At 37.5% G+C, this 115343-nt stretch carries 101 protein-coding genes (2 of these 101 only partly in view); 44 read left to right on the top strand and 57 right to left on the bottom strand.

Annotated elements, in window-relative coordinates:
• From P7V56_RS12440 to P7V56_RS12420, 5 genes are all read right to left on the bottom strand, one after another.
• Positions 1-269: the 5' portion of a DM13 domain-containing protein gene (locus P7V56_RS12440; protein ID WP_171223375.1), read on the bottom strand. The gene continues 148 nt to the left of window position 1, outside the view; the window shows 269 of its 417 coding nt (coding positions 1-269); its start codon is at positions 267-269; its stop codon lies beyond the left edge, outside the window.
• Positions 270-343: 74 nt separating this feature from the next.
• Positions 344-1810 carry a lipopolysaccharide biosynthesis protein gene (locus P7V56_RS12435; RefSeq protein ID WP_171223376.1) on the bottom strand — a complete coding sequence of 489 codons (1467 nt, stop codon included), beginning with the start codon at positions 1808-1810 and terminating at the stop codon, positions 344-346.
• 30 nt (positions 1811-1840) lie between these two features.
• Positions 1841-3127 carry a glycosyltransferase family 4 protein gene (locus tag P7V56_RS12430; RefSeq protein ID WP_171223377.1) on the bottom strand — a complete coding sequence of 429 codons (1287 nt, stop codon included), beginning with the start codon at positions 3125-3127 and terminating at the stop codon, positions 1841-1843.
• The gene (locus P7V56_RS12425; protein ID WP_171223378.1) at positions 3127-5646 is read right to left on the bottom strand and encodes a YfhO family protein; all 2520 of its coding nucleotides are present in this window, start codon (positions 5644-5646) and stop codon (positions 3127-3129) included. The genes P7V56_RS12430 and P7V56_RS12425 overlap by 1 nt, the downstream gene beginning before the upstream one ends.
• Positions 5647-5674: 28 nt before the next feature.
• Positions 5675-5926, bottom strand: coding sequence for a DUF4834 domain-containing protein (locus tag P7V56_RS12420; RefSeq protein ID WP_171223379.1), 252 nt, complete (start codon positions 5924-5926; stop codon positions 5675-5677).
• A 123-nt stretch (positions 5927-6049) separates the two neighbouring features.
• Here P7V56_RS12420 and P7V56_RS12415 point away from each other — a divergent pair, with 123 nt between their 5' ends.
• The 3 genes from P7V56_RS12415 to P7V56_RS12405 all read left to right on the top strand — a co-directional run bounded on the left by P7V56_RS12415 (position 6050) and on the right by P7V56_RS12405 (position 18493).
• The gene (locus tag P7V56_RS12415) at positions 6050-7027 is read left to right on the top strand and encodes a transporter (protein ID WP_171223380.1); all 978 of its coding nucleotides are present in this window, start codon (positions 6050-6052) and stop codon (positions 7025-7027) included.
• A complete protein-coding gene (locus P7V56_RS12410) occupies positions 7027-8145 on the top strand; it encodes a GTP cyclohydrolase (protein ID WP_171223381.1) in 1119 nt (372 codons plus the stop codon). The genes P7V56_RS12415 and P7V56_RS12410 overlap by 1 nt, the downstream gene beginning before the upstream one ends.
• Before the next feature lie 331 nt (positions 8146-8476).
• Entirely contained in the window at positions 8477-18493 is a 10017-nt protein-coding gene (locus tag P7V56_RS12405) for a T9SS type A sorting domain-containing protein (protein ID WP_304986227.1), read from the top strand.
• A gap of 68 nt (positions 18494-18561) precedes the next feature.
• On the opposite strand, the gene P7V56_RS12400 is transcribed toward P7V56_RS12405, so the two are convergent.
• Positions 18562-19503 (bottom strand): TerC family protein, encoded by a 942-nt coding sequence (locus P7V56_RS12400; RefSeq protein ID WP_171222983.1) that lies wholly within the window; start codon positions 19501-19503, stop codon positions 18562-18564.
• A gap of 208 nt (positions 19504-19711) precedes the next feature.
• Between P7V56_RS12400 and P7V56_RS12395 the strand changes: the two genes are divergently transcribed.
• The 4 genes from P7V56_RS12395 to P7V56_RS12380 all read left to right on the top strand — a co-directional run bounded on the left by P7V56_RS12395 (position 19712) and on the right by P7V56_RS12380 (position 24920).
• Entirely contained in the window at positions 19712-21901 is a 2190-nt protein-coding gene (locus P7V56_RS12395; protein WP_171222982.1) for a glutamine synthetase III family protein, read from the top strand.
• A 100-nt stretch (positions 21902-22001) separates the two neighbouring features.
• Positions 22002-22892, top strand: coding sequence for an OmpA family protein (locus P7V56_RS12390; RefSeq protein ID WP_171222981.1), 891 nt, complete (start codon positions 22002-22004; stop codon positions 22890-22892).
• Position 22893: 1 nt separating this feature from the next.
• Positions 22894-23664, top strand: coding sequence for an OmpA family protein (locus P7V56_RS12385; RefSeq protein WP_171222980.1), 771 nt, complete (start codon positions 22894-22896; stop codon positions 23662-23664).
• Between the two features lie 77 nt (positions 23665-23741).
• Complete coding sequence (locus P7V56_RS12380; protein WP_171222979.1) at positions 23742-24920, top strand: AIR synthase related protein; 1179 nt, start codon at positions 23742-23744, stop codon at positions 24918-24920.
• A gap of 405 nt (positions 24921-25325) precedes the next feature.
• Here P7V56_RS12380 and P7V56_RS12375 read toward each other — a convergent pair whose 3' ends face one another.
• Positions 25326-26711, bottom strand: coding sequence for a hypothetical protein (locus tag P7V56_RS12375; protein WP_171222978.1), 1386 nt, complete (start codon positions 26709-26711; stop codon positions 25326-25328).
• Between the two features lie 155 nt (positions 26712-26866).
• Between P7V56_RS12375 and P7V56_RS12370 the strand changes: the two genes are divergently transcribed.
• The gene (locus P7V56_RS12370; RefSeq protein WP_171222991.1) at positions 26867-27295 is read left to right on the top strand and encodes a hypothetical protein; all 429 of its coding nucleotides are present in this window, start codon (positions 26867-26869) and stop codon (positions 27293-27295) included.
• Here the strand turns inward: P7V56_RS12370 and P7V56_RS12365 are convergent.
• The 8 genes from P7V56_RS12365 to P7V56_RS12330 form a co-directional block, all read right to left on the bottom strand.
• Entirely contained in the window at positions 27292-27567 is a 276-nt protein-coding gene (locus P7V56_RS12365) for an ATP-dependent Clp protease adaptor ClpS (RefSeq protein WP_171222977.1), read from the bottom strand. The two genes, P7V56_RS12370 and P7V56_RS12365, sit on opposite strands and share 4 nt — an antisense overlap.
• Positions 27568-27604: 37 nt before the next feature.
• Positions 27605-28438 (bottom strand): 50S ribosomal protein L11 methyltransferase, encoded by an 834-nt coding sequence (gene prmA, locus P7V56_RS12360; RefSeq protein ID WP_171222976.1) that lies wholly within the window; start codon positions 28436-28438, stop codon positions 27605-27607.
• Between the two features lie 63 nt (positions 28439-28501).
• Complete coding sequence (locus tag P7V56_RS12355) at positions 28502-28972, bottom strand: hypothetical protein (RefSeq protein ID WP_171222975.1); 471 nt, start codon at positions 28970-28972, stop codon at positions 28502-28504.
• A 153-nt stretch (positions 28973-29125) separates the two neighbouring features.
• Positions 29126-29878, bottom strand: a complete 753-nt coding sequence (gene tpiA / locus P7V56_RS12350; RefSeq protein ID WP_171222974.1) for a triose-phosphate isomerase — start codon at positions 29876-29878, stop codon at positions 29126-29128.
• Positions 29878-30375, bottom strand: coding sequence for a TlpA family protein disulfide reductase (locus P7V56_RS12345; RefSeq protein ID WP_171222973.1), 498 nt, complete (start codon positions 30373-30375; stop codon positions 29878-29880). Before P7V56_RS12345 ends, tpiA begins: the two co-directional genes overlap by 1 nt.
• A gap of 55 nt (positions 30376-30430) precedes the next feature.
• Positions 30431-30754, bottom strand: a complete 324-nt coding sequence (locus P7V56_RS12340; protein WP_171222972.1) for a hypothetical protein — start codon at positions 30752-30754, stop codon at positions 30431-30433.
• Between the two features lie 50 nt (positions 30755-30804).
• Positions 30805-31896, bottom strand: coding sequence for a MauE/DoxX family redox-associated membrane protein (locus P7V56_RS12335; protein ID WP_171222971.1), 1092 nt, complete (start codon positions 31894-31896; stop codon positions 30805-30807).
• 11 nt (positions 31897-31907) lie between these two features.
• The gene (locus tag P7V56_RS12330; protein ID WP_171222970.1) at positions 31908-32450 is read right to left on the bottom strand and encodes a DUF1599 domain-containing protein; all 543 of its coding nucleotides are present in this window, start codon (positions 32448-32450) and stop codon (positions 31908-31910) included.
• Between the two features lie 91 nt (positions 32451-32541).
• Between P7V56_RS12330 and folP the strand changes: the two genes are divergently transcribed.
• The gene (folP, locus tag P7V56_RS12325) at positions 32542-33375 is read left to right on the top strand and encodes a dihydropteroate synthase (RefSeq protein WP_171222969.1); all 834 of its coding nucleotides are present in this window, start codon (positions 32542-32544) and stop codon (positions 33373-33375) included.
• Positions 33375-34004 (top strand): hypothetical protein, encoded by a 630-nt coding sequence (locus P7V56_RS12320; protein ID WP_171222968.1) that lies wholly within the window; start codon positions 33375-33377, stop codon positions 34002-34004. Before folP ends, P7V56_RS12320 begins: the two co-directional genes overlap by 1 nt.
• A 33-nt stretch (positions 34005-34037) precedes the next feature.
• On the opposite strand, the gene rlmH is transcribed toward P7V56_RS12320, so the two are convergent.
• The 6 genes from rlmH to P7V56_RS12290 form a co-directional block, all read right to left on the bottom strand.
• A complete protein-coding gene (gene rlmH / locus P7V56_RS12315; RefSeq protein ID WP_171222967.1) occupies positions 34038-34511 on the bottom strand; it encodes a 23S rRNA (pseudouridine(1915)-N(3))-methyltransferase RlmH in 474 nt (157 codons plus the stop codon).
• Between the two features lie 6 nt (positions 34512-34517).
• On the bottom strand, positions 34518-35255 hold the full coding sequence (locus P7V56_RS12310; RefSeq protein ID WP_171222966.1) for a shikimate dehydrogenase family protein: 738 nt from the start codon (positions 35253-35255) through the stop codon (positions 34518-34520).
• On the bottom strand, positions 35248-35676 hold the full coding sequence (locus tag P7V56_RS12305) for an energy transducer TonB (protein WP_171222965.1): 429 nt from the start codon (positions 35674-35676) through the stop codon (positions 35248-35250). Before P7V56_RS12305 ends, P7V56_RS12310 begins: the two co-directional genes overlap by 8 nt.
• 1 nt (position 35677) lies before the next feature.
• Positions 35678-37072, bottom strand: a complete 1395-nt coding sequence (locus tag P7V56_RS12300) for a tetratricopeptide repeat protein (protein ID WP_171222964.1) — start codon at positions 37070-37072, stop codon at positions 35678-35680.
• Between the two features lie 142 nt (positions 37073-37214).
• Entirely contained in the window at positions 37215-38402 is a 1188-nt protein-coding gene (locus tag P7V56_RS12295) for an aspartate aminotransferase family protein (protein WP_171222963.1), read from the bottom strand.
• A gap of 20 nt (positions 38403-38422) precedes the next feature.
• Positions 38423-40099 carry an OstA-like protein gene (locus P7V56_RS12290; RefSeq protein ID WP_171222962.1) on the bottom strand — a complete coding sequence of 559 codons (1677 nt, stop codon included), beginning with the start codon at positions 40097-40099 and terminating at the stop codon, positions 38423-38425.
• Positions 40100-40237: 138 nt separating this feature from the next.
• On the opposite strand from P7V56_RS12290, the gene P7V56_RS12285 reads away from it, so the two are divergent.
• Entirely contained in the window at positions 40238-42118 is a 1881-nt protein-coding gene (locus tag P7V56_RS12285) for an alpha-amylase family protein (protein ID WP_171222961.1), read from the top strand.
• Positions 42119-42196: 78 nt separating this feature from the next.
• On the opposite strand, the gene P7V56_RS12280 is transcribed toward P7V56_RS12285, so the two are convergent.
• The 7 genes from P7V56_RS12280 to P7V56_RS12250 all read right to left on the bottom strand — a co-directional run bounded on the left by P7V56_RS12280 (position 42197) and on the right by P7V56_RS12250 (position 51248).
• Complete coding sequence (locus tag P7V56_RS12280; RefSeq protein WP_171222960.1) at positions 42197-42586, bottom strand: DUF1398 domain-containing protein; 390 nt, start codon at positions 42584-42586, stop codon at positions 42197-42199.
• A 230-nt stretch (positions 42587-42816) separates the two neighbouring features.
• Positions 42817-44088 carry an adenylosuccinate synthase gene (locus tag P7V56_RS12275; RefSeq protein WP_171222959.1) on the bottom strand — a complete coding sequence of 424 codons (1272 nt, stop codon included), beginning with the start codon at positions 44086-44088 and terminating at the stop codon, positions 42817-42819.
• 111 nt (positions 44089-44199) lie between these two features.
• Entirely contained in the window at positions 44200-44655 is a 456-nt protein-coding gene (locus P7V56_RS12270) for a Fur family transcriptional regulator (protein ID WP_171222958.1), read from the bottom strand.
• A gap of 106 nt (positions 44656-44761) precedes the next feature.
• Complete coding sequence (locus P7V56_RS12265; protein ID WP_171222957.1) at positions 44762-46981, bottom strand: RelA/SpoT family protein; 2220 nt, start codon at positions 46979-46981, stop codon at positions 44762-44764.
• A gap of 102 nt (positions 46982-47083) precedes the next feature.
• Entirely contained in the window at positions 47084-48652 is a 1569-nt protein-coding gene (locus P7V56_RS12260) for a serine hydrolase (protein ID WP_171222956.1), read from the bottom strand.
• A 16-nt stretch (positions 48653-48668) separates the two neighbouring features.
• The gene (locus tag P7V56_RS12255) at positions 48669-49460 is read right to left on the bottom strand and encodes a TrmH family RNA methyltransferase (RefSeq protein WP_171222955.1); all 792 of its coding nucleotides are present in this window, start codon (positions 49458-49460) and stop codon (positions 48669-48671) included.
• Between the two features lie 54 nt (positions 49461-49514).
• Positions 49515-51248, bottom strand: coding sequence for a T9SS type B sorting domain-containing protein (locus P7V56_RS12250; RefSeq protein WP_304986225.1), 1734 nt, complete (start codon positions 51246-51248; stop codon positions 49515-49517).
• 173 nt (positions 51249-51421) lie between these two features.
• Here P7V56_RS12250 and P7V56_RS12245 point away from each other — a divergent pair, with 173 nt between their 5' ends.
• From P7V56_RS12245 to P7V56_RS12235, 3 genes are read left to right on the top strand one after another with little or no spacing between them, the layout of a single operon-like run.
• Positions 51422-52366: a GNAT family protein gene (locus P7V56_RS12245; RefSeq protein WP_171222954.1), complete on the top strand. Its 945-nt coding sequence runs from the start codon at positions 51422-51424 to the stop codon at positions 52364-52366.
• A complete protein-coding gene (locus P7V56_RS12240) occupies positions 52363-53460 on the top strand; it encodes a DegT/DnrJ/EryC1/StrS family aminotransferase (RefSeq protein ID WP_171222953.1) in 1098 nt (365 codons plus the stop codon). The genes P7V56_RS12245 and P7V56_RS12240 overlap by 4 nt, the downstream gene beginning before the upstream one ends.
• The gene (locus tag P7V56_RS12235) at positions 53461-54732 is read left to right on the top strand and encodes an O-antigen translocase (protein WP_262887777.1); all 1272 of its coding nucleotides are present in this window, start codon (positions 53461-53463) and stop codon (positions 54730-54732) included.
• On the opposite strand, the gene P7V56_RS12230 is transcribed toward P7V56_RS12235, so the two are convergent.
• Positions 54729-55868, bottom strand: a complete 1140-nt coding sequence (locus P7V56_RS12230) for a glycosyltransferase (protein WP_171222952.1) — start codon at positions 55866-55868, stop codon at positions 54729-54731. The two genes, P7V56_RS12235 and P7V56_RS12230, sit on opposite strands and share 4 nt — an antisense overlap.
• 118 nt (positions 55869-55986) lie before the next feature.
• Here P7V56_RS12230 and P7V56_RS12225 point away from each other — a divergent pair, with 118 nt between their 5' ends.
• The gene (locus P7V56_RS12225; RefSeq protein WP_171222951.1) at positions 55987-57072 is read left to right on the top strand and encodes a glycosyltransferase; all 1086 of its coding nucleotides are present in this window, start codon (positions 55987-55989) and stop codon (positions 57070-57072) included.
• The gene (locus P7V56_RS12220; protein ID WP_171222950.1) at positions 57069-57473 is read left to right on the top strand and encodes a sugar 3,4-ketoisomerase; all 405 of its coding nucleotides are present in this window, start codon (positions 57069-57071) and stop codon (positions 57471-57473) included. The genes P7V56_RS12225 and P7V56_RS12220 overlap by 4 nt, the downstream gene beginning before the upstream one ends.
• On the opposite strand, the gene P7V56_RS12215 is transcribed toward P7V56_RS12220, so the two are convergent.
• Entirely contained in the window at positions 57459-58385 is a 927-nt protein-coding gene (locus P7V56_RS12215; RefSeq protein WP_171222949.1) for a glycosyltransferase family 2 protein, read from the bottom strand. The genes P7V56_RS12220 and P7V56_RS12215 overlap by 15 nt on opposite strands.
• Positions 58385-59281, bottom strand: a complete 897-nt coding sequence (locus P7V56_RS12210) for a glycosyltransferase family 2 protein (RefSeq protein WP_171222948.1) — start codon at positions 59279-59281, stop codon at positions 58385-58387. The genes P7V56_RS12215 and P7V56_RS12210 overlap by 1 nt, the downstream gene beginning before the upstream one ends.
• Positions 59282-59344: 63 nt before the next feature.
• Here P7V56_RS12210 and P7V56_RS12205 point away from each other — a divergent pair, with 63 nt between their 5' ends.
• Together P7V56_RS12205 and P7V56_RS12200 are read left to right on the top strand one after the other, a co-directional pair.
• Entirely contained in the window at positions 59345-60163 is an 819-nt protein-coding gene (locus tag P7V56_RS12205; RefSeq protein ID WP_171222947.1) for a 2OG-Fe(II) oxygenase, read from the top strand.
• Positions 60141-61424, top strand: a complete 1284-nt coding sequence (locus P7V56_RS12200; RefSeq protein ID WP_171222946.1) for a glycosyltransferase family protein — start codon at positions 60141-60143, stop codon at positions 61422-61424. Before P7V56_RS12205 ends, P7V56_RS12200 begins: the two co-directional genes overlap by 23 nt.
• On the opposite strand, the gene P7V56_RS12195 is transcribed toward P7V56_RS12200, so the two are convergent.
• Complete coding sequence (locus P7V56_RS12195) at positions 61393-62076, bottom strand: cell division ATP-binding protein FtsE (protein ID WP_171222945.1); 684 nt, start codon at positions 62074-62076, stop codon at positions 61393-61395. The two genes, P7V56_RS12200 and P7V56_RS12195, sit on opposite strands and share 32 nt — an antisense overlap.
• A 254-nt stretch (positions 62077-62330) precedes the next feature.
• Here P7V56_RS12195 and P7V56_RS12190 point away from each other — a divergent pair, with 254 nt between their 5' ends.
• From P7V56_RS12190 to secDF, 8 genes are all read left to right on the top strand, one after another.
• The gene (locus tag P7V56_RS12190) at positions 62331-65345 is read left to right on the top strand and encodes a tetratricopeptide repeat protein (RefSeq protein ID WP_171222944.1); all 3015 of its coding nucleotides are present in this window, start codon (positions 62331-62333) and stop codon (positions 65343-65345) included.
• A 23-nt stretch (positions 65346-65368) separates the two neighbouring features.
• The gene (locus tag P7V56_RS12185) at positions 65369-67090 is read left to right on the top strand and encodes a TonB-dependent receptor (RefSeq protein ID WP_171222943.1); all 1722 of its coding nucleotides are present in this window, start codon (positions 65369-65371) and stop codon (positions 67088-67090) included.
• A gap of 80 nt (positions 67091-67170) precedes the next feature.
• A complete protein-coding gene (locus tag P7V56_RS12180; protein ID WP_171222942.1) occupies positions 67171-67614 on the top strand; it encodes a GreA/GreB family elongation factor in 444 nt (147 codons plus the stop codon).
• Positions 67615-67637: 23 nt separating this feature from the next.
• Positions 67638-69209 carry a hypothetical protein gene (locus P7V56_RS12175; protein WP_171222941.1) on the top strand — a complete coding sequence of 524 codons (1572 nt, stop codon included), beginning with the start codon at positions 67638-67640 and terminating at the stop codon, positions 69207-69209.
• Positions 69210-69413: 204 nt separating this feature from the next.
• A complete protein-coding gene (gene asnB, locus P7V56_RS12170; protein ID WP_171222940.1) occupies positions 69414-71030 on the top strand; it encodes an asparagine synthase B in 1617 nt (538 codons plus the stop codon).
• A gap of 187 nt (positions 71031-71217) precedes the next feature.
• A complete protein-coding gene (gene gyrB / locus P7V56_RS12165) occupies positions 71218-73158 on the top strand; it encodes a DNA topoisomerase (ATP-hydrolyzing) subunit B (RefSeq protein WP_171222939.1) in 1941 nt (646 codons plus the stop codon).
• 116 nt (positions 73159-73274) lie between these two features.
• The gene (mdh, locus tag P7V56_RS12160; RefSeq protein ID WP_171222938.1) at positions 73275-74210 is read left to right on the top strand and encodes a malate dehydrogenase; all 936 of its coding nucleotides are present in this window, start codon (positions 73275-73277) and stop codon (positions 74208-74210) included.
• A 225-nt stretch (positions 74211-74435) separates the two neighbouring features.
• Positions 74436-77405, top strand: coding sequence for a protein translocase subunit SecDF (gene secDF / locus P7V56_RS12155; protein ID WP_171222937.1), 2970 nt, complete (start codon positions 74436-74438; stop codon positions 77403-77405).
• A 66-nt stretch (positions 77406-77471) separates the two neighbouring features.
• On the opposite strand, the gene P7V56_RS12150 is transcribed toward secDF, so the two are convergent.
• The 5 genes from P7V56_RS12150 to P7V56_RS12130 form a co-directional block, all read right to left on the bottom strand.
• A complete protein-coding gene (locus P7V56_RS12150; RefSeq protein ID WP_171222936.1) occupies positions 77472-77852 on the bottom strand; it encodes a DUF4258 domain-containing protein in 381 nt (126 codons plus the stop codon).
• A 98-nt stretch (positions 77853-77950) separates the two neighbouring features.
• Positions 77951-79144: an alanine dehydrogenase gene (locus P7V56_RS12145; RefSeq protein ID WP_171222935.1), complete on the bottom strand. Its 1194-nt coding sequence runs from the start codon at positions 79142-79144 to the stop codon at positions 77951-77953.
• Between the two features lie 133 nt (positions 79145-79277).
• Positions 79278-79685, bottom strand: a complete 408-nt coding sequence (tsaE, locus tag P7V56_RS12140; protein ID WP_171222934.1) for a tRNA (adenosine(37)-N6)-threonylcarbamoyltransferase complex ATPase subunit type 1 TsaE — start codon at positions 79683-79685, stop codon at positions 79278-79280.
• Between the two features lie 70 nt (positions 79686-79755).
• On the bottom strand, positions 79756-81309 hold the full coding sequence (gene porX / locus P7V56_RS12135) for a T9SS response regulator signal transducer PorX (RefSeq protein WP_171222933.1): 1554 nt from the start codon (positions 81307-81309) through the stop codon (positions 79756-79758).
• A gap of 148 nt (positions 81310-81457) precedes the next feature.
• Positions 81458-81661 carry a YgaP family membrane protein gene (locus P7V56_RS12130; protein WP_171222932.1) on the bottom strand — a complete coding sequence of 68 codons (204 nt, stop codon included), beginning with the start codon at positions 81659-81661 and terminating at the stop codon, positions 81458-81460.
• 116 nt (positions 81662-81777) lie between these two features.
• Between P7V56_RS12130 and P7V56_RS12125 the strand changes: the two genes are divergently transcribed.
• From P7V56_RS12125 to P7V56_RS12060, 14 genes are all read left to right on the top strand, one after another.
• Positions 81778-82410, top strand: a complete 633-nt coding sequence (locus P7V56_RS12125) for a Crp/Fnr family transcriptional regulator (protein ID WP_171222931.1) — start codon at positions 81778-81780, stop codon at positions 82408-82410.
• 119 nt (positions 82411-82529) lie between these two features.
• Positions 82530-83948: an MBL fold metallo-hydrolase gene (locus P7V56_RS12120; protein ID WP_171222930.1), complete on the top strand. Its 1419-nt coding sequence runs from the start codon at positions 82530-82532 to the stop codon at positions 83946-83948.
• A 9-nt stretch (positions 83949-83957) separates the two neighbouring features.
• On the top strand, positions 83958-84161 hold the full coding sequence (locus P7V56_RS12115) for a hypothetical protein (RefSeq protein ID WP_171222929.1): 204 nt from the start codon (positions 83958-83960) through the stop codon (positions 84159-84161).
• Positions 84154-84456, top strand: a complete 303-nt coding sequence (trxA, locus tag P7V56_RS12110; protein WP_171222928.1) for a thioredoxin — start codon at positions 84154-84156, stop codon at positions 84454-84456. Before P7V56_RS12115 ends, trxA begins: the two co-directional genes overlap by 8 nt.
• A gap of 9 nt (positions 84457-84465) precedes the next feature.
• On the top strand, positions 84466-84738 hold the full coding sequence (locus tag P7V56_RS12105; protein WP_171222927.1) for a heavy-metal-associated domain-containing protein: 273 nt from the start codon (positions 84466-84468) through the stop codon (positions 84736-84738).
• Complete coding sequence (locus tag P7V56_RS12100; RefSeq protein ID WP_171222926.1) at positions 84731-84931, top strand: DUF6132 family protein; 201 nt, start codon at positions 84731-84733, stop codon at positions 84929-84931. The genes P7V56_RS12105 and P7V56_RS12100 overlap by 8 nt, the downstream gene beginning before the upstream one ends.
• 120 nt (positions 84932-85051) lie before the next feature.
• Complete coding sequence (locus P7V56_RS12095; protein WP_171222925.1) at positions 85052-85252, top strand: hypothetical protein; 201 nt, start codon at positions 85052-85054, stop codon at positions 85250-85252.
• 110 nt (positions 85253-85362) lie between these two features.
• Entirely contained in the window at positions 85363-86961 is a 1599-nt protein-coding gene (locus P7V56_RS12090) for a hypothetical protein (RefSeq protein ID WP_171222924.1), read from the top strand.
• 142 nt (positions 86962-87103) lie between these two features.
• The gene (locus P7V56_RS12085) at positions 87104-88411 is read left to right on the top strand and encodes a TolC family protein (RefSeq protein ID WP_171222923.1); all 1308 of its coding nucleotides are present in this window, start codon (positions 87104-87106) and stop codon (positions 88409-88411) included.
• Between the two features lie 28 nt (positions 88412-88439).
• Entirely contained in the window at positions 88440-89525 is a 1086-nt protein-coding gene (locus P7V56_RS12080) for an efflux RND transporter periplasmic adaptor subunit (protein WP_171222922.1), read from the top strand.
• A 41-nt stretch (positions 89526-89566) separates the two neighbouring features.
• Positions 89567-92794 carry an efflux RND transporter permease subunit gene (locus P7V56_RS12075; protein ID WP_171222921.1) on the top strand — a complete coding sequence of 1076 codons (3228 nt, stop codon included), beginning with the start codon at positions 89567-89569 and terminating at the stop codon, positions 92792-92794.
• 4 nt (positions 92795-92798) lie between these two features.
• Positions 92799-93104 (top strand): hypothetical protein, encoded by a 306-nt coding sequence (locus P7V56_RS12070; protein ID WP_171222920.1) that lies wholly within the window; start codon positions 92799-92801, stop codon positions 93102-93104.
• Between the two features lie 10 nt (positions 93105-93114).
• Positions 93115-93300, top strand: a complete 186-nt coding sequence (locus P7V56_RS12065; protein ID WP_171222919.1) for a YgaP family membrane protein — start codon at positions 93115-93117, stop codon at positions 93298-93300.
• A gap of 109 nt (positions 93301-93409) precedes the next feature.
• Positions 93410-95449 (top strand): M13 family metallopeptidase, encoded by a 2040-nt coding sequence (locus tag P7V56_RS12060; RefSeq protein WP_171222918.1) that lies wholly within the window; start codon positions 93410-93412, stop codon positions 95447-95449.
• Between the two features lie 33 nt (positions 95450-95482).
• Here P7V56_RS12060 and P7V56_RS12055 read toward each other — a convergent pair whose 3' ends face one another.
• The 7 genes from P7V56_RS12055 to rsfS all read right to left on the bottom strand — a co-directional run bounded on the left by P7V56_RS12055 (position 95483) and on the right by rsfS (position 101041).
• Positions 95483-96259 carry a superoxide dismutase gene (locus P7V56_RS12055; RefSeq protein WP_171222917.1) on the bottom strand — a complete coding sequence of 259 codons (777 nt, stop codon included), beginning with the start codon at positions 96257-96259 and terminating at the stop codon, positions 95483-95485.
• 3 nt (positions 96260-96262) lie between these two features.
• Entirely contained in the window at positions 96263-96538 is a 276-nt protein-coding gene (locus tag P7V56_RS12050) for an acyl-CoA-binding protein (protein WP_171222916.1), read from the bottom strand.
• Between the two features lie 12 nt (positions 96539-96550).
• Positions 96551-97201, bottom strand: coding sequence for a phosphatidylserine decarboxylase family protein (locus P7V56_RS12045; RefSeq protein ID WP_171222915.1), 651 nt, complete (start codon positions 97199-97201; stop codon positions 96551-96553).
• The gene (locus P7V56_RS12040) at positions 97191-97994 is read right to left on the bottom strand and encodes a phosphatidate cytidylyltransferase (RefSeq protein WP_171222914.1); all 804 of its coding nucleotides are present in this window, start codon (positions 97992-97994) and stop codon (positions 97191-97193) included. Before P7V56_RS12040 ends, P7V56_RS12045 begins: the two co-directional genes overlap by 11 nt.
• Before the next feature lies 1 nt (position 97995).
• Positions 97996-98601 carry an LUD domain-containing protein gene (locus tag P7V56_RS12035; protein WP_171222913.1) on the bottom strand — a complete coding sequence of 202 codons (606 nt, stop codon included), beginning with the start codon at positions 98599-98601 and terminating at the stop codon, positions 97996-97998.
• Positions 98602-98716: 115 nt separating this feature from the next.
• The gene (ftsH, locus tag P7V56_RS12030) at positions 98717-100651 is read right to left on the bottom strand and encodes an ATP-dependent zinc metalloprotease FtsH (RefSeq protein WP_171222912.1); all 1935 of its coding nucleotides are present in this window, start codon (positions 100649-100651) and stop codon (positions 98717-98719) included.
• An 18-nt stretch (positions 100652-100669) separates the two neighbouring features.
• A complete protein-coding gene (gene rsfS / locus P7V56_RS12025; RefSeq protein ID WP_171222911.1) occupies positions 100670-101041 on the bottom strand; it encodes a ribosome silencing factor in 372 nt (123 codons plus the stop codon).
• Positions 101042-101134: 93 nt separating this feature from the next.
• Here rsfS and P7V56_RS12020 point away from each other — a divergent pair, with 93 nt between their 5' ends.
• A complete protein-coding gene (locus P7V56_RS12020; protein ID WP_171222910.1) occupies positions 101135-101863 on the top strand; it encodes a biotin--[acetyl-CoA-carboxylase] ligase in 729 nt (242 codons plus the stop codon).
• 2 nt (positions 101864-101865) lie between these two features.
• Here P7V56_RS12020 and P7V56_RS12015 read toward each other — a convergent pair whose 3' ends face one another.
• The 12 genes from P7V56_RS12015 to P7V56_RS11960 all read right to left on the bottom strand — a co-directional run bounded on the left by P7V56_RS12015 (position 101866) and on the right by P7V56_RS11960 (position 111666).
• Positions 101866-102231, bottom strand: a complete 366-nt coding sequence (locus P7V56_RS12015) for a VOC family protein (RefSeq protein ID WP_171222909.1) — start codon at positions 102229-102231, stop codon at positions 101866-101868.
• Positions 102232-102269: 38 nt separating this feature from the next.
• Complete coding sequence (locus P7V56_RS12010; protein WP_171222908.1) at positions 102270-102473, bottom strand: helix-turn-helix domain-containing protein; 204 nt, start codon at positions 102471-102473, stop codon at positions 102270-102272.
• Positions 102474-102476: 3 nt separating this feature from the next.
• Complete coding sequence (locus tag P7V56_RS12005; protein ID WP_171222907.1) at positions 102477-103028, bottom strand: DUF2975 domain-containing protein; 552 nt, start codon at positions 103026-103028, stop codon at positions 102477-102479.
• A 330-nt stretch (positions 103029-103358) separates the two neighbouring features.
• Positions 103359-103856, bottom strand: a complete 498-nt coding sequence (locus P7V56_RS12000; RefSeq protein ID WP_171222906.1) for a hypothetical protein — start codon at positions 103854-103856, stop codon at positions 103359-103361.
• A gap of 235 nt (positions 103857-104091) precedes the next feature.
• Positions 104092-104319 (bottom strand): hypothetical protein, encoded by a 228-nt coding sequence (locus P7V56_RS11995; RefSeq protein ID WP_171222905.1) that lies wholly within the window; start codon positions 104317-104319, stop codon positions 104092-104094.
• Between the two features lie 44 nt (positions 104320-104363).
• On the bottom strand, positions 104364-105101 hold the full coding sequence (locus P7V56_RS11990) for a hypothetical protein (RefSeq protein ID WP_171222904.1): 738 nt from the start codon (positions 105099-105101) through the stop codon (positions 104364-104366).
• A gap of 216 nt (positions 105102-105317) precedes the next feature.
• Positions 105318-105932, bottom strand: a complete 615-nt coding sequence (locus tag P7V56_RS11985) for a response regulator transcription factor (protein WP_171222903.1) — start codon at positions 105930-105932, stop codon at positions 105318-105320.
• Positions 105929-107713 (bottom strand): tetratricopeptide repeat-containing sensor histidine kinase, encoded by a 1785-nt coding sequence (locus P7V56_RS11980; protein ID WP_171222902.1) that lies wholly within the window; start codon positions 107711-107713, stop codon positions 105929-105931. The genes P7V56_RS11985 and P7V56_RS11980 overlap by 4 nt, the downstream gene beginning before the upstream one ends.
• Before the next feature lie 7 nt (positions 107714-107720).
• On the bottom strand, positions 107721-108173 hold the full coding sequence (locus tag P7V56_RS11975) for a hypothetical protein (RefSeq protein WP_171222901.1): 453 nt from the start codon (positions 108171-108173) through the stop codon (positions 107721-107723).
• Between the two features lie 112 nt (positions 108174-108285).
• On the bottom strand, positions 108286-109452 hold the full coding sequence (locus P7V56_RS11970; protein WP_171222900.1) for a DUF1501 domain-containing protein: 1167 nt from the start codon (positions 109450-109452) through the stop codon (positions 108286-108288).
• A gap of 2 nt (positions 109453-109454) precedes the next feature.
• Entirely contained in the window at positions 109455-110846 is a 1392-nt protein-coding gene (locus P7V56_RS11965; protein ID WP_171222899.1) for a DUF1800 domain-containing protein, read from the bottom strand.
• 4 nt (positions 110847-110850) lie between these two features.
• Positions 110851-111666, bottom strand: coding sequence for a hypothetical protein (locus P7V56_RS11960; RefSeq protein WP_171222898.1), 816 nt, complete (start codon positions 111664-111666; stop codon positions 110851-110853).
• Between the two features lie 141 nt (positions 111667-111807).
• Between P7V56_RS11960 and P7V56_RS11955 the strand changes: the two genes are divergently transcribed.
• The gene (locus P7V56_RS11955) at positions 111808-113295 is read left to right on the top strand and encodes an aminotransferase class V-fold PLP-dependent enzyme (protein WP_171222897.1); all 1488 of its coding nucleotides are present in this window, start codon (positions 111808-111810) and stop codon (positions 113293-113295) included.
• Positions 113296-113321: 26 nt separating this feature from the next.
• On the opposite strand, the gene P7V56_RS11950 is transcribed toward P7V56_RS11955, so the two are convergent.
• Positions 113322-114194 carry a lysophospholipid acyltransferase family protein gene (locus tag P7V56_RS11950; RefSeq protein ID WP_171222896.1) on the bottom strand — a complete coding sequence of 291 codons (873 nt, stop codon included), beginning with the start codon at positions 114192-114194 and terminating at the stop codon, positions 113322-113324.
• A gap of 101 nt (positions 114195-114295) precedes the next feature.
• Between P7V56_RS11950 and P7V56_RS11945 the strand changes: the two genes are divergently transcribed.
• The gene (locus P7V56_RS11945; RefSeq protein ID WP_171222895.1) at positions 114296-114925 is read left to right on the top strand and encodes a rhomboid family intramembrane serine protease; all 630 of its coding nucleotides are present in this window, start codon (positions 114296-114298) and stop codon (positions 114923-114925) included.
• A 48-nt stretch (positions 114926-114973) separates the two neighbouring features.
• Positions 114974-115343: the beginning of an SIMPL domain-containing protein gene (locus tag P7V56_RS11940; RefSeq protein ID WP_240976675.1), read on the top strand. It continues 371 nt past the right edge of the window; only the first 370 of its 741 coding nucleotides appear in the window; it begins with the start codon at positions 114974-114976; its stop codon lies off the right edge, out of view.

Raw genomic sequence — 115343 nt, 5'->3', positions numbered from 1 at the left:
GGCGAATCTGCTTTGGATAAATAGACTTTTAAATCCGGCCCGGCTGAAATGGAATAGTTTTCTAATTTTAAAGTGTAAGCGTTGCCCAATTGGTAAATTTTTACCGTTCCGCTGCCTGATATTCCACCGGTTGGATTGAAAGTTCCGGTAGAGCGCAAAACTGCCTCATTGCTGACTTCTTCTTCAACTATATCGCGGGTTAGTTCGCCTTCGACTTCACACGAAGTAAAAAGTAATAATAGGGTAAAAAGGGAAAGAATTGTTTTCATAGCGTTTCAATTTTAATCAAAGTTCAAAATAACTGATGATACCAATTGTCGGCTAGTTTACATTTAGAGGAAGATTATTGGATTTTTATTTTTTTGAGCACATTCAGAATTACATTATTTATTTCTTCCGAAAGATTGGCTTTGTAGGTCAGCCCAACATAAACCAAAGAAACCAAAACCGATTTGAAACCAATATTCACTATCGGATGAAAAGGAAAATCCCAGTAGTAAAAGGCGAAGAAGCAAATCAATCCAATCATTAAAGCGTAAATATTTTTTAATGTAAACGGATAAAGATTCATTTTTAAAACCACAAAAAGCAATTTGGCCAAACTATACAACGTAATCGAAATGAGTGTCGCAATCGCCGCACCGTTGATGCCATAAATCGGAATGAAATAATCGTTTAAAGAAATGGCTAAAACCGCTAAAAACAATCCTAAAAATAAAACCGCTTTATAATATTTGGAGTTGAAAATAATCGCATTGTTGTTGCCCAAAATCAAATCGAAGTATTTAGAAATACCAATGACAAAAACCACAAAAACACCGCCGCGGTAGTTTTCGGGTAAAAGTAAATACAGCTGGTTAATATTGACCAGAATGCCAACCAAAACCAATCCGCCGACGATTTGCAGCGAAATGGAAGTCTTTTTATACAAGTCGTTCAGTTCGTCGTGTTTGCCTTCGGTCATTAATTTGGCCGTAATCGGATAGGTGATTTGGTGCATGGCTCGACTGGGAACCGAAATCACTGTTGCAATAAAAATCGCCACCGAATAGTAGGCAATGTTTTCAATCTTGATGTATTGTGCAATCATGGTTTTGTCGATGTCGAGCAACATATTAGCGATACTTCCCGATAGAATGATGAACAACGAATAAGTTAGCACCGCTTTGACATTGTGTGGTATTTTAAACGAGAATTGAATCGACTGTACTTTATTGGCATAAAACAACATCACTAAAGTAGTCAGCAAATAAATGCCCATCAAAATATCGACAAAAGTCTCGGCCGAAATGGTACCGAAATAAACGGCGAAAAGAAAAATGCTAATAAAAACCCGAAGTAAAACCTCTTTCACAAAACTCCCGAACACCGATTGCATATGGACTTTTACCCAAGCATAAAAAATTTCAAAATACCCCATGCACAAACCAATCACCGGAATTTGCCAAGTGAAGTCGGAGATGATAGGATTTTCTCGGGATAAAAATGAAGCGATATCGGTGTAGAAAATTGTTCCGATAAGCCCTAACGGAATGAGTACCAATAACGGTAGAATCATTACAAAGGTTAGGAACTCGCTTTTTTCTTTTTCGGTTTTGTATTGGGTGAAGAATTTGACCAAGGTGTTGTGAACACCAAAAGCCATCAACGGAAAAATAATATTCGCTGACGACAAGATATAACCGGTTAAACCATAAAACTTCTCGCCCAAAAAATGCGGATACATAAACAAAGTATTCGCCGCGCCAATCGCAAACCCGATATAGGTTATAATGGTGTTTTTGATGGATTGGTTGACGACGATGCCCATTTTTTGAAATTACGAATTAGGAATTATGAATTACGAAATTAATTTAGACAATTGCTCTGTTAAACTTTTTCTGGAATATTGTTGCAAACCAACGGCGTGAACCTTTAAATTTTGCTTTTGGTATTCCTGATAGTATTTCAAAAGTAGCGCTTTTAGTTTTCCCTTTTCGTCATAAGTAAAGAAAACGCCGGTGTTGGTTGAAGTGATGATTTCGGCAAAATCAGAACTTTCCGGACCAATCGCAATAATCGGTCTTTCGGAAACCATGTATTCAAATAATTTTCCGGGGATGATGCTTTTGGTGTCTTCGGAATTGATTTCGATGAGCAATAAAACCTGCGATTTCCTTTGGTGTTCAACGGCTTCTTGGTGAGAAACGTAACCTAAATTCAATACATAATCATTGAGTTTGAATTCAGAAATCGTATCTAAAACTTCTTGACTTACGGCGCCGATTAGCTTGAGTTGAAAATCGTTTTTAAAGTCTTTGTTTTCTTTGGTCAATTCTTTTAAGGCTTTCCAAAGGATTCTCGGATTTCTTTCCGACAGAAACGAACCGATATGGGCCAACGTGAATTTCGCATCCAAAGGTTGTTTGGAGATTTTTTCGATATCGTAACCATTCGTAATCACTTCAATTGGTTTGGATGTAATCGCTTCAAATTCGGTTTTGGTGGTTTTACTCGTTACGATTATGGTATCGGCTGAGGTTAAAACTTCTTTCTCTAATACTTTGTGTTTTTTCTCGGCAGAAGAAGATAATTTCAACGCTTTGTGGTAACCAATAGTCGTCCAAGGATCGCGGAAATCGGCAAACCATTTCACGCCTAAATCTTTCTTTAATTGCAAACCAATCAAGTGCAAACTATGTGGCGGACCTGAAGTTACAATCGTGTCAATATTGTTTTCCTGAATATATTTAGTCAAATATTTCACCGAAGGTTTGACCCAAAGAAACCGTGCATCAGGGATAAAAATATTGCCGCGTACCCAAAGCAAAGTTTTCTCTAAAAACGATTGTTTTTTTTGATTGGGAATAATGCCTGAACTGATTTTTTTGGTTTTGTTTTTGCTAAAAAACGAAGCCAAACCGTAAGGTTCAAAGATTTTGTTTTTCAGGATAATCGCTTTTTCCGAAACCTCGCTTTGCAAACCGTTATCAATAATAGGATACGTTGGATTTTCAGGAACATACACAATCGGCTGAACGTTGAACTCCGGCAAATACTTGACAAACTTTAACCAACGCTGTACGCCCGGTCCACCGGCCGGTGGCCAATAATAAGTGATGATTAGGAGTTTTTTGGGTTCAGACATTACTCAGTTTTCTTGCCTTTTTGTTCAAAATAAACCACGCCAATTACCACCAACAACATTCCAATCGAACTGAATAGGGCGATAGTGCTACCGGTTTTCACGACTTGCGGTTCAAATTTGAATTCGATGTTGTGTTTGCCTTTCGGGATTTCGATTCCTCTCAAAGTATAATCAACTTTGTAAATTCGAGTTTCTTTTCCGTCAATAGTTGCTTTCCAACCGTCTTTGTAATAGATTTCGGAGAACACGGCGAAACCATCTTGGTTGTTATTTGAAGTATATTTCAAATAATTGGGTTTGTATTCGTCTAATTTGATGGAAGCTGTGCTGTCGGTTGTAAACGTTCTGTTAGCCTTAGGGGCAATTTTATAAATTCCTAAACCATCTGGTTTTTTGTTCATTATAGCGACATTTTTGGTGTCCAAATTGCCTAAGGTTTTTAATTCCTCATCAGCAGAATTAACGTATTTCAATTCCTTCACAAACCAAGCATTGCCATTGTGGAACGGATTCGTAACCGGAATATCGCCTTGTTCGGTACCGATGATTAAATATTTGATATTAAAGACATCCAAAACCGGAATACTTTTGGTTAAGGAAAGTGTTTTTGGGTCAACATTTTCACCCAAAGTGTTCATGCTTTTTTCAATCAAATGAGTGTACACTTCTTCGAAGCGTCTTGGTCTTACGGCACTGTAACCACCAACCGATTTGTGGAAATAGGAGGATCTCGGACTGTGTAAACCACCATCCAATTCGTAAACTCTAAAGATAGATTTGTCTGCTAAAATCAGTGAATCGGCTGCTGTGGGTTCGAATGGTACATCTACTTCACGGGCACTTCTGAATTGTTTTCCGTCATTACTTACATAGTTTTTATCCACAAAAAACAAATCGCCTACCATAAAAACGCCGATGATGATAACCGCTGTGTTTTGTGCCAACTTGTTTTTGGTATACAGGTAAAGTGCGCCAAAAGTCACCAACATTAAGAAACCGGAACGCAATAAATCGGCCGAATACAAATCTTTTCGATCTTCTCTCAGCGCTTCTAAAAAGGCGGTTCCAAAGGATTTATCGGGATGACTTTGTAAAGCTTGTGCCAATTGGCTGTCAATATCACCAACAAAACTGAACATGCCTTTCGCTAAAAACAACACTACAATTAATCCTAAACTGGTAGCGGCGGTTTTCCATAAACTTGGCCATTGTTTTTCTTTATCAGTGGTAAAAAACGATTGCAATCCCATGATGGCCAGTACCGGAATACACAATTCCAATATAACCTGAATCGAAGAAACCGCTCTGAACTTGTCATAAGCAGGCACATAATCGATGAAGAAATCCGTTAACAGCGAGAAGTTTTTACCCCAAGAAAGCAGTAAAGAAAAAATGGCTCCGGCGAGAAACGCATATTTTATTTTGCGTTTGTCGTGGTATAGGGCCAACACAAAAAGGAAGAAAACAATCGCGCCAATGTAAGCCGGTGCGGCTACTTGCGGTTGATCTCCCCAATAAGTTATTCCGTAACTTTCGGTAATTTCTTTGGCTTCTTCGGGTTGGGCGCCGTATTCCAGCATAAAATTATAGACATGTGAATCTTCTGAAAGTTTCTGCCCGTTGCCACCGCCAAAAAGTCTCGGCGCAATTAAATTCAAACTTTCGCTTACGCCATAACTATACTCTGTGATGTACTCTCTGTCCATTGAGATGTTCGCTTCTTTCTTGGAGCCATCAGGATTGGTAGTCAATTCGCTTTTACCGCGGATACTGAAATCGGCGTACTCTTTGGTAGCCATTAAACTGGTTGCATTGGCACCAACGGCTAAAGTCACGGCAATTAGAAAAGTGGCTATAATTTTAGGCAAGGCCTTGAGGTCTTTTTCTTGGTATAATCGGTATAAAAAATAAAAGCTCATTACTATTAAAAGCAAGAACAAGTAATAAGTCATCTGGAAGTGATTGGCCGTAATTTCCAAGGCAACGGCGAGCATCGTTAAGATTCCGCCATGCAAATATTTCTTTCGAAAAACCAATATAAATCCGGCGATGACTAATGGCATATAGGCTATAGCATGCGCTTTAGCATTGTGTCCGACGCCGATAATTACAATCAAATAAGTCGATAATCCAAAAGCCAAAGCGCCGAAAAATGCTTTCAGCGGATTAATTCTCAAAGTGAGTAGCAATCCGTAAAATCCTAAGAAATAAAGAAATAAATAATCAGCCGGTCTGGGTAAAAATCGCAACAAATCATCAAGTTTACCAATATAATCATGCGGGTATTTGGCTCCCGATTGATAGGTTGGCATTCCTCCAAAGGAAGCGTTGGTCCAATAAGGTTCGGTGTCATATTCGGCTCTGAAATCGTTTTGTTCTTTGGCCATACCGGTGTATTGCACGATGTCGTGTTGGTATATTTTTTTGCCTTGTAAAACCGGATAAAAATAGAGTAAAGAAACTAAGATGAAACCAAGAATGGCTAATAAATGGGGATAAAACTTTTGAATTTGTTTCATGTTTTTGGTTTAGGTTGTCAAGGGGAAATTACTTAATTTCTTCGAAATCAATATAATCACCTACGATTTTTTTCTCTTTTGGCTTTTCTGTTTTAGGGTTTTGAGCTTGTTGTTGCTGTTGGTATTGCTGCTGCTGTTGTTGGAATTGTTGGGCAGCTTTTTCGACCACTTTTTTGGCTACAACCGGTAAAAACAATCGGGCTAAAAATTTAACGATGTAATAAATGGCTATTATCCATAATATAGTTCTGATAAAGCCGGGCATAGATGCAGTTTCCATAATGGGAATAAAATTTTTGTCAAAAATACTAAATTCCACAATGTAAAATTCGCTTTAACCTCTTAAATAAATGATAAATTGTATTACTTTTGGAAGACTATATATCTACAAATCTATACTGTTATGCTAAGGATAAAATCACTTTTAATTGTTGGTTTTTTGTTGATTTCAACTAAACAATACGCCCAATATACCGATATCATTAATTCAAATCGTCCCGGAAAATCAATGTCGGCTTTCTCTGTTGGAAAAACTGTAATTCAAGCTGAAGGCGGTTTGTTCGGCATTCAGGAAAAACACGATATATCTCGTTACGAAGCCAATGGTTTCGGGACAGAATTAAGTGTGCGATATGGTGCTTTTTTTGATCAGTTTGAATTTAATTTAGAGACCCAATACCAATATGATTGGTATACAGCACCTTTAGTTGAAGATACTCGTGGCGGATTTAAGCAGTTTACCTTGGGCGCCAAATATTTGGTTTATGATCCGTTTGTTCAGTTGAAAGATGACAAACCAAATGTGTACAGTTGGAAAGCCAATCATAAGTTCAGTTGGAAACAATTTATTCCGGCCGTGGCTGTTTATGGCGGTTTTAATTTGAATTTGGGTAATAATCCATTTACTTTTGAAAGCGATCCGGTGATTAGTCCGAAATTGATGGTGATTACTCAGAATCATTTTGGGAGCAAATGGGTTTGGGTGAATAACATCATCGCCGACAAATACATGACCGACTATCCAACATTAGGATGGATTACCACGATGACCAGAGGATTCAATATGCGTTGGTCCGGATTTTTAGAAGTTCAGTCTTATAAAAGTGACTTTTATGCCGATGTGCTTGGGCGATTGGGGGCAGCTTATTTGATAAGAGAGAATATCCAATTAGATGCTTATTTGGCCAAAAACATAAAAGATACTCCGGCTATCATGCATGGCGGTTTCGGAATGTCATGGCGTTTCGACAGTAATTATGAAACCAATTACAAACGTATCAAAAGCGAGAAAGAGGATAAGAAGATGAAAGATAAAAAATCTAAAAAAGACAAAGGTAAAAAACGCAAAGACGAAGTAGAATTAGAAAATACTAAACCATAATGATTACTGTAATAGAAGCCAATACTAAAAAGCTAATTCAAGAATACGTCAAGTTTCCTTTTACGCTATATAAAAACCATCCTTATTGGGTTCCGCCATTGATTAGTGATGAACTAGAAACTTTTGATAAGACTAAAAATCCTGCGTTCACTTCGGCAGAAGCTTATTTTTATTTGGCTTACAAAGACAATAAAGTGGTAGGTAGAATTGCGGCTATCATCAATTGGAATGAAGTCAATGACCAACAAAAGAAAAAAGTGCGTTTTGGTTGGTGGGATGTAATTGATGATATTGAAGTGACCAAAGCCTTGCTGGAAAAGGTTTATGAATTAGGAAGAACTCATAATTTAGAATATGTCGAAGGACCGATGGGTTTTTCTAATTTGGATAAAGTCGGCGTTTTAACCGAAGGTTTTGATGAAATCGGTTCCATGATTACGTGGTACAATTTTCCCTATTATAAAGAGCATCTGGAACAATTGGGGTATGTAAAAGAAAAAGAATACCTCGAGAATAAATTTCCTTTCTCTAATGTTAAACCCGAGTTATTTCTAAAAGCTAATGAACTCATTAAGAGTCGTTATGGCTTAAGAGCGCTTAATTTTAATAACAATAAAGACATTATGCCATACGTAGACAAGATGTTTGATTTGTTCAATGCCAGTTATGCTAACTTGTCTTCTTTTGTTGCTATAACCGATGTTCAAAAGGAATACTTCAAGAAAAAATACATCAGTTTTATCAATCCGGAGTATATAAAGTTTGTTTTAGATAAGCAGGATAATATTGTCGCTTTTAGTATTGTGATGCCGAGTTTTTCAAGAGCACTGCAAAAAGCCAATGGGAAACTGTTTCCTTTTGGTTTTTATCATTTGCTCAAAGCCAAAAAAGAGAGTAAAGAAGTGTTGTTTTATTTAATCGGAATTGATCCTGAGTACCAAAGCAAAGGCGTTACAGCTATAATTTTCAATGAATACTACAATACTTTCAAACAGAAAGGAATTCTTCAATGTGTTCGAACTCCGGAACTCGAAGATAATCATGCCATCCACAATATGTGGAAGCATTTTGACCCGGTTACTTTCAGAAGAAGAAGAACCTACAGGTTGTCACTCTAAATTAGCTGGTATACTGATAATGTTAAATTCAAATGATATATCAATGATTTATAGAGTTTGGGGTTGAAGCTTTATAAAATTTATGTTAAATCGATTTCAATTTTTGCACTCATTTGTGCATTTGGTCGATTAAAAGCAAATGTTCGTAGAAAACTTACACCTTTTTTAACATTTATTTACAATTCTGTCTAATTTTATAGTCCCAATTGAAATCTACACTGATTTTTTTCTCGAGGAATTAATGATTATTTTTTGATCTTTAATTTTTCTTCCAAAGAAAGTTTAAACTTTAATCTATTCATGATGTGGTATTAAAAAAATACTTAACATTATGAAAAACACTACTTTTTTAAAGTTTTTGGAATTCCCCTGTAGCGAAGACTGTGTCGTTAGTCGAGGGGAAAATGGTTTTAAGTTAGATTTTTCTAAAGCCAATGCTTTAGATAGTAGTTACTCGGCAACAAAGAGTACTACTAAAAACAAAGGTATGATCAGCATTTTGATGTTGCTTATACTTTTTTTATTTTCTAACATTTCAACTGCTCAGATTACCCTAGACGGTAACCCGAGTGATTGGGGAACATTATTGGCTTCTCCCGGAGGGATAAAAGCCAGAATTACCGACCCGATTGACAGTACGGATGACATTTGGACTTTAGGTTCCAAAGATATCCAACCGATTAATCAATGGGCTTGGACTACCAACGGAGCCAATGACAAAAACAACATGGCCAATGTGGGTTATTATTTTGACGGATCCAAATTGTATTTCTTTGCTGATAGAAGAGCCAATAATGGTGACTCAGCTATAGGATTTTGGATTTTACAAGACAGTGTCGGAAAGTTAGGAGTCACTAGTGGTGGCTTTAGCGGACAGCATGTTGAAGGGGATATCTTGATGATTAGTCACTTCGTTAACGGTGGTGCAGTAGCAGATATTAATGCCTACAGATGGACCAATGGTGCTTTAGATCCAACACCAATCCCATTACCAACATCTGGTTTGGATGCAAGGGTAAATGTGGGAACGGTAAACTCACCGCCATCATGGAATTATGTGCCTAAATTTGGCGATCCAGGAACCTATCCTGATTCCTCTTTCTTTGAGGGATTTATTGATTTAAGTAGTATAAACTTTAATTTGAGTGTTTGTTTAGGTACTTTCTTAGCAGAAACAAGACAGTCACAATCGCTTACAGCTTCATTAGAAGACTTAGCGAGAGGTAGATTTGGCTCAGTCCCAGAACCAAAAACATTAGTTGGTAGTTCGTTCTGTAGTTCAGTTCCGAATAGCGGAACAATTACAATGGCAAGTTCTGAAACTTTGGTAAGTTACCAGTTAGTTAATAATTCAAATGATGCTAATGTTCAGGTTGCCCAATTAGGCAATGGTGGAACTATAACATGGTCTAACTTACCCGCGGGAAGTTATTATGTTATTGCAACCAATACTTTGTCAGAATGTCAAATTGAGATTGGAAGGCCAACTTTGGTAACAATCATAGACTCTCCAACAGTTACGGTAAATTCACCTTCAAAATGTGCTAATGATCCTGCGGTAACCATTACCGCAACACCAAGCCCATCAGGAACCTACACTTATACATGGACTGTTCCTTTAGGAGCCAATAATCCGGGTAACGTTGCAAGTTTTAATGCAACCGTGGCTGGTAGCTATTCTGTGTCAGTATCAAATGGAACTTGTTCAGGTTCGGGTTCTGGAACTTTAACGGTTAATCCTAACCCAACATTAGTGACTAATAATCCGGCACCTGTTTGTGCTCCACTAACTGTTGATTTAACATTGCCTGCTGTAACATCAGGTAGTGATCTTCAAGGAGGAACTTTGTCTTATTGGACAAATGCGGAAGCAACTATACCATTAAATAACCCTAGTGCTATATCAGCATCAGGAACATATTATATTAAAGTAACTACTTCAGCAAATTGTGCAGACATTAAACCTGTAACAGTTACTGTAATTCCTGTAATTCCAATTGTTATCAATTGTCCGCAAAACAGCTCAACAAGTGCTTGTGCTTATGCAGACCAAGCAGCAGTAGTTACTGCATTCAACAACTGGTTAGCAGGATTCACAGCTTCTGGCGGAAATGGTACTTTAGTTACTTCGGGTTTACAAAATCTTTCTGCTCCAAATTTGTGTGCAGGGGGAAGTGTAACGGTTAATTTTAGTGCCTCAGATGATTGTGGAAAGCAAGCTTCATGCTCTGCTACTTTCACTATTACAGCTGCACCAGCGGTTACTGTTACATCTCCTGATAGCAGCTCAACAAGTGCTTGTGCCTATGCAGACCAAGCGGCAGTAAATGCAGCGTTTGCAAGTTGGTTAGGAGGCTTTACAGTAAGTGGTGGCTGTGCTCCAAGCGGAAGCTATGGACAAGTAAGCGCACCGAGTGCTTGTGGCGGAACAACCACAGTAACTTATACTGTAACTGATAAGTGTTATGAGACATCAACAGTAACAAGAACGTTTACAATCACACCAGCTCCGGCTGTACAAGTAAATGCACCAACAGCAAGCTCAACAAGTGCTTGTGCTTATGCAGACCAAGCGGCAGTAAATGCAGCGTTTGCAAGTTGGTTAGGAGGCTTTACAGTAAGTGGTGGCTGTGCTCCAAGCGGAAGCTATGGACAAGTAAGCGCACCGAGTGCTTGTGGCGGAACAACTACAGTAACTTATACTGTAACTGATAAGTGTTATGAGACATCAACAGTAACAAGAACGTTTACAATCACACCAGCTCCGGCTGTACAAGTAAATGCACCAACAGCAAGCTCAACAAGTGCTTGTGCCTATGCAGACCAAGCGGCAGTAAATGCAGCGTTTGCAAGTTGGTTAGGTGGATTTACAGTAAGTGGTGGCTGTGCTCCAAGCGGAAGCTATGGACAAGTAAGCGCACCGAGTGCTTGTGGCGGAACAACTACAGTAACTTATACTGTAACTGATAAGTGTTATGAGACATCAACAGTAACAAGAACGTTTACAATCACACCAGCTCCGGCTGTACAAGTAAATGCACCAACAGCAAGCTCAACAAGTGCTTGTGCCTATGCAGACCAAGCGGCAGTAAATGCAGCGTTTGCAAGTTGGTTAGGAGGCTTTACAGTAAGTGGTGGCTGTGCTCCAAGCGGAAGCTATGGACAAGTAAGCGCACCGAGTGCTTGTGGCGGAACAACTACAGTAACTTATACTGTAACTGATAAGTGTTATGAGACATCAACAGTAACAAGAACGTTTACAATCACACCAGCTCCGGCTGTACAAGTAAATGCACCAACAGCAAGCTCAACAAGTGCTTGTGCCTATGCAGACCAAGCGGCAGTAAATGCAGCGTTTGCAAGTTGGTTAGGTGGATTTACAGTAAGTGGTGGCTGTGCTCCAAGCGGAAGCTATGGACAAGTAAGCGCACCGAGTGCTTGTGGCGGAACAACTACAGTAACTTATACTGTAACTGATAAGTGTTATGAGACATCAACAGTAACAAGAACGTTTACAATCACACCAGCTCCGGCTGTACAAGTAAATGCACCAACAGCAAGCTCAACAAGTGCTTGTGCCTATGCAGACCAAGCGGCAGTAAATGCAGCGTTTGCAAGTTGGTTAGGTGGATTTACAGTAAGTGGTGGCTGTGCTCCAAGCGGAAGCTATGGACAAGTAAGCGCACCGAGTGCTTGTGGCGGAACAACTACAGTAACTTATACTGTAACTGATAAGTGTTATGAGACATCAACAGTAACAAGAACGTTTACAATCACACCAGCTCCGGCTGTACAAGTAAATGCACCAACAGCAAGCTCAACAAGTGCTTGTGCTTATGCAGACCAAGCGGCAGTAAATGCAGCGTTTGCAAGTTGGTTAGGTGGATTTACAGTAAGTGGTGGCTGTGCTCCAAGCGGAAGCTATGGACAAGTAAGCGCACCGAGTGCTTGTGGCGGAACAACCACAGTAACTTATACTGTAACTGATAAGTGTTATGAGACATCAACAGTAACAAGAACGTTTACAATCACACCAGCTCCGGCTGTACAAGTAAATGCACCAACAGCAAGCTCAACAAGTGCTTGTGCTTATGCAGACCAAGCGGCAGTAAATGCAGCGTTTGCAAGTTGGTTAGGTGGATTTACAGTAAGTGGTGGCTGTGCTCCAAGCGGAAGCTATGGACAAGTAAGCGCACCGAGTGCTTGTGGCGGAACAACCACAGTAACTTATACTGTAACTGATAAGTGTTATGAGACATCAACAGTAACAAGAACGTTTACAATCACACCAGCTCCGGCTGTACAAGTAAATGCACCAACAGCAAGCTCAACAAGTGCTTGTGCCTATGCAGACCAAGCGGCAGTAAATGCAGCGTTTGCAAGTTGGTTAGGTGGATTTACAGTAAGTGGTGGCTGTGCTCCAAGCGGAAGCTATGGACAAGTAAGCGCACCGAGTGCTTGTGGCGGAACAACCACAGTAACTTATACTGTAACTGATAAGTGTTATGAGACATCAACAGTAACAAGAACGTTTACAATCACACCAGCTCCGGCTGTACAAGTAAATGCACCAACAGCAAGCTCAACAAGTGCTTGTGCCTATGCAGACCAAGCGGCAGTAAATGCAGCGTTTGCAAGTTGGTTAGGAGGCTTTACAGTAAGTGGTGGCTGTGCTCCAAGCGGAAGCTATGGACAAGTAAGCGCACCGAGTGCTTGTGGCGGAACAACTACAGTAACTTATACTGTAACTGATAAGTGTTATGAGACATCAACAGTAACAAGAACGTTTACAATCACACCAGCTCCGGCTGTACAAGTAAATGCACCAACAGCAAGCTCAACAAGTGCTTGTGCCTATGCAGACCAAGCGGCAGTAAATGCAGCGTTTGCAAGTTGGTTAGGAGGCTTTACAGTAAGTGGTGGCTGTGCTCCAAGCGGAAGCTATGGACAAGTAAGCGCACCGAGTGCTTGTGGCGGAACAACCACAGTAACTTATACTGTAACTGATAAGTGTTATGAGACATCAACAGTAACAAGAACGTTTACAATCACACCAGCTCCGGCTGTACAAGTAAATGCACCAACAGCAAGCTCAACAAGTGCTTGTGCTTATGCAGACCAAGCGGCAGTAAATGCAGCGTTTGCAAGTTGGTTAGGAGGCTTTACAGTAAGTGGTGGCTGTGCTCCAAGCGGAAGCTATGGACAAGTAAGCGCACCGAGTGCTTGTGGCGGAACAACTACAGTAACTTATACTGTAACTGATAAGTGTTATGAGACATCAACAGTAACAAGAACGTTTACAATCACACCAGCTCCGGCTGTACAAGTAAATGCACCAACAGCAAGCTCAACAAGTGCTTGTGCCTATGCAGACCAAGCGGCAGTAAATGCAGCGTTTGCAAGTTGGTTAGGTGGATTTACAGTAAGTGGTGGCTGTGCTCCAAGCGGAAGCTATGGACAAGTAAGCGCACCGAGTGCTTGTGGCGGAACAACTACAGTAACTTATACTGTAACTGATAAGTGTTATGAGACATCAACAGTAACAAGAACGTTTACAATCACACCAGCTCCGGCTGTACAAGTAAATGCACCAACAGCAAGCTCAACAAGTGCTTGTGCCTATGCAGACCAAGCGGCAGTAAATGCAGCGTTTGCAAGTTGGTTAGGAGGCTTTACAGTAAGTGGTGGCTGTGCTCCAAGCGGAAGCTATGGACAAGTAAGCGCACCGAGTGCTTGTGGCGGAACAACTACAGTAACTTATACTGTAACTGATAAGTGTTATGAGACATCAACAGTAACAAGAACGTTTACAATCACACCAGCTCCGGCTGTACAAGTAAATGCACCAACAGCAAGCTCAACAAGTGCTTGTGCCTATGCAGACCAAGCGGCAGTAAATGCAGCGTTTGCAAGTTGGTTAGGTGGATTTACAGTAAGTGGTGGCTGTGCTCCAAGCGGAAGCTATGGACAAGTAAGCGCACCGAGTGCTTGTGGCGGAACAACTACAGTAACTTATACTGTAACTGATAAGTGTTATGAGACATCAACAGTAACAAGAACGTTTACAATCACACCAGCTCCGGCTGTACAAGTAAATGCACCAACAGCAAGCTCAACAAGTGCTTGTGCCTATGCAGACCAAGCGGCAGTAAATGCAGCGTTTGCAAGTTGGTTAGGTGGATTTACAGTAAGTGGTGGCTGTGCTCCAAGCGGAAGCTATGGACAAGTAAGCGCACCGAGTGCTTGTGGCGGAACAACTACAGTAACTTATACTGTAACTGATAAGTGTTATGAGACATCAACAGTAACAAGAACGTTTACAATCACACCAGCTCCGGCTGTACAAGTAAATGCACCAACAGCAAGCTCAACAAGTGCTTGTGCTTATGCAGACCAAGCGGCAGTAAATGCAGCGTTTGCAAGTTGGTTAGGTGGATTTACAGTAAGTGGTGGCTGTGCTCCAAGCGGAAGCTATGGACAAGTAAGCGCACCGAGTGCTTGTGGCGGAACAACCACAGTAACTTATACTGTAACTGATAAGTGTTATGAGACATCAACAGTAACAAGAACGTTTACAATCACACCAGCTCCGGCTGTACAAGTAAATGCACCAACAGCAAGCTCAACAAGTGCTTGTGCTTATGCAGACCAAGCGGCAGTAAATGCAGCGTTTGCAAGTTGGTTAGGTGGATTTACAGTAAGTGGTGGCTGTGCTCCAAGCGGAAGCTATGGACAAGTAAGCGCACCGAGTGCTTGTGGCGGAACAACCACAGTAACTTATACTGTAACTGATAAGTGTTATGAGACATCAACAGTAACAAGAACGTTTACAATCACACCAGCTCCGGCTGTACAAGTAAATGCACCAACAGCAAGCTCAACAAGTGCTTGTGCCTATGCAGACCAAGCGGCAGTAAATGCAGCGTTTGCAAGTTGGTTAGGTGGATTTACAGTAAGTGGTGGCTGTGCTCCAAGCGGAAGCTATGGACAAGTAAGCGCACCGAGTGCTTGTGGCGGAACAACCACAGTAACTTATACTGTAACTGATAAGTGTTATGAGACATCAACAGTAACAAGAACGTTTACAATCACACCAGCTCCGGCTGTACAAGTAAATGCACCAACAGCAAGCTCAACAAGTGCTTGTGCCTATGCAGACCAAGCGGCAGTAAATGCAGCATTTGCAAGTTGGTTAGGAGGCTTTACAGTAAGTGGTGGCTGTGCTCCAAGCGGAAGCTATGGACAAGTAAGCGCACCGAGTGCTTGTGGCGGAACAACCACAGTAACTTATACTGTAACTGATAAGTGTTATGAGACATCAACAGTAACAAGAACGTTTACAATCACACCAGCTCCGGCTGTACAAGTAAATGCACCAACAGCAAGCTCAACAAGTGCTTGTGCTTATGCAGACCAAGCGGCAGTAAATGCAGCGTTTGCAAGTTGGTTAGGTGGATTTACAGTAAGTGGTGGCTGTGCTCCAAGCGGAAGCTATGGACAAGTAAGCGCACCGAGTGCTTGTGGCGGAACAACCACAGTAACTTATACTGTAACTGATAAGTGTTATGAGACATCAACAGTAACAAGAACGTTTACAATCACACCAGCTCCGGCTGTACAAGTAAATGCACCAACAGCAAGCTCAACAAGTGCTTGTGCTTATGCAGACCAAGCGGCAGTAAATGCAGCGTTTGCAAGTTGGTTAGGTGGATTTACAGTAAGTGGTGGCTGTGCTCCAAGCGGAAGCTATGGACAAGTAAGCGCACCGAGTGCTTGTGGCGGAACAACCACAGTAACTTATACTGTAACTGATAAGTGTTATGAGACATCAACAGTAACAAGAACGTTTACAATCACACCAGCTCCGGCTGTACAAGTAAATGCACCAACAGCAAGCTCAACAAGTGCTTGTGCCTATGCAGACCAAGCGGCAGTAAATGCAGCATTTGCAAGTTGGTTAGGAGGCTTTACAGTAAGTGGTGGCTGTGCTCCAAGCGGAAGCTATGGACAAGTAAGCGCACCGAGTGCTTGTGGCGGAACAACTACAGTAACTTATACTGTAACTGATAAGTGTTATGAGACATCAACAGTAACAAGAACGTTTACAATCACACCAGCTCCGGCTGTACAAGTAAATGCACCAACAGCAAGCTCAACAAGTGCTTGTGCTTATGCAGACCAAGCGGCAGTAAATGCAGCGTTTGCAAGTTGGTTAGGTGGATTTACAGTAAGTGGTGGCTGTGCTCCAAGCGGAAGCTATGGACAAGTAAGCGCACCGAGTGCTTGTGGCGGAACAACCACAGTAACTTATACTGTAACTGATAAGTGTTATGAGACATCAACAGTAACAAGAACGTTTACAATCACACCAGCTCCGGCTGTACAAGTAAATGCACCAACAGCAAGCTCAACAAGTGCTTGTGCTTATGCAGACCAAGCGGCAGTAAATGCAGCGTTTGCAAGTTGGTTAGGTGGATTTACAGTAAGTGGTGGCTGTGCTCCAAGCGGAAGCTATGGACAAGTAAGCGCACCGAGTGCTTGTGGCGGAACAACCACAGTAACTTATACTGTAACTGATAAGTGTTATGAGACATCAACAGTAACAAGAACGTTTACAATCACACCAGCTCCGGCTGTACAAGTAAATGCACCAACAGCAAGCTCAACAAGTGCTTGTGCCTATGCAGACCAAGCGGCAGTAAATGCAGCGTTTGCAAGTTGGTTAGGAGGCTTTACAGTAAGTGGTGGCTGTGCTCCAAGCGGAAGCTATGGACAAGTAAGCGCACCGAGTGCTTGTGGCGGAACAACCACAGTAACTTATACTGTAACTGATAAGTGTTATGAGACATCAACAGTAACAAGAACGTTTACAATCACACCAGCTCCGGCACTTGTATTGAATTCACCAGACTCAACTGTTATTAATTCATGTGATTATGCAGATCAAGCAGCAGTTGATGCAGCATTTGCAACTTGGTTAAGTCAATTTACTGTAACTGGTGGATGCGCACCGGTTGGAGATTATGGTCAACCTGTAGCACCGCCATTATGTAGTGGTGGAACTACTACAGTAACTTATGTAGTTAATGATTTATGTACTGAAGCAGATGTGACCGAATCATTCACAGTAGTTCCGGCTACTAAGCTAGAAATTTCATGTCCGGCTGATAGAGTGGTTGAATGTGGGGATGATGCAGCAGCATTATTCATTCAATGGAGAGATTCATTTGGATACACAGGTGGATGTGCTAATGCAACAGTAACAGACTTGTCACAATTTCAAATGCCAGCTCCGGGTGAACCGTTGATTATAACTTTCACTGTTACGGATAATTGTCAATCAGTTTCATGTACAGCGAGATTCTACATTAATGAATGTGCTTATTGTACTTATACGCAAGGTTATTATGGAAATCCAAAAGGAGCAGCATGTACTCCGGAGGGAACCACAACTAATGCTAGAGCTATTATGATAAATGCATTGACTATAGAAGAAGGCGAATTCGACTTTGGAAGTATTGCAACAGGAAATTATTTCAAATTGACTTTGGCCGATGTAACCAGTAACAATATATTCAGAATGTTACCTGGTGGAGGAACTCCAAGATCTTTAATTGGATACTCAACATATTCAGTGGCTTCTACATGGAGTGATAACGATCCACTTAATGCAAGTGGTTCTCAAAGAGGCAAAATCAATAATAATTTGTTAAGTCAGACTATGACATTGTTCTTTAATACAAGATTGAACTCTCAAATAGGTGATTTTGGTTTGACAAATACTTTTGTGACAGCAGATACTGAGGTTTGTGGTTCGTCCGAGCCTATGTTAGGCACCGAACAACTCTTTACAATACCTCAACCGGTAATTGATTATCTTGATGCCAATGGCGGAGCTACAGTAAGTAATTTATTTGTACTAGCCAACAGAGCATTAGGAGGTGAAAACATTGGAAATGTTACGGCTAGTCAAGTTAATGCCGCGGTTGATGCTATCAATAGAGGGTTTGACGGATGTAGAGTTTTTGTAGGTACGACAATGTCATACGAAACAGTTGAGACAGCCATTAGACAAGATTCTAGTGCGACAACCACTAAAGATGTTATGAACGTTAAGATTTATCCAAACCCTTATACTGATAACTTTAATGTGAGTTTGTTAACTACTAATGATAGTAAAGTTCTCATTGCAGTTTATGATATGGTTGGAAGACTAATCGAAACACATGATGTAAATCCAAGAGAATCATCAGATTTAAGAATTGGCGACAGATATCCTTCTGGAGTTTACAATGTAGTTGTTACTCAGGGAGAAGAAGTTCGAACTCTTAAAGTAATTAAAAGATAATCTTTAAATAAGTCAATAAAAAACCTCTTCATTTTTTGAAGAGGTTTTTTTATTTAAATAATTCAAAGTTAATTAGAGTCATTTTTTCTAATAGAGATAACAATACCTGCTAATAAAGAGAGCGCAATAAAACCTAAAGAAACCCATTCAGGGAATTTATAATAATGAATGATCAACATTTTAATACCAACAAAGGTCAGTATAGCGATCAAACTATATTCAAGATAACTAAATCTTTCCAACATATTAGCCAAAAAGAAATACATAGAACGTAAACCTAATATGGCAAAAATATTAGAACTAAAGACTAAAAATGGATCAGACGTAATGGCTAAAATTGCAGGCACACTATCCAAAGCAAAAAGCATATCCATTACTTCAATTACTATCAAGGCTACAAAAAGAGGTGTTGCAGCAGTTATGTGTCTTCTTTTTACAAAAAAATGTTCACCATCAGCATGACTGGTAATCGGAATGATTTTTCGTAAGTTTCTGTAAACAAATGATTTTTTTGGATTAAACTCTTCTTCATCACCTTTAAATAACATCTTAACAGCTGTAAAAATTAAGAATGCACCAAATAAATAGGTCATCCAACTGAATTTGTTAATTAAAATCACACCAAAGAAAATCATAAGCCCTCGGAATACGATGGCACCCAAAATTCCCCAAAACAAAACCCGATGTTGGTATTTTTGCGGAATTTTAAAAGAAGCGAATATCACCGCAATGACAAAAATATTATCCACACTCAAGGATAATTCAATAAGGTAACCAGTAATAAACTTCATGGAAGCTACAGCCGGTGTTATGTCAGTTGGATTGGCAATAAGTCCGTTCTTGTAAATCCAACCCACTACAATACTGAAAATAAATGAGAGGGAAACCCAAATTCCGGTCCAAATTCCGGCTTCTTTAGGTTTGATAATGTGAGGGTTTTTGTTAAATACCCCCAAATCAAGGGCAAGAAATAGGAAGATTAAGGCCAGAAAAATTATCCAAACTATCATGATGCATTTATTTAGTTGCTACAAATATAGGAGTTTGAATGGTCTAAGCGCAATTATTAACTACAGCCTAACAAAAATAATATAAAAGCAAATTTTTAATAATTTTGTAAATTGACCCCTAAAAAAATAGGGTATGTTTATTTTAAATTAAAAATATTGCTATATTTGCATTAAATTAATAGGGTATAACTTTTTTAAAACTAATTTTATGTCAACTTTACGTTTTCAAGCATTAAAAGATGCATCAGGCAGAAAGCCTGTAAAATTTGAAGAAGCTGAAAAAAAATCAGCACTTTTTGGTTCAAATGTGTTTAATGATAAAGCAATGAAGCAATATTTAACTTCGGATGCTTATAAAGGAGTAAAAGATGCGGTACAGCACGGAACTAAAATTGACAGAAAGCTAGCAGATTATATCGCTATGGGAATGAAAGAGTGGGCTTTATCAAAGGGCGTTACTCACTATACTCACTGGTTTCAACCTTTGACAGGAACAACTGCAGAAAAGCATGATGCTTTCTTTGAAACGTCTTATGACGGTTCTGATCCGGTTGAAAAATTCGGTGGTGGACAATTGGTTCAACAAGAACCTGATGCTTCTTCTTTCCCGAATGGTGGAATCAGAAATACCTTTGAAGCCCGTGGATATACCGCTTGGGATCCAACTTCTCCGGCATTTATCTTTGGAACGACTTTGTGTATTCCTACGGTTTTCATTTCTTACACCGGTGAAGCTTTAGATTATAAAACTCCACTTTTACGCGCTTTAAATGCAGTAGATGAAGCGGCCACTGAAGTATGTAAATATTTCGATAAAAATGTTAAAAAAGTAACCGCCACTTTAGGTTGGGAACAAGAATATTTCTTAGTTGACAGTTCATTAGCCAATTCGCGTCCCGATTTAGTCATGACCGGTAGAACTTTATTAGGTCATACGTCTGCGAAAGGGCAACAATTAGACGATCATTATTTTGGTTCAATTCCGTCTCGTGCTTTAAATTATATGAGAGAATTGGAAGAAGAATGTATGTTATTGGGAATTCCGGTTAAAACACGTCACAATGAAGTAGCGCCAAACCAATTTGAGTTGGCTCCCATCTTTGAAGAAACCAATTTAGCCGTTGATCACAATTCACTATTAATGGATGTAATGTCTAAAGTAGGTGAACGTCACGATTTTAAAGTCCTTTTCCACGAAAAACCTTTTAAAGGTGTTAATGGTTCTGGAAAGCACAATAACTGGTCATTGGCTACAGATACTGGAGTAAATTTATTGTCTCCAAGTAAAACGCCTATGAGTAATTTACAATTCTTGTCTTTCTTTATCAACACGATTAAAGCGGTTCAAGAATATGAAGAATTACTTCGTGCTGCCATAGCTACAGCCAGTAATGATCACAGATTGGGAGCTAATGAAGCGCCACCCGCTATTATCTCGGTTTTCATCGGAGAACAATTGACCAAAGTTTTAGCTGAATTAGAAGGGGTTTCTAAAGGTAAATTATCTCCGGAAGAAAAAACCGACCTAAAATTAAACGTAGTAGGCAAAATCCCGGATGTAATGTTGGACAATACCGATAGAAACAGAACTTCTCCATTTGCTTTCACCGGAAATAAATTTGAATTCCGTGCCGTTGGTTCTTCAGCTAACTGTGCCAATGCTATGACGACTTTGAATTCTATTGTGGCCAAACAATTAAAAGAATTCAAAAAAGAGGTGGATGCTTTAATCGAGAAAAAAGATTTAAAGAAAGACGAAGCTATTTTTAACGTCTTAAGAGAATACATCAAGCAAACCAAAAACATCCTTTTTGAAGGCGACGGTTATAGCGATGCTTGGGAAAAAGAGGCTAAAAAACGCGGCTTAAGCAATCATAAAACTACTCCGGCCGCTTTGAAAGCTAAAGTGTCTAAAAAAGCCTTGGATTTATTCAAAGATTTGAACGTAATGAACCACGTTGAAGTGGAAGCGCGTTACGAAATCGAATTGGAAGAATACACCAAAAAAATCCAAATCGAAGGCAGAGTTTTGGGCGATATTGCTCGTAACCATGTTATTCCTACAGCGATTCGTTACCAAAATACTTTAATCGAAAACGTACGTGGATTAAAAGAAATCTTTGGCAAAGACTTCGAGAAAATTGCCAAAGAACAAATCTTCCTAATCAAAGAAATTTCCGCGCATATCGAAGGTATTAATTCGAATGTAGAAGCCATGACCGAAGCTCGTAAAAAAGCTAACGCTCTTACCGATGCCCAAAAAATGGCCGAAGCTTACTGCGATAAAGTAAAGCCTTACTTCGAAGTAATCAGAGAGCATTGCGATAAATTAGAGTTATTGGTAGATGACGAAATCTGGACATTAACCAAATACAGAGAGTTATTATTTACAAGATAATCACTAAAATTACTTAGTATGACACCCGACAGTTTTTAAAATTGTCGGGTGTTTTTATATTAAAAATGCCGTAACTTCGTTATATTCTAAAACCCAACCAATGTTACGCCAAATTATTATTGTATTTATCCTGCTAATTACCGCTAATGCATTGGCACAAGAACAATTAAGTCTCTACTTTGATAGCAATAAATTTGAATTGACTAAAAAGGAAATTAATAAACTAAATCAATGGATTCTGGCCAACAACAACAATAAAATTGTAGCCATTCACGGGTTTACCGACGAAGACGGAACTTCAGGATTCAATGATACTTTGGCCCAAAAGAGAGTCGATTTTGTCTTTCAGATTGTCAAAGACCAAATCAAAATCAGGGAAGATTTTAAAACGCTGAGTTTTGGGGAAAAGTTCAATCAGTCTCTAGTTAAATCCGAAAACCGAAAAGTCACTATTTATTATATTTTAGAAAAAGACCTTCCGCGCGAAGAGGAAATATTAGGCCTAAAACCGGTCAAGATTGTAGAAGATTTACCTAAACCGGATATTGATTTTCCTGAAAAATTAGTATTTGAGAATCCAAACGGAACCCAATCAGAATACAAACTGGATAGGGCTTTCATGAATCAAATTAACAAAGCCAAAACCGGCGAAAAGTTAAAAATTGAAAACCTCAATTTTATCATCAACACTTTTGCCGTAGTCAATGAATCACGCGGAAAGTTGTATGAACTCTTGTTGGTACTGCAAAATAATTCCCAATTAAAAATAGAAATTCAAGGTCATTTGTGTTGTATGCCTAATGATCGTTTGGATTTATCAACGCAAAGAGCCAAAGCCATTTATAACTTTTTGGTGGCAAACCAAATTTATCCGGCTCGATTATCTTACAAAGGTTTCGGGAGCAAACAACCCATTTATCCGATACCGGAAAAAAATGAAGCAGAACGCGCCGCAAACCGACGTGTGGAAATTTTAATTCTTGAAAATTAAGATGAAAAAAATCGGACTCATATTGTTGCTGTTGCTGCCAATTTCTGGGTTTACCCAAAAGCAATTTGAGGTTTTTTTCGATTTCAATAAAGACTTTCCCAATCAAAGTTCGATTTTAGCACTTAACGAATGGATAGCCAATAACAAAGACATTGAGATTACAAAACTCTTAGGTTTTTGTGACAGTATAGACACCAGAAATTACAACAAACACTTGGCCGAAAGACGCATAGAAAGTGTCCGTGAGCTTTTGGAGAAAAGTGGTTTGAAATTCAATATAAACCTCGAAAAAATAGCTTTTGGGAAAGATTTTAAACAGTCCAAAATCCAAGCAGAGAATAGAAGAGTGACCATTTTTTATGCTGAAATTCAAGCCAAAATTACCGAGAGCGAGTTCAGTAAACAACTCAAAAATTCAAAAGCAGGTGAAACCATCAAATTACCCAATATTTATTTTTTTAATAATTCAGCGCGCATTGTACCCAAGTCGGAAACAATACTCTATGATTTGCTTTGTGCAATGGAGGAAAATCCGAAATTAAAAATAGAAATCCAAGGCCATATTTGTTGCCAAACCGAAACCGATAAAAACGATGTCTCTACGGCTCGGGCTCGGGCTATCTATAATTATTTACTTCGCAACAAGATTGATAGGAAGCGGATGAGATTCAAAGGTTTTGGCGTTTCCCGACCTATTCATAAAATTCCGGAACGCAATGAAACCGAAGCAGACGAAAATCGAAGAGTAGAGATTTTGATTTTGGAAAACTAACTTCAAAAATCTGTCTTCTGCCTTATTAAATCTGCAATCTTTAGTTATCTTTGCGACACAACACACAACAATACAAAATGAGCTCTGATAACAGTCAACGCTACAATCTACGCGGAGTTTCGGCTTCCAAAGAAGATGTGCACAACGCCATCAAAAACATCGACAAAGGATTATTTCCAAAAGCTTTCTGTAAAATCGTTCCCGATTACCTGACCAACGACGACAATTATTGTCTGATTATGCATGCCGACGGCGCCGGAACTAAGTCTTCTTTGGCCTATATGTATTGGAAGGAAACCGGAGATATTTCGGTTTGGAAAGGCATTGCACAAGATGCGTTGATAATGAATATCGACGATTTATTGTGTGTTGGTGCTACCGATAATATTTTATTGTCTTCTACCATCGGTAGAAACAAGAACTTAATTCCGGCCGAAGTAATTTCAGCCATCATCAACGGAACCGAAGAATTGATTGCCGAGTTGAAATCCTTTGGCGTAACGATTCATTCTACCGGAGGCGAAACCGCTGATGTGGGTGATTTGGTGCGAACTATCATCGTTGATTCAACCGTTACCGCTCGAATGAAACGAAGCGATGTAGTTGATAATGCAAACATACAAGCCGGTGATGTAATTGTTGGTTTGGCTTCTTTTGGTCAGGCCAAATATGAAAAAAGTTATAACGGCGGTATGGGAAGCAATGGCTTAACTTCGGCACGTCATGATGTTTTTGCCAAATATTTAGCCGAAAAATACCCCGAAAGTTTTGATGCAGCGGTTCCGAATGAATTAGTTTATTCCGGCCAAACTAAATTGACTGATGCTGTACAAGATTCTCCAATCGATGCCGGAAAATTGGTCTTATCACCAACCAGAACTTATGCGCCTATTATCAAATCGATTTTAGATAAATACTCACCAAATGAAATCCACGGAATGGTTCATTGTTCCGGTGGCGCACAAACTAAAGTACTGCATTTTGTAGATAATGTTCACGTTATCAAAGACAATTTGTTCCCGGTGCCACCATTATTCAAACTCATTCAAGAAAACTCCAAAACCGATTGGAAAGAAATGTACCAAGTGTTCAATTGTGGCCATCGCATGGAATTATACGTACCGCAAGCCATTGCCCAAGACATCATCGCTATTTCAGAATCTTTTGGCGTAGCCGCACAAATTGTTGGTAGAGTAGAAGCATCAGAAAACAAAAAGCTTACCATTGAAAGTGAGTTTGGTAAGTTTGAGTATTAGTACAATACTAAATTAAAAAAGCTTAACTCGGAGTCGCATTCCGAGTTTTTTTATGAAAATCTAGTATTTTCAGAAGGTTTTGCTTAATAACTTCACTTCAACGGATTTTGTTGTTTTTATGAGAAGGTTCTAGAAAATGGCTATTATTCTGAAAAAATGCTTAAAAGAGTAGGAGATTGGCGGTATTTTTAAGCCGATTTAGAATCAGCGACCAAATGGTATACTGAACTGTTTTGTATAACTACTGATTTAGAAGTTGCTTTTTATTCCCGATTTGCGCAGTCTCTGAAATTTGTCGGTCAAATTGAAAAAGCCAATGAGATGTTGGCAATATTTGAAAGTAAAAAAGGCTTACTAGAAAATAAGGATGTAAAATAGAATTGATTATTGAAAGTTCATTTGTAATTAATCTCCACCGCCACAACCACCACATCCGCCACCGCAAGAACTTCCGCAAGAACTTCCGCAACTACTGCCACCTGAAGTGCCACAGCTTGTGCCACAACCTGATTCTTTTCGCGAATTCTCGTTGACATATCCTGTTAATGGCACAAAAGTACTAAGCAAAAGTGCTTTGCCCAAGATAAAATAGTTCCATTCCCAATTTTGTTTGGCGTCTTCTTTTAATATCTCATTCTTGTAAATTTTTGGAATAGTATGGGAGAACAAATAGTTTTTCATCCTGCCTAAATAAAAGTTAACTAGAAAAGTAAAAATGATGCAAGCAATCAAAATATATAGTATTGGTTTGTCTTCCTGATATCCTGAGATGAGTCGGGCGTATCCAATGCTTAAGGTTAACCCCAATATTACCATAACCACTACAGACAAATGAGCAAACTCTTTGGAGTTGATTATGGTTTCTTTAATTTCAGTTCCGGATTTTTCTAACTGCTCAAAAACCGGCTTTTTAAGGGCTATTTTGGTTAACTGGGGATAAGGCATGGGTTCATACTCTTTCATGATTTCTACTATGCAATTTTCATATCGATTGTCACAGGCGCCTTCATCATTGATTTGTAGTCGGTTGTTTTTTAGAATTCTAATTTTACCGCTTCCAATCAGGTTGTTTAATACACCGTGAATGACAAATTGCAATCTTCCTTTTTGCATGAAAACTAATTCAAAAGCGCTCAAGTTTAACAAAACAGCACTAGATTTAATTTTATTAAATAATTGCGTAAATGCCTTGGTGACATATATTTCAAGCAAGAGCAGAATAATTGTAAATAAAGGAATATAATAGTTTAAAAATGTAGGATTTGGGATTTTGAACAAAATTGGTCTTATCAAATAATAAATCGGAAGCGATAATATGGTGAGTGTTATCCAAAATCCTTTTTGTAAATTGACATAGTCTGTTTTGGCTTTACTTATATTAAAAGAATCTGTTTGGGAATTGAAATGCCAAATCTCAGCAGGTTGTTCTCCAAAATAAGATTGATAGAGTTCTTGGGTTCTTTGTTTGGCTTGTACAAACTTTTCTTTTTCCTTTTTGTTGTGAGTCGATGGAATATGCTCAATTTTTTTGTTAAGTATTTGACACAATTCTGTATAGGAATTGGTGAATATCAAATGTTGATGCCACACAATATCCACAATTTCAGAAGGTGAAACCATTTCATTTGACGTAGCGGCCAAATACATGAATTTTTTGTACTCTGAAATGGCGGTTTGGGTAAAGTATATTGTCCAATTGTTTTCAAAAGCTAATCGGGTAGAAAACCCGTATTCTTCATGAGAATGGTCAAATTTGAATTCCTCAATGGCGGTCCAAAGTTTGTTGTCCATGTTTTTTCTTTTTGTCAGACATTTTTACACACACCAATTTATATAAGTTAATATTGGTTTGTAAGTAATTATATCAGTAAAAATAATTAAAAATCTTTCTGCTTACTTAAAAACTTACGACCTTTGTGGAGTTAACAAAAATTTCAAATGCCATCATGACAATCAATCCTAAAAACGGAGTCGACCAATTGCTCTTCGGCATGAAACAAAATCATGTGGAAGCCATATATGGTAAACCTTCCAAGCAATTCAAAGACGAAGACGGCAATATCATATACCATTACAATACGCTAAAAATAAGCCTTACTTTTTATGAAGATGAAGATTTTCGTTTGGGTTATATGGCTTGTTCAAATCCGGAGAGTACAGTTTTGGGAGACCAAGTAATCGGTAAAAATATTGAAACCATAAAAGCAGGATTGCCCTTTAAATCATGGACTGTAGAAGATTTTGATTCCTTTGAAAATCACTTTAACGAAAGCAATTGGTTGATTCTTCAGACCGAATTTGATACTGTTATCCGTGTAGAAATTGGTGCCATCATCAAAGACAACGATGAGTTTGATTGGAAGTTTAAAGCTTAAATAATCTCTGCACTTAAACCGGCTTCTAGCAACTGAGTACATTGAGGTCTTAGTTCGTCATAATGCCCTGTTTTTACAGTGCATTTTCCTTTGTAATGAACCAAGATAGCGCATTGTTCGGCTTGCTCAGCGGTGTGTTGGCAAACGCGAATTAATGTGTCTATTACGTGGTCAAAAGTATTGACATCATCATTATACAAAACGATTTCGTTGTTGGTGCCAACTTGCTCTTCGACTAAAACGTCTTCTTGTACTTTTTCTATAGTGCTCATTTTCATTTCGTTTTACAAAGTGTAAAATTTTCAATTGCTAATTTACATACTTTAAAGAAACCCAATTGTTTCGTTCAAATTTTTTGACATAGGTCAGCCCTTTTTCAGTGCAAGAAGCATCAATAAAGGGAATGTCTTCATTATAAAATCCACTCAACAAGAGAATACCGCCTTTGTTCAAACAGTCTACATATTGTTGCATATCGTTTAATAGAATATTGCGATTGATGTTGGCAATGATTAAGTCGTATTTTTTGCCTTTTAATAATTCGGCATCGCCTTCATAAACCGTAATTTCATGACAATTATTGCGATCGGCATTTTCAATAGAGTTCAAATAACACCAATTATCAATATCGATGGCATCAATAGGTTTGGCGCCTTTCATTTCGGCTAAAATGGCTAAAATGGCTGTACCACAACCCATGTCTAAAGTTTTCATGCCTTCGACATCGGTTTCTAATAAATGCTGAATCATCATGTGTGTGGTTTCATGATGACCGGTTCCGAAACTCATTTTAGGTTCGATTACGATATCAAATTCAGCGTCGGTTTTGGGATGAAATGGCGCGCGAACATGACATTTTCCGTCTACATCAATAGGTTCGAAGTTTTTCTCCCATTCTTCATTCCAGTTGACTTGGTCAATTTCTTCAACAGTATAGGAGATAGTAAATTCGGGAGATTTTAATAAATAAATATCTTCTAAGATATCTTCGCTCCAAAGGTCTTTTTGAATATAAGCGCTAAAACCGTTATCAGTTTCAATAAAACTTTCAAAAGGTTTTTCTCCTAACTCGGCAATTAAAATTTCAGAGCCTAATTCTTTTGGTTCAATAGAGAAATGATATCCTAAATATATATTTGACATGGATTGTTTTTTTGCAAAGGTAACAATCCATAGAGTTACTGTAAAGGGTTTGCCAAAAGAAATTTAATCAAGTTTAACCATGGAGGCTTTCAGACTTGCATTCGGAATTTCATCAGGCGCTACTGTAAAGATCATAATGCGTTTGTAGCGTTTGCTGTCACCATCATACAAGTACGTCATGGTGTTGTCTTTGGGATTGTAGGTGAGTTTGGCTCTCATAAATTTGGACTGTATCATCCAAGAACCTTCATTTTCTTCTTCTTTAGAAAAATTATAAATCGAACCGTGATGCAATCGGGTTTGGCCGTTGTCTATCATGCTGATAATGACGTAACCGTTGGTTTTCGAACCAATTTCTCGAATATCAATCACCGAGTGTTCATATTCTGTTTCGACCAATTCGTATTTTTCAAAATCAGTATTCCAAACATAATATTTACGGGAATCAGACTGAAATCTTTTTTGGGTATCAACTTGCGCATAAAGGTTAGTGAAGCAGGCAAATAATAAAAATAAAATAAATTTGGTTTTCATAGTGATATGGGTTGATTTTTGACTTGGGTAAATATAAAAGAATATATCGTTTAAAAGCAAATAAAATCGATAAAATGCACATTTTTAATATTTAAAATAAAAAAAACCTTTCAAATTAATGAAAGGTTTTTAAGCTGAAATATTTATGTAATATTAAATTGCGTTGACAATAGCAGCAAAATCAGCCGCTTTTAAAGCCGCACCACCAATCAATCCGCCATCAACATCCGGTTTAGAAAAAATTTCTTTAGCATTGTCGGGTTTTACGCTTCCGCCATACAAGATAGAAACATCTTCTGCCACATCACTGCCAAATCTTTTGCGAATGGTTTCTCTGATAAATTCGTGCATTTCTTGGGCTTGTTCCGGTGAAGCAGTTTCTCCTGTTCCAATAGCCCAAACCGGTTCATAGGCTAAAACAATTTGTTCCCAATCTTTATTTTCTAAGTGAAACAAACCATCTCGCAATTGATTTTCCACCACATTAAAATGTTGGCTGTTCTGTCTGTCTTTTAATTCTTCTCCAAAACAAAAAATAACGGTCATGTCGTGTTTTAACGCTGTTGTTACTTTTTGTGCCAAAAGCGTATCGGTTTCGTGAAAATAAGCACGACGCTCGGAATGTCCCAGAATTACAATATTTACTCCGATACTTTTTAACATATCGGCAGAAATCTCACCGGTATAAGCACCGCTTTCATTTTGATGCATATTTTGAGCTGCCACACCAATATTGGTAAATTCTAAGTGATCTACAGCCGAAGCCAAATTAACAAAAGTTGGCGCTACTATAACCTGTGCCTCAATATCATTGGGCAACTTATCAATCAATTCGTTTAATAAATCTTCAGTCTCTTCGGCGTTTTTGTGCATTTTCCAATTACCGGCAACAATCTTTTGTCTCATTATAATAATTTTTTTATGGTGGCGCTCATTTCTTCAAAGTCGGTTTCTACCGCTCTGTAAGTGGCAATTTTTCCGTCTTTATCTATAATAATATATCTGGGAATCCAGTCTAAATCGATAGATTTTCCGAATTCTCCTTTCATTCCGTCGGTAACCCAATAATGATCGCCTTTTAATTCGTATCTGTCAATTCCGGCCAACCACTTGTCGTATGATTTATCCATAGAGATAAAAACATAACTTGCGTCGGTATATTTGCTTTGCAATTCTTTAAATTGAGGCATGGCTTTTACACAATCACTGCACCATGAAGCCCAGATTTCCATGACCACTACCTTTCCTTTATGATTTTTTATAATTTCTTTAAAGGTGGTTTCAGAATTGTCGAGTGTGGTTAATTTTTTTTCAAAGGTTGTTTTGCTGAATTCTTTTTTTTGAGCGTTAGAACAAGCCAAGCAACTGATAGCGAATACGATACTTAATAAGGTTTTTTTCATTTTAATTTTTTTATAAAAGTAGATAATGACATTCTTTGGTGGTCATAAAATTTTGCTAATTCTCTGTTCTTCCGGTTGACTTCTTGCTTTGTGGATTGTCTTTCAGATAGAATAGCTTGTGCTTTTTTCGTTTTCTTTCTCTTCTTTCTTTTTTCTTTTTGTTGTCATACAAGTATTTCAGGATTAAAATAAATCCTAAAATTGAAAGAAATGTCAAGGCGCTGCCAATCAGAATATAAATAGTATGACCTAATGGAGGATCTTCTAAGGTTGAAATATGATTTAGGACATAGTATCCCAACAAAAAAACAACTATGCATATGCCTATACCAATCAGTCCTCTTTCATGTACCCTTTTAGACATTATATATTTAATCATAAAAATCTTTTTTAGTCTTTAAAAATAAGAAAAAGAAATATAAGTTTCATTTATTTTTTTAACTCTGAATAGGGTTTGTTGATTAATTTTTCAAAATCTGAAAGCACAAATTTATTCTCCGTAATACCCCAATAGTATTTGTACTCATTTCCGTTCCATAAATACTTAACCCCCGGAGTATCTTTGCCTGAGCCTAATACTTTCCAGAAAGGAATAACTTCAATAATTTTATAAGGATAATCAGCTCCGGCGTACTTGAAAAATGCCGGAATCAAATCGGCTTCTTCGTTCATGAAAATGATTGATATTTCAGGGAAATCTTTGGTTGTTTTTCTTAATTCCGTTAGTTCCTTTGCGGCATCACGACAATGGTCACAACCGGGAACAAAGAAGCAAAGTGTTTTTCGACCCTTGTCAATACTAGGAAAATATTGCGCATAGCCCGATTTGTGTTTGGCCGGTTCAGTAGGTTCTGTTTTGACTACTTCTTTGGCTATTTCTTCTACTTTTTTTACGGTGTCTTTTACAATCGTAGTTTTTAGGGTGTCAATATTGGTCTCCGAAATTGTGTCTGTTAAGGTTTCTTCCGGAGTTGTAACAGTAAAACTACTCTCAATGGGTTGGATAGGTGCCAACATAAATAAGGCTAAAACCGAAGCCAAAGTTACACTGGTCAATAGCCAAAAATTATCTCTTTTTTCGTTGGCTTTCGGCATAATAATGAACAACCAAACCAACAAAGCCATTGCGGCTACGTTTTTGAGAATCGCTTCAATCGGAGTCATGGGTAACAAACTGCCAAAACAACCACAGTTTCCTGAATTTCCGCCGTTTTGAATGGTTTCAATCGTTAAATGCGTGGTGAAAACAGCCAAAAGCAATATGGTAGCCGGAATGATTATGCTGCGCAAGAAGTTTTTTTGTAAAATTAAAAAACCTAAAGCCAATTCAATTCCGATCAAAACTCGGGAAAAATAAGGCGCAAATCCTTCCGAAAATCCCATTGGATACAATTGTTTAACTTCAAAGGTTGAAATAGCAAAGTAAGGTGACGGATATAATTTGGCCACAGCCGAAAGCAAGAACAGGAATGAAATTATAATTCGAATTCCCCAAGCGATGTTATTTTTAGAGGTGTTCATATAGCAATTTTTTATTGTCCGAATTTCATAAGAATTAAAGCAAAAACCGAGTAATTAATCATGTCTTGATAATTGGCATCTATACCTTCGGAAACGATTGTTTTTCCTTGATTGTCTTCAATTTGCTTTACGCGAAGTAACTTTTGTAAAATCAAGTCGGTTAGTGAACTCACTCGCATGTCGCGCCAAGCTTCACCGTAATCATGATTTTTGGCTTCCATTAATGATTTGGTTAAGGAAACTTTGGCATCATACAATTCTGTAGCTTTGGCCACATCCAAATCCGGTTGTTCTACTACGCCTAAATCCAATTGGATTAAAGCCATAATCGAATAGTTAATGATTCCTATAAACTCTCCGGTTTCGTCTTCGTCTACTTTGCGAACATCATTTTGTTGCAGACTTCTGATGCGTTGCGCTTTAATGAATATTTGGTCGGTTAAGGAAGGCAATCTCAAGATTCTCCAAGCACTTCCGTAGTCTTTCATTTTATTGATGTACAGTTGTCGGCAAATGGCGATAACCTTGTCATATTCTTGAGAAGTATTACTCATTTCAGTGTATCTTTGTATCAAATTTTCCCAAAAGTAAAGAATAAAGATCGAAGTACAAAGGACTAAATCTTAGAACTAACTTAATTTACAAATGACTATAAATTGTCGCGGTACACTTATTGATTTGACTTTGCCCAAAGTGATGGGTATATTGAATGTCACACCCAATTCTTTCTACGACGGCGGAAAATATGCCGAGGAGAAAAGCATACTTTTGCAAGTCGAAAAAATGCTGACTGAGGGCGCGACTTTTATCGATATTGGCGCTTATTCCAGCAAACAAAGTGCGGAGTTTGTTGATGAGGAAGAAGAAATTACAAGATTGATTCCCATAGTAAAATCGGTATTAAATCATTTTCCGGAAACTTTAATTTCTGTCGATACTTTTCGGGCCAATGTGGCTAAAGCTGCTGTTGAAAACGGCGCTTCTATCATCAATGATATCGCTGCGGGAAGTTTAGACGAGCATATGATGAAAACGGTTGCCGAATTGCAAGTGCCTTATATTATGATGCACATGAAAGGCAATCCGCAAACGATGCAAAGTTTGACACAGTATGAAAATATCTCCAAAGAAATGTTATTCTATTTCTCTGAAAAAGTAGCTCAGGCAAGAAGTTTGGGCATCAACGATTTAATTATCGATCCCGGATTCGGCTTTGCCAAAACCTTGGAACAGAATTTTGAAGTTCTGAATCATTTGGAGTTGTTTCAAATATTGGAACTACCAATTCTGGTTGGTCTTTCTCGAAAATCCATGATTTACAAAACATTGGGAACTTCTGCTGAATTGGCACTCAACGGCACAACGGTTTTAAATACTATCGCTTTACAAAAAGGCAGTAATATTTTAAGAGTACATGATGTTAAGGAAGCGGTTGAATGTGTAAATTTGTGCCATAATTTAAACCCCAAATTACAGTAATGAAAAAGTTTGCTTTCCTTTTAGTTTCAATGCTAATGATTTCTTGCGGAGACGATAAAGAAGTTTTATTACCTGTTGCCCAAGAAACTGTAGTTGCCGAAGTCAATGACCATTCACCGATTTATTTCTTTTTTAAATTGGAAGAAAAAGATACTATTGTTGATGTCAACCGAAATAATTCAATCAGTTCTACCAATTGGTTGTTCAATATTGATAAAAGATTACCGTTGCGCAAAGTGATTTTAGAAATCAAAAAGTTGCAAACCAAAAAAGACAAAAGCGCTCACAAAAGCGCCGTTTCGGAAAACTATTTTACTTATACCGATACGGTGAAAAAGAACTTGGCCTTTATGCCGTTTACCAAAATCCATTACAAGTTAGAGAAACCCGATTTTAACATCAAGTATTTTCACTTAGACCGTAACGATTTGGTTCATTACAACGAACTGGTATTCTCCAAGAATCAATTGCAAGAGTTTATCAATAAAATGCCGAATTCCAGAATCTATTTCTCCTTTGATAAAGGCATGTCTTTCGGGAAGTACATCGAGTACAAACTCTTCTTGAAAAACTTAGTAATCACTCAAAAAGGGGTTTCAATAAATAGCAAACGAGAATACATCTATTAAACTAATCACTCCCAACTGATTACTGAACACTAATTATTGATGATGATAAGGTTCGTTTCGCAAAATAGTAAACCCGCGATATAATTGTTCAATAAAGAATAATCTAACCATTTGGTGTGAGAAAGTCATCTCGGAAAGCGAGACTTTACCTTGCGCTTTTTTGTAAACTTCGGCACTAAAACCATAAGGTCCGCCAATGACAAAAACCAAAGTCTTCACGCCTGAATTCATTTTCTTTTGCAAATAATCGGAGAAACCAACACTAGAGAATGTTGAACCATTTTCATCTAATAAAATCAATTGGTCGGTTGGCGTAAGTTTGGCCAAAATCAATTCGCCTTCTTTCTCTTTTTGCTGCGCTTCCGAAAGGTTTTTGACGTTTTTGATATCGGGAATAATGTCTAAATCAAACTTGATGTAAAACGACAAACGCTTGGTATAATCGTCAATCAGCGTTTGCAACGCTTTGTTATCGGTTTTGCCAATGGCGATTAGTTTGATGTTCATGGCTGTTTATTTATTCCAAATTTTCCAAGCTTTCTCGGCTTGCAAAACTAACATTTCGTAACCATTTTTGGTAATCGCACCGTTCTTTTTTGCCTTTTTCATAAACTGCGTTTCTTCGGGATTGTAAATCAAGTCGAAAGCAATGTGTTTTTCGCTAAAAAAGTGATACGGAATAGGCGGAAAGGCTTTGATATCAGGGCTTGTGCCCAAAGGTGTGCAATTGATAATAATATGGTAATTGTCGAAAGTCGTGGCGTTGATTCTATCATAATCAATCATGCCTTCTTTAGCTTCGCGGGATACATAAGTATATAGAATTCCGAGTTGGTCTAACGCAAAAGCCACTGCCTTAGCCGCGCCGCCGGTTCCAAGGATTAATGCTTTTTGGTGATACGGTTGGAGTAGTGGTTCCAAAGATTTCATAAAACCGTAATAATCGGAATTGTAACCTTTGAGTTTACCTTTTTTAGTAAAACGAATCACATTTACGGCACCAATTTGAACCGCCGTTTTTGATAATTTACTCAAATAAGGGATTACCGTTTCTTTGTACGGAATAGTAACATTTAAACCTTTTAAATCAGAATTTTGAGCAATCAATGTTGGGAATTCTTCAATAGATTGCAGGTCAAAATTTTCATAGGAACAATCCGTTAAATTGCCCAAAGCAAACTTTTCGGTAAAGTACTTTTTAGAAAACGAATAGGAAATGTTTTTCCCGATTAGGCCAAATTTGTTAGTCATCTAGAGGTATTGAAAATGGTACAGCATAAAGACATCTTACGTGATAACCGTCTTGTTCGGCCGGTAGCCATTTGGGCATTGCTTTTAAAACCCTTATGGTTTCTTTATCCGCATCAGGGCTAAGGCCTCGGAGTATTTTTATATTGCTTAATGAACCGTCCTTTTCAACCACAAACGTCACAAATATCTTTTTGGTTGTTTTACTTTCTATCAGTTCTTGTGGTGTGACAAAATTCTTTTTGAAAAAAAAATACATGCTTTCATTTCCGGCTCCGGGAAATTCGGGCTTGACTTGAACGGTGTTGTAATTGTAAATTAAAGTATCGTTTTTTGAAACGGATAGTTTAACAGCTGTTTTTTTTGTTTGGCCAAAAGAAAAAATGGTTGAGAATAAAACAAAAAACAAATAAAGATTTTTCATTTTATTTTATATGTTTCGCAATATAATCCTGAACAGATTGTCTTTCCCAAACCATTGGAAACAATTCTTCTAAAATAGTATTGTGTTTGGCGTTCAATCGCAAACCGTTGCTCAAGTGAAAATTTCCTTTTTCTTCTTCGTTTAAGGATAAGTGTAAACCGGCCAAACGGTATTCGATTTCGCATTCTTCCGGGAAATATTCTGCCGCTTGTATTAAGGTTAGAATCGCATTATTGATTTCGCCCATATTTTGCATCATGTCTACCCAAAAAAGCCAAGTGTCTAGTTGATAATCGCCGTTTTCTACGGCTTTTCTGTATCCGAATTCTGCTTCCTCAAATAAACTCATCGCTTTGTTGATGGTAGCATAACGCTTCCAGTACAAACGATTTTGGTCATCGATAGCCAAAGCTTTATTAACATAGAATAATGCTTTTTGGAAGTTTTTTTGGCGTACATAAAAATCGGTAATCGCAATCCAACCTTTGTCTAAAAGCGGATCTTCGTGTACGGTTTTGTTAAAGTATTTTAAGGCTTCTACTTTGTTGCCCAGTTTTTCATAACATTTCCCAATGCGCAACAACGCATAGGAAGTCGGGTCGTCTAATTCGATGGTGCGATTGTAACTCTCGATTGCGTCTTCGTGTCTTTTTAAACGTTCGAGTGCTTTTCCTTTTTCCATGAAAGCGCCAATGAATTCATCGTCTATGTAGGTTGCAAATTCAAAAGAACGAACCGCATTTTCATAATCTTTAACACCATAATACAAACGCCCTGATTGGTGCCAAGCGATTTCGCTGTAGGGATTTCGGTCGATGTAAGTTTTGAGGTATTCAATGGCTTCTAAATTTTGGTCTAAAAACTCAAAGCAATATACTACATTATATAAGGCAGATTGGTCTTCGAAATCTTCTTCCAAACATTTGATAAAGTTTTCTTTGGCCAATTCTAAATTGTCCATAAAAAGATATTCCATTCCGATTAAGTTGTATACATCGGCATAATCTTCTGTATATAACAAAGCGGTTTGCAGAAACTCAACGGCTTTTTCGTGGTCGTCTCTTTTAGAATAAATATTGGCTTTTTGGATAAAAATTTCTTCGTTGGTTGGTTCAATGGCGTATAATTCGTTTAATAATTTTTCCGCCTGATCCAATTTGTCGTCGTACACCAACATTTCTACTTGAACCAGCTTTAATCCGGTAGATCTTGGGTGTTGTTCCAGTCCTAATTTTAAGGCTTTTTTGGCCAAATTAGCTTTCCCCATGTCGAGATAATGCAATATGATTTCCTCGAACTCCTCGGAATCGAAAAATAAAACTTTGTTGGTTTTCAACATCGATTCAAATTTCGCTAAGGATAAGTTGTAGTCTTCTTCGTCGTGATCCAGGTGCATAACAGTAGGGTTTAAAATTATCCTTAATAAAATTAGGGAAACACAATTCTTTTTTTTCGAAAGCGATGTATTGTTGTAAACAATTTAATTAACAATTCAACAATGATAATATCAATGTCAATCCCGAAATTTCGGGACAATATCAATCTTCATTTTGAATCTCATTCATCGCTTCGAGGATGATGGCGCAACCTTCTCTGATTTCTTCTTCGGAGATGGTTAACGGAGGCGTAATTCGGATGGCACAACCTTCAAATAAAAGCCAGAATAAAATCAATCCTTTTTCCTGACATTTAAAAATCACTTTATTGGTAATTTCCGGGTCTTTGGTCATGGCCGCCAACATTAAACCTCGGCCTCGAATTTCCTCTATCAAAGGATGTACCAAAAGTGCTCTGAAAATCTTTTCTTTTTGTAGTGCTTGTTTTGCGTAATCTTTTTCCAATACTTCTTCCAAAGTGGCCAAACTGGCTGCCGCAATGACAGGATGTCCGCCAAAGGTAGTAATGTGTCCCAATTTAGGATCGTGACTCAATAAATCCATGTGCTTTTCATTGGCTATAAAACCACCAACAGGCATGCCGCCCGCCATTCCTTTTCCTATAATAACTACGTCGGGAACAACATTATAGTTTTCGAAACCGAACAATTTTCCGGTTCTTCCAAAACCCGGTTGGATTTCATCGACAATCATTAAGGCACCGACTTCTTCACAACGTTTTTTAACTTTCGCCAAAAAATCATTTTGAGGTTCGATAAAACCCGCACCGCCTTGAATACTCTCCAGAATAATTCCGGCAGTCTTCGTGGTGATTTTGGCTAAATCGGCTTCGTTATTAAAGGTGATGAAATCTACGTCGGGAATTAACGGACGGAAGATTTGCTTGCGTTCCTCAAATCCCATTACGCTCATCGAACCCATGGTATTGCCGTGATAGGCGTTGTGACACGAAATCAATTGGCTTCTGCCGGTAACGCGGCGAACGAGCTTTAATGCGCCTTCACAAGCTTCTGTCCCTGAATTGACCAAATAGATTTTATTAAGACTTGGCGGTAAATTTTCGACCAGCAATTTGCAATAAGCCACCGCCGGATGTTGGGCATACTCACCGTAAACCATCACATGCGAATACTTATTCAACTGGTCAATAATCGCTTGGTTTACGCGCGGATGTTGGTGACCCAAACTACAAGCCGAAACGCCGGCCACAAAGTCGAGGTACTTTTTATTGTTGGTGTCGTAAATGTAAGAACCAATCGCATGTGAAACTTCCATCCCCAGAGGATATGGAGAAGTTTGCGCTTGGTATTTTAGAAAATCTTCTTTCATCTGCCTTCTGCTTTTGCCTTCTATTTTGTGACAGTTTTCACTTTGCTCTGTTCGGTTTTAGGCTTCGGATTGTTTTTGTCGTACTCTAAAGTTTCTTTGCTTGGTTCCAAAGGTTTGTTTTCTTGGGCTTTTTCGGCTTTGCTTTCAGCCTGAATTTTTGCGTCTAATTCATTTTCCTCAGGTGGAAAAATATCGTCTTTAGATTTTATTCGTTCTTCGCCACGCCAAATGAATCCCCGCAGTTTCCGAGCATTTTCGGGCAGTTCAGCTTCCGGATAAATATCGCCGTCAATTTGGTTAAAATTGGTAATGGTTTCAATGGTGTTTTTATCCAAAATCATATTGATTTTACTGCTGACGCTTTTGTTGATACCAATCAATTCTTGTTGGTCATTGCGCATGTAGTAAATGACTTCGGTGTTTTTGATAATGTCAACTTCCCGAAGTTTGTTGTCCACAAATTTTCCGTAAAGGTTTTGCCCCTTGACCTGATTATAGCCGATGCTGAGCGTGTCTTTGGAAATGATGAAGGCATTGTTGAGCACCTTAAGCGAATCGAGTTTTTCGGTTTGGTTGTTGCCAATAAGATGCATGATATCACCGGTCATTTGGTTTTCATAATTCCAAAGGATCGGGTTTTTAATCAACTTAGTCAACCCTGTTTTTTGGTCGGAATGGATAGAGTCACATTTACCACTCATATCGGTTTTGTAAAAACGAACATTGTTAAACGCACGTACAATTCTTTCGCCCGGTTTTCCGGTGATGAGCATTTTTTTACCGTGCACATACATCGAATCATTTTCGACTAAGGTAATGGCCACCGCTCTTTTGGTAATCATCATCGAATCTTTTTGGGTTTTCAGATTGCGGTAGATTTCGGCATAATGACCTTTGATTAAACCTTTATTGATAGAATCGGTAATCTTTACATTGTTGGTTGCCGAGGCAAATTCACGGTTTCGGTCATAATACAAACTGTCGCCTTCAATGCGGCGGTCTTTGTATTTGATATAGGATTTTCGTTTGAAATAGGCCAAATTCTTTTTGGTATCATAAAAACCTTTTTCGGTATAAATGTAATTCTCCTTACTGGTAATGGTTGACGGACCAAACAAATAAGAGTGACCCGAGTTGGTGTAATAGTCCAAATGATTCGACTTGATGGTGTATTTCGGATTGGTAATCGTAACCGCGGTTAAGAATTTAAACTTCTTTTCATTGGCATAATAACGACCCGACTTACTTTTCAGGGTATTTTCGCGGTTGGTTATCTTGCCGTACGAATTGTAAAATGCTTCTTGGGTATTTCGGTCAAAATTAATGGTATCAGTGACCAAAGTCGATTCGGGAGAACGCATTACAACATTTCCCGTGGCGTAGGCTTGTTTGACTTCGCCATTGTATTCGGCGTATTTACTGTTGAGATAAAGCGTGTCACCTTGTACCATTTGGACATCCCCAAAAGCCTTGAGGTAATTTTCTTTTTGGAAGAAGTAAGCTTTGTTACAAGTAAAAATGACACCGTCATGACTTACCCTTACATTGCCTCGAAGCAAAGCTGCATCAGGAATCTCGGTTTGATTGATGTCAAAATGATCGGCATGCTCGATATTTATTGGAGTTGTTTTTTTTTGTGCCACAGCAACATTGACAACACTAAGCAGTAAACCGATAAAAAAAAGTACCTTTTTCAAGTGATTGAATTTTGGGCAAATTTATGAAATTAGGTACAACTCAACTATTTATTAAGAATAATTTATAGTACTGATATTTCAATCATTTCTTTATATTTGTGACTATGACTTGTTGTCTTATAAAACAAGCAAAAAGATATGAAAAGAACACTATTGATCCTATTGGCTTTGAGTTGTACCGGAAGTATAACTTTTGCCCAAAAAACCCCGAATATTACTATGAATAAAAAAGTTGAGGTTGTTGGTCAACCCAAAAAAGCGGTTGTTTACCAAGTATTTACCCGATTGTTTGGTAACAAGAATACCACTAATAAACCCTGGGGAACTATAGAAGAAAATGGCGTTGGGAAGTTCAATGATTTTACCGATAAAGCTTTGCAGGAGATTAAAAAGTTGGGCGTAACCCACATTTGGTATACCGGTGTGCCGCACCACGATGTAATTAGAGATTACACTAAATACGGTATTTCCAATGACGATCCCGATGTAGTAAAAGGCCGTGCCGGATCGCCTTATGCCGTAAAAGATTATTACAATGTAAATCCTGATTTAGCTGTTGACCCGGCCAAGCGTTTGCAAGAATTTGAAGCTTTGATTAAACGTTCTCATGCTAATGGATTGAAGGTAATTATTGATATCGTACCCAATCATATAGCACGCAATTATAAAGGATTAACCAATCCGAAAGGCGTAAAAGATTTTGGAGCCGAGGATAATACTTCAGTCGAATATGCCCGTGATAATAACTTTTACTACATTCCGGGAAAAGCTTTTGAAGTGCCTACTTCGCCCGATTACAAACCTTTAAATGGTGAACCCAATCCTTTAAATGACGGTAAGTTTAGCGAGTTTCCTGCGAAATGGACAGGCAATGGTTCTCGCGAAGCTAAACCTGATATTAATGATTGGTACGAGACCATAAAAGTAAATTATGGTATCAAACCCGATGGTTCTAAAGATTTTCCTGAATTGCCTTCCGGTTATGAAGATAAAGGCTATCAAGAGCATTATTTGTATTGGAAAGACAAAGACGTGCCGAGTTCTTGGAAAAAGTTCCGTGACATTGCTTTGTATTGGATCAACAAAGGCGTTGATGGTTTTAGATATGACATGGCCGAAATGGTTCCGGTGGAATTTTGGAGTTATATGAATTCTGCAATTAAAATGAGAAACGCCAATGCTTTTTTATTAGCAGAAGTTTACAATCCGAAAGAGTATCGCAATTATATTAAGTTGGGAAAAATGGATTATTTGTATGATAAAGTAGAAACTTATGACCATTTGAAAGGGGTGATTCAAGGCAATGCCATGCCCGATCCTTTATCGGAAATTCAGGAAGGTATGGCTGATATTGAGCACCACATGTTACACTTTTTAGATAACCATGATGAACAACGATTGGCCAGTCCGGAGTTTGCCGGTACGCCCGAAAAGGGAAAACCGCTAATGGTGGTTTCGGCTACGATTAGTTCTTCGCCAACGATGATTTATTTCGGACAAGAAGTAGGCGAGGCCGGAAATGAAGATGCCGGTTTTGGGAAACGTTCCCGCACCAGTATTTTTGATTATGTGGGCGTGCCCAATCACCAACGCTGGATGAATGGTGGTTTATTTGATGGTGGCCAATTAACCCCAAAAGAAAAAGAACTTCGCGATTTTTATTCCCGCTTGTTGAACTTTACCTTGCGCAGTGATGCTATGACCGGTAAGTTCCAGGAAATACAAACCATTAACCGAAACGAAACCGCCAATTACGACCCGGGATTATACTCCTACGTGCGTTACACTGATGCCGAGAAACTGATTATAGTGGCCAATTTTTCGTGGGTAACTTCAAGCACCATATTGCTGAAAGTACCGGCAGATATTATCACCAAATGGCAATTAAAAGGCGGTGATTACCAACTAAAAGACCAATTGTACGGCAAAATGGTAACCATGCGAATTGAGAATGGAGCAGGTTTGATAAAGATGACCATAAAACCAAGTGAATCGTTTATTTTTAAATTAGAATACTAAAAAATAAAACCCCTTTCCATGAAAGGGGTTTTTTATTGGAGAGGTGTTTTTATTCTGAAAACTCAGAGAGGATGATTTTTATTGTGGAATTTCTTCTGTCAAAATTTCGTTTCCCCTTTTGTCAAAATAGGTACAGGTCATTTTATCCATGCAGATTTTCCATTTTTCTATTCCGGTTACCGCGCACATTTTAATAAAGGTTAAATAATCGGTTTTTCCTTGTTGGTGTGCTTTTAATTCCGCTTTAAATTCTTTCGTATTAACGTCCTCTGCAATGGTCAAGGCATTATACTTTTCAGGTACTTTGGCTGTATAATTATTGGCACCGTGATAGTCAATATGACCATCAGCTACATAGGCTTCATAATGGGTAACCCCAAGTTGTTTAATCTCTTTTATGTAAGAAGGAAAATCGGCACCCGATTTAACTTTGGCATGAGCTGTTTTGATTTGTTCTACGGTAAACATTAATTTTTTATTAAAATAGTTAAACCATGTGATTGTTGTAAGTTCAGGTTATGTGCAGTTATGATATTATGACTGTTTTGACCCAAACTTTTTTCATTTGAGCGAATATACAAAAAAGCACTGCAAATAATGTCAAAAGAAAAACCCTCTCTCCCGAGGCTTCGGGACTGAAAGGGTTTGTTTTGGAGACCTGACAGGTTTTTAAAACCTGTCAGGTCTAATTTAAACTATTATCTTGTAATCGTCTGTTTCCTATCCGGTCCAACCGAAACAATCTTGATGGGTACTTCGACTTCCTTTTCAATGAACTCGATGTATTCTTTAAGTTCTTTTGGTAAAGCCTCGTAAGTCGTCATGCCGGTTAAATCGGCTTGCCAGCCTTTGAATTCGGTATAAATCGGCGTTACGTTTTCTTCTTCTATGTTATAAGGCAAATGGTGAATCACTTCGCCTTTGTAGTTGTAAGCCGTGGCCACTTTCAAAGTATCAAAGCCCGAAAGCACATCGCCTTTCATCATCATCAATTGGGTAACACCGTTGATTTGAATAGCGTATTTTAAGGCTACTAAATCCAACCAGCCGCAACGTCTTTTTCTTCCGGTTACTGAGCCGAATTCGTTTCCTACTTTCGCCATTACATCACCGGCTTCGCCAAAATCCTCTGTAGGGAATGGTCCCGAACCTACACGAGTGGTGTAAGCTTTGAAAATTCCGTAAACTTCTTTGATTTTGTTAGGGGCAATACCTAAACCGGTACAAGCACCGGCGGCGGTAGTATTAGAAGAAGTTACAAAAGGATACGTCCCGAAATCAACATCAAGTAACGAACCTTGAGCACCTTCACAAAGAATAGATTTGCCTGCTTTTTGGGCTTGTGCCAAATATTCTTCGCTGTCGATGAAATTCAGTTTTTGTAAATCGGCAATGGCTTCAAAGAATTCTTTCTCCAATTCAGGCAAATTGTACTGAATGGCTACGTCGTAAAACGCAATCATGGCTTCGTGTTTGTCGGCCAAAGCGCGGTATCTTTCTTTGAAATCTGCTAGTTCAATATCGCCTACACGCAAACCGTTACGACCGGTTTTGTCCATATACGTTGGGCCAATTCCTTTTAAAGTCGAACCAATTTTGGCTTTGCCTTTAGCGGCTTCAGAAGCGGCATCGAGCAAACGGTGTGTCGGTAAGATTAAATGCGCTTTGCGCGAAATGATGAGTTTTGATTTTAAGTCGAGGTTGAATTTCGCCAAGCCATCGATTTCACTTTTAAAAACCACCGGGTCAATTACGACGCCGTTTCCGATGATGTTGATGTTGTTGCTGTGAAAAATTCCGGAGGGAATGGTTCTCAAAACGTGCTTGATGCCGTCAAATTCTAAAGTGTGTCCGGCGTTGGGTCCGCCTTGAAATCTTGCGATGATATCGTATTTTGAAGTAAGGACGTCAACTATTTTCCCTTTTCCTTCGTCTCCCCATTGTAATCCGAGTAGTAAATCTACGGTCATTGTTGTGTGTTGTTATGTAGTTATATGTGTTGTTAATTTGGTTATTTGTTGATTTGGTTATTTGAACCTTCTGATAACGAATTACCGAATTACCAAATAACCGAATCACCATCATTCCTCTTTTTTGTTCGCGTAGAAATACAAAGAATGGTTGTGAATTTCAATTCCAAAGATATCTTCGATAGTTTGTTTGATGGTTTGTATTCTCGGGTCGCAAAACTCAATCACTTCTCCGGTATCGGTCATGATGATGTGGTCGTGTTGCTTGTCGAAATACGACTTTTCATAATGCGCTTGGTTTTGCCCGAATTGGTGTTTGCGCACCAAACCGCAATCCAATAAAAGTTCAATAGTATTGTATAAAGTCGCACGCGACACACGATAGTTTTTGTTTTTCATTTTGATATACAAATTCTCGATGTCAAAATGCTCTTCACTATCGTAAATCTCCTGAAGAATAGCGTAACGCTCAGGGGTTTTGCGGTGTCCTTTGTTTTCCAAATAAACCGTAAATACATTTTTTACGACCTCTTGGTTTTTAATGTTATCGGATGCAATTAGTGTCATGCGGCAAAGGTAATTTTTTTGTTTAAGGTATCAAAGTTTCGGGTTCAAAGTTTCAAGTTTCAGGTTTCAGTTTCAAGTTTTTTACTCCCAACTTCTAACTCCCAACTCAATTGGTATAGACTCTCGTTACTTTATCTACTCCGTCAATCTTTTTAATATTATCGATTAGTTTTTTCAAAATGTTATTGTTTTGCACAATTACAGCCACTTGTCCGTTAAATATTCCGGCTTCACCGCTAAGAGAAATGCTTTGGATGTTTACGTGCATGTTGTTTGAAATGACTTTGGTCAATTCGTTGGTTAAACCCAAACTGTCCATACCGGTAATTTTCAAAATGGCTTTGAATTCCTGTTGCGAAGAGTCAATCCATTTGGCTTGCATGATGCGGTATGCATAGTTGGATTGTAGCGTGATGGCGTTCGGACAATCCTTTTTGTGGACTTTAATGCCTTCATTAATGGTGATAAAACCAAATACTTCATCGCCCGGAATCGGGTTACAGCACGAAGACAATTTATAATCTAATTTGTCCTGTTCGGTACCAAAAACCAGCATGTCAAAGTTCTTGCTGAGTTCTTGTTTGTTGATTTCATCCGGTCGGGTACTTGGGGAGCGCTTGATTTTGTTCTTGAAGAAATTCATCAAGGTATTGCTTTTTTGCGCTGCGAAATCTTTCAGTTGTTGATTTTCAATCGAGCCGATTCCCACGCGGTAAAACAAGTCTAAACTGGTTTTAAGACTGAAGAAATTCACCAATTCATTGACTACCGATTCACTCAAAGTAATCTTTAAATGTTTCATTTTTCGGGTCAGTAGTTCTCGACCGTCTTCGGCAATTTTCTTGGTGTCTTCGTTGAGTACGTTTCTGATTTTATTTTTGGCTCGAGAAGTGGTTACATAATCCAACCAGTTAATTGTTGGTTTTTGATGGATAGAGGTTATCACTTCAATTTGGTCACCGCTTTTCAATTCGTGGTTCAGCGGTACTAGTTTTCCATTGACACGGGTTCCTCGGGTTTTGATTCCGATTTCGGAGTGAATGCTAAAGGCAAAATCGAGTGAAGTAGCACCTTTGGGTAAAGATTTGATTTCTCCTTTAGGCGTAAAGACAAAGATTTCTTTGGCATACAAATTCATTTTGAAATCTTCTACAAAGTCGACCGCATTGGTTTCCGAACTTTCCAAGGCTTCTTTTAACAAGTTGAGCCAAGTGTCTAAACCGCTTTCTTCGGTAGCGCCTTGTTTGTATTTGTAATGTGCTGCGTATCCTTTTTCCGCAATTTCATCCATGCGTTCACTTCGTACCTGAATTTCTACCCAACGACCTTTGGGTCCCATAACCGTAATGTGTAACGCTTCGTATCCGGTAGATTTGGGAGACGAAATCCAATCGCGCAAACGACTCGGACTCGGACGGTAATGATCGGTCACTATGGAATAGATTTTCCAAGCCAGGAATTTCTCGTCGTGTAAATTGGATTTGTAAATAATTCTCAAGGCAAACTTGTCGTATACTTCGTCAAAAGTCACATTTTGTGCCGCCATTTTACGGCGAATGGAGTAGATGGACTTTGGTCGGCCTTTCATAGTGTATTCCACACCTTCTTCATTCAAAGATTTTTTCAGTACATCTGAAATGGTTTTGATGTAAGCATCTTGTTCCTCTTTGGTTTCCTTGATTTTGCTGACGATGTCTTGGTAAACATCGGGTTCGGTATATTTTAAGCCTAAATCTTCGAGTTTGGTTTTGATGTTGTACAAGCCTAAACGATGGGCAAGCGGGGCGTAAATGTATAACGTTTCGGAGGCGATTTTGACCTGTTTGTAATCAGGCATGGAATCCATGGTTTGCATGTTGTGCAAACGGTCGGCAATTTTGATTAGAATCACCCGAACATCGTCATTTAAAGTCAACAGCATTTTACGGAAGTTCTCCGCTTGCATAGAGATGTTCATGTCTTTTTTGACTTGGGAAATCTTAGTCAAACCTTCTACCAAATGCGCAATCTTAGGATTGAACATTTTTTCGATGTCTTCTAAAGTGACGTCGGTATCTTCCACCACGTCGTGCATCAAGGCCGCCGCAATACTGGTAGCGCCCAATCCAATTTCGGAAGCTACAATTTTGGCCACGCCTATCGGATGGAAAATATAAGCTTCTCCCGATTTTCGACGTTGGTCTTTGTGCGCATCAACCGCCACATCAAAGGCTTTTCTAATTAATTTTTTGTCTGAATCAGTAAGCGTTTGGTAACTTATGCGAAGTAATTCTTTGTATTCTCGGGCAATAGCTTTTTTTTCTTCTTCTAAATCAATTTCAATCATAGCAATTTCATTCAATTCCTAAAAATAAGCAATATTGATTTAAATTCCAATAATAAAATTCCAAATTAATTTGTTTTAGGAATTCATGTTTAAAATAGTTGCTTATTTCACTTTGTTAAAATCCAAATCGTGGAAGTCATAGCTGAAATCGGTCATAGGAGAAATAGCGTTCATAGTAAAGTGATTGGCATTGCCGTTGGTGTCTAAATCAAAGAAAATATGTGAATCGGCATTGAAACTTCGAACATTCCATTTCACTACAAAATTTTGGTTTTGGTAAAAGAAAATTTCACCGACTAATCTTTTGGAACGGGTAGAGGCAAAGTATAATTTGCCTTTCTTTTCATAAATAGTCACTTCGCCAAACCATTTATCGTTATAGGTTCCGATATATTTTTTGAAGTCGATTTTAATTTTTTGTTTTAGATTTTGGTCAACGACTTTCCAAACTTCTTCTGTGATTTTATCCGCATTGTCTTCTTTTGCCCTTCTTTCCTCACCAAAATAGGCCAAGTGATCAAATTTTGGCAAGCCCAAATAACTGTCCTTAATGGTATTGGAAATCACTGTAAAAGCTGCGCCGTTTTGTTGGTTAGTGAGCACAATAATCCCTAATTTGACATCGGGAATCATGATGGTTTGGGTAACGATTCCGTCTAATCCGCCGGTGTGCGAGACTTGTAAATGGCCATTGATGTCTTCCAAGCGCCAACCTAAGCCGTAATTCCTAAAATTTGAAGTGTATGGATAGGCATTGGGTAATGGTAAAATGGTTTGAGAAGTCCACATTTCTTTCCATTGTTTTTCACTGAAAAGTTGTTGGTTTTCGCCATATTTTCCTTTGTTCATTTGCACAATCAACCAGTTGCTCAAGTCATTTACGGAAGCATACAATCCGGCTGCGGCGTCAAAAATAGCGTTGGTATATCTGGGTACAATTTCGAGTTTGCCGTTGGTTGGTACATGCGGAACGATTACGTTGGTAGTGTCTTTTAATCTCGACCAAGAAGCGGCGCTTTTGTTCATGCCAATAGGTTTCATTAGTCTTTCTTCCACAAAATCACACCATGTTTTACCTGAAACTTTCTCGATCACTTCACCCGCAATTACGTAGAGCAAATTGTCGTAATCGTATTTAGTTCTGAAACCGGAAACGGGTTTCAAATATTGGATGTTTTTGACAATGTCTTTGGGTGTAAAATCATGACCATCGGGCCAAATCATTAAATCTCCTGCGCCTAATCCGAGTCCGCTTTTGTGGGTCAATAAGTCGCGAATAGTGAATTCATTGGTTACATAGTCATCGTACATTTTAAACTCCGGCAAGTATTTTTTCACCTTGTCATCCCAATTAATTTTGCCTTCATCTACCAAAATAGCCAAAGCCGAAGCGGTAAACGCTTTACTATTTGAAGCTATGCCGAACAAGGTATTGGCATCTACTTTTTGTTGGGTTTTGATGTTGGCCACACCATAACCTTTGGCAAAAACCAATTTTCCATCTTTGACAATGCCCACAGCAATGCCGGGAACATTAAAGGTTTTAAGGGTGTTTTCCACTAAAACATCGACTTCTTTTTCTGTTATTTGGGCATTTAATGAGAAACTAGCCAATAGAACTAGCCATGATAATTTAAAATTGCTTCGCCAATTCACTTTCGTTCGTGTCATAATTCATTATTTATAATTACTTAAATCCTCTTTGGCGTTTGGCTTCAAAAATCAAAATTGCCGCGGCTACCGAAACGTTCATGCTGTCGATTTCGCCTTGCATCGGGATAATGATATTTTGCGTGGCTTTGTCTCGCCAAAGTTGGGATAATCCGGTGGCTTCTGTGCCAACGACCAATGCGGTAGGTAGGGTGTAGTTTTGGGTATGGTATGCGGTGGAATTTTGTAAAGTTGCACTGTAAAAACGGATATTATTTTTAACTAAATACGAAATTACTTCTTCGGTGGATGCGGTCGCTATTTGATTGGTGAATAAGCAGCCTACACTGGAGCGAACGATATTGGGGTTGTATAAATCGGTTTTGGGGTTGGCGACGATTACGGCATCTACTTTAGCCGCATCACAAGTGCGCAACATGGCGCCGATATTGCCCGGTTTTTCTATAGCTTCCATCACCACAATTAATGGATTTTCAGGAAGTTTTAAATCGGTTAGCGATAAGTTTTTGATTTTGGCTACTGCTAAAATACCTTCTGTGGTATCGCGATAAGCCAGTTTTTGGTAAACTTCTTTGGAGATTTCTATTAATGGAATTTGGTGCTGCGTTAATTGGTTTATTTGTTGTTCGGTAATTAATTCAGGAAGAAAAAGGACGGTTTCCAATTCGTAATGACCTTTGAGTGCCAATTCAATTTCGCGTTGTCCTTCAATCAAAAAAGTGCCCGATTGTTTTCTGGCCTTAGCCTTTTCCTGTAGCAAAACCAAAGATTTGATAAAAGGGTTTTGTGCGCTGGTGATTTGTTTCATTATAGAGTTGTAATCCCGAAGTTTCGGAACAAAATTAAAAAAAGTTTTTTCTTATTAATGAACCAAATACAAATAACCGCTCATAGGTTCAGGATAATCCGGGTCATTTAGATAGAGAATATAGAAGTAGGTTCCGTCCGGTGCATTTTTAGTACCTAATCCTTCTTTGATATAGCCATCCCAATTGGCAGTGTTTTGGTTGCCGGTCCAAACTAATTTTCCCCAGCGATTGTAAATTTCCACCTTATAGTCTAAGAAAATATTTTGTAATCCGGCAATGGTAAAAGTGTCATTTCGAGTGTCGTTATTGGCCGAAATGTAATTGTATACTGTTGGCGGACAATTTCTGGAAGTCAGTAAAAAAGAAGTCGTTGCGTAGCAGTTTTCGTTGTCAATTCTAACAAAAATCTCTTTAGGGGTAACATTTGCGGTATAATTATGAGTATTGAAAATAGGATTGCTGCCATTCATGGCATCTTCTAAACTTTCATAAAAACCCACGCTATTTTCAGGGTCAGTTTTTACCGAAGTTTCATAAGCGGAAAAATCAAATGTGGCTTGGGTAAATCCTTCATTACAAGAAACCAAGTTCGCTAACGGATTGAATGTAGGCGAAGTACCAAGGGTTTCACTAACGGAAAAGGTATTGTTGGTTTCCACCATTTCATACACTACACCGGTGCCGTCGCCTTTGTCATCCACTACAAAGAGTATTTCAAATGTATCCGGAACCGAATCGGGTAAAACTAAAGTGACTTGACCGGTAGCATATCCATCCACCGGAATTGCGGCAGTGGTTTCAGTGATTTCTATGAGCTGACCGTTAATGTAAATCGAAATCGGAGTTTCCGCCGGAAGTGGTCCGGTACAATTCAGGTTGGCAACCGTATAATTAACCACGATGGTTCTTGAATCACAAGCTTTGTTGACAGCATCAATTGTGACTGTTGCGTCTGGTAATTGACTGTTGAGCTTGGTTACTACTGTGTTAATCATTACAAAATCCTGAAAGGAAGTCAGTGATATTTTTGCGCTGGTGTCACCAATGGCAATATAATCCTGAATATCATAAACATCTAAGTCCATATTGTATAGAGTAGTATTCCCGGTAAATGAATTGGTGCCGTTAAATACATTAGTCGACGGGTTTAAGGTATTACTCAACAAATCACCGTTGATTCGGAACTCTTCGGTAGCCAACAAAGTATCGCCTTCCCAAGCCAGAAAACCGACTTTAGAATTGAGATTATCGATTACATTCAAATTGTCTAGCGTGATGGCCAATTCATCAGGAACGCCTTCTAAACCATCATAAATATTGATTTGATTTAAAGGTAAATTGTCATTTTTGTAAATAATAATGATAGCCCAACCGGCGAAATTGGTTCTCCTTTGCAAGTGTAATTCTTCAAAAGCAGAAATATCCAAATCGGATAGGGTATAAGTGCCATTACCGGTACTTTGTACTAAGGTGGTAATATCTTTAAAAGCACTGAAATAAGTGAACTCAACCGTGTCAAAAAAGCGGCTGTAAGCAAAAGTTCTATCAGGTGTAATGGCTGTTGAATTGAGTGTAACATTGAAATCTCCATCACCACTTCCGGCCCAGTATAAATAGGCTTTTTCAATGATGTCGGTTGGGTTTAAATTCATCGTAGCCGAAGAAGAAGTAACGGTTACCGGACTGAAAATAGAGTTGTTCTCCTGTGTATTTAAAGTGTTACCAAAAAAAGTAAAATCGTACTTCCCGTTGAATTGCTCGTATAGGGTAATATCTTGTCCGCTCACACAGTAAATGTTGAGAAACAAGGCAATAAAATATAGCAATTTTCGTTTTAAATTCAAGGCAAAATTCGATTTAGTAGGTTAAAAATAAGTAAATAATTCGAATTTCTTATTTTTTGTATAGTGAATGCTATTAAAAAATAAATGTTTAATTTTCCAAAGTCTAAACCCAACCTGTGAAAAACTATACTGTAAGACGCTATCATTCGGATGATTTTTTGCTTTGGAATGCTTTTGTAGGCACTGCCCAAAATGCGACTTTTTTGTTTCATCGGGATTTTATGGAATACCATTCTGATAGGTTTCAGGACTATTCTTTGTTGGTTTTTGAAGGGGAAAAATTGATTTCAATTGTTCCGGCCAATTGCGTAGAAGATAGCGTTTATTCTCACAACGGATTGACTTACGGTGGTTTTGTTTTGAATCAAACAGTTGGAAGCGATGCTTTCGAAATGATTTATACCGCCGTAATTGATTTTTTAAAGAAAGAAAAGAAAAAGCTGCTTGTCATCAAAGAAATGCTTCCGTTTTACCATCAAACCGAAACCCTTGATTTTGGTGGTTTTTTTATCGAAAAAGGCGCGAAAATCACCGATAAAAAAATGAATCTCGTCATAGATTTTAAATCCGTTTATACCATTTCCAAAAGCAAAAAAAAGCATTACCGAAGGCTTCAATCTGAAGGTTTGGTTGTAAAGAAAGAAGACAATTTTGACGCTTTTTGGGACAAAGTATTGACGCCATTATTGGCTGAAAAATACCATACCAAACCATTACATACCTTATCTGAAATAACGTTTTTAAAACATAAATTCCCGCAAAATATTGAGCAATACAATTTGTACCGCGATGAAGAAATTTTGGCCGGAATCACTATTTTTAAAACCCCAAAAGTGGTCAAATCCCAATATGGCGCGACCACCGAAAATGGAAAGAAACACCGAGCACTCGATTATCTTTTCATACATTTGATTGAAGGGTTTAGTGAAACTTTTGATTATTTTGATATGGGAACTGTAGATGACGACAGCGAATTGGGTTACAACGAAGGTCTTTTAAATCAAAAAAAAGAATTGGGTTGTGGGCTTTATTACCAAAATATATATCAAATTGCACTATGATAAAATTCCTCGACTTGCATAAAATCAATTTACCTTATCAAGCTGCTTTTCAAGAGAAAATGCAACAGGTTTTAAACAAAGGTTGGTTTGTTTTAGGCGATGAAGTTAAAGCTTTTGAAAGCAATTTTGCACAGTACTGCGGTGCAAAATATTGCATAGGTGTAGGCAACGGATTAGATGCCATGGTGTTGATTTTTAAAGCCTATATCGAATTGGGAAAATTACAAAAAGGCGATGAGGTTATCGTTCCGGCGAATACTTATATTGCCAGTATTTTAGCCGTTCTGCAAGCCGATTTGGTTCCGGTTTTGGTTGAACCCAAATTGGAAACCTACAACCTCAATCCGGATTTGATTGCTGAAAAAATAACCTCCAAAACCAAAGCTATTTTAGCGGTTCATCTTTACGGACAATTGGCCGAAATGAATAAAATAAATGCCATCGCTAAGCAACATAATTTGTTGGTAATTGAAGATTCGGCACAAGCTCACGGCGCAGCCATGGGAGAAGTAAAAGCCGGAAATCTATCCAATGCCGCAGCCTTTAGTTTTTATCCCGGGAAAAACCTCGGTTCGTTAGGCGATGCCGGTGCGATTACAACGAATGATGATGCTTTGGCCAAAGTGCTTTTCGCTTTGCGAAATTATGGTTCTGAACAAAAATATTACAACGAATTTATCGGAGTCAACTCTCGTTTAGACGAACTCCAAGCCGCTTTTTTGACTGTCAAATTGCCTCATTTGGATAAAGAAAACGAAGCGCGAAAAAGCATTGTTAAACGGTATTTGACTGAAATCAAAAACGACAAAATTACTTTACCTTATTGGGATGGAAGTGATAATCATGTCTTTCATTTGTTTGTGATTCGTACGGAAAACAGACAAGCATTACAGGATTATTTGAAGCAAAATGATATCGAAACTTTAATTCATTATCCGGTTCCGCCGCACCAGCAAAAGGCTTTGTCGCAATGGAATTCACTTTCGTTTCCGATCACTGAAAAAATACATCAGGAAGTTTTAAGTTTGCCTTTGAGTCCGGTAATGACGGAAGAGGAAGTTGGTTATGTGATTCAAATTTTAAACCAATACTAATTGAAGTTTATTACTGAAATACGGCAAAAAGAACTGTTTAAAGTAACTTCTTTAAATAGTATAAGCGTGTTGATAAAAATCGTTGTAGGCTTTGTAAGTTCAAAAGTCATAGCGCTTTTTGTCGGTCCTTCAGGGATGGCATTGGTGGGTAATTTAAGGAATTTTGTAACCTCAATCGAGAGTGTTGCTACTTTGGGTTTTCAGAATGGCATCATCAAGTATGTTGCCGAATATGAGAAGGAACCGCAAAAAATTAATACTTTTTTATCTACGGTTGTGATTTCGATTTTAGGGATTACACTATTGCTCTCAGGCTTTCTTTTTTGGACTTCCGATTATTTGAATGACAAAATCTTCGGAGTTAATTTTAAGTATCAATCGGTTTTCAGAGTTTTGGCTTTATGCTTGCCATGGTATATCGCTTCGCTGTTTTTGGTTACGGTTTTAAATGGTTTTGGAGAATTCAAGAAAGTAATCAAAATCAATATTTACGGAAATATTCTTGGTTTGCTTTTGTCGGTTGCTTTAATCTGTTATTGGCAGGAGTTTGGGGCATTATTATCAGTCATCATGGCACCGGCCATTTTGTTTTTTATTACTTTGTTTTTTGTCAATTCTAAAATAGCTTTATTAAAAGTTTCTCTAAAAGAGTTTGATTTCGCCATCATTAAAAATTTAGCGGAATATTCATTGATGACCTTGGTGGCGGCAGTTTTAGGGCCAATCGTTTACCTTTTAATCAGAAATAATATTATACAGAATTTAGGCTATGATAAAGCCGGATATTGGGAAGCTATGTCGAGAATATCGTCTTATTATTTGCTTTTTCTATCCACGATTCTTACGGTTTATTTTTTGCCGAAATTGTCTAAGTCTGCTGATAATCAGGAAACCCAAAAAGTAATTTGGAGTTACTATAAAGGCATATTTCCTGTTTTTTTATTGGGATTAATCGTCTTGTATTTTCTCAAAGATTGGATTATCCCTATTTTACTCACCAAATCATTCCATCCGGTTTCGGCTTTGTTTTTTTGGCAACTTCTCGGTGATGCTTTCAAAGCGATGTCTTTGATTCTCGGCTATCAGTTTTTTGCCAAAAAAATGACTAAAGCTTTCCTAGTAACCGAGCTTTTTTCCTTGACAGTGCTTTGGGTTTCCAGTACTTATTTTATTTCAGTTTATGGCGTTGAAGGTGCTGTTATCGCACATGCTGTAACTTATTTTGTTTACTTTCTGACCTTATTATTCTATTTCAGAAAGACTGTTTTTTAGTTTGTTGAGCGCCAAACTTCCAAATACTTTTCGGCTATTTTCAAATAATCATGTTCGGCTTCAATAAAATTTCGAGCTCTTTTTCCGATGGCCTTTATTTCATTCGGATTTTCAATCAAAAAGGAGAGTTGTTCGACTAAATAATCCACATCAGGTTTGGCGTTGACAGCTACTTTTTCTTTCAGGTTGTAATGTTTTTCAAAAGATTCTTCTGCATTGGTAAAAACCACTTTGCCTTTGGCCATTGCTTCCAAAGCATTATAACCTTGATCGTGTCCGTATAGTTGGTCTAATATAATATGCGCTTTGTCATAACTGTTGATGTACGACTTGTAGGGTACATTTTCGCTAACCAAAACCGTTACATTGTCGGGATATTTTTGTTGGATAATTTCAAGTGCTTTTTCAAAAAAATCATTGCCTTTTTTAAAATAACTTTCCCGATTAATGCCATGAAAAATGACTACTCGGTCAGCAATTTCAGGCATGTTTTCAGGAAGCTTGTTCAGGTTTATCGGATTTGGAATCAGTCCTAAATACTTCGAATGGTGTTGCCACGGAATGTGATAATCCAAATCGGAAGCAATAACACCGGCTATGTTTTGATAAAGGTAATGGTGCAGTTTTTCAAAAGGTTTGGTTCTGAATTTTAAAACATTCGAAAAATGGTTGTCAGCAATTTTTTCGGCCAAATAGGGCTGAACAACGGATGGATTTTCGGGATGATTGAAGTTGTAATTCACATGTACATAATCATCACCGCAAGACAATAAGAACACTTTTTTATTGTGTTGGAAGAGGAATTTTAAGATCTTTTTTTCATGTTTGTAGTCACAAAAAAAACTGTTTTCATTAATGAGTTGAACTACGTCAAACCCTTGAAAATGCTGTTGGTTTTCCTGGAATTGTTTGTAGGTCAGGTAAGAAGAAATATCAAAACCGGTCAGTTTTAAAACCGCCAATTTTACTTTTTTCAAAAATCCATCATCCCATTTTTTAACCAAAGGAAAATCGACCGGAAAATCCTTGAAACCATCTTTAAAACCTAAGAGAGTCACGTCATTTCCCAGTTTAAGCAAACCTTCTTTTAAAGAATTGTGTAGCCGACTGTATTCTCCAATGAGTAAAATCTTCATTTTTTCTGCTTTCGTCAGTTCGAGTATCCCGATTTTAATCGGGATGTATCGAGAACCTTTAATGATTAAACTAATATATTTCTATATTTGACAAATATCTCCGCAATATAAGTAAGAAATGAAAAACAACCATAAAATAGCTATAGTTTCCGCTTCACTTGGTGTGGGCGGCGCTGAGCGTTTTGCCGGTTTGTTGAGCATGATGTTGCAGGATTTGGGTTATGAAGTGCATCATCTTATTATTTTGGATGTTGTCGATTATGACTATGAAGGTGAATTGGTCAATTTAGGAAAGTTATTTGTTAAAGAAAAAGGTATTTTCAGAGCCATTAAAAAAGGAAAATATATCGCAAAGTATTTGGCAGAAAATAAGATTGATACCATCATCGACAATCGTTCCCGACCAATGATATTGCGCGAGATTTTCACCAAATGGATTTATGGCAATCGCCAAACTTATTTCATGATTCACAGTGCCAATCTGGAAATGTACATACCAAAGTCTTGTTTTTGGGCGAATTATTTATACCGAAATGCGACAAAACTGATATGTGTGTCCAAAGGAATTGAAGAGTCGATTAAAAATAAATACCTACTCAACAATACGCAAACCATCTACAATCCGGTTGTTGTAACGGAATCTGTTATGGAAAAACCAAAGCATTTACCCGAAAAATACTTGTTGTTTTTTGGCAGATTAGAAGAAAACATCAAGAATTTTACCTTGCTTTTAATAGCTTTCTCAAAATCAAAAGTCTATGAAAATGGCGTAAAGCTTGTGATTATTGGAGATGGTGCCGACAAAGATTTTATTTTGGCCAAAATCGATATACTCAAATTAAGCGACAGCGTTGAAATGTTGCCGTTTCAAAAAAATATAACGCCATACATTCAGCACGCACACAGCACAGTTTTGACGAGTTATTTTGAAGGTTTTCCCCTGAGTATAGTTGAGTCGTTAGCGGTTGGGACACCGGTGATTTCTGTAGATTGTGAAACCGGTCCGAAAGAGATTATTCAAAATAATTTTAACGGATTGTTGGTTGAAAATCACAATGAACAAGCTTTGGCAGAAGCCATCAAAAAACTCTTTGAAGACAATAATTTGTACCAAAACTGTAAAAATAATGCTAAGAAAAGTGTAGAACATTTATCTTTGACAACCATTGCCCAACAATGGCAGGAATTATTAAATACAAAATGAGTAAAATAACCGACATCCAAATTCTGAATATTCCTAAAATCCACGACACGCGCGGCAATCTTTCGGTGATTGAAGGCGATGTGATTCCATTCACGATGAAACGCGTGTATTATTTGTATGATGTGCCTAGTGGTGCGGAACGCGGTGGTCATTCTCATAAAGTACAGCAGGAATTCTTAGTGGCTTTGAGCGGTAGTTTTGATGTAGTTTTGACCGATGGTCAGACTAAAAGAACGGTTACTTTAAACAAACCCAATGAAGGTTTGTTGATTCCCAATGGCATTTGGCGTGAGTTGGAGAATTTTTCCTCGGGTTCCGTATGTTTGGTCATTGCTTCGGATGTTTTTGAAGAAGCGGATTATATTCGGGACTACCAGGATTTTCTGCTATCTAAAAACTGATTTTCCTAAACCGATTTGGGCTAAAAAGTTTTTAAAAACCACCAAAAATTTCACAACAATACTCGGTAATTGCAATAGAATTACTTTTTTCCAGCCGATGGTGTCCAAATCAATTTGTTTGTAAATCGCTTTGGCAGTTTTTATATCACCACTGAGTTTGCATTTGATCACAGCCGAAAATCGGTTCAAATCTAAATATTGCTTCAGCTTTGGGTTTTGCTTTTCTTCGGAAGCGTATTTTTCAAAAGTATAAGGTTCGAAATAGTAATTCAAATTACGGGAAACACTACTTTGATCATAAACATAGCGCGCCAAAATTCTCCAAATAAATACAATCGGATATTGCAAACCTATGCGAATCCACAACTCGGTATCTTCTCCTTTTTTAATTTTAGTATCAAAATTTCCAACCGTTTCGAAAACACTTTTATGAATTACGACACTTGAAGTCCATAACACACATTCTTTCTGACTAGCGTCAAAGAAATCAACGATTTCAAAATCTCCTTTTTTAGCAATAGAATAATTTGCCGGAAAGGTTTTGTTTTGAGTTTCAATTTCAATAGCACAAGCAAAAACTTTTTGCTCGGGAAATTTTTGAATGTAGCTATGCGTGGTTTTCAAAAAATCGGGATGCCAAAAATCATCTGCATCTAAGAAACAAATAAACGCACCTTTAGCCTTGTCAATACCGAAGTTTCTCGCTGCGGCTACGCCTTCATTTTTTTTAAAAAAATACTGAATTCTTTCGTCTGAAAATGAATTAATGATGGCTTCACTGTTGTCTGTTGAACCGTCGTTAACGATGATGATTTCATAGTCGAAAAAGGTTTGGCTCAGCACACTTTTCAAGGTGTTGCCCACAAATTCTTCTTTGTTAAAGACCGGTATGACTATTGAAAAGTAAGGCATCAGCGATGGTTTAGTTGGCAAAAATACCCCAATCGATAAAGGTCAAATAAGAATATCGAAGGGTTTTTGGACAGTAAGTTTTTGATAAATAACTTCTTGAAGATTTTAAAAAGAAAAGTCGCAAAACCAACCAATTTCAATTGTTCTATCTTGACATAGGTTTTTGTCAATGTAGTATCCTCTGGATGAATAATTTTTTTGTCGATAATCTGTTTTAAATTCTGGAGTGAATAGTGGAACTTTTCTAAAAAAACGGCTGATTTCTCCAAGTTTAGGTGAAAAGCCGGATTTTCAATATGGGTAATCGGAATATGGTGGTTTTTTAAGCCTAAAATTAAGACAATATCTTCATAGCCGTAATGGTATATATCTCTATCAAAAGGATGCGATAACAAGACTTCTTTTCGAACCAAAATGTTTGAAATTAAAGTGTAATGATACGGATTTGACAATCTTTTTTTCAAAGGAATTTCTTCTCTGTTTTTGCCAAATATCCATCGCAATACTTCATCATCTTTGGGTTTCTCATCAAAGTAAATCAAACCACCGAAAACCACTTTATTGTTGCTTTTGGCCAGGCTTTTCAAATAAATTTTGAGAAAGTTTTTGCTTTTCGGATACATGTCACAATCCATCAATAATACCCAATCATATTGGGCTTTTGAAATCAGTAAATTCCGATTTTGTCCTCGACCTAAATTGGTTTCATTACGCTCAAAACGACATTGAGACAAGAGGTTAATTTTGGAATTAATTTCTGTAACTTCGTTTATAGGGGAAGCATCATCAACGACAATGATTTCAAAATCAATATTTTCCAAAACGGCCTGCTTGTGTAATTCTTCTACCAGCGGTAGTGTATTGAAATTGTATGTTGGAATAAGGATTGAAATCATTTAGAAAAACAGAATTAAGTAATACCTTTACAAAGAAATATATTTTTTGGCAATATTATCACTATGAACCGAATTGATTTAGCAAATCTTATTTTTGAGAAACTTAACCTGGAGAAAGAAAGGCTGAAATTTCAATTTGAACAGTCCGATTCCAATATTGGGTATTTCTTTGTTGATGATTTATTACCGGAAAACATTGCTCATAAAATAGCCCAAGTTTTTCCTGAACCTAACCAAATGGTTTTGAAAAAAAGCCTGCGTGAAGACAAATATGTTGCGGCCCAAATGAACTTATACGAGTCTTTGTTGGAAGAAATTATTTTTGCCTTTCAAGACCAAAGAATAGTTGATATTATTGGTGAAATCAGCGGCATCAAAAATCCAATTCCCGATGATCATTTATACGCCGGCGGGATTTCGATGATGGGGAAGAAGCAGTTTCTCAATCCGCACTTAGACAATTCACATGACAAAGACCGCAATTTGTGGCGTGTGCTCAATTTACTGTATTATGTAACACCCGATTGGCAGGAAGAATATGGAGGCAATCTCGAGCTTTGGCCCAACGGTTTAGAGCAAAAGCAAATCACCATTCACAGTAAATTCAATCGTTTGGTCATTATGGAAACACACAACAATTCACTGCACTCGGTTTCGCCGGTGGTTTTTGACGGTTATCGCCGTTGTGTTTCTAATTATTATTTTTCCCAACAGCCATTACTTGATTCGGATAGATTTCACGTGACTTCATTTCGAGGTCGGCCCGAAAATAAAATAACCGATTTGGTGCTGAGAACCGATACTTTCCTGAGAATGTGTATTCGTAAAGTGTTTAAAAAAGGCATTAAGGAAAATCCGCATGTTTATAAAAAAGACCAATAATTTGAATGTTTTGCTAAAAAAATACCGCTATCATTTGCTCATTGTTTTGGTGGGTTTGTGTTGGTTGGCCCTGCTGAATTTTCTTTTGCAATTAGACCAACAAACGTTGATTTATCCGGATTGTGATAATTATTTGGAATCGGCTCAAAAAATGTATCTCAAGTTTACCGGACATTATTACCGACCAATGGTAATGGCATTTATCACGGGTATTCCATATTTATTTGGCAGTTCCGATGCCGGAATTTTTCAATGGAGTTTGCTGGTAAATAGTGTTTGCTGGTTAGGAACGGCGTTGCTGTTGTTTGAAATCATCAAGCATTTTTTAGCAGAAAGAGTAGCTTTTGTCTTTGCTGTTTTGCCCTTTTTTATCTTCGGGAATGTGGTTCTGAATTTTCATTTACTAACCGAAAACATCTTTGTTTTCTTTATCATGATGGCTTTTTATTTGTTGTTCCGATATTATAAAACCGAGAAGTTTTGGTATTTGTCTTTGTCCTTGTCATTGTTATTATCCAGTATGTTGGTCAAACCCGGCGCCAAGTTTTTAGCCATTGTGGTTGTGTTGTTTTTTATCCGAGAAATTATTGGCAACTATAAGACAAGAAGCATAGTGTTTATCTACGGAAGTTTGCTGATGATTGCCATTCAAGTCGTGGGAATGAAAGCCCAATATGGCGATTTCACCATTAGTTATATAGATGGTGTAACATATCACAATTATATTTTCAGCAAGGCAGACTGTTTTAAAAATGGTAAAACCTATCATCAAATCAACAATCCCAGGGCGGAATATTTATTTAGTCTAGACTTTACCGATCAAAAGAAAGTGGCTTTGGAAGATGCCAAACAGCAATTGCGAAACAATTTTCCGAATGTTGTTAAAGCTTATTTTGATAATCTTTTAGAGAATTCGAAATCCGGAAATCCGAGTGTTTTTGATCTCAAAAATCACCAACAGAAAAGCAATTTTTCATACTGGAAATCAATGGTATTTGACGCTACCAAATGGCAAAACAGGTTTTTCACCTTGTTGGGCGTTTTGCTCGCATTGTACTTTGGGTTGAAATATTATAAAAAAGACAAGTTTTACTTTTTCGTGGCCTTTTTTGTCGGATACATCATCTTGTTGTCCGGCATATCCAGCGGTCAAGGCGATCGGTTTCACTTGGTGACCTTCCCTTTTGTGATTTTGCTTTCGGCTAAATTTTTAAGCGATAAGAATTGGGTTAAACGGTTTTCTGAACCACTTCAAAAATAGTATTATCTTCACACTTCAAAGTCTTTGACGGGAATTTCATCAACAAAGCATAGTCGTGAGTGGCCATGATTACCGTTTTTCCGTTTTCATTGATTTTTTTCAATACACTCAATACTTCCGCACTGGTTTGCGGGTCAAGATTTCCGGTAGGTTCATCGGCCAAAATTAACTCAGGATCATTCAACAAAGCTCTTGCGATAGCTACTCTTTGTTGTTCTCCGCCCGAAAGTTGGTGTGGCATTTTATTGGCAATGCCTTTTAAACCTACTCGTTCCAAAACATCGTCAATCTTGTCTTGCATGGCTTTTTGGTCGGTCCAACCGGTAGCTTTTAAAACAAACAGCATGTTTTCATTAACACTTCGGTCTAACAATAATTGAAAATCCTGAAATACAATCCCGATTTTTCTTCTCAGAAACGGAATATCATCTTCTTTCAAATTCACTAAATTATAGCCTACGATGCTTCCGGTTCCTTCTGTCAAAGGCAAGTCACCGTATAAGGTTTTCATGAAACTACTCTTGCCTGTACCGGTCTTACCAATGATATAAAGGAATTCGCCTTCTTTTACTTCCAAGTTAATTTGGGATAAAATGACTTTGTTTTCCTGATAAATCGTTACGTTTTTTAAAGATAAAACTGCTTCTGACATGAGTAATTGGGTTTATTGGGTAAAAGTAATAAAGATAAAGCTTGATTTCAAAATATATTTTTCTAATTGAGATAATAGATGAGAGACGGATAGATAATAGACTCATTTCAAATAGAATGTCAATCACCTCTTTATCTATTATCTCTTCTCTTTCCCCTAAAAAAAATTGTTTAAAACAATGTTTATAATAAATGGTATAGTTTTTACGTTATAGGGTATAGAGTAATATTTTTGGATAAGTAAAAATAAAAACCATGCGAAGCGTTTTAATGTTATGTTTTCTACTGACTGTTGGAGGATTTTCAACAGTTTCAGCCCAACAATCTGCTATTTACACCCATCAGTTATCCGATTTTGACAAAGCGATTGCGTTGTATAAAGACAAGCAATACCAATCGGCACAAATTCTTTTTGAAAGGGTTAAACAAGACAATACCGCAGAAGATGTTCAAGCCGATTGTGCTTATTACATCGCCAATTGCGCTATTCATTTGAACCAAAATAACGCCGACGAATTGATGGAAAAATTCGTTGCTGACCATCCAACCAGTTCAAAAACCAACCAAGCTTATATTGAAGTGGCGCAGTATTATTTTGAGCAAGGGAAGTTTCCTCAGGCTTTACAATATTTTGATAAAGTTGACGAAAGTGCGTTGACTTACGAGCAAACTGAAAAATTTACGTTCCAAAAAGGTTATGCTTATTTTACGGCAGGCAATAAAAAAGAAGCAACCAGTTATTTTAACAAAGTAGTTAATTCTAAAGAATATGGTTCGCAAGCGAAATATTACTTAGGTTTTATGGCTTATGAAGGCGACAATTACCAGGAAGCCAACAAGTATTTCGAACAGGTTTCCGATGAAGAAAAGTACAAAGAGAAATTGTCTTATTTCAAAGCCGATATGCACTTTAAATCGGGTGAATTCCAAAAGGCTATCGATGCCGGTTTGGTAGCGATGCCCAATTCGAATGCCTCAGAAAAATCAGAATTGAATAAAATTATAGGTGAAAGTTATTTCAACTTGAAACAGTATGACAAAGCTTTACCATATTTAAAAGAATACCGTGGCAAAAAAGGCAAATGGAGTAATACCGATTATTACCAATTGGGTTACACTTACTACATGCAGAAAGACTATGAAAACGCCATTTTGCAATTCAATAAAATTATTGACGGTAAAGACTTTGTAGCCCAAAACGGTTATTACCATTTAGGTGAGTGCTATTTCAAAACCGATAAAAAGCAACAAGCGTTAAACGCATTCAAAAGCGCTTCTGAAATGGATTTCGACAAACAAATTCAAGAAGATGCCAATTTGAATTATGCCAAATTGAGCTACGAAATTGGTAACTCTTACCAATCGGTTCCCGATGTCTTGTCCGCATTTTTGGCCAAATACCCAAATTCGCCGAGTAAAACCGAAATTGAGACATTGCTAATCAATTCCTATATCACTTCTAAAAATTACAAAGACGCGTTGACATTATTGGAAAAAAACAATACCGAAGCCAACAAAGCAGCTTACCAAAAAGTAACCTTCTATCGCGGTATCGAATTGTATACTGATGGAAACTACAAAGATGCGTTGGCAATGTTCAAAAAGTCAATTGCTACACCAAGAAACGAAAAGTTCACCGCCAGAGCGACTTTCTGGAAAGGCGAAACAGAATATGTTTTGGATAATTTCAATGAAGCTTTGTTGAGTTTCAAACAGTTTGCAGGTTACGCTGAAGCGAAAAATACGCCGGAAAACAAAAACATTAATTACAACATAGCTTACGCTTATTTCAAGCAAAAAGAATACAGTCAGGCCGGAGATTATTTCCAAAGTTTTATTGATGCCAACAAAGACGACAGAGTGCGTTTGAATGATGCTTACTTGCGTTTAGGCGATTCGCGTTTTGTGACTTCCAAGTATTGGCCGGCTATGGATGCTTACAACAAAGCTATCGAAATGAAAGGCATTGACGCCGATTATGCCGCGTTCCAAAAAGCTTTGAGTTATGGCTTTGTTTCGCGAAACGACAAAAAGATTGAAGACTTCAATAAGTTTTTGCAAAATTTCAAAACTTCACAATACCGCGACGATGCTTTATTCGAGTTAGGAAATACTTATGTAGCCGAAAACAAAACCGATTTGGCCGTAAAAACTTATGACCAATTGTTGAGCGAATTCAAAAACGGTTCGTTTGCTTCAAAAGCAGTTTTGCGTCAGGGTTTGGTATATTACAACGCCCAAAAAGACGAACAAGCCATTGCCAAATTCAAAAAAGTAGCCGCCGATTATCCCAGAACTCCGGAAGCTTTAGAGGCTGTTTCAACCGCACGCTTGATTTATATGGACAATGGAAAAGTAGATGAATATGCCTCTTGGGTGAGAACGTTAGATTTCGTAGAAGTTTCGGATGCCGAATTGGACAACGATACTTACGAAGCCGCAGAAAAGCAATATTTACAAAACAATACCAAACAAGCGATTTCAAGTTTGAGCGGTTATGTTTCCAAATTCCCTAATGGGATTCACGCTTTGAAAGCCAATTTCTATTTGGCACAATCTTATTATGCTGACGGTTTGGAAAGCAATTCGGTTGCGGGTTATGAATATGTAATTAGTAAATCGAGAAATGAGTTCACCGAACAATCATTAGCGCGTTTGGCCGAAATTCATTTAAAGAAAAGCGATTATACAAAAGCCGCTCCAATCTTAAAACGTTTAGAAACCGAAGCCGATTTTCCGCAAAACGTGACTTTTGCGCAAGCCAATTTAATGCGTGTGTATTACGACCAAAAGGATTACGCCAATGCCGTGGTTTACGCCGATAAAGTATTGGCCAATCCAAAAACCGATAACAAGGTAAAAAGCGATGCACAGATTATCGTCGCGCGTGCTGCGATTCAAGTGAATGATGAAGTGAAAGCGCGTTCGGCTTATGCCAAATTGTTAACAATAGCCAAAGGAGAATTAGCCGCTGAAGCTTTGTATTACGATGCCTACTTTAAAAACAAAGACGGCAAATATGAAGAGTCGAATAAAACAGTTCAGAAATTGGCCAAAGACTATTCGGGTTATAAATATTTTGGTGCCAAAGGTTTGATTGTAATGGCCAAAAACTATTACCAAATGAAGGATAATTTCAGCGCGACTTCTATCTTAGACAGCGTGATTAAAAACTTTGCTTCTTTCGAAGATGTAGTAGCAGAAGCACAAACAGAATTAGATTTTATCAAAGGCGAAGCCGCCAAAACGAATTCTTCAATAACCGAATAAATCTCCCTGAATCATAAATAGATATGAAACAAGTAAAATATATAGCAGCTATTCTTTTTTTGACCCAAATTTCTTTTGGACAAAAAAAAGACGACAATATTGGAACCGAAGTCGTAAACGTCGTGAAACCTTATACGCCAACCATTTCCGATGCTTTTAAAGTAAAAGAAACACCAACGTTGGACGACGAAGAAACACAGAAAAAAGAAAATATTAAATACAATATTTTTTCTTTCCCCGTTGCATCTACTTTTGCGCCTTCTAAAGGAAAAGCCGCCAATGTAGACAAATCACCCGAAGAGAAAATATTCAGTAATTATTTGACTCTTGCTGCCGGAAATTACGGAACAGCCAACGTTGAATTATTCGTTACCGAAAATGTCAGCAATACCGATTATTTCGGTGGAATGTTGCGCCACAGTTCGTCTCAAGGCGGTATTAAAGACGTAGTCTTAGATGATAAGTTCATGAATACGGCCTTAGATTTAACTTATGGTAGCAGAACCAAAGCCATGAATTGGAATGCCGATTTAGGCTATAAGAATCAAATCTACAATTGGTATGGCTTCTATCCGGGAACATTAACCGATGCCACTATTGAAACTATTGATGAGCAACAAACGTATCACACTTTATATGTAGGCGGAAGATTGGGATTGAATAGTGTTTTAAAAGAAAGCTCGGTGAAATTCAGTCGTTTTTGGGATGCTTTCGGTTCGGCAGAAAATCGTTTTGTAGCCAAACCATCCTTAGAATTTGATATCGTAGAGCAAAAAATAAAAGCCAATTTTATCTTGGATTATATCAGCGGGTCTTTCGACAAAAATATGGTTGGAAATGCAGGTTATAAATATGGTTTTGCAAATGTTGGTTTCCAACCCAGTATCAGAATCCAAAAAGACGATTTGACCGTGAATGCGGGAGTAGGTTTCTTTTACAGTGCGGCACAAGAGCAAGGTGAGAGCAAGTTCTTTATCTATCCGCAAATTACAGGTTCCTATAAAGTTGTAGGCGATTTAATGATTTTTTATGCCGGTGTTGAAGGCGGATTAAAGCAAAATTCTTATCACGATTTTGTACAGGAGAATTTCTTTGTGTCACCAACGTTAATCGTAGCACCAACCGATCAGAAATATGATGTTTATGCCGGTTTGAAAGGCAAACTAGCCAACAGTGTAAGTTATAACATTCGCGGCTCTTACACGAACGAAGACAACAGAGCTCTTTTCAAAAGCAATGGATATGAAGAACTTATTGGCACCGAAGGCTATCAATACGGTAATTCCTTTAAGGTGGTTTATGACCAATTAAAAACAGTAAGTTTCTTTGGGGAATTAAAAGCTGATTTCACTAAAAACATGACTTTCGGGATTAACGGAACTTTCAGCAGTTATTCAACCGATGTTGAAAGTGAAGCTTGGAATTTGCCGAGTTTGAAAGTGAGCACTAGTTTAGAGGTAAATATAACCCCAAAATGGTTCGCCGGAACGAGTTTATTTTTTGTAGGTGAAAGAAAAGATTTTGCTCATTTTGCCTTCTTGTCTTTGCCTCCGGTTGAGGACAAAATAGTAACCTTAGACAGTTATTTTGATTTGAATGCCCATGTGGGTTACAAACATTCAGAACGCTTGACGTTTTTCTTAAAAGGAAACAATTTGGCCAACCAAGATTACCAACGCTGGTTAAACTTTCCGGTGCAAGGATTGCAAGTACTTGGTGGCGCGAGTTATAAATTTGATTTTTAGATAATTAGACAGTTAGACTTCTTAGACTGACTTAGATAAAATCTAACCATCTAAGAAGTCTAGTAATCCAAAAATCTGCAATGAAACAACAAGTTCTTCATTATTACAAACAGTTAGTACAAGACCGAATTGATGTGTTTCAAGATATGATTTCCGGTTTGACCATTGATGCGCAAAATGATGCCAAAGGATCGGCCGGAGATAAGCACGAAACGGCATTGTCGATGATGCATTTGGAACAAGAGAAACTCAATTACAAACTCAAAGAAATACTAGAACAAAAAAAAATACTAAACGCTATTGATGACACTATTACCCACAAAGTTATTGCCTTAGGAAGTTTGGTCACAGTGAACGGAATGACACTTTTCATTTCGACAGCTTTGCCGAAAATCAGCCTCAATGACAAAACCATTTTTGCGGTTTCTCCACAATCACCTTTGGGAAGCCAATTGATGGGAAATAAAGTTGGGTATGCATTTGAACTCCAAGGGAAAAACTATACGATTGATTTTGTTGAGTAAGTCTAACCCTAAAATAGTGTATTATGAAAGTCAAACTAATCATTGTTTTTTTATTTGTTATTAGCCAAATAAAAGCCCAGTACTCAGAGTTTAAATTGCATGACAACGGATTAATTTACTCCGAAACCTCAATGAGCAAATTAAAGCGTATTGTTGATTCCCTTAATCTTAAGTTTAAAGTTTGTGATTTGAGTAAGAAGTATTATTCAAACCGTCAAGCCATTGCACATCACCTTTCTTTGGATGGAAATAAAGCCAAAGAAGCCAAAGCTGATATTGAAAAGAATATATCTTTTGATGATTTTATCAAAAAGTATCCAAAGACCAAAGTGGTAGAAAAATTGGTAGTAATTGCCAATCAGTACAAAGATTATGACAATAAGAGTGTGCTTGAGTTTTTCAATTTGGAGCTTTCTGAAAGAGACAATTTCAACTTCTATTTTAGAGACCAAAACGAATCCGAAGTAATCCATGGCAATTGGATTTATGATTATAATGAAAAAGGTAAATACTCAGGTGAAGGAATCAACGCTTATTATCTAGTAAAGCCATTCGAATCCTTGCTTTTACCTCAAAAATATTCAAAGCTTATTCAATATTCAGATTGTTTGATTGATACCACAGCCACCATATTCAATGAAAATGCCAAAAAGACTTATCGTTATTATGATGAGTCTGTTCCCAATAAGCCCAGAGCGTTTAATGATTATGTCGAAAAGGTTTTGAAAAGGCCCGAATTTGATAACGAGAAATTTGATGTTATTATGGGTATGGATACTATCGATTTTGAAAGGCCTAACAAAAAACTCAGCAAGAAGGAACGGTTAGAAAGAGAAAAAAGAGCGGTTGTAATCGAAAAAGAGTTTGAAAAGTTCGGAGAAAAAATGGATATATGGGAATCTTCAAGATTGACAAGAATAGATTCTTTAAAAAACAATGATCCTAATTTCATGCCCAAATTATTAGAGGCTTATGCTGAAGCTAAAATCAACAGCGCTTCCGAAGACCAATTTGAAGAATATGTCGGATTGTATATTTCAAAAGAAGCCGAACTGGAACTGAAACGAAACCGAAGAGTAGTTGGTGGTTGTAGCATGGATGACAGTCCGAGAAGGCATGCGTTAAGTATTGCCATTCTTTCTGCTGAAACGACCAAATGGGAAATCTTTTTACAATCACACCTCAATATTATGAATGATCGCTTCGACAGAGTGAGTGATGGTAGTTGGGCGCAACAAGGCAGAAGTACTTACATCAGAGAAATAGAAGATTTAGAGATTAATGTACTCGACTTGTTGTTTGGAATTTCCCTAAGATTGGAGAATCCGGCAGAGAATCATTATTTTGGGAGTATAAACCGATTAGGAAGGGCTTTGTCTGAAAGTAAAAATAAAACCGAATTTGAAAATAGGGCTTTGGCTATGATTGAAGACAATGAATTGGATACCTACAATAGGTTGTTGGTTTACTACCTTTTTCGCAATTACAATCATAATCTAGAAGATGAGAACCATCAAAAGACAAATATGGAAAAACTTAAAGTCTCCATATCAAAATTGCCTGATTACGTCGTCAATAAAATCGACTTGAACTAATATTTAAAAGCTGTCAATTGACAGCTTTTTTTACATTCTTTAATCAGACTTCTCATTTTTTAATGTTGTTACTTTCATAAATATCTTTTATCTCTTCATTTAGTTTAAAATTAAAACTAATTATCACTTTTTAATTTTAGTATTGAAACAAATATAGCACTTTTGCTTTATCAAATAAACAATAAAGAATTAAAGAATACGATTATGTGCGGAATATTAGCCATTATAGGAAAAGGAAAAGACGAGCAATTGGTGAAGCAACTTTCGAAAAGAATGTCGCATCGCGGACCTGATGAAAGTGATATCCATGTTACGGAGAACGGGCATATATTAAGCCACGAGCGTTTGTCGATTATTGACCTGCATTCCGGAAGACAGCCTATTCAAGGTTGTAGCACGGCTTGGATGGTTCATAATGGCGAAATATACAATCACCAAGAGTTGAGAGATACAATTTTGAAAGATCATGTCTTCCGTTCTAAATCGGATTCAGAAGTCATAGTGCATTTGTATGAGAAGTTTGGTTATGATTTTGTTCATTTATTAGATGGTGATTTTGCTTTTGTGGTGATTGATGGCGATGATTATATTGCCGGACGTGATCCGCTGGGTGTAAAACCTTTATATTATGGAGTAGATGAAAGAGGAAGAATGTATTTTGCTTCTGAAATGAAACCGATTGCCGATCAGTGTAAAACGTTTTCCACCTTTCCTCCGGGGCATTATTATACCGCAGAAACCGGTTTTGTGAAATACTATACTCCAGAATACGAAGATTATACAGCTTGTGATACTGAGGTTGATTATACTGCTTTAAGAGAAGCTTTAACCGAAGCCACACGCAAAAGATTAATGAGTGATGTGCCAATTGGCGTTTTACTTTCGGGCGGATTAGACTCGTCATTAACATCAGCTATTGCGGCACGGTTGTTAAAAGAAAAAGGAAAAGAGTTACACTCATTTTCTATAGGTTTAGATGCAGATGCGCCGGATGCCAAAGCTGCTAGAAAAGTAGCGGATTTTTTAGGGACTACACACCATGAAATCCACTTTACGATTGAGCAAGGAATTGAGATTTTGGATAAATTGATTTGGCATCTGGAAACCTATGACGTAACCTCTGTAAGAGCCAGTACGCCAATGTATTTTTTGTCTAAGGCGATTACGGATATGGGGATTAAAGTGGTACTTTCGGGCGAAGGTGCTGATGAAGTTTTTGGTGGGTATTTGTACTTCAGAAATGCGCCAAGTACCGAAGATTTTACCAAAGAAACCATCGAAAGAGTGCAAAAATTATTTACAGCCGATTTACTACGTGCCGATAAATCAACCATGGCACACGGATTAGAAGCACGAGTGCCGTTTTTAGACAAAGCGTTCTTAGATGTTGCCATGAAAATTAAAGGCGAAGAAAAGCAGCCTAAGACTTACGATGGAAAGGAAAAATATATTTTAAGAAAAGCATTCGATACACCGGAACAGCCATACCTTCCTGATGAGGTCTTGTGGCGTCAGAAAGAGCAATTCTCCGATGGAGTAGGTTATAACTGGATTGACACTTTAATCGAATATTGTGCAGCCCAAGTTACCGATGAGCAGATGGAACAAGCTGCAGCATTATTCCCGTACAATACTCCGGCAACGAAAGAAGCTTATTACTACAGAACTATTTTCCATAAATATTATCCACAAGTCAGTGCCGCACAAACCGTGCGCAAATGGATACCAAAATGGCAAGAAAATCAAGATCCAAGCGGACGAGCCAACTCGGCTCACGTCCAAGCAGATGTTGAAATAGCAAAACCAAGCGTTAACGTTTGAGTTTAGATTGAAGTTTAGTTTGTTTGTTAAAGAACGTCCGTCATTTTTGACGGGCGTTTTTTTGTTGAAATCCTGCCAAAAATGTTAATAACTTAAAGGTTTTAAACCCTTTTTTCAATAGGAAATCCTATGCGTTTTTATATATTTGCGTGTTAGACAAAAATCACATTTTTTACGATAAATTTATATGAGCGACGAGATTAAAAAGAACAATTATTCAGCCGATAGTATTCAGGCGTTAGAAGGAATGGAGCACGTAAGAATGCGTCCTTCCATGTACATTGGAGATACCGGAGTTAGAGGTTTGCATCACTTGGTTTATGAAGTGGTAGACAACTCTATCGATGAGGCTTTGGCTGGACATTGTGATACGATCAGTGTAATAATTAATGAGGATAATTCGATTACTGTTGAAGATAATGGTCGTGGTATTCCGGTTGACCTGCACAAAAAGGAAGGTGTTTCCGCTTTAGAGGTTGTTATGACCAAAATCGGTGCCGGTGGTAAGTTTGATAAAGATTCGTATAAAGTGTCCGGAGGATTGCACGGGGTTGGTGTGTCGTGTGTGAATGCGCTTTCCGATCATTTGCGTGCTACCGTTTTTCGCGATGGGAAAATATATGAACAAGAGTATGAAAGAGGGAAATCTTTATATCCGGTAAAACAAATTGGCGAAACCGGAAAAAGAGGAACAACCGTTACGTTCAAACCTGATGCTACCATTTTTACCCAAACTTTAGAGTATTCTTATGATACTTTGGCGGCGCGTATGCGTGAGTTATCATTCTTGAATAAAGGTATCACCATCACGCTAACCGATAAAAGACACACCAAAGACAACGGTGAGTTTGAAGGCGAAGTTTTCCATTCGAAAGAAGGATTAAAAGAGTTCGTTAAATTCTTGGACGGTAACCGTGTGCCAATCATTGGTCATGTGATTTCAATGGAGAATGAAAAAGGAGAAATTCCTGTGGAAGTGGCTTTGATTTATAACGAAAGTTATTCTGAAAATATCTTCTCTTATGTAAACAATATCAATACACATGAGGGAGGAACACACCTGCAAGGTTTCCGTATGGGATTGACTCGTACGTTGAAAAAATATGCGGATGCTTCCGGATTATTGGAAAAATTAAAATTCGAAATTTCGGGTGACGATTTTCGCGAAGGATTGACGGCGATTATTTCGGTAAAAGTAGCAGAACCTCAGTTTGAAGGACAAACTAAAACTAAATTAGGTAATCGTGAAGTAGTTTCTCCGGTATCACAAGCGGTGGCGGAAATGTTGGAGAATTATTTGGAGGAAAATCCGAGTGATGCTAAGATCATCGTACAAAAAGTAATTTTGGCCGCACAAGCGCGACATGCTGCTAAGAAAGCCCGTGAAATGGTCCAACGCAAAACCGTTTTAGGTGGTGGCGGTTTACCGGGTAAATTATCTGATTGTTCTGAGCAAGACCCGGCCAGATGTGAAATCTTCTTCGTTGAGGGAGATTCCGCAGGTGGAACGGCTAAGCAAGGTCGTGATCGTAATTTCCAAGCGATTATGCCGTTGCGTGGTAAGATTCTGAACGTAGAAAAAGCCATGCACCACAAAGTGTTTGAAAACGAAGAGATTCGTAATATTTTCACAGCTTTAGGTGTTACCATAGGAACTGAAGAAGACAGCAAAGCCTTGAATATTGAAAAGTTAAGATACCACAAAGTAGTCATCATGTGTGATGCCGACGTTGACGGTAGTCACATTGCGACATTAATTTTGACTTTCTTCTTCCGTTTCATGAAAGAGTTGATAGAAAACGGACATGTTTATATTGCGACTCCGCCTTTGTATTTGGTGAAAAAAGGAAACAAAAAAGAATATGCTTGGAATGATGACCAACGCGACTTGGCCAACGAAAAAATGGGTGGAAGCGCAACCATTCAGCGTTATAAAGGTTTGGGTGAAATGAACGCCGAGCAGTTATGGGAAACTACGATGAATCCTGAGTTCAGAACTTTGCGTCAGGTTACGATTGACAGTTTGGCTGAAGCCGATAGAATCTTCTCGATGTTAATGGGCGATGAGGTACCGCCACGCAGAGAGTTTATCGAGAAAAATGCGGTTTATGCTAAAATCGATGCGTAACTAGCCCCGATTGAAGTGGAAATCCTTTTTTGGTTTGTTCACAAACCAAAAAAGATTGCAGCGTAAAGCGGGAATAGCTTCAAAAAGATAAAAAGAAACAACAAATTATATACAAAATGAAAGTTACTATTGTAGGAGCAGGAAACGTGGGCGCAACATGTGCCGATGCAATTGCTTACAGAAGAATTGCCAGCGAAATTGTGTTGGTAGATATCAGAGAAGGTTTTGCGGAAGGAAAAGCGTTAGACATTACGCAAACTCAAACCACTTTAGGGTTCAATACCAAAGTAATCGGAAGTACAAATGATTATGCCAAAACTGCGGGAAGTGACGTAGTGGTGATTACTTCGGGCGTACCGAGAAAACCCGGAATGACTCGTGAAGAATTGATTGGGATTAATGCCGGAATTGTAAAAGGTGTGGCGGAAAATTTATTGAAACATTCCCCAAATGCTATTTTTGTGATTGTGTCTAATCCAATGGATACGATGACTTATTTGGCTTACAAATCTTTAGGATTACCTAAAAACAGAATCATTGGAATGGGCGGAACACTTGACAGTTCTCGTTTCAAAACCTATTTGTCTCTAGCTTTAGACAAGCCGGCTAATGATATTCAGGGAATGGTAATTGGTGGTCACGGTGATACGACTATGATTCCGTTAACAAGATTGGCTTCATACAATGGAGTGCCGGTTTCTCAGTTTTTATCGGAAGAAGAATTGGCTAAAGTGGCTGCAGATACTATGGTTGGAGGCGCTACTTTAACAGGATTATTGGGGACTTCGGCTTGGTATGCACCGGGCGCCAGCGTTTCTTATTTGGTAGATGCTATTTTGAATGACCAGAAGAAAATGATTCCTTGTTCAGTGTTTTTAGAAGGTGAATATGGGCAAAGTGATATTTGTATCGGAGTGCCTTGTATTATTGGTAAAAACGGAGTGGAAAAAATCGTTGACATCAACTTGAACGAGTCTGAAAAGGCATTATTCGCTAAGAGTGCTGATGCCGTTCGCAATATGAATAACGACTTAAAATCTCATTTGGGATAATATATTAAGGTAGGATAAAAAAGAGGCTGCAAACTTTGCAGTCTTTTTTTTGATATTAATGGTGAAAATATTGGTTAATCTTATCGATAATTATATATTTGCACGTTTCATAAAAAAGGGAATTGTTGGAAATTCAATACTTTAACGTATAATGTTTTGAATTTCAATAGTTTTTGCTTTTTCTAAACTAACAAGTAACACAGAATTAATTAATTTTTAGTAATAATGCAGAATAAAGGACTAGTTAAATTTTTCGCAATTCTATTTGCATTGGTAAGTATCTACCAACTTTCGTTCACTTTTGTGGCCAATAAAGTAAAAAGCGATGCCAAAACTTTTGCAGGAGGAAATCCTGAGAAAGAAATCAAATATCTTGACTCGATAGGAAAAGAAAAAGTTTTTCTTGATTTTTTCACGTACAATGATGTGAAAGACAAACAGATTAACAAAGGTCTTGACCTTGAAGGAGGAATTAACGTAATTCTTCAAATTTCGGTTAAAGATGTTTTGGTTCAGTTGTCAAACAATTCCAAAAACCCGGTTTTCAACAAAGCATTAGAGGATGCTAAGAAAAATCAAAGAGGAAATCAATCTTATTTGGATGCTTTCTTTGAAGCATTTGAGGCCAATAAAGGAACTACAAAATTAGCTTCTCCGGATATTTTTGCCAACAGAAATTTTGACGACAGTGAGTTGAACTTCAATTCTACTGATGCCGAAGTGCAAAAAGTATTGAGAAGAAAAGTTGACGAATCAGTAGAATCCGCTTTTGGGGTATTGAGAAGTCGTATTGATAAATTTGGGGTAACACAACCCAACATTGCTAAATTAGGTCAAACCGGTAGAATCTTAATCGAGTTACCGGGTGCTAAGGATGTTGACCGTATCAAAAAATTAGTATCAAGCAAAGCAGAATTAGAGTTCTGGGAAACTTATAAAGCGGAAGAATTAGGCGGATTTTTACAACAAGCCAATGAAGCTTTAAAAGCAACAGTAAAAGTTGAAGAAAAAGTAGAAGCAGCCAAACCGATAGATTCATTAAGTCAATTATTGACAGATAAAGAGAAAGATTCTACTGCAGCTAAAAAAGGAAATAATCCTTTAGTAGACAAATTTGTTTCTCTAGGTGGCGGACCAATCTTAGCCATTGTAAATACAAAAGATACTGCAGCAATCAATGGTTATTTAAAAAGACAAGAAATCCGTAATTTATTACCGGGTGACAAACGTTTTGCCAAATTTGCTTGGGGTAAACCTGTGGTAAGTGTTGATGAAAAAACAAAAAAAGAGACTACAACTGTTGAGTTGTATGCCTTAAAAGGAAATAAAGATAACGTTGCTCCGTTGAGCGGCGGAGTTATTGTAGATGCCAGAGATACTTTTGACCAAATGGGTAAACCAGCCGTTTCAATGCAAATGAACGGAGCAGGAGCTAATGTTTGGGAAAAATTAACCAACAATGCTTATACACAAAAAAGCTTTATTGCTATCGCTTTAGACAATGTAGTTTATTCAGCGCCGGGGGTAACTTCGGGACCAATTGCAGGTGGAAGATCTGAAATTACCGGAAGTTTTGACGTAGCGGAAACCAAAGATTTAGCCAATGTATTAAGAGCCGGTAAATTGCCTGCTACAGCAGAAATTATCCAATCAGAAATCGTAGGACCATCATTAGGACAAAAAGCTATTGATGCCGGTACAACTTCCTCTATTGTTGGATTCTTGTTGGTGTGTTTATGGATGGTATTCTATTACGGAAGAGCCGGTTGGTATGCCAACGTAGCTTTGTTAGTCAACTTATTATTCTTATTCGGAATCTTAGCTAGTTTAGGTGCGGTATTAACATTACCTGGTATTGCCGGTATCGTGTTAACATTGGGAACTGCAGTAGATGCGAACATTATTATTTATGAAAGAGCCAAAGAAGAATTGCGCGAAGGTAAAACCCTTGGAGATGCGGTAAAGGCTTCTTACGGATGGAAAGGTGCGATGCGTTCTATAATTGATGCCAACGTAACTCACGTATTAACCGGAGCTATTTTGTTCATCTTTGGAACCGGACCAATTCAAGGTTTTGCAACCACTTTGTTAATCGGTATTTTCACGTCATTATTTACTTCAATTTTTATTGCCAGAATCTTTATCGACAGAGATATTGCTAAAAACAGAAGTCTAACATTTACTACGCCATTAACTAAAAACTGGTTTACAGGATTCCATTTTGACTTTATCGGGATCAAAAAGATATCTTACATCTTCTCTTCTTTAGTAGTAGTAGTAAGTTGTGTGTCTTTTTACTTTAACGGTCTTGATGAAGGTGTTGATTTTGTAGGAGGAAGAACTTTCCAAGTGAAATTTGAAAAACCGGTAGAACCAACGCAAGTTTCTGAAGAGTTATCAGCAGCATTTGGAGTAGCAGTAGAAGCCAAAGTTTTTGGTGATGATGACCAATTAAAATTGACTACCAAATACAAAATCAAAGAAGATGGAGTAGAAGTAGACAAAGAAGTTAATGAAAAACTATACAATACTTTGAAAAAGTATTTCAAAGACGGATTAACCTATGATAACTTTATCAATACTTATGACGGAAAACAAACAGGAGTTTTACAAGCGTCTAAAGTAGGAGCAGCCATTTCAGCCGATATCAAAACCAATTCATTCTGGGCAGTTATCGGAGCGATGTTGGTGGTTGGATTGTACTTAGTAATTTCATTCCGCAAATGGCAGTATTCATTGGGTGCAATTGCAGCTGTATTCCACGATGTTATCTTTGTATTAGGATTGTATTCATTACTATACAAATACATGCCTTTCCACATGGAAATGGACCAACACTTTATTGCAGCTATCCTAACCGTTATCGGTTACTCTATGAATGATACCGTAATTGTATTTGACAGGGTTAGAGAGTTCTTAGCGGGTAACGTAAAAGGAACTTTCAAAGATGTAGTTAATGCTTCAATTAATACCACTTTATCAAGAACCATCAATACTTCATTGACCATGATTTTAGTATTGTTGATCATGTTCATCTTTGGTGGAGAATCCATCAGAGGATTTATATTTGCTATGTTGGTAGGTATCGTTGTAGGAACTTATTCTTCATTGTTTATTGCTACGCCAATTTTGGTTGATACTATTAAGAAAAAAGACATCGAAGAAATCGAAAGTCGTCACAAAGGAGAAGCTTAGTCTTTTCTTTACAGATAAAAAAAAGGGTTGTCAATTTGACAACCCTTTTTTTATAAACTCTTTTTATTATTCTTTCGTTTCACTAATGTTTTTTAAAACTGCTTTATTCGAATAATTAATAACTTCTAAGGTGATTTCTTTTGCTTTCTTGTTCTGACCATAGATAACATATTTTTTTCCTCCTTCTGCAGGGATGTTACTTTTGTCAAAATCTACATCACCGTGGGTCAATATATTTTTGATGTCGGTTTTGTCGGCTAAACCTTCACTCATTTGCTTAGTTGCAACAGAATCATAATGGAATGGTTTGTTTCTGATATCATTTAAGACTCTGGCGTTAGGGAAGTAATTACATCTGGTGTCTTTTCCGCTAAGTACTAAAACCACAAAAAACGACCCGATGACAAAACCCACTAAGTAGTAGGCCAATCGTTGGTAAAATTTCATAATTGATTATTTTTTTATTTCATACAATTCGACCTAAAGGTCTCGAGTGGCAAAAGTAATCAATGTTCGATATCGAATAAATGAAAAGCTGCTTTATTTTAGAATACAATCAAATTGATATCGTTGTCGGGTAAATTGAACCAGTCACCAATAGCTTTGTTGGTCAAAATGCCGTGGTAAAGGTAAACCCCATTCTTCAATCCTTTGTTACAACGAATAGCGCTTTCAATACCACCATCTTCGGCTATTTGAAGTAAATAAGGAGTAATGATGTTACTAATAGAAAGTGAAGCGGTTTTAGAATAACGCGAAGGAATATTAGGAACGCAATAATGAATGATATTATTTTTGATAAAAGTAGGCGACTCATGTGTAGTCACTTCCGAAGTTTCAAAGCAACCACCGGTGTCTATACTCACATCTACAATCACGGCGCCTTTTTTCATATGTTCTACCATAGTTTCGGTCACTACAACCGGACAACGTTCTTTACCGCGCATCGCACCAATAGCTACGTCGCATCGTCTAAGCGCTTTTAATAAAGATTTGGGTTGTATGGTAGAAGTAAATATTCTTTGGTTTAAATTGTTCTGTAATCGACGCAATTTGGTAATAGAATTGTCAAAAACTTTAACGTGTGCACCCAAGCCTAAAGCGGTTTTAGCGGCAAATTCACCCACAGTTCCGGCACCAAGAATCACCACATCAGTAGGTGGCACTCCGGTAATATTGCCTAAAAGCAATCCTTTCCCAAATTGGTTGTTAATCATTAATTCGGCCGCAATCAATACCGAAGCCGTTCCGGCTATTTCACTTAAAGATTTCACCGCCGGATAAGAACCGTCTTCATCTTTGATGTATTCGAATGCTAAAGCGGTGATTTTTTTCTTGCTCAGGGCTTCAAAATATTCTTTTTTTCGGGTTTTCAATTGAATGGCTGAAATGACTATGGTATTGGAATTCACTAAAGCAATTTCTTCCATGGTCAGAGGCTCAACCTTTAAAATCATTGGGCAACTTAATACCTTTTTAGTGTCTTTGGTAATAGTGGCACCTGCATCACTAAATTCCTTGTCCGTGTAACTCGAACTCAAACCTGCGCCCGATTCAATCATTACTTTATGACCGTGTGAGGTCAAAGAATTAACCGCATCAGGCGTTAAGCAAATACGTCTTTCCTGATAAGAAGTCTCTTTGGGAATACCAATAAAAAGTTCACTTTTATGACGATAGACTTCTAATTTTTCCTCTTGAGGTAAAAGTTGTTGCTTAGTGAATGGGGTTAAAGACATAATCGGTGATTGAATTTAGCTCGAAATTACGAAAAAAAAATCAATTTCAATTTCAAAATTCAATGACAATAGCAATGTTAAAATCAATAGGATAACAAATTGACTCTTGCGGTTGTAATTGAAATTGTCTTTTCTAGCTTAACCTCAGTATCCTTTTTGCGTCTGCTCCAATCGTTATGTCTATTTTGGAATAATGCTCGGGAAGTAAATTAGGAATCTTTTCCGCCCATTCAATAAAACACCAATGTCCGGAATACAAATACTCATCAATGCCCATATCCAAAGCTTCGGTTTCCGATTTTAAACGGTACACATCAAAGTGATAGACGTATCGGTTGTCTTCTGTTTGGTATTCGTTAACCAATGAAAAAGTCGGACTGCTTGTAGCATCTTTTACGCCTAGTTGTTTGGCTAACGCTTTGATTAGAGTGGTTTTTCCAACGCCCATATTTCCGTGAAAAAGAATCACTTTATTGGGGTTTTCGGCTAAAATCTTTTGAGCTACTTCTTGTATTTCGTCTATTGAAAATATGATTTCCATGTATCTGTTGATTAGTAGTTAGTAATTAGTAAAACTGCCAATCACTAATTACTAATCACTAATTACTTTTTTATTTCGGATTAAACACTAAAAACGGCACAATCATTTCTTCTAACGAAATGCCACCGTGTTGGTAAGTATTTCGATAGTAACTCACATAATGATTGTAGTTGTTTACGTAGGCCAAAAATAAATCATTTTTTGCAAAAATATAGGAACTGCTCATATTGATTGTTGGTAATCCAATCTTCTTCGGGTCTTTTACAGCAAATACGTCTTTGTCTTCGTAGGTCAAACTTCTACCGGTTTTGTATCTAAGATTCAAGCTGGTGTTTTTATCGCCAATCACTTTCGAAGGATTTTTAACGTTAATGGTTCCGTGGTCCGTGGTGATAATTAATTTAAAACCTAATTTTTGGGCTTGTTGAATGATTTCCAAAAGAGGGGAATTTTTAAACCAGCTCAAGGTCAATGAGCGATATGCCTTGTCATCCGAAGCCAATTCTTTGACCACATCCATTTCGGTTTTGGCGTGTGACAGCATGTCGACAAAGTTGTAGACCACTGTAACCAATTGGTTGTCCTTAAGTGCTTTGAAATTGTCAGCCAATTTTCTGCCACCGGTTAAGTTGGTGATTTTAAAATAATCTTGTTTGATATTCAATCCCAAACGTTTCAAATGCGCGGTTAAAAATTCGGCTTCATAAAGGTTTTTTCCACCTTCTTCCACGTCATTTTTCCAATATTGCGGGAACTGTTTTTCCATTTCTAAAGGCGTCAATCCCGAGAAAATGGAATTTCTGGCATATTGGGTAGCCGTAGGTAAACTGGCGTAGTACGGAATCTCTTTCTCTAATTTGTAATGATTGGCGACCACACTTTCCATCGCTTTCCATTGGTCATAACGAAGATTGTCAATGACTACGAATAAAACAGGTTTGTCCTTTTTAACCAATTCCGGTACGACTAATTCTCTGAATAGCGTATGAGATTGTACCGGTTTATCGGCTTTGGGTTCAAACCAACCTTCATAATTGCGTTCGATGAATTTTCCGAACTGCATGTTGGCTTCGACTTTTTGGCTTTCCAAAATTTCAAACATGCTTTGGTCGTTGATGTTTTCTAACTCCAATTCCCAAAACAGTAACTTTTTATACAATTCTACCCAATCTTCATAACTGTTGACCATAGCCATTTCCATCGCAATTTTGCGGAATTCTTTTTGGTAATCCAAAGTAGTTTTTTCCGAAATCAGTCTGGAATGGTCTAAGTTTTTCTTCAAACTCAACAAAATCTGATTTGGATTTACCGGTTTAATCAAGTAATCGGCAATTTTAGACCCGATGGCTTCTTCCATGATGTATTCTTCTTCACTCTTGGTAATCATAATCACCGGCGTGGAAGACTTTTTCTCTTTCATTTCCGATAAGGTTTCCAAACCGCTCATACCGGGCATATTTTCATCCAAGAAGACAATGTCAAAATTACCATCTTCATAAGCGTCAATAGCATCACGACCATTGTTGTAGGTCGTTACCGCGTAGTTCTTGTTTTCTAAAAATAAGATGTGTGGCTTGAGCAAATCAATCTCATCATCAACCCAAAGTATTTTGATTTTGTCCATAAGTACATTTTAATTTGGTGCAAATTACTATTTATAAAACGCAGTAGTATTAAAATTATTATAAAAAACAGTAATCTTTTTTGGAATAAGGACAATAAAAAAAAGTGCCACTAAAAGCGTCACTTTTAAAATCATTTTTAAAAACAAGTTACTTTGTTTTACAAGTATTGATTCCCAACAACGGATAAAGCGGGCAAAAACTTACCAAACTGGTCAGCAAAAAGATGACGCCAAAGGCCAATAGTACATAGCCTAAAGTTCCGGCAACCGTTCCGCTAAAATATAAATAAGCGAATACAGCGGCCAAAATTACCCTAATGCTTTTGTCTAAAGTTCCCATATTTTTTTTCATGATAAATTGTAATTTATTGGTTTATAGTAAGTAAAGTTACTCATTTCATTTTTTATCGAAATGATTTTTATCATGTCTTTTTTTAGTCGAAATTTACAAGACCTAAACAAATCATCATGTTAGCATTACTCAAAGAAAGTTACGGTTTTATTTTTGAAGAAAAACTTCTCGAAGAAATTGCCCAAGTATCCCAACTCAAAGCATTTGAAGAAGGCGAAATCTTGATTGATTTTGGCGATTATATCAAAAACATGCCCTTGCTGATTTCAGGTGCGATAAAAATTCTGCGTGAAGATTTTGACGAAGGCGAATTGTTACTTTATTTTTTAGAAAAAGGCGATACTTGTGCGATGACGATGGCTTGTTGTTTGGGTGAAACCAAAAGTGAAATTCGCGCAGTAGCCGAAACCAAAGGTGAAGTAGTTATGATACCGGTAGGCAAAATGGAAGAATGGCTCGGCAAATATAAGAGTTGGCGAAATTACGTTTTCAACAGCTACAACAGCCGCTTAAAAGAAATGTTGATGGCCATTGATAATCTGGCTTTCATGAATATGGACGAGCGATTGTACAATTATCTTTTAGACAAAGCCCAAATCAATAAAACCGATTTTATTCAAAATACCCATCAGGAAATTGCCTACGACTTGCATACTTCGCGTGTGGTGATTTCTCGTTTGTTGAAGGCTTTAGAAAACGAAGGAAAAATAAAACTGCATCGGGCTTCCATTGAGTTGGTTCGATCGTAAGCTTGTGTAACTTTTGATACTGAATCTCGGTTTTCTAAAATCTAATTTTGTTCTGTCTAACTGATAATTATCATTTCAAAATAAACCTTGAAGCGATACTTTTGAGAAAAACTAAGAACATGAAATTAGAACAAATTTATACCGGATGTTTAGCACATGCTGCTTATTATTTGGAATCCAACGGTGAAGCGGCCATTTTTGATCCTTTGCGTGAAGTACAACCTTATATTGAACGCGCGACTAAAGACAATGCCAAAATCAAATATGTTTTCGAAACGCATTTCCACGCCGATTTTGTATCGGGACATTTGGATTTAGCCCAAAAAGAAAAAGCCGTCATTGTTTACGGACCAACAGCCAAACCGGGTTTTGAAGCTTTGGTAGCTCATGATAATCAGGTTTTTGAGGTTGGCAATTGCAAGGTCAAAGCCATTCATACACCCGGACATACCATGGAAAGCACGACTTATTTGATTATTGATGAGAACGGAAAAGAACACGGCATTATTACCGGAGACACATTATTTATTGGTGATGTTGGCCGACCGGATTTGGCCCAACATGTAATAGCCGATTTAACGCAAGACAAATTAGCCAGACTGCTTTATCATTCGCTTCGAGAAAAAATCATGCCGTTGTCAGATGACTTAATCGTTTACCCGAATCACGGTGCCGGAAGTGCTTGTGGGAAAATGATGAGTAAAGAAACCACCGATACTTTGGGCAACCAAAAAAAGAGCAATTACGCTTTGAATCCAAAATTAACCGAAGACGAATTTGTTCTCTCATTACTAACCGGATTAACAACGCCACCGGCTTATTTTCCCAAAAATGTATTGATGAATATTCAAGGTTATGAAAGTTTGGATAAAGTTATGCATCGCGGTCAAAAGCCTTATGATGCCAAAACATTTGAAATCGTAGCCAATGAAACGCAGGCCTTGATTTTGGATACCAGAAAAGCGGCTGAATTTGCGAAAGGTTTTATTCCCAATAGTATCAACATCGGATTAGAAAGTAATTTTGCGATGTGGGTTGGCGAATTAATCCCCGATTTGCAGCAAGAAATTTTATTGGTAGCCGAAAATCACGAAAAAGTAGAAGAAGCCATCATCCGATTATCGAGAGTAGGTTATGACCATACCATCGGTTATTTGGAAGGCGGTTTTGAAGCTTGGATAAAAGCTGGAAAAGAAATTGATTCCGTAAACAGAATCTCGGCCGAAGAATTAGAAACTTTAGTAGAAATTCACGCCACACCAATCATTGATGTCAGAAAGAAAAGCGAATACGATTCTGAGCACTTAGTAGGCGCTATTAATGTTCCATTAAATGAGATTAATCAGCATTTGTCAGACTTTCCCAAAGACAAACACTTTGTATTACATTGTTTAGGCGGTTATCGCAGTATGATTGCCGCTTCGATTTTAAAGCAAAGAGGTTTTGAGAATTTTGTGGATGTGATTGGCGGTTTCAATGAAATCAAGTTGACGAAATTGCCTATTACCAATTATGTTTGTCCAACGACTTTATTATAATTTTTTGTAATGAAAAAAATACTATTTTCTAATTGGCATCTTATGCGCTATTTCAGACTAGCGTTTGCTTTATTTCTTTTTTACCAGGCTTATGAAACCCATCATTGGTTTTTTGTAGCTTTTGGTGTTTTCTTTTTGTTTCAAGCTCTATTTAATTTGGGTTGTGGTTCCAATGGTTGCAATGTAAATTATAAAACTCAAAAGGATGAATAATAGTTTTGACCAAATAATAAATTCGGAAAAACCGGTATTGATAGATTTTTTTGCCACTTGGTGCGGACCGTGTCAAGTGCTTGGTCCGATTTTAAAGGAAGTTAAAGACAGTCTTGGAGAAAGAGTGTCCATTATTAAAGTCGATGTAGATAAAAATCAGGAATTGGCCGCTATGCAACAAGTTCGTGGTGTGCCAACGATGATATTGTTTCAAAATGGACAACAACTATGGCGACAATCCGGTGTGTTATCCAAAGAAGAAATTATTAAAAATATACTCGAAAAATCAATATAACTTAACATCATGGAACAGCAATTTGAAGTGGAAAATATAAAATGCGGTGGCTGTATGAATAGTATTAAAACCGCTTTGCTCAAACTGGAAGGTGTAACCGGAGTCGAAATAGATAAAGAAATTGATACGGTTTTGGTGAATGGTGACTTTAACCGAGAGGCAATAGTTGAAAAACTAAACGATTTAGGCTATCCCGAAAAAGGCAACAATACCTTGATAAGAAAAGCAAAATCGTATGTGAACTGCGCCATCGGCCGAATGACAGACAACACTAATGACTAGAAAAGTAGTAATTGTCACTGTAATCGGAGTATTGGTCGGAGCCATTGGCGGTTATGCCTATTATCATTTTATAGGTTGTGCCAGCGGGAGTTGTGCCATTACATCCAAACCGTTGAACTCTACTTTATACGGAAGTTTAATGGGCGGATTGTTGTTTAATATTTTTGTGCCAAAACCAAAGCAAGAAAAATAGTTGTTGTTTCGAAGCTTGATTCTTAAGTTAGTTTTAAGCTAAAATTTTGTTTGTCAATGTTTTTAAAGATTACATTTGATAACAGTTAAATAGATTAATCCCTTAAATAAATTATAAAAGATGAAAAAATTAGTTTCCGCATTTGCCGCAGTAGCACTTTTGTTTGCTATGAATGTTAACGCCAACAATGGTGATCCAAAACAAAAAAAGAAAAAAGCAAAAACTGAAAAGTCTTGCTCAACTGAAGAGAAAAAAGAATGCAGCACTGAGAAAAAAGCCGGATGTTGCGCTTCTAAAAAAGCAGAAGATAAAAAAGCATAGTTGTACTTTTTTATATGATTTAAACGCCTCAATTTTGAGGCGTTTTTTATGTAACAAATGTTGCAAAACAGTCTGTTGAGAATAGATAGCTTTGGTGAAATATTCTTAATATGAAACTTCTTTATACTTTGTTGTTTTTAGGATTGACCAATGTGATTTTTTCACAATCTACATTTGATTACCAAGTACAACTCAATCCGATTAGCATTGCCAATTTTCCCGGAATCCATTCGTATGCTTTTGGTCAATCCAATGGTAAATGGTTAATAATAGGCGGAAGAGTCGATGGAATTCACGCAAGACAACCGTTTAATGCTTTTCCGTCCTCAAATAACAATACGACTATTTATGTTGTCGATGTGGTTACAAATCAATTTTGGTCAACTTCAATAAATGTTTTGCCTACCGCTTTAAAAGAGCAACTCCAAGCTAGTAATTTCAATTTTTACCAAGATGAAAATGCACTTTATATTATCGGAGGTTATGCTTTTTCGGCTACAGCCAATGATCATATCACATTTAATAAAATGACATCGATTAATGTTTCGGGTTTGATTAATTCAGTAGTTAATGGTACTTCCATTTTGCCTCATTTCAAACAAATGACCGATGCCAATTTTGCCATCACCGGTGGACAATTAGGCAAAATAAATAATACGTTTTATTTAATTGGTGGCCACCGTTTCGACGGAAGATACAATCCGATGAACAATCCAACTTTTACCCAAACCTATTCCAACCAAATCCGAAAGTTTTCCATCGATAATTCCGGAACGCAATTGAGTATTTATAATTATGAAGCCATAACTGATGCGGTTCATTTACACCGTAGAGATTACAATTTATTACCGCAAATCTTCCCCGATGGTTCTCAAGGATACACGATTTCATCCGGCGTTTTTCAAATCAATGTCGACTTACCGTTTTTATATCCCGTTGACATCAAACCCGAAGGTTATTTTCCGCAAACGTCTTTCAACCAATATTTGAGTAATTACCACAGTGCCAAATCTTGTTTGTATGATGCTACCGAAAATCGTATGCACAATCTCTTTTTTGGCGGAATCAGTCAGTACTATTATAACGGAACTACTTTGGTACAAGACAATAATGTGCCTTTTGTCAATACCATCAGCCGAACTACAAGATTCGCCAATGGTGCTTTACAAGAATACCAACTGCCCGAAACCATGCCGGCTTTAAAAGGCGCAAGTGCCGAATTTATCCCGAATAAATCATTACCACATTACAGTAACGAAGTCATAAAACTAAGCGAGATTACTACGGATGAATTTGTAATCGGTCATATAGTCGGCGGATTGACCAGTCCAAGTGCGAATCCGTTTTCGGTCAATAATACTTCAACTACTTCAGCCAATGCTACTATTTATGAAGTGAAGCTGATTAGAAATGCTCCTTTGGGTGTCCAACCCATTGAAGGGAAGAATCCGTTTTCAATGTCTGTTTCACCAAATCCGACCGACAGCAGTACTGTGAGAATCAATTTTAAAATGGCTTATGCCACTAACATTGATTACTTTGTTTCTACCATGGACGGTAAAATTGTTTTAGACGGTGAAATTGAAGATACTACACGAGGCGATAATAGTATGAATTTTGAACTGGATGGAATCTCCAATCAAACAGTAATCATCACTTTTATATTCGATAATAAGTTTTATGTTTCCCAAAAAGTGATTGTAAAATAAATCAATTCAATACCACTATATTTTTGAGTGCCTGAGAAATCAGGCATTTTTTTATGCCCAAATGCCTCTGTAACAATTGTAACTGTACACGCTTTTCTACAGCAGTATTTTTGCTTCATAATTCAGATAAACTAAGATGAATATGAACAAAATAGTAGTAACCACAGGATTTTTATTCTTATCAATTTTCGGATTTAGCCAAGATACTTTGTCTATTTCCAAAAGCGATTTGAAACAAAAAATAACCGAGAAAAACCTGCAAATCAAAATCGCTGATCAAAACTACCAATTGGCTAAAGCAGATTTCCGCCAATCAAATGCACTCTTTTTGCCCAACATTACTGTTTCCTATACCGGAATGGCTACTACCAATCCGCTAATGGCTTTTGGTTCCAAATTAAATCAGGAAATTCTAACCCAATCCGATTTCAATCCGGCTTTGTTGAATGACCCGAAAACCACGCAAAACTTTGCCACTAAAATCGAAATCCAACAACCGTTACTCAACGTTGACGGCATTTTCGGAAGACAAGCGGCTAAGGCCAAAATGGAAGCTTTCCAACTGCAAACGCAACGAACACAAGAGTATTTAGAATTGGAAGTATCCAAAGCTTATATGCAATTACAATTGGCTTATAAAGCCGTTCGTGTTTTGGAAAAAGCAGAGTCAACGGCTAAAGCCAATTTGAAATTGGTCGACAATTATTTCAAACAAGGTTTGTTGCAAAAGACCGATGTGTTGAATGTTCAAGTACGCGTTAATGACATTTCAAATCAATTGCAATACGCCAAAAGCAATGTGCAAAATGCCTCCGATTATTTGGCTTTTCTATTAAACGAAGACACGCAAGGCAAAACCTTTAAACCTTCAGAAGAATTAGAGAACTCCATTAAGGTTGAAGCTATAAATACCCAATTATCCGAGAATAGAAAAGACATTCAAGCGATGGATAAATCATCCGAAGCGTATCAAAAAATGATGGTCATGAGCAAAATGAATTTTTTGCCAAGATTAAACGCTTTCGGAAGTTATGAGTTGTACGACAGTCAGTTTTTAGGCACTGCTGCCAAAGGATATTTGGTTGGAGCACAATTGTCTTGGAACGTTTTCGACGGTTATAAATCCATCGGAAAATACGACAAAGCCAAAGCTGATTTCCAAAAAGCTGCCATCGAAACCGAGCAATACAAAAAGCAAAGCCAACTCGAATTAAGCAAAACCAATCGACAACTAAAAGATGCTGAAAACAAAGTCGGTTTGTCGCAAATGGCCTTCGAACAATCGCTAGAAGCGTATCGCATTCGCCAAAATCGTTTCACCCAAGGATTAGAAAAAACCACCGATTTATTGACTGCCGAAACCCAAATGATTCAAAAGGAATTAGAGCATTTGCAAGCCGTTTTCGAGTACAATTTCACCCAACAGTATTTACAATTTTTGACCCAATAGTATTAAGACAATTATAAAACAGAACAACATGAACAATAAAATAATAACCACGCTATTGCTATCGCCTTTCTTATTCCTTTCTTGTGGAAAAGACCGAAAAGAAATTACAGATAATGCCGCGGCTATCCCGGTAAAAGTTAGTGGAATGACTGCGCAAAACAATGGTTCTTTTGTAACCGCCAGCGGCAAAATCGAAGCCGAAAACAGTGCCAATGTCAGTACCCGAATGATGGGTTACGTAACCAAAGTACATGTGAAAGTCGGGCAAAAAGTTAGCGCCGGACAATTGATGGTAAGCATCAACGCTACCGATTTACAAGCCAAAAAAGCCCAAGTAGATGCGTCTATTTTGCAAGCTACGGCGGCGTTTAATAATGCCAAAAAAGACTACGAAAGATTCACGGTATTATTCAACCAACAAAGTGCTTCTCAAAAAGAGTTAGACGACATGACTTCGCGCTACGAAATGGCGAAAGCCGGATTGGATGCCGCTAAGCAAATGCGTAATGAAGTTTTAGCCCAATTCAATTATAGTAATATCACCGCGCCGTTTTCGGGCGAAGTAACCAATACTTTTGTCAAAGAAGGCGATATGGCGAATCCCGGAATGCCGCTAGTAAGCATAGAAGGCGTTTCGCGTTTGCAAGTTACTGCCATGGTTTCGGAAAGTGATATAGCCAACATTCAAAACGGAATGGCCGTAAAAGTTTTGGTAAAATCCATCAATAAAGAAGTAACCGGGAAAGTTATTGAAGTCAGCAGTTCGGCTAAAAATACCGGCGGACAGTATTTGGTAAAAGTCAGTTTGAACCAAATCGACAAAGCCATTTTATCAGGCATGTTTGTCAATGTTCAATTTCCGGTAGCCAATAAAACTCAAACGACTAACACAACCGATAAAGTGTTGGTTCCCGAAAGCGCTTTAGTAAAACAAGGCCAACTCACCGGAATTTACACTATCGGCAACGGTAACAAAGCCATTTTAAGATGGTTGCGCATCGGGAAAACTTTTGGCAACCAAGTCGAAGTTTTATCAGGCTTATCGGCTGAAGAACAATACATCGTTTCGGCAGAAGGTAAGTTGTATAATGGCGCAAAAGTTTCTATCCAATAGATTCTGAAAATCTAACAATCCAACAATCTAAAAATCTAAAAATGCAAGAAGGTATATCAGGTAAAATCGCCCATTTTTTCATCAATTCGAAGTTAACGATACTGTTAATGGTTGGATTAATGATTATCGGCGTATACAGTTCGTTTCTGATTCCAAGAGAAGAAGAACCGCAAATTAATGTTCCGATGGCCGACGTAATGGTGGGTTATCCCGGAGCGAGTCCAAGTGAAGTCGAAAGCCGCGTGGTGAAACCTTTAGAGAAAATCCTTTCCAACATCAAAGGCGTAGAACACGTGCACAGTATGGCGATGAATGGGCAAGCGATTTTGATTGTCCAGTTTTATGTTGGGCAAGATGTGGAACGTTCGTATGTAAAATTATACGATGAGTTGGCCAAACACGAAAATATGTTTCCGCAGGGTGTTTACAAACCTTTAGTAAAAACCCGTTCTATTGACGATGTTCCGATGTTAGGCCTAACACTTTGGAGCGAAAAGCTAAACGATTTCGAAATTCGTCAAATAGCCGAAGAAGTAACTTCTGAGATTGAAAAAGTAAAAGATGTCGCCATCACCAAAGAAATCGGTGGCCGAAACCGCGAAGTGAAAGTGGTGTTAGACAAAGATAAAATGGCCGAAAACGGTGTCGATGTGTTGAGCATTATGCAAATGATTCAAGCCAATAACGGCAGCTCACAATCCGGAAGTTTTGTTTCAGCCGATAAAGAATATTTGTTGACAACCGGAGAATTTCTAAAATCTGCAGAAGATGTTGAGAATTTAGTAGTTGGTGTGAATGCCAATCTTCCGGTTTATTTGAAACAAGTCGCTTCGGTACAAGACGGACCGTCAACGCCGAGAAGTTATGTGTCTTTTGGGTATGGCAAAGCCAATGAAAAATTCGCCAAAAACAATTCGGAATATCCTGCCGTAACGATTTCTATCGGTAAAGTAAAAGGGGCAGATGCGATGAAAATTTCCGAAAAGATTTTGGAGAAAGTCGAGCAACTGAAACAAACGATTATCACCGATGATGTTCACGTAGAAGTAACGCGTAATTACGGCGAAACCGCTTCGGATAAAGTAGGTGAGTTGTTACTGCATTTAGGGATTGCGATTATTGCGGTTACGCTTTTGGTGATGTTAGCCATGGGTTGGCGCGGCGGTTTGGTGGTTTTCTTTTCAGTACCATTAACGTTTGCTTTGACACTGTTTGCCTATTATATGTTGGGTTACACGTTGAATAGAATTACCTTATTCGCTTTAGTTTTCGTGGTGGGAATTGTCGTAGACGACAGTATCATCATCGCCGAAAATATGCACCGTCACTTCAAGATGAAGCGATTACCATTCAAACAAGCAGCTATTTATGCGATTAATGAAGTTGGGAATCCAACTATTTTAGCAACGTTCACAGTTATTGCAGCTATTCTTCCGATGGCGTTTGTATCGGGAATGATGGGACCATACATGAGTCCGATGCCGATTGGTGCTTCGATTGCAATGTTGTTGTCCTTGTTTGTGGCGTTGACTGTTACACCTTATTTGGGTTACCATTTATTACACGAAAAAGAAGAACAAGAACAAAAAGCCGAACAAGGATTAGAAACATCATGGATTTATAAAGTCTATAGCAAAATGGAAAGACCATTTTTAGAAAGTTCTAAAAAGCGTCGTTTGATGTTAGGTATCACCGTTTTATTGTTAATCGGTTCGGTCTTGATGTTTTTTACCAAATCGGTAGCCGTGAAGATGTTACCATTTGACAATAAAAACGAATTCCAAGTCGTGATTGACATGCCGGAAGGAACGACTTTAGAAAGAACGGCTGCGGTAACTCAGGAAATCGCCCAATATCTTTCAACCGTTCCTGAAGTGGTAAATTATCAGAACTATATCGGTACTTCTGCTCCGATTACGTTTAACGGTTTGGTGCGTCATTACGATATGCGTGGTGGTAGTAATATGGCCGATATTCAAGTGAATTTGTTGCATAAAGAAGACCGCGATTTGCAAAGTCACGACATTGCCAAAATCGTCCGTCCCGAAATTCAAAAGATAGCCAAGAAATATGCTGCTAATGTTAAGATTATAGAAGTGCCACCCGGACCGCCGGTATTATCGACATTGGTAGCGGAAATCTATGGCCCGAATTATAAAGAGCAAATCAAAGTCGCCAATCAAGTAAAAACCATTCTAGAAAATACCACAGATATAGTTGATGTAGATTGGATGACTGAAGACGACCAAACGGAATATAAATTGGTGGTCGATAAAGAAAAAGCCATGCTTAACGGAATTGCTCCACAGCAAGTGGTAGGCAATTTGACTTATTTGCTTAAAGAATATCCGGTTTCTAATTTGTATGATGAAAATTCAAATGACAATGTAGGGATTGTTTTGTCTTTAGACGATAAGGATAAAACGAGTTTACAAGACATTCAAACTTTGAAAATCAAAGGCAATCGCGGCAATGTTGTTCCTGTTAGTGATTTGGTTAAAGTGGTTCAAGACACCTTGCAAAAAACCATTTACCGCAAAGACCAAAAACGTGTGGTGTATGTAACTGCTGATATGGCCGGAGATTTAGAAAGTCCGGTGTACGCGATTTTAGGTATGAATGAAAAACTCCAAAAAATGCAATTGCCAAAAGGCTATAAAGTCAACGAATTGTACATGGAGCAACCATCTGATGAAAGCGATTTTACCGTAAAATGGGATGGCGAATGGCAAATTACGTTGGAAGTCTTCCGCGATTTAGGAGCAGCTTTCTTAATCGTGATTGTGATTATTTATATGTTGATTGTAGGTTGGTTCCAAAATTTCAAAACCCCGATGGTGATGATGATGGCTATTCCACTTTCGTTAGTCGGAATCGTTTTAGGTCACTGGATGTTGGGTGCTTTCTTTACCGCAACTTCTTTTATCGGAATGATTGCTTTGGCCGGTGTGATGGTGCGAAACTCAGTTTTGCTTATCGACTTTATCGAAATCCGATTGAACGATGGCGTACCATTGAAACAAGCTATCATAGAAGCCGGCGCAGTAAGAACCACGCCAATTTTATTAACCACCGGAGCAGTGGTTATCGGAGCATCCATCATTTTGTTTGATCCGATATTTCAAGGTTTAGCGATTTCGTTAGTATTTGGAGCAATTGTATCGACATTGCTGACACTAATTGTAGTGCCTTTGATTTATTACATCACCGAGAGAAAAAAATGGGAGCGCAATTCATCAGAAACAAAAGAGCAAGAACTTAATTCCTAAAATCATGAAATTATTAATCATCACCGCCATAACTGAATTTGAGAAAGACATCAAATCGATGCTGAAGAAAGCAAGCGTCAAAGCTTTCAGTTACAGAAATGTAATGGGTTACAAAGACGTTTCGGAAGAATTTATTGAAAGTAATTGGTTCGCTTCCGAAATGAATGAAACGGAATCCTTGCTTTTTTACGCTTTTGTAAAAAAAGAAAATGTGGATTTGTTCTTCCAACTCGTCGCCGATTTTAATGCCAAACAGGAAACCAAGGCACAAGTGGATGTGGCTGTACTTCAAATTGAAAAATCTAATTAATATTAATACTATGAAAAACAGAATAATCAGAGCTGTAGCGGGAACATTTATCTTAATCAGCTTATTGTTATCGATTTATGTCAATCAGAATTGGCTTTGGTTTACCGCTTTTGTCGGAGCCAATTTGCTGCAATCTTCTATCACCAAATGGTGTTTGATGGAAGATATTTTAGACAAACTCGGAATTAAAGATTAATCACTAAGCCACCTTCGGGTGGTTTTTTTATGTTTAATTTTCACAAATGCATTAACTTTGGTAACATTTAAGTCTAAATGAAGTCCAATAGCCATTTAAAAGTATTTATATGAAATTAATAACCAAGCTAACTTTAGGCTTATTTTCTGCGTTATTGCTTATTGGTTGTAACCAAAAAGAAGCCGATTTTATTGATCCTTTATTAACTAACAGAGACACCACGGTCAATCCCGGCGATGACTTTTTTATGTATGCCAATGGTGGATGGTTTAAACGAAATCCAATTCCGGACAGTGAAAGAAGTAACGGGATATTCCGAACTATAGGCGATACCATTAATTCTCAAATTAAACAAATTTGTGAAAAATCAGCGGAGATGACCGACGCACCGAAAGGAAGTAACGAACAAAAAATAGGCGATTTCTATGCTTCCGGTATGGATACTTTACAAATTGAAAAATTGGGTTTGTCCCCTTTAAAAGCTGATTTGAGTAGAATCAAAGCCATTAAAGATGTTCCTTCCTTATTGAAAACCATCGCGTATTTACATACCATCGGTGCTAATCCGGGTTTTTCTTTGTATGTAGGTCAAGATGATAAAAACAGTGCTAAATATACCGTGTTTTTGGGTCAAGGTGGATTGGGTTTAGGGAATCGAGATTACTATTTCAATACCGATAAAGAAACCGCTAATATTCGTTCCGAATATGTAAAGCATTTGGAGAAAATGGGCTTGTTAATTGGAAAAAATAAAGAAACCGCTAAAGCCAATGCCAGCATAATTATGAAGTTGGAAACAGAATTGGCGGATAACTCCAGAAAATTAGAAGCGCTTCGTGATCCGATTAAAAACTACAATAAAATGGGGATTGATCAAATCAATGCCGCAACGCCAAATATCGATTGGAAAGCAATGACTGCCAACATCGGAATTAAAAATGTTGATACCGTAATTGTTGGCCAACCGGAATTTTACAAGGCTTTGAACCAAATGATAAAAAGTTATTCAATCGAAGATTGGAAAACCTATCTGGAATGGGATTTGGTAAATTCTTATGCGTCTTATTTGAATAATGCTATAGAAAAGCAAAACTTTTATTTTTATTCTACAGTGATGAGTGGCGTGAAAGAACAAAAGCCAAGATGGAAACGCATAGTAGAGCAAACCGATGGATCTTTGGGCGAATTAATAGGTCAGGTTTATGTGAAAGATTATTTGCCGAAAGGCTCCAAAGAGAAACTGCTGGAAATAGGAAATAACATTCGCGATGTTTATGCAGAACGCATCAAGAACTTGGATTGGATGAGCGAAGAGACAAAGAAAAAAGCTTTATTCAAGTTGAGTAAGATTGTAATGAAAGTCGGTTACCCTGATAAGTGGAAAGACTTGAGCAGTGTTCAGATCAATAGAGGTACGTTTTTAGCCAATGTTATGGCTACTAACAAATGGGCGATTCAAGATATGATAAAAAAGTATGGCAAACCGGTTGATAGAACCGAATGGGGCATGTATCCGCAAACCTATAATGCTTATTATAGTCCTAGTAACAACGAAATCTGTGTTCCGGCTTGTAATATTTTGGTACCCGGATTTGAAGGCAGAATGCCCGATGATGCTGTGTTGTATGGTATTATTGGTGGTTCTACTTTCGGACACGAAATCACCCACGGATTTGATGACCAAGGCAGTCAGTATGACGAAAAAGGAAACTTAAACAATTGGTGGACCGCAGAAGATTTGAAAAAGTTCAAAGCCAAAACCAAATTGATTGTGGAACAATTCAGTCAATACGAAGCTTTACCGGGCAAATTCGTAAACGGTGATGCTACGCAAGGGGAAAACATAGCCGATTTAGGAGGTGTTGTCATGGGATTTGAAGCCTTTAAAAAATCAGCGCAATACAAAAACAAAGAAAAAATAAGTGGTTTAACGCCGGAACAACGTTTCTTTTTAGCTTATGGCTACGCTTGGATGGTGAATATCAAACCGGAATCTTTAGCCCAACAATTATTAACCGATGTACACGCACCGGCCAAATACAGAATCAACGGACCATTGGAAAACAATCCCGATTTCCACAAAGCTTTCAACATCAAACCCGGAAGCAAAATGCGAAGACCGGACAACCTGAAAGTGGTTATTTGGTAAAAAAAATCCCTAATCGAAAGATTAGGGATTTTTTTATTTCGTTGTCGTGGCTTCCAAATACCGTTCGGTTACTTTTTTCCAATTGATGACTTTAAAGAAAGCTTCAATGTATTTTTTGCGTTTGTATTGGTAGTCTAAATAATAAGCGTGTTCCCAAACATCCAAACATAAGATTGGTGTTCCTTTTACGGTTTGGTTCGGCATTAAAGGATTATCTTGGTTGGGCGTACTCGTTACCGATAATTTTCCGGCTTTGTCTACTACTAGCCAAGCCCAGCCTGAACCGAATTGTTTTTCGGCGGCATCAGAAAACTGATTTTTAAAAACTTCAAATGAACCAAAATCTCGAGTGATTACAGTGGCCAAAGTATCTTTGGGTTGACCACCGGCTTTGGGTGCCATACCTTCCCAAAAATGGGTATGGTTATAATAACCACCGGCATTATTTCTTAAATCGGCATTGTTCATGTCTAGCTTTTTAAGAATATCTTCTATGGCTAAATCAACCATCAATGGATCGGCAGCGACCAACTTGTTGAGGTTATTAGTGTACGTTAAATAATGTTTGGAATAATGCACTTCCATCGTAAGGATATCAATGCTTGGCATCAAAGCATTGTATTCGTAAGGCAATTTAGCAAGCGCGAATTGTCCTTCTTCTGCAGTTACATCATCAGGCTGACCGATAGTTAGTTTTTCCTCCGCGGAAGGCAATGGCACTTCTACTACTTCGGTCAACTTTTTTTTATTGCAAGAAGGCAATAGGAACGTAAAAGAAAAACATAATGCAAAAGCAATAATCCTTTTCATAATTTATTTTTTTTCGTTTACAATGGCGTGGATAGCTTCAATGTATAATTCTTTGGCTTCGTCTACTGATAAGTGACTGATTTGCATCCAAGCATTGGTTTTAAAAGCATTTCTTAAATCAAAACTCCCTGAATTGTTGTATTCAATAGTGCCAAAAGTGGCTTGTTTATAATAGGCATACAATCGCAACTGAACATCTTGCGGCAACGATGACTGTGTCATTTGGGAAGCAATCTCAACTGCTTCCAGAAATCGAACTTCTAATTCTTTTTCAGACATGTTTTATCCTAATTATTTAGAGGCGATAACCGTTTGGTTACCTACAGCATTTTGGTTTAAAGCAACATCCACTTTTGTTCCTAATGGTAAATAAATATCAACTCTGGAACCGAATTTAATAAAACCGGCATCTTCTCCTTGAACGACTTGCTGACCTTCTTCGGCATAGTTTACAATTCTGCGCGCTAAAGCTCCTGCGATTTGTCGGTACAAAACTTCTCCAAACTGTTTGGTTTCAATCACCACAGTGGTTCTTTCGTTTTCGGTACTGGCTTTCGGATGCCACGCTACTAAGTATTTTCCGGGATGGTATTTGCTGAATTTGATTTTACCTGAAGCCCCATAACGTGTTACATGTACATTAATCGGCGACATAAAAATGGAAACCTGTAATCTTTTGTCCTTGAAATACTCTTCTTCGAATACTTCTTCTATCACCACTACTTTACCGTCAACCGGTGCTAAGAAGTAATTTTCATTAGGTACTATCTTTCTGTTGGGGTTTCTGAAGAATTGTAAAATCATTACAAAAAGGAATACAAAAACAAGTTGGATTGAAATTCTAAGCCATGGAATGTGTACAAATTTATCTGTTAATAATAACGCTGCAACAAAACTTAAAATAGCAATGAAAATGATTTTATAACCTTCTTTATGAAACATAATAGATAATTTGGTAAAACAAATAAACAAATGGTGCTACAAATATAATACTATCCAAGCGATCTAGAAAACCACCATGACCGGGCATAATATTACCGCTGTCTTTGACGCCTGCAATTCTTTTGAATTTCGATTCTATCAAATCACCTAAAGTGCCGAAAGCGCTTACAATCATAGCTATGATAATCCATTTGATAAGGTCTTGGTGTAAATAGAATTGGGCTAATAAAATTCCGGCTACGACCGAAAAAACAACGCCACCGACAAAACCTTCTATAGTTTTCTTGGGCGAAATTCTCTCAAAAAGTTTGTTTTTTCCCATGGTGATTCCTACCAAATAAGCAAATGTATCATTGCACCAAATGATTATTAAAATACTAATAATGATTTCGGGTACATATTGGTTATTGATGAAAGGAATTTTGGTAAAAATAATAATAGGAATGATTAGATAGCCAATCAAAAAAACGTATTTGGCTTGTACATCCAGAAATCTATCCTTTTTTTCAAACAGAAATAACAGTGAGCGTATTGAAACCAATAAAGCTGCAATGAGTAGCAATATTTCGTTGGTTTTGATGGTGTTATTTAAGTTGAAAAGAATGTAGCCTATTGTTGCAATAACAATTGGAATAATTGGTTTTAAAGAGATTAGTTTACAAAACTCTACTACGGAGAAAAGCAATAAAATACCAAACAATAACAAAAAGCTATATTGAGAATATAAAGTCGCGCCAACCAGTAACAGTACATAAACTGCGCCGGATAAAGCTCTTGTTACAGTAGTCGTCATGCTATAAATCTTCTAAAAGCAAGAGGTATAAATTCTTGGCCGTACTTCCGTATTGCAGGAAGTCTTCGTCTTTGGCTTTTTCGAAATATTTGATGGTAGTAATGTTGGTTGGATAATCTTTATCGTATTTCTTTTTAATCACACGCAAGCCATCGCTTTTGGTTTCCAAAATTTGACTCGTAGTGGCTAAAATGATGATATTGATAGGTAAATCGTTAGGCTTATTTTGTTTGATTTGGTTGGAAGAAAATAATACCGAACCTTCATCGGCAATCAAATTTTCGCAACTGGCAAATAAGAATTTAGGATTAGCAGGTTTGTCGTACATCAGTTTGTTTTCGTCCAACATACTGAACAATTTCGGCTCATAGCAAAGGGCTTCACATTCGAACCAATCGTTTTCTTCTAAGATATTTAAGAATTGGTCTTTTACTTCATTTAAATTTTCACAGTACAAAAACTTGCCTCCGTTTTTTTTGAAATTATAAGTAAACTTCTCATCTACCGGAAGCAGTGAGAAACTGGAAGGAGTATTATTAAATTCGCTTTGACTTTCTTCGTCAGAGGCATCATTACCTGTGCCAAAAATTTTTCTGAAAAGACTCATGCTTGTATGGGTATAATCTGTTTTGGTATTTGAAATCCCTCAAAGATAAAAAAATCTTAATTCAAAAGTATGTTTTGAATTAAGATTTTAAAAAAATGTTAAAAAACTGTAAATGTTATTCTGTCACTGTTTCTACTGCTGTTTCCTCAGTGTGAGTATCAAAAGGTCTTTTGCCGAAGATGGCTTCCAAATCGTCTTTGAAGATGACTTCTTTTTCAATCAGGATGTCAGCTAATTGCTGCAGTTTTTCTTTGTTATCTTGTAAAATCTGTATGGCTCTTTGGTATTCGGTTTCTATTAAATTTGAAATTTCTTTATCGATGACCAAAGCCGTTTCTTCTGAGTAAGGTTTAGAGAAATTATACTCACTTTGTCCCGAAGAATCGTAGTAAGTGATGTTTCCTAATTTATCATTCAGACCATAAATAGTCACCATCGCACGCGCTTGTTTGGTTACTTTTTCCAAATCACTCAAGGCTCCGGTAGAAATTTTATTGAATATTACTTTTTCAGCTGCACGTCCGCCCATAGTGGCACACATTTCGTCTAACATTTGTTCCGGACGAACAATTAAACGCTCTTCGGGTAAATACCAGGCGGCACCTAAACTTTGTCCGCGAGGAACAATCGTAACTTTTACTAATGGCGCTGCGTGTTCGAGCATCCAACTTACAGTGGCATGACCGGCTTCGTGAATGGCAATGGCGCGTTTTTCCTCCGGGGTTACTATTTTGTTTTTCTTTTCTAAACCGCCAACAATTCTATCAACAGCATCCAAGAAATCTTGTTTATCTACAGCTGTTTTGTTGTTTCTGGCAGCGATTAATGCGGCTTCGTTACACACGTTGGCAATATCAGCTCCCGAGAATCCCGGGGTTTGTTTGGCTAAGAAATCGATGTCTAAATCTTCTACTTTTTTTAGAGGCTTCAGGTGTACTTCAAATATTTCTTTACGCTCTCTAACGTCCGGTAAGTCAACATAAATTTGGCGGTCGAAACGTCCGGCACGCAATAAAGCTTTGTCTAATACGTCAGCTCTGTTGGTAGCTGCCAATACGATTACGTGTGTATTGGTGCCAAAACCATCCATTTCTGTCAATAACTGGTTAAGGGTATTTTCGCGTTCGTCATTTGAGCCGGAGAAATTATTTTTCCCTCTCGCACGACCAACCGCATCAATTTCATCGATAAAGATAATGGCCGGTGCTTTGTCTTTGGCTTGTTTGAATAAATCTCTCACACGAGAAGCTCCAACACCCACAAACATTTCCACAAAATCAGAACCTGATAAAGAGAAGAATGGCACTTTGGCTTCACCGGCTACGGCTTTCGCCAAAAGGGTTTTTCCGGTTCCCGGAGGTCCTACTAATAAAGCACCTTTCGGAATTTTACCTCCAAGCGTAGTGTATTTGTCAGGGTTTCTTAGGAATTCTACAATTTCTTGTATTTCTTCTTTGGCACCTTCTAATCCGGCTACGTCTTTGAAAGTGGTTTTAAGATCGGTTTTTTCGTCAAATAATTTGGCTCTCGATTTTCCGATGTTGAAAATTTGGCCACCGCCACCTCCGGCACCACCGCCAGACATTCTTCGCATGATTAAAACCCAAAGACCAATGATGATGATGATTGGCAAGAGGCTGATAAATATTTCAGACCAATTGCTTTTGGGTTTAAAGTCGTAGTCTTTTATTTTGCCTTCCAACTTGGCTTTTTCGATTTTGTTTTGGAACACTTCATCATTACCAATTTCAAAAGAGTAATGTGGTCCTTTGTTTGGGTTACCCAACATGTCTTGGGCTAACTTACTGTGTGCTTTGTCTTTTAAAGCCGCGGCAGTCAGATAAGCTTCCCCTTCTGTTTTGTTGAAAATCACTACTTTTTCGATTTGTCCTTTGTCTAAATACTCGTTGAACTTAGACGAAGAAATTTTAGCAGTATCCTGAAAACCGGAACCGCCGATGTAGTTCAATCCGAAGAATATAATAATTAATCCGGCGTAAATCCACCATGGACTTATTTTAAAATTATTGGGTTTCTTTTCGGTAGCCATATATATTTAGCGCAATTTTTAGTAGTTACTTGGTATGGTTGTAATTTGGGCATCGCCCCATAGTCCTTCAATGTTGTAAAATTCACGAATTTGTTTCTGGAAAACGTGTACCACGATGTCAACATAATCCATTAAAACCCACTCGCCATTGTCTGTACCTTCTACATGCCAAGGTTTGTCTTTTAATTCTTTGGAAACTAATTTTTGGATAGAGTTAACAATTGCGTTAACTTGGGTGTTGGAGTTACCATTACAAATGATAAAATAATCACAAACAGCGGTGTCTATACCTCTTAAATCGAGTATGTCAATATCATTTCCTTTTACTTCTTCAATGCCTTTGATAATACTCGCCAGGAGTATATCGGTGTTTACTGCTTTTTTCGTCATCTAGTATTTATGTGTATTTGGCAAAGGTATTACTTTTTGTCCTTATTTTTGCTTAACAAAAGTTTAAAATTACGACCAAATTTTATTTCTATCATGCCTATAATCAAACTCGATGCCATAGATTCGACCAATGACTATTTAAAGCAATTGGCCAAAGAAAAGTGGTTAGAAAACTACACGGCTGTCATGGCTTTCGAACAAACCAAAGGCAGAGGACAAATGGGTGCGGAGTGGGTAAGTGAACCGGGTAAAAACCTCACTATTAGTGTATTGATTAAAGATGTGCCGCAGGAAATGATTTCTATTTACGACTTTAATATTGCTGTGGCTTTGGCAGCTGTTGGTTTGCTGACCATGAATGGCATAACCAAAGTAAATGTCAAATGGCCCAACGACATTATGGCAGAAAATAAGAAAGTAGGTGGCATACTCATAGAGAATTCGCTAAAGTCAGATGGCAGTTATACGGCTGTTGTAGGTTTTGGGTTAAATTTGAACCAAACCGATTTTGAACATTTGCCCCAAGCGAATTCTTTGACGAATATTACCCAACAACATTATGATATAACCGAAGTAGGAGAAAGGTTTATAAAATCACTTAAGTTACACCTCATTCTTTTCCCCGAGCGCGCTGATGAAGCTTGGGCGCATTACAACAGTTTATTGTTTAAAAAAGATAAACCGGCTGCTTTTGAATACTCCAATGGTGACCGATTTATGGGCATAATCAAATGTGTGACACGTGATGGGAAATTGGCAGTACTTTTAAACGATGATAGTTTGGAATATTATGAATTGAAGGAAGTGAAGTTGTTGTATTAGGTTTACTTTTTAAACTCCCCAAAATGCCACAATACCCCCGAAGGATCATGCACAAAACATTCGCTTCCCCAATCTAGTACCTTTATTGGTACTACCCGAACACCCTTGTATTTTGTTGGTAAGTCTAAAGTAAATAATTCCCTGTAAAACTGTTGTACATCTTCCACTTCCATAAAAACCATGGTGTTGTCTATCCAATCTTTTACATAAGCATCTTGCAGGTAAAAGCCTAATGTCTCACTTTTGAAATAAGACATATTGGATGATATGACCACTTCTTCAAAGCCCAAGTCGCGATAAAAACTTCTGGAGATTTCATAGTTTTTGGCACCAATAAATGGTCGAATGGATATGGCTTTGTGGTTCATTTGTTAATTCTTCTATTGATTTCAAATATACAAAATAGTTAGTCGGTGTATTCTAAAATATCGCCGGGTTGACAGTCTAATGCTTTGCAAATTGCTTCTAAGGTACTGAATCGAATGGCTTTGGCTTTACCGGTTTTTAGGATGGAAAGGTTAGATAAGGTTAAATCTACCTTTTCGGAAAGTTCGTTTAACGACATCTTTCTTTTGGCCATCATCACGTCGAGGTTTACAATAATGGGCATAATTTATATTGTTAAGTCGTTTTCGTTTTGGATTTCGATGCCTCTTTTGAAAATTTGTGCGATTACATACAGCGTCACGCTCATGAATAGCCAAACATCACCGCCGGCTAAGCGTAAGTGGTAAATATCCGGCATTTTAACGTCTTGTTTGTAAAGCCATTCCGCGTAGTTAACGCCAAAGTGCGTGAACAAACCAATGCCCAAAGTCAAATAGGAAAGGATGATAATAAACCTTACTACTTCAGGGTTAAAAGGCTTGGTCAGGTTTAGCTTTTTGTCGTGTAATAATTTTACAATCAGGTAAAAAATTAGCGTTTTCATTACCGCTATGATACTCAGATAAGTTGTGATTGCAAAGTAATGGCCTTTGTCAAAGTTGTAAAGTTGGGTTAAATCGATTTGTTGCCAAAAAATGCCAATGTTGTCCGTTTTAAAAAACGCTAAAGCAGTATTGAATATAAAACCGCAGGCTTCAATACACAAGCCGATAAAGATAATCCATGAAAGGATATACAAGACTTTTAGGATTTGTGCGGTACTGATTTTAATTTCCATGAGGATGAATTATAAAGTTTAACAGGACAAATATATAATAAATATTTATTGATAAACAATAAATATACATTTTTATTTAATAAATATTTAGTGTAAATAGATTTTGATGGTTTCAAGAGAATTTGGCAAAAGAAAAGATTGCTTTCTGATTTTACTCAATTTGTTGGGTTTCCCTATTTTAAGATCTTTTACTGAGTTTATAAGCTTCATGAATACTTTTCAGACTTTGCGGGTATTTTTTCGGAGTTGTCAGGGATCTTTCTGGTCTTGGTCGATGTCTTTTCAGAGAAAATCTGTTAGATAAACTAATGCAATTTTTGCAAACTGCTGTTAGCGGTGGTTTTGTGTGATTTTTATAATCTTGTTTTTCAACTCTACAACAGATTCATAAAATATTCGAGCATCAGTTGAGATATAAATTAGCTTATTTTCATTTCTTATGACGAAATCATATTTTTTTTCATTTCTTAAATCACTCCCATTTATTATCTTATTTATTTTGGCTTCATAAGATTTAGCTTCAATAGTATCATTGAAGCAAATTTCGTATGCACTAAGCCTTACATACATATTATCTTTAAATTCTGTATTACATTTTGCGTCAAATCCATTTAGGTTTTTAAATTTTATTTTATTCGATTTCTTGTGAGTTTCAAATATCAGTTGATTGTCATTATTGATTAAGCTAATTTTGTAATTTTCCTTTTTTAACATATTTATAAACGAATCAAATTCTTTTGAAAGTTCGGAACATCGAATATTCTGAGCAGATAAACTGAAGCTATTTAATGATGTGAGCAAAACGAAAGAATAAAGGAATCGAATCATAATTTGTCATTTAATGCATTGTTTGTGAAAATCACCGACAACTAACAGATAAATATAAATTCATATCTGTTTCCCCAACTAATATACAAAAAAACCACTTTTATCTCAGGAAACTACTTTTATGTTCCATCGAATAAGTGGTTTGGTTAATTTTTCACATTCAGGTCACTCCAAAACCCTCTCATTAAAGTCTCAAAATAACAAGAGGGCGGAGCGGTAGGTATAAAGTGCCGGTTTATCGCATGCTCATTTGCACAAAGTGCAACAGCTTTTGACGTTCTACCGGCGCGGGGAATATCTTTAAACAACGGTCGACCGTAGCCGCAATACGAATGCGCGGAAAGTCGGGAAATTCCTCGGCTATAATTTGAATGATAAATTTACGGTCGAGTGGTTTCTCGACATTAATGAATGGTTTATCATATACCATTTTACACTGAGATTCTACATTAGTCCAACACATGATTTTTAGAATTACGAATTATGAATTACGATTTTTTCTGAATTTTAATTACTGTCAATTCTTCCTTTTTTTAGCCATGACAATCCAAAGGCTAATAGGGCAATGGTTTCTAAAACAAAAGTGATATTATAGGCTTGTAATTGGGGATAGCTTTCTTCTAACCACACCGAGTAAATCAAAATGATGGCTATGCAAACTAACATGGTAATCCCACAGTATTTGTAAAAATTATGAGAAGGCATTTTACCAAAGTCGGCGACCTTGGCTGTGCGTCTGAAATTAAAAATTGAAATCAGTGATAGGGTGATAAAAAAGAAACCTGCAAAAATATAATGCACATAACCCATGGTTTCACTGCTGATGTAAGTGCGAACATTATCCGAAAGACAATTATTGGCAGAAGTAGGGAATAGGGCAACACCCAAAGCGCAAAATCCGGCCAAGTTGGTCATAAAACTGTCTGAGGGAATAATTTCCTCATCGCGTTGCGGATAACCGCGGTAACTAAAGAGAAACAAGGCCACGGCACAAAGCGTCCCGGTAAAGAGTTCGCCTACCGTGGTGTAATAATAATGGCTGATAGAAGGTTTGAAAGAACTACCGGCGGTGTAAGTATTACATTGTGTCATCATCAAAGTTTCGTTATTGAATAAATTATAATGATTGATCATATAATTGCCCGCAAGTAGGATAAAAGGCAAGGACAGTCCAAGCCAACCAATAGATTGGCGCATTCGGTGATAGGAAATCACCAAGTTGGGGTTTAGGTTTCTTTTTGGCATGTATTCGTATTATCTGGATTTTACTTGATGAATAAAAACCTGCCCTTGTTACAAATATCAAATACCACTAAAATTTTTGCGAGAGACGGGCAGGATTTATTAACTAACCAAAACTTAAATTAATTACGTTTTTGATTATTTAAAATTCGGAAAAGAAAACCAATAAAAAAATCCCCATCAATGGGGATTTTTTACCGTAATTATGAGGTAAAAATATTACAAATAGTCATATTTCCGCTCTAAAGCGAATTTTGTTAAATCGGTTTTCCCGATAGTTTTGATTTTTTTCGACATGTTTTTGCGGTGGGAATCAACCGTAGATTTTTCGATAAACAAGACGTCGGCAATTTCCTGAGACGATTTTCCTTCGGCGATTAGTTGCAGTATTTCTTTTTCGCGGTTGCTAAAAAATAATTCGTTTTTGGAAGTCTCATATTCGTTTTCTGCATCATTTACAAAATAGGAGTAACCTTGACTAACCGCTCTAATGGCTTCTAAAACGGTTTGTAATGAAGAGTTTTTCATGATATAGCCAGAGGCGCCTGCTTCTTTCATTTGCGCAATAGCATCGTCATGGTCAAACATACTAAAGGCAATAATCTGGGTATTTGGAAATTCTGCCTTAATAGTTTTGGTGGCCACAATGCCATCACATTTAGGCATCCTGATATCGGTGATGACTACATTAGGTTTGAGCTGTCGCACAATGTCAATCAATGCAAACCCGTCGTTCGCATAACCTACAATTTCAATATCGTTTTCGTTTCTCAAAAATGATTTCATGCCATCAATCAGGGCCTGATGGTCTTCGGCGATTACTAACGTGATCATAATGGTATGTCTATAATGATGGTGGTTCCTTTTCCTTCAAAGCTGTCAATGTTAAAAGTGCCATTGAGTTGTTCCACTTTTTTTTCAATATTACTCAAACCCATTCCTTCTTTTTTATCTATTGCTTTGGGATTAAAGCCTTTGCCATTGTCTTCAATCAGTATGTTGATAGTGTCATCATCTTGGGTTAAACTAATGGTGATTTCGGTCGCTTGAGCATGTTTAATCGTATTGGTTAATATCTCTTGAATCATACGGAAAAGGGTAACTTCAAGAGCGTTTTCCAATCTTTTAGTCATGCCAAATGGAATTACCTGTACTTTAAGTTTGTTGGGAATAGCTACTTTCTTAGCAATATTTTGAACGGCTGGAACTAATCCTTCGCTGCCGATAACACCTGCGTTTTTGGCATGAGCCATACCTCGTACTTTTTGGTAAGCATCTTCTATAAGCTCATCTGTTTTGGCAAACAACTCTCTTTCTTCCTCTTTGATGCCTTCTGTTTGTTGGTAAAGATTCTGGAAATTAAGCCTTAGAGTTGCTAAAATACTGCCCAAGTTATCGTGTAATTCATTGGCTAATTTTAAGCGCTCTTTTTCTTGGCCTTCCAATATTTTGTCAATTTCAAGTAATTCTTGTTCTTTAAGCACATTTTCAAGTTTTTGACTTTCGATGAGCTTTTCCTGTTCGGCTATTTTTTTCTTTTTATTGATGTGACTGATTCTGAAATAGGCTCCAATTACAAAAACCAAAAAAAGACCGATAAAGGAGTAGAGGAATAACTTGTTTTTTTGGTCTTTAATTTTTAATTCTTGATTTTCAAGCTCTTTCTTTTGGGTTTCGTATTTGGTGTTGATGTCACGGATAATTTTATTTTCTTCTTGGTCGCTCAATTCTTTCTCAAGTGCTTTTTTCTTGTCGAGATATTCAAATGCTTTTTCATAATTCTTCATCTCTTTGTAAGTATCCGAAATATAACCAAGTACAATAAGGTCAACATTAGCTCTGTAATTGTCAAACTTTAATTCTAGAGCCATAAGGTAATATTTTACAGCAGCTTCGTAATTTTTTTCTTTGCGAAATATGGCTGCAAAATTGACATAGGCATAAGCGATACCTTCCTGATGATTGTGTTTTTTACTTATTTCTAAAGATAAATTATGATAATAACGAGCTTTTTTTAAATCATTTAATACTTCAAAATAGGTAACACCTATATTACCATTAATCTTAATTTCATGAACAAACAGCTTGTTTTTTTGTGCAATTGCAATCGCTTTTTGAAAATAGGCTATTGCTTTTTGAGGCTCTAATATATAAATACTTTTTCCAATTTGCTTGTAAGTTTTGCATAATAGATCCGGATTTTTACTTTTCTCGGCATATATAATGGCTTCATCCAACAATGGCTTGTAATCGGCATATTTATAATTACTGAGGCTTTTTTGTTCTGCTAATGTTACTAAAAGTTCCGCCACTTTGTCAAAATCTTTGGCTTGAAGGTATAATTCTTTTGCCTTTACAAAATGTTCTACAGCTCCGACACCGGAGCTATTTAAATATTCAGTTTTACCGGATAAATGTTCAAACAGCGCTCTATCTTTTATAGACAAGGCATTTGGTTTGAATTTTCTTAATTCGGTCAAACGAGTTTTATAATCAAGTTGGTCAAATTCAGATTCAAATTGTTTTAAGGCTGCGTTTTGGGCAACAGTAAGTACAGTACTAATTAAAAAAAGTACTGTAAAGATGTATTTGATTTTATTTGATTTTAAATTCATAAATGATTTAACCGTTTAAACCACCTGATCCTCCACTTCCCGGAGGAGCACCAGCTGCCAAGTGAACATAAATACCGGCTTTGTAGTTTATAATGTATTGGTTGTCATCGGTATTGGTTGTAGGGTCAAAACCTATGCCGTGGTGAATGTAAACGTCAATTTTGTCACCGGTTCCTATGCTGAAAATATCTTTGTCGCCGGGTTCTAAATAATCTTTGTTAAGTTTATTGAATGAAATATCGTTTTCCAGAAGATTTGCATCCGGCGGATAATTGGTGAAATCGGTGTCATTTTTATCTACCGTTTGTAAAATTCCCAAAATAGCATATCGATTAGCATCACAAATATTGTAATATTCGCTGATGTAAAATTCATCAGGGCTGATGTCAGTAGTTTGAATGTCTAATTTAAAAGTGCTTTGTGTGGCATCAAAAGTTCCTGTAGATTCGTAAACTTTCATGATTGTAATAGTTTTGATTAGGTTCTTCAAAGATGAGAAAAAAAATGTAATAAAAAATCCCCATCAATGGGGATTTTTCAACATCATTCAAGGGTAAAAATAGTACAATTTGCTAAAACAAGCCTTTTAGTGGAGTTGACTTCAGACCAATGGTTTGGGAATCAAAATCCAACTTATTTTCAAGTAACGAAGCATAGACACTTCTGAAATCAATTTCATATTTTAAATCACCATTATCTAAATCGGAGAGATTTGGATTGTTTCCAATGACTTTTCCTTTGTTATTTCCACCAATGATAAACATTGGGGCGGCTGTTCCATGATCTGTTCCGTTGCCGTTGTCTTTGACTCTCCTTCCGAATTCAGAGAAGACTACGATGGTAACATTTTGCAGTAATTGGGCTTTTTTCAAATCGGTGTAAAAATTAAAAACCGCCTCGTTCAATTCGGTCAAATTGCGTTGGTGTAAAGCCAATTGATTGTCATGTGTATCATAACCGTTTTGGGAAGTATAATATACTTTGGAATTCAAATTGCCTTTGATTAATCGGGCAATCCATTCTAGGTTTTTACCCAAATTGGTTTTAGGATAACTCATTTCAGCTGTCGATTTTGCAATCGCTTTTTGAATCTCATCAGAACCTTCGGAAACCGAGTTGGCAATTTTGCGCACAAAATCCAATTGCGGATTGTCCGAAAGCTTTACCGTATTGTCATTATCGGTTCTGATTTTGAAACGATTCGGGTCTTTTACGGTAATGAAGTTAGGTTCGTTGCCTTTGAGGGCCAAATTATCTATGGAATCCAAATTAATGCCGGCAGTAGGTTGGTGCTCTTTACATTGCAAGTCGAGATAACGACCTAACCAACCTTCATTTAAATATTGATTGGAATCTGAGGCAGTTTGCCAAATTTCCTGACTGCGAAAATGCGATCGATTGGGCTCAGGATAACCCACGTTTTGGATGATGCTCAAGTCCCCATTTTGTTGCATCGTCGCAAAATCTTTCAACGCCGGATGAAATGACATGCCTTTATTTTTACTGATGACCTGGTCTTTGGAAAGCGCAATTTTGGTCCGCAAATCATAATACAAAGGATTCTCAAACGGAATAAACGTGTTCAAACCATCATTACCGCCATTGAGTTGGACAAACACCAAGCATTGTTCACCAATCAACAGGTTAGGCTGATTTCCGAAAGCGTGAAGGAAATCAGGCAGTAGCAAAGCACCACCGGTAAATGTTCCTGTTAGGGTTAAAAAGTTTCTTCTGTTCATGGCTAAATCAATTGGTATTCGGGTGTTTTTACCATCGCATTGAACAATCGCAATACGGCATCATCGGCATTTTGTGCTTTGGGATTGAAATCGTATTTCAAGATGGCTTCAAATTCTTTTTGCAAATTGTCATCGACTTGAAATAATAATCTGTTGGTAAGTTCAGCAATAATAGTTTTGTTGTTGCCGGTTTTGTCCCAATGAAGTTTAACTTTTACCAATTGTGACCTACTTTCATTCATCATTTCATCGTCGGTGAATTGTTTTCTTCGACTCAAGCTTTTACCGTTGCAAAGCAAATCGGCAGCATTATTGCGTTGTAAATAAATTTGGGAAGTCAGCCATTCTTTACCGCCATTCCAACCTTTAACATTGGGTTGGTTAAACAAATCCATGCCTTGTTGTCTTAAAAAAAGCACAACCAGTTTCGGATTCAATTGTGCAACATTTAACTCGTGCATCAATTGGATGATATAAACCAAAGGGTCTTTGATTTTGCTTCCGGCATTGTCTTTGGCGAATTCTTCAGTGAAGATTTTGGTAAGCAACGGCTTGATTTCAAAATCTGCTTTTCGGAAATAATCCCCGTAATATTGAACCAATTCTTCTGACGGATTATCGTAGATGAACCACTTTAGGATTTTTCGCGTCAGCAAATAAGGCACCGCTTTTTGCTCGAAAATAATATCGACCATTTCACCCACTTTGAACTTGCCTGTTTTGCCAAAATAGGTAATCGTGTCATTGTTTTCAAGCATTCGACGATAAACGGCTTGGTCTTCTCCTAGGTTTAATCCGGCCAACCCCTTGGCGCCGTTTTTAATATCGTCTTCAGTGTAATGGCCAATACCTAGTGTGAACAATTCTAATAATTCCCGGCTAAGGTTTTCGTTGATTTTATCTCGGCGATTGTCTACATTGTCCAAATAACGTACCATGGCATTGGTTTGGATGACTTGTTTGGTCAAGGTTTTAAAGTTGCCAAAAGCGTTCTCACGTAGCAATTGGTTGTGCTGAAAAATCCAATGGTTGACCTTCACTTTTTGGTAAGTCGAAACAAAATGGTTGTGCCAAAAGCAAGACATTTTTTCGCGTAGCGGATATTCATCATGAATCATTTTTTCCAACCACCAAGCTTTCATTTCCTGAGACACTTGGAGTTCAATTTTGAGTAGTTCTTTCGCTTCTTCGGGAGAAATATTTTTTAATTCTTGACGTTTGGCTTTTAATTCTTGAATTGATTTTGGACTCTTGTCTAAAAAAGAAGGCACGCTTTTGTCAAATGATGAAACATAGGATTGCTCCAGAAATTTGGGTAAACCCATATTTTCAATAAGTTTACTTTGCTTTCCTGAAAAACCTAAACGCAATGACCAAAGGGTGTGCTTGTTCATGATTTTATCTTCTCGCTCTTGCCGGGGTTCTTCTTACTTTAACGGCTTTTACTTTGCCTCTCTTGTTTTTGTGAATTACGGTTGTTCCTCGGCGATTGTGAACTACCAAAGTCGAAGAATGTCTTCTCGAAGTATACGTTTTTCGGGCTACAACGACTCTGCGGGTTGTAACCGGACGATAATATACACGGTGTGGAGCACAGTGGGCATAAAACACCGGATGAGAGATTGGTCGCCATGGTTTCCACCAGCGAGGATAGTAACCCCAACGGTAGGGCGAAACCCAAACTACATAGTTCGGGCCATATAAAAAACGGACACTTGGCCAAAGCCAAACATTAACAGAAACTATTTGAAAATCTATTTCAGGAATATTAGGACCACCTTTTGAACTTTTAATAACTTCTTTTTCATCAAATGGTTCTACGATAGTATTTTCGGGATATAAATCTTTGTCACCTTCTATTTGAAGTACTGCATGATTTTCTCCGGTTTTTTCGATGCTGATGGTAGCAATATCTTGTTTTTCTTTTTCATCGAGAAAAGTGCTTAGTACAATAACATGGGAATCGCCGTCTTTGATATCCTCAACGGTTATATAATCAATGTCATCATCATTGTTGAGGTCTAAATTGTTGACATTGTTACTTTCTTCATTGAGTAACTTTTCAAAATTTTCTAAGGTATTGGCTTTTTTAAATAGGGCCAAAGCAACTTCCAAACTAAAATCATCACCGGTATTTACCGGACGATTGTCTTCTTGACTAAAAGCAGTGGTTATACCTAGTACAACCAACAGTAGAGATAAACTTTTTTTCATATTCAAAGAAATTTCTAAGTAAGACAGATGTCCAAAGTTAAGGTTTAAATCTTTCTAGAGTTTTGTGAATTTATCAACAAAGAGGAAATTTATTGAGCTAAAATTAAAAATAATGTATCTTTGAGCACAAATAGTTGCATTATGATTACCACAGAAACCCAAACGGCTTTAGAGCAGTATTTCCGACAGTTTCGCCAGAACATTATTGGAATAGACCAAGAGTTTGAGTCTCCTTTCGGGAAGAAAAAAATTATTTACACCGACTGGACTGCCAGCGGAAGATTGTATCGCCCGATTGAGGAAAAGCTGATAAATGAATTCGGACCATTTGTGGCCAATACCCATACAGAAACGACTATTTCAGGAACGGCTATGACTATGGCTTACCACGAAGCCCGTCACATTATCAAAAAGCATGTCAATGCCAATGAAAATGATGTCTTAATTAATGATGGTACAGGGATGACCGGCGTAGTAAATAAGTTTCAAAGAATACTAGGTTTAAAAGTCCCTGAAAACCTAAAAGACTTTACAACTATACCGCAAGAAGTAAAACCAATCGTTTTTATATCTCACATGGAACACCATTCTAATCAAACTTCTTGGTTGGAAACCATTGCCGATGTGATTGTAATTCCGGCTAATGAAGACGGTTTGTTGTGCATGAAGGAGTTCAAAGAACTATTAGAAAAATACAAAGACAGAAGTTTTAAAATAGCTTCCATAACCTCTTGTTCCAATGTTACCGGGATTAAAACACCTTATCATGAAGTAGCCAAATTAATGCATCAAAATAATGGCGTTTGCTTTGTGGATTTTGCGTGTTCCGGACCATATGTTGAAATTGATATGCATCCTGATGAGGAAAGTTATTTAGATGCTATTTTCTTTTCGCCGCACAAGTTTTTGGGTGGTCCGGGAACTTCAGGGGTGCTTATTTTTAATAAAAATTTATACAAAAATAATGTCCCTGATTGTCCGGGTGGCGGAACCGTTTCGTGGACGAATCCTTGGGGTGAACACAAATACATTGACAATATAGAAGACAGAGAAGATGGCGGAACTCCGGGATTTCTTCAGGTGATCAAAACTGCTTTGGCGATTCAGTTGAAGGAGCAAATGGGCGTGAAGAATATTTTAGGACGCGAACATGAAATCGTGGAATATGTCTTTTCTGAATTAAATTCAATAGAAAACATTCATATTTTGGCCAACCAACACCAAGACAGGTTAGGGGTTATTTCGTTTTATATTGACGAGTTGCATTTTAATTTGGGGGTAAAATTGCTGAATGACCGTTTTGGAATCCAAACCCGTGGAGGTTGTAGTTGTGCCGGCACTTACGGGCATTTCTTATTGCACGTTGATCAGGAAACCTCTCATGATTTGGTGTGCCAAATTACCTCGGGCGATTTAATCAAAAAACCGGGTTGGATTAGAATGTCGATTCACCCGACAACCACTTCTGAAGAAATTCAATTTGTTTGCGAAAGCATTAAAGCATTGGCACAAAATCACAAAGAATGGGCTAAAGACTATAAATATAATCCCAAAACAAACGAATTCATCCACCAAAACGCCAAACATTCTGAATTAGCAATGGTGAAGTCTTGGTTTAATGCCAAATAACTGAACTCTGAACATACCACTGAACACTACTTTTTCTTGTGTTTCCAACGCTTGTGCGTCCACAAGTAATATTCGGGTGCTTCGTAGATTTGCTTTTCCACGCGCCTTAAAAACTCATCTGATATTTGATAGTTAGGCACTTCTTTAGGATGGTCAAACATGGTCTCTAAAGTAGCTTCATAATAACCACGCTTGACTTTTTTTACTTTTAGAAATATAACATTCATGTCAAATCGCTTGGCTAACATTTCCGCTCCTGTGTGAATAGGGGTTTCTATACCTAAGAAAGTGCCCCAATGATGGGTTTTGCTTAACTGAGGTGATTGGTCACTGGCAAAACCATACAAACCCAAACGGTTTTCAAGATGGTTTTTTTCAATGGTCGGTATAGTTTCTCGGGTAGTAATTAGTTGCGCTTTAAATTTTAATCGAATATCCTTAACCAACTTATCGAAATAAACATTTCCCACTCTTTTGTATATGGCATAACCGGTCAGATTACTAAAATTATTCAAAGAAATCGCCCATTCATAACTAGCATAATGTGCCATCAATACAGCTATGCTCTTTCCTTGTTTTTCCATAACAGTCAATGCTTCGATATTGGTAAATTGGAAGCGTTTGTTCATTTCTCCTTCAGAAATCGACATGGTTTTCATCATTTCCAAAAACATATCACACAAGTGACGATAAGATTTTCTTTCAATAGCCTTTCGCTCTTTATCAGACAAATGAGGTAAAGCTGCCGCAAGATTTTGGCCAACAATTTTTTTTCGGTATCCAATAAGGTAATAAACCAAAATATAAACCAGGTCAGAGATCAAATACAATACTCGAAAAGGCATTTTCGACATGAACCAAATAATCGGGTAGAGCAGTAAAAAAACTAAGAGTTGCATTGGTGTAAATTTTTGTAAATATAGAGTTAAAAGTTATTTTAAACCGATATCGTCTGTGAAACCTCAAGAACTATTGTTATTTTTACCAAAATGTTTCAGTTATGCTCAACCTATTTCTAATTGGTATTATTCTCGCCAATGTCCTCATAAGTATCAAAGGATTTAATGATCAATTGTTTTTTAGAAAATACCAATTTCATGTAGGCAGTATTCGAGCCGGAGAGCAAATAAGAATGATAACCTCAGGATTTTTACATGCCGATGAAATTCATTTGGCTTTTAACATGCTTACCCTGTATTTTTTTGCCCCAATTGTTTTTGGGATGCTCGGGAATTTTTCTTTTCTTCTGATTTATATGGCGAGTTTGATTTTCGGTAGTTTACTGACAATGGTCTTTCATGGCAATGAATATAGTTATAGTGCCGTAGGTGCTTCGGGAGCAGTGACCGGAATTATATATTCGGCCATATTGCTTGCACCCGGTATAGAGATTTATGGTTTTATACCCGGATATATTTTCGGATTCATTTATTTGTTGGCGTCTATTTATGGTATGAAAGCCAAGCGAGACAATATCGGACATACAGCGCATTTTGGCGGTGCAATCGGCGGTTATGCGATTACTTTAATAAAAGACCCGGCTTTGTTTCAAAACAGCACATCAACGGTGGTTTTATTGGCTATTCCGATTGTAATTTTATTTGTAATGGCCAAAACCGGCAGATTATAATTGGCACAACTTTTGGAAAGTTACTTTTATATTTAAAAATATTGTATTATGAAATCGAAGATTCACGAATACCAAAAAAACAAATTTAATCTCATGAGTAAAAAAGCAGTTTTAATTTTAGCCCTATTAGTCGCAGGTATTTCCAATGCGCAAGAATCAAAAGCCCAAGTACCACAAATTTCAGTCACCGGTGAGGGAAAAATAAAAATTATTCCCGATCAAGCTATAGTTACGGTTGGTTTCCAAAATTCAGGAAAAGACGTAAAAGAGGTAAAGACATTGAACGATGAAGTGGTCGATAAAGTAATCAAGTTTTTAAAGAAAAGTGGTGTTCCGGCCACGGATTATAAAACCAATAATGTTAGTTTGGGTAAGAGCTATGATTATGAAAAGAAAAAGTCAATTTTTCAAGCCAATC

The sequence above is a fragment of the Flavobacterium sp. IMCC34852 genome (assembly GCF_030643905.1).
Lineage (GTDB): Bacteria > Bacteroidota > Bacteroidia > Flavobacteriales > Flavobacteriaceae > Flavobacterium > Flavobacterium rivulicola.
Note: the sequence above shows the minus strand (reverse complement) of the source record. Positions and strands in the feature narration are given on the sequence as shown.

Bases quoted from the DNA above. Each gene is read 5' to 3' on its own strand.
- P7V56_RS12435 (WP_171223376.1), bottom strand. From the start codon at position 1,810: ATGGGCATCGTCGTCAACCAATCCATCAAAAACACCATTATAACCTAT.
- P7V56_RS12430 (WP_171223377.1), bottom strand. From the start codon at position 3,127: ATGTCTGAACCCAAAAAACTCCTAATCATCACTTATTATTGGCCACCG.
- P7V56_RS12425 (WP_171223378.1), bottom strand. From the start codon at position 5,646: ATGAAACAAATTCAAAAGTTTTATCCCCATTTATTAGCCATTCTTGGT.
- P7V56_RS12420 (WP_171223379.1), bottom strand. From the start codon at position 5,926: ATGGAAACTGCATCTATGCCCGGCTTTATCAGAACTATATTATGGATA.
- P7V56_RS12415 (WP_171223380.1), top strand. From the start codon at position 6,050: ATGCTAAGGATAAAATCACTTTTAATTGTTGGTTTTTTGTTGATTTCA.
- P7V56_RS12410 (WP_171223381.1), top strand. From the start codon at position 7,027: ATGATTACTGTAATAGAAGCCAATACTAAAAAGCTAATTCAAGAATAC.
- P7V56_RS12405 (WP_304986227.1), top strand. From the start codon at position 8,477: ATGAAAAACACTACTTTTTTAAAGTTTTTGGAATTCCCCTGTAGCGAA.
- P7V56_RS12400 (WP_171222983.1), bottom strand. From the start codon at position 19,503: ATGATAGTTTGGATAATTTTTCTGGCCTTAATCTTCCTATTTCTTGCC.
- P7V56_RS12395 (WP_171222982.1), top strand. From the start codon at position 19,712: ATGTCAACTTTACGTTTTCAAGCATTAAAAGATGCATCAGGCAGAAAG.
- P7V56_RS12390 (WP_171222981.1), top strand. From the start codon at position 22,002: ATGTTACGCCAAATTATTATTGTATTTATCCTGCTAATTACCGCTAAT.
- P7V56_RS12385 (WP_171222980.1), top strand. From the start codon at position 22,894: ATGAAAAAAATCGGACTCATATTGTTGCTGTTGCTGCCAATTTCTGGG.
- P7V56_RS12380 (WP_171222979.1), top strand. From the start codon at position 23,742: ATGAGCTCTGATAACAGTCAACGCTACAATCTACGCGGAGTTTCGGCT.
- P7V56_RS12375 (WP_171222978.1), bottom strand. From the start codon at position 26,711: ATGGACAACAAACTTTGGACCGCCATTGAGGAATTCAAATTTGACCAT.
- P7V56_RS12370 (WP_171222991.1), top strand. From the start codon at position 26,867: ATGACAATCAATCCTAAAAACGGAGTCGACCAATTGCTCTTCGGCATG.
- P7V56_RS12365 (WP_171222977.1), bottom strand. From the start codon at position 27,567: ATGAGCACTATAGAAAAAGTACAAGAAGACGTTTTAGTCGAAGAGCAA.
- prmA (WP_171222976.1), bottom strand. From the start codon at position 28,438: ATGTCAAATATATATTTAGGATATCATTTCTCTATTGAACCAAAAGAA.
- P7V56_RS12355 (WP_171222975.1), bottom strand. From the start codon at position 28,972: ATGAAAACCAAATTTATTTTATTTTTATTATTTGCCTGCTTCACTAAC.
- tpiA (WP_171222974.1), bottom strand. From the start codon at position 29,878: ATGAGACAAAAGATTGTTGCCGGTAATTGGAAAATGCACAAAAACGCC.
- P7V56_RS12345 (WP_171222973.1), bottom strand. From the start codon at position 30,375: ATGAAAAAAACCTTATTAAGTATCGTATTCGCTATCAGTTGCTTGGCT.
- P7V56_RS12340 (WP_171222972.1), bottom strand. From the start codon at position 30,754: ATGATTAAATATATAATGTCTAAAAGGGTACATGAAAGAGGACTGATT.
- P7V56_RS12335 (WP_171222971.1), bottom strand. From the start codon at position 31,896: ATGAACACCTCTAAAAATAACATCGCTTGGGGAATTCGAATTATAATT.
- P7V56_RS12330 (WP_171222970.1), bottom strand. From the start codon at position 32,450: ATGAGTAATACTTCTCAAGAATATGACAAGGTTATCGCCATTTGCCGA.
- folP (WP_171222969.1), top strand. From the start codon at position 32,542: ATGACTATAAATTGTCGCGGTACACTTATTGATTTGACTTTGCCCAAA.
- P7V56_RS12320 (WP_171222968.1), top strand. From the start codon at position 33,375: ATGAAAAAGTTTGCTTTCCTTTTAGTTTCAATGCTAATGATTTCTTGC.
- rlmH (WP_171222967.1), bottom strand. From the start codon at position 34,511: ATGAACATCAAACTAATCGCCATTGGCAAAACCGATAACAAAGCGTTG.
- P7V56_RS12310 (WP_171222966.1), bottom strand. From the start codon at position 35,255: ATGACTAACAAATTTGGCCTAATCGGGAAAAACATTTCCTATTCGTTT.
- P7V56_RS12305 (WP_171222965.1), bottom strand. From the start codon at position 35,676: ATGAAAAATCTTTATTTGTTTTTTGTTTTATTCTCAACCATTTTTTCT.
- P7V56_RS12300 (WP_171222964.1), bottom strand. From the start codon at position 37,072: ATGCACCTGGATCACGACGAAGAAGACTACAACTTATCCTTAGCGAAA.
- P7V56_RS12295 (WP_171222963.1), bottom strand. From the start codon at position 38,402: ATGAAAGAAGATTTTCTAAAATACCAAGCGCAAACTTCTCCATATCCT.
- P7V56_RS12285 (WP_171222961.1), top strand. From the start codon at position 40,238: ATGAAAAGAACACTATTGATCCTATTGGCTTTGAGTTGTACCGGAAGT.
- P7V56_RS12280 (WP_171222960.1), bottom strand. From the start codon at position 42,586: ATGTTTACCGTAGAACAAATCAAAACAGCTCATGCCAAAGTTAAATCG.
- P7V56_RS12275 (WP_171222959.1), bottom strand. From the start codon at position 44,088: ATGACCGTAGATTTACTACTCGGATTACAATGGGGAGACGAAGGAAAA.
- P7V56_RS12270 (WP_171222958.1), bottom strand. From the start codon at position 44,655: ATGACACTAATTGCATCCGATAACATTAAAAACCAAGAGGTCGTAAAA.
- P7V56_RS12265 (WP_171222957.1), bottom strand. From the start codon at position 46,981: ATGATTGAAATTGATTTAGAAGAAGAAAAAAAAGCTATTGCCCGAGAA.
- P7V56_RS12260 (WP_171222956.1), bottom strand. From the start codon at position 48,652: ATGACACGAACGAAAGTGAATTGGCGAAGCAATTTTAAATTATCATGG.
- P7V56_RS12255 (WP_171222955.1), bottom strand. From the start codon at position 49,460: ATGAAACAAATCACCAGCGCACAAAACCCTTTTATCAAATCTTTGGTT.
- P7V56_RS12240 (WP_171222953.1), top strand. From the start codon at position 52,363: ATGATAAAATTCCTCGACTTGCATAAAATCAATTTACCTTATCAAGCT.
- P7V56_RS12230 (WP_171222952.1), bottom strand. From the start codon at position 55,868: ATGAAGATTTTACTCATTGGAGAATACAGTCGGCTACACAATTCTTTA.
- P7V56_RS12225 (WP_171222951.1), top strand. From the start codon at position 55,987: ATGAAAAACAACCATAAAATAGCTATAGTTTCCGCTTCACTTGGTGTG.
- P7V56_RS12220 (WP_171222950.1), top strand. From the start codon at position 57,069: ATGAGTAAAATAACCGACATCCAAATTCTGAATATTCCTAAAATCCAC.
- P7V56_RS12215 (WP_171222949.1), bottom strand. From the start codon at position 58,385: ATGCCTTACTTTTCAATAGTCATACCGGTCTTTAACAAAGAAGAATTT.
- P7V56_RS12210 (WP_171222948.1), bottom strand. From the start codon at position 59,281: ATGATTTCAATCCTTATTCCAACATACAATTTCAATACACTACCGCTG.
- P7V56_RS12205 (WP_171222947.1), top strand. From the start codon at position 59,345: ATGAACCGAATTGATTTAGCAAATCTTATTTTTGAGAAACTTAACCTG.
- P7V56_RS12200 (WP_171222946.1), top strand. From the start codon at position 60,141: ATGTTTATAAAAAAGACCAATAATTTGAATGTTTTGCTAAAAAAATAC.
- P7V56_RS12195 (WP_171222945.1), bottom strand. From the start codon at position 62,076: ATGTCAGAAGCAGTTTTATCTTTAAAAAACGTAACGATTTATCAGGAA.
- P7V56_RS12190 (WP_171222944.1), top strand. From the start codon at position 62,331: ATGCGAAGCGTTTTAATGTTATGTTTTCTACTGACTGTTGGAGGATTT.
- P7V56_RS12185 (WP_171222943.1), top strand. From the start codon at position 65,369: ATGAAACAAGTAAAATATATAGCAGCTATTCTTTTTTTGACCCAAATT.
- P7V56_RS12180 (WP_171222942.1), top strand. From the start codon at position 67,171: ATGAAACAACAAGTTCTTCATTATTACAAACAGTTAGTACAAGACCGA.
- P7V56_RS12175 (WP_171222941.1), top strand. From the start codon at position 67,638: ATGAAAGTCAAACTAATCATTGTTTTTTTATTTGTTATTAGCCAAATA.
- asnB (WP_171222940.1), top strand. From the start codon at position 69,414: ATGTGCGGAATATTAGCCATTATAGGAAAAGGAAAAGACGAGCAATTG.
- gyrB (WP_171222939.1), top strand. From the start codon at position 71,218: ATGAGCGACGAGATTAAAAAGAACAATTATTCAGCCGATAGTATTCAG.
- mdh (WP_171222938.1), top strand. From the start codon at position 73,275: ATGAAAGTTACTATTGTAGGAGCAGGAAACGTGGGCGCAACATGTGCC.
- secDF (WP_171222937.1), top strand. From the start codon at position 74,436: ATGCAGAATAAAGGACTAGTTAAATTTTTCGCAATTCTATTTGCATTG.
- P7V56_RS12150 (WP_171222936.1), bottom strand. From the start codon at position 77,852: ATGAAATTTTACCAACGATTGGCCTACTACTTAGTGGGTTTTGTCATC.
- P7V56_RS12145 (WP_171222935.1), bottom strand. From the start codon at position 79,144: ATGTCTTTAACCCCATTCACTAAGCAACAACTTTTACCTCAAGAGGAA.
- tsaE (WP_171222934.1), bottom strand. From the start codon at position 79,685: ATGGAAATCATATTTTCAATAGACGAAATACAAGAAGTAGCTCAAAAG.
- porX (WP_171222933.1), bottom strand. From the start codon at position 81,309: ATGGACAAAATCAAAATACTTTGGGTTGATGATGAGATTGATTTGCTC.
- P7V56_RS12130 (WP_171222932.1), bottom strand. From the start codon at position 81,661: ATGAAAAAAAATATGGGAACTTTAGACAAAAGCATTAGGGTAATTTTG.
- P7V56_RS12125 (WP_171222931.1), top strand. From the start codon at position 81,778: ATGTTAGCATTACTCAAAGAAAGTTACGGTTTTATTTTTGAAGAAAAA.
- P7V56_RS12120 (WP_171222930.1), top strand. From the start codon at position 82,530: ATGAAATTAGAACAAATTTATACCGGATGTTTAGCACATGCTGCTTAT.
- P7V56_RS12115 (WP_171222929.1), top strand. From the start codon at position 83,958: ATGAAAAAAATACTATTTTCTAATTGGCATCTTATGCGCTATTTCAGA.
- trxA (WP_171222928.1), top strand. From the start codon at position 84,154: ATGAATAATAGTTTTGACCAAATAATAAATTCGGAAAAACCGGTATTG.
- P7V56_RS12105 (WP_171222927.1), top strand. From the start codon at position 84,466: ATGGAACAGCAATTTGAAGTGGAAAATATAAAATGCGGTGGCTGTATG.
- P7V56_RS12100 (WP_171222926.1), top strand. From the start codon at position 84,731: ATGACTAGAAAAGTAGTAATTGTCACTGTAATCGGAGTATTGGTCGGA.
- P7V56_RS12095 (WP_171222925.1), top strand. From the start codon at position 85,052: ATGAAAAAATTAGTTTCCGCATTTGCCGCAGTAGCACTTTTGTTTGCT.
- P7V56_RS12090 (WP_171222924.1), top strand. From the start codon at position 85,363: ATGAAACTTCTTTATACTTTGTTGTTTTTAGGATTGACCAATGTGATT.
- P7V56_RS12085 (WP_171222923.1), top strand. From the start codon at position 87,104: ATGAACAAAATAGTAGTAACCACAGGATTTTTATTCTTATCAATTTTC.
- P7V56_RS12080 (WP_171222922.1), top strand. From the start codon at position 88,440: ATGAACAATAAAATAATAACCACGCTATTGCTATCGCCTTTCTTATTC.
- P7V56_RS12075 (WP_171222921.1), top strand. From the start codon at position 89,567: ATGCAAGAAGGTATATCAGGTAAAATCGCCCATTTTTTCATCAATTCG.
- P7V56_RS12070 (WP_171222920.1), top strand. From the start codon at position 92,799: ATGAAATTATTAATCATCACCGCCATAACTGAATTTGAGAAAGACATC.
- P7V56_RS12065 (WP_171222919.1), top strand. From the start codon at position 93,115: ATGAAAAACAGAATAATCAGAGCTGTAGCGGGAACATTTATCTTAATC.
- P7V56_RS12060 (WP_171222918.1), top strand. From the start codon at position 93,410: ATGAAATTAATAACCAAGCTAACTTTAGGCTTATTTTCTGCGTTATTG.
- P7V56_RS12055 (WP_171222917.1), bottom strand. From the start codon at position 96,259: ATGAAAAGGATTATTGCTTTTGCATTATGTTTTTCTTTTACGTTCCTA.
- P7V56_RS12050 (WP_171222916.1), bottom strand. From the start codon at position 96,538: ATGTCTGAAAAAGAATTAGAAGTTCGATTTCTGGAAGCAGTTGAGATT.
- P7V56_RS12045 (WP_171222915.1), bottom strand. From the start codon at position 97,201: ATGTTTCATAAAGAAGGTTATAAAATCATTTTCATTGCTATTTTAAGT.
- P7V56_RS12040 (WP_171222914.1), bottom strand. From the start codon at position 97,994: ATGACGACTACTGTAACAAGAGCTTTATCCGGCGCAGTTTATGTACTG.
- P7V56_RS12035 (WP_171222913.1), bottom strand. From the start codon at position 98,601: ATGAGTCTTTTCAGAAAAATTTTTGGCACAGGTAATGATGCCTCTGAC.
- ftsH (WP_171222912.1), bottom strand. From the start codon at position 100,651: ATGGCTACCGAAAAGAAACCCAATAATTTTAAAATAAGTCCATGGTGG.
- rsfS (WP_171222911.1), bottom strand. From the start codon at position 101,041: ATGACGAAAAAAGCAGTAAACACCGATATACTCCTGGCGAGTATTATC.
- P7V56_RS12020 (WP_171222910.1), top strand. From the start codon at position 101,135: ATGCCTATAATCAAACTCGATGCCATAGATTCGACCAATGACTATTTA.
- P7V56_RS12015 (WP_171222909.1), bottom strand. From the start codon at position 102,231: ATGAACCACAAAGCCATATCCATTCGACCATTTATTGGTGCCAAAAAC.
- P7V56_RS12010 (WP_171222908.1), bottom strand. From the start codon at position 102,473: ATGCCCATTATTGTAAACCTCGACGTGATGATGGCCAAAAGAAAGATG.
- P7V56_RS12005 (WP_171222907.1), bottom strand. From the start codon at position 103,028: ATGGAAATTAAAATCAGTACCGCACAAATCCTAAAAGTCTTGTATATC.
- P7V56_RS12000 (WP_171222906.1), bottom strand. From the start codon at position 103,856: ATGATTCGATTCCTTTATTCTTTCGTTTTGCTCACATCATTAAATAGC.
- P7V56_RS11995 (WP_171222905.1), bottom strand. From the start codon at position 104,319: ATGTGTTGGACTAATGTAGAATCTCAGTGTAAAATGGTATATGATAAA.
- P7V56_RS11990 (WP_171222904.1), bottom strand. From the start codon at position 105,101: ATGCCAAAAAGAAACCTAAACCCCAACTTGGTGATTTCCTATCACCGA.
- P7V56_RS11985 (WP_171222903.1), bottom strand. From the start codon at position 105,932: ATGATCACGTTAGTAATCGCCGAAGACCATCAGGCCCTGATTGATGGC.
- P7V56_RS11980 (WP_171222902.1), bottom strand. From the start codon at position 107,713: ATGAATTTAAAATCAAATAAAATCAAATACATCTTTACAGTACTTTTT.
- P7V56_RS11975 (WP_171222901.1), bottom strand. From the start codon at position 108,173: ATGAAAGTTTACGAATCTACAGGAACTTTTGATGCCACACAAAGCACT.
- P7V56_RS11970 (WP_171222900.1), bottom strand. From the start codon at position 109,452: ATGAACAGAAGAAACTTTTTAACCCTAACAGGAACATTTACCGGTGGT.
- P7V56_RS11965 (WP_171222899.1), bottom strand. From the start codon at position 110,846: ATGAACAAGCACACCCTTTGGTCATTGCGTTTAGGTTTTTCAGGAAAG.
- P7V56_RS11960 (WP_171222898.1), bottom strand. From the start codon at position 111,666: ATGAAAAAAAGTTTATCTCTACTGTTGGTTGTACTAGGTATAACCACT.
- P7V56_RS11955 (WP_171222897.1), top strand. From the start codon at position 111,808: ATGATTACCACAGAAACCCAAACGGCTTTAGAGCAGTATTTCCGACAG.
- P7V56_RS11950 (WP_171222896.1), bottom strand. From the start codon at position 114,194: ATGCAACTCTTAGTTTTTTTACTGCTCTACCCGATTATTTGGTTCATG.
- P7V56_RS11945 (WP_171222895.1), top strand. From the start codon at position 114,296: ATGCTCAACCTATTTCTAATTGGTATTATTCTCGCCAATGTCCTCATA.